A 115,343-nucleotide genomic window follows, 5' to 3' on the forward strand; every position below is an offset into this window, starting at 1 on the left:
GTGAACGATTCTCCCATTTTAAGGGGAGATGTCCGAAGGACAGAGGGGTGTGTTTTATTTTAATTTTTACGATTCCTTTTAAATGCAGGATCGTTATTATGTTTTTTAAATGAGCTTTTTATCTTTTCAAGGATGTCTGGTACATTTGATAATTCTTCATTTTTGACTCGTACTACAGTAATATTTAAATTGGTTAAGATTTTATCACGATTTTCATCCCTCTCTTTGGTGAAATCATGAATTTTACCATCTAATTCAATGGCTAATTTTTCTGCTTCGCAATAAAAATCCGGTACAAAAAAGAAGTATTCGTCAGCATACGATTCATAAACTATTGCATGTTGTCGAATAAACTTTCGCCCGAGCAGTTGTCGCTTGCGAATATGCTTCCATAATAAGTCTTCCGATTTGGTCGTGTTTTGTTTTAGTTTACTCTTACACTTTATTATTTCGTGAAATTTCATTGTCTTTTATAATTTTACCCCTTCGCCTGTTGGCACTTTGTTCACAATATTATTTCAAATTGCGTTCACGATCTTCACTTCGTTACGGTACCCTCAAGAAGGGAAGATTTGGTTTGTGACGGTTTCTCCCTTTTTTAAGGGAAGATGTCCGAAGGACAGAGGGGTGTTTTATTTCCTGCTTTTAAGAATTAGTGATCTTACAATTCCATTATCATTTCAAACTGTTTCCCGCTAACTAAAATTGAGTTTGATTTCAGGAATTCCGTAATCGACCCGCACTCTATTTCTGTATTTAGGCATTTTATAGAGTCGTGCTGATTCAATTTCACCATTTCTTTAAGAAGCAGACTGCCAATGCCTTTTCGTCTGTGTTTTGGCTCAACCGCTATTTGGGTAATGTCACCCGATTTTGCTTCGAAAATACCATAAGCCAATAGTTGCTCTCCCTTAAAAACTCCCAGTAGTTTAAAATTATCCGGTTTTCTTGATATTGCTTCGAAGCTATTTTGCCAGGATGGTACGAAATCACAGAATGAGCTCTGTTTTTCGGCTTGCGGTAAATCGATTGACTTAAGAGCATAGGCAGGATTTAATTGCAGGGAATCAACTTTTATTTCTTCATTTTTCTGAACGAAATAGTTGAACTCACGGCTCACGCAAAAACCTAGCTTTTTATATACTGATATTGCTTTTGTATTGTGCTGCAATACCTCCAGCAAGTACTGCGAAATACCGGCTTCTTTTAGAAATGGAATTGAGTAATTGAATATTTTGCCTGCCAATCCTTGTCCCCGATATTCTTTGATAGTTCCGGTTCCTGTATCGTAGGCCATTTTAATTCCATTAAAAGAACCAATCCCATTGCAGGTAAAGGCTGCCAATTTATTGTCATCAAAAGCACCAAAGGATAGTTCAGGAACGAATCCTCTGCGGTGCAGCATCGTTTTTAATTCAACACTGTCGAATTGTATTTCATAATCGTTAAATGCTTGACTAAAAGCTTCAAAAAGGTCAGGAAAAGGAATTCCTGCTAAAGATTTTATTGTAATCATGATCAGCTTACTTGTTTTGAATGAAGTTTGAATCCGAATTTATCAAAAGCTCATTGATAAACAAAACATGCAGTATAATTAATTGGCGGAATATTCTCTGCTGTTTCTAAATTTGATTTGTTATGAATATCCATTTGATAGATTGGCTGTTATTATCTGCAATTTTTATATTGTACAAAGAGATAAAAAGCTGTAACTTAAGTGTTATTCACCTAAAACTGGTTGTTATGAAAAAAATATTACTATTTGTTGCTATGGTATTGTTTTGTGGAATTGGCATGGCACAGCAGGAACGGTTTCTGGTTTTTGAATTTATGAAAGTTCCCAACAATCAGGAAACGAATTATTGGGAGACAGAAACTTTTTGGGAAAAAATACATGCTGAACGTTTTAAAAGCGGAGAAATTAAAGGCTGGGATTTATGGTCATTAAAACCTGGAGGAACAGAACAGGGCTATCAGTATGTAACTGTGACGATCTACGACGATCCGGTAAAAGCTTTATCGGATGGAGATGTGTGGAGTGCTGCTAAAAAGGCTTATCCAAACATGTCGGATGAGGAGTTAAGGAAAGCATTGCAGGATGGTGAGAAATCGAGAGAACTTAGTAAAAGAATGTTTTTAAAAGTAATTAAGACCACGGATGATAATTTTACGATGGATATAGGAACTGTTATGAGAATGAACTTTATGGAGGCAACTAATGGTAAAACAGATGAGTATGAGAAGGCTGAGATAAATCTTTTTCTTCCAATGCATCAGAAAAGAGTAGAAGCCGGAACCATGAGTCATTGGGCTTTGGCAAGAGTACTGATGCCTTCGGGCAGTAAAGTTCCGACTACTCATATGACTTTCGATATGTTTAAAGATTATCTTCATTATTTTGATGCCTATGGCCGTAATGAAGTATTTAATGTTGATGCCGAAACACAAATGAAAATAGACGAAGCAGTAAAAACAAGAGATCTGAATTGGACTTATTTGGGAACCTTGAAGAAAACTGTGAAATAGATGATTATACCACTATTAAAAGAGTATTTCTGTTTGGAAATACTCTTTTTTTTGTTGAAAAAATTTGCTCATGCATTATTTTCTGGTTTCATCTTTTGTTTGTTTTTGAATACTTTCTACTATGTTTTCTAGTTTTTCAGTTGGTTTCAGATCGAGCTTTTTTCTTAGGCGATAACGAGCAGTATTTACACTCGAGGGTGAAATTAGGAGTATTCCTGCCATTTCACGTGTTGTTAAGCCAAGCTTGATTAGAATAAAAAGCATGATCTCATTTCGGGAGAGAAATGGATATTTGTGTTTAAGAGTACCAATGAAGTGAGGATTTTTCCGGGAGAATAAGAAAAGGTAATCATCCCAATCTTCTTCAGTACTTAGTTTCGAGCTGAGCAGACATTCTATTTCGTTAAATTCAGAATTGTTTGGGGCGATGAGTTGATTCTGCTTTAGTTTTGCATTTAGCTCTTCAATAATAATCTCCTTAGCTTGAATTAAATCCTTCGACTTTAAAATGGTCGATTTGTGCTGTTTTGATTGCTTTTCCAATTCTTTTTGTGCCAATTCCTTTTTGTTGATTTCAATATGAAATTTTTTGGTTCTTCGTTTCAGATATAGAAAAAGGAATCCAGATAGAATCAGGCACGAGGAAATGTAAAAGATTCGTAGTAGAGAAATTCGATTGAATAGCCGTTTGTTTTCTTTCGTAAGCAGATCTTTTTCTTTTTTTGCCAGCAACATGGCGAAATTGCTGTCTTTTTTATACAAAGCCAGAGTCTGATCCCGTTCACGAATTTTTGAATTAATTTTATCTGTCTCGGCAAGGTAAAAATAGGCACTGTCAGGCTGTTGCAATTTTTTATAAATTATTGAAAGACTTTTTGCTGCATTGGCGCGTTCGTAAAGCCGTTTCATCGATTTGTAGTTTCTCCAACTGCTAAGAATATATTTTTTTGCCGGCAAAAGACTATCCATAGCCATGTAGCACTTCCCTATGGTGAGTTTACTTAAATTGGCAGTAGGTTTTATATTGAATTTTTTTGCTAAATGTTGGGCTTGTATGGCGTGTTTTAATGCTACGTCTGGTTCCGAATAAAATTTTAAAATGTTTTCTGCTTTATAAATGTGATAGGTGGCCATAAATTTTTGGTCTTGGCAATTGGCAAGTAAGTTTTCTGCAGCGGTCAAATAATACAAGCTTGAATCCTTTTCGTTGTTTAACATGCAACTAATGGCGAGATCAAGATTTACTTCAGCAACTTTGGCTTTTAATCCTAAACTTTGATTGCAACTCAATGATTTTTTGTAATACTTTTTGGCATCCTTATAGTTATTCCATTTTGCCATGAGATTTCCTAGCTGTAGATAACCTATTGCAATTCCTATGCTATCTTTTCTGTTGTGAAATATTTCTATTCCATTGTAAAGAAGAGATACACCGGCTCGTAAATCACCAATGTGCTCGTAGCATTTACCTAAATTGGTATTTATATAGGAAATCATATTGGTGTCGTCCTGTTCTTGCGCAAGAGTCAGGGCCTTTTTATAATTGATAATTGCTTTGTCATACTCGCCTTTTGATGTGTACAAAACACCTAAGTAGGCTAAGTCCTGAAAGTTGTCTTTCCAATTCGTACTGTTTTGACTAATTTCTACGGCTTTTAATAAATAGTTTTCAGCCTTTATTAAATCAGAATTTTGATTGTAAAGAAAAGCGATATTGGAGTAATAGGCTCGTTTGATGTTATCCGATACGTTCTTGTTTTTTTCAATGAGAGAATTGAAAAGTTCAATTCCTTCCGACATTTTGGAGGCATACCAATAACAGTAAGTCATTTGTTTCAAAACACCTTTGCAATATTCTCCAATGTGTTTGTTTTCCTCTTCAGCAAGAATTTTCATTGAATGATTGTATGCTTTCTGATAAAGGTCTATGGCTTTTGGATATTCATGAAGGCGTTGGTAACACTTAGCTTTTAGGTATAGCCCCTGTACAATTTCATCTTTTTTCTTCAGCTTTTCAGCCAGTTCAAAAATCGCATCTGTCTTTTTTATAGCCTCCAGATATTTCTGTTTCGAAAATAAACCAGAGCCCCAGTAAAGAGTTGATTTAAGAAGGGCAATAGAGTCGTTTAATGCAATGGACTGTTCGTGGCATCGCGAGGCATAATAGATAATTGTATCACCATTTTCACCATAACCAAATGTCTCAGCAATTTTCAAATTTGTTTGAAGTTGTTCTGTTCCGAATTGTGTTTTAGAAATAAGGATCAGTGAATCGATTTTTGACTGAGGATATCCTGAAATAGAAACGAGAAATAGGAGGAGTGAGAGGATTTTTTTGGCTGTCATAAATAAGAATAATGTAAAGGGTAGCCAAATGTAAAAAAAATAAGATGAAATCCGGCAATGTTGAATACGTGTTAATGGAGTGTTTCATAACAGGCTGTAATTAAGATAGTAAATCAAAAAGGATGTAAATGTCTATTGTAATGTCTATTGGTGTTGTTTCTCATTTATAGGGGGTTTGTTCATATTTGCGATGCTTGCTGCAGAGAGCTTGAGATTATGATGAAAGCCTTGTTCTGGCAGGCTGGTATTTGAATAGGATAGACACAAATAATTGCAAAAGCAATGTGACTAGGATGGATGATTTTTAGGTTGCCTGCAGCTTAATTTTTTTGAAAAAGATACTTAAAATCAATTTATAATAATTATTAAATTTTAATGTAATGAAGAAAAATCTACTCGTTTTACTTAGCTTGATTTTGATTCCTGTATTGGGAAATTCTCAATCGTTTAAAGGGAAAGATAAAGTGAGTTTCTTTCAAGCTCCTGCAGAAAAGGTGAAATTTTCATCTGCAAATGTATTTTTATCAACAGATAAAGCTTTACAGGAAGCTAAAAGAGAAACATCAAAAGCGAAAGTATCTAAGTTTGGTTCAAAATTAGGTGGTTTTGGTGCGACAATGGCTGGTGCAGTTAATAAAACCATCGATAAAGTTGCTGAAATCAACAAAATGATAGATGCAATTAAAGATGAAGAAGGCAGATTTGCGGTATGGAATTTTGTTCCTGCATACATTAAGTATGACATGAATAGTGTAAAAGAGAAAGTAAATGTTGAAATTTTTGTTCTTTCAGAGTCACCTAAAACGGAGATGGGAACAGAGGAAAGAATGCCAACAACAGCAGACAAAGAAGGTTACTATCTTGTTCCTTGGAGTGTAAACTGCAGATATCAGGTGACATCAGCTCGGGGAGAGGTAATTTATGAGGATAATTTAGGTTTGGTTTCCGGTAAAACCAAAACTAAAAAATACACACCCGCGGCACCGGCAAAACTTGGAAGTATTTCCCAGGCACCTGCTAATGATGCTCTTTCAGTTTCAGATGAAATTGGTGTGAACGAAGCTTACAAAAGAGTTCACAAAGAAGTATTCTCACATTTTGGATTTGGTCAGTTTACTGTGGCTGCAAAATTGGGAAGTATCAAAGAAATTAAAGAATTGAATAAACTTACCAAGCCAACTGTTGCTTTATTTGAAAATAAGAAGGGTTTATTGCTAAATAAAGATGAGAAAGCAACATTAGCGGACTATATTAAGGTTTTGGAGCCAAATATCAGCAAATGCTCTGATAAGACAAGATGGGTTGCCTATCACAATTTATCGTTGTGTTACGCATGGATGGAAAATGTTGAAAAATCTCAGGAGTACTTGAAGAAGTATACCGGCGAAATAGAGGATACTTTCGGGAAAATTAAAGTTTTTAATCAACTGGTTAAAGGAGAGCTATCTAAAGAGCAACGTGTTGCTGCCAAAGCGAAATATGGATCTATAGCTATCGGTACTAAGGATATGAAGAAATATTCAAATTATAAAGACATTGAATGTTTCGTAAATTATTATCCTAAAGGGGCAAATGCATATCCGGCCTTATTGACTACTATCAACCGAAACTTGTCGCAGTTTGTAGATTTCTATGCACATAACGATTTGCTGTGTCAGTTGTTCGAGCTTGATTATCCATTTCAATTCCTTCCTTTACAGGACTTTAAAGGATTGCCAAAAAACATGATTGGGCAAATAACTAAAGAAGGTGACGAGCCAATTGATTTTACTGTGAAGTTTGATAGCAAACGCAGAGTAAAAAAATTGGAAGCCAGCCAAATTGGTATTGCTGAGGATGGATCAAAAGACAAAATTATTACTCGTGATATCAAGCCTGTTTATAACGAAGCGGGTAAATATGCTTATATGGAAGTAAACGCAGGAATGTTTGCAGAATATTATGGCAAGACTACTTCCTATACAAAGATTAATGAGATCAGCGATCCTTTGGTTGGAGCTACTCATGGTGCAGCCAATAATATCACCAAAAATATCGGCTTTTTGGGAGGTAAAGTAAGTGAGGAAGATGTACAGTTAATGGTTGATCTTGAGGGCAAAATTTACTTTAAAGGAAAGTCGGCTTTACCACGGGTAAATGCCATTTTCAAGGATCTTTTAAATGCCAATGGATTTGTTCCTAAAAGACCAAAAACCACAACAGAATTCGAAACGATTGCTTCTATTAACGAAGATGGTGTCTTCACTGAATGGAACTGGAATGGTACAACCCACACCCATTTAGCTGGTTCGAAAGGGGTTGGACAACAAAATATCAATGCCGATAAAATGATTAGAGATATGAAGTTTTCTTCTGTTGATGACCATGGTAATCCTATGAAAATTCATTACGATTTAGATTTAGCAGGTAAGTTATCGATGAACGAGAGAATGAGTTTCAAAGGCTTTATGAATTATGCATTCCTTGCTGGAGCCGGTCCTCAGGTTAGTTCTGATAATTTTACTATTGATACCGGTATGGATTGGGATTGTGAGTTTGTTTACGATGCCCAAGGAAACTGGACAGAGATGAAAGTTGGTCCTTATAAAGCAACCAGAACTTTTAAATATTAATACAATTCAAGTGTTGGGCAGATCGTAAAGGTCTGTCCAATTATTTTATCCTAAAATAGAATTCTAATGGTAAGAGACTTATTTAAACCGTTTACCGGATTTCTTTTTGCCTTTTTTTTACTGTTCTCCACGCAGGTTTCGGCACAATTGGTAAATGTAATTTCGACTTCGGCAGAAGACCAGCTAATTAAAAAGTACAATTTCTTTTCAATGGTTGAGGCTGAATCAGACATAGCAGTTGGACAAGAATGTGTTAAGGCAAAAAATATATCAGATTTGCCTCTTTTGTTCTTTAAAGAGGCAATGTTTACTCCCAATCGTGCAATCGAAGTTCATTTTATGGATGCAAATAGTGAGAATATGGTATTGGAGCACAACAAAAGTGAAGATGATATCTTTTTCGTGAAATGCAGATTTGTGGTAGGAGAGTATTCAAAATCATGGTTTGTGCTTCTTGATGATCATGCTATTGTGTTGGAAAATTGTGCAACTCATAAATATTTAGGACTTACTGAAAAAGGAGATTTTTATCCTGTAAATGAGGTGAGGGATGCCTCACGTTTCGAATTAATACATCACTTTTAATTTGTAAAATATGAAAAAGACATTGCTATTTTTGAGTCTGATCCTGTTTTGTGGTGTGTCAATCGCTCAGGAGATATTTGCTCCGGCTTTTAAAATGACTAAAGAACCTCTTTTGCGGCCTAAGATTTACATTGAACCTGCTGCAGTAAACGGAGATGATATCCCTTTCGATATTGATACTTTACTGAAAAGTAATTTCGAATCGGGTAATTGGATTAATTCTCCAAGAGGTAAAGGTTTGCGCATAGAAAAGCACTGGAGAGATATGAAAATCTATTCGTTGGCAACTAGTAAAGAAGAGGCGGATGTAATTGTACAACCAAGATTGAATTACGTAGCTAAATCAGAAAAAGTTGACACCTGGCTGCATGAATTTAATGGCCGGGGTGGCGTGAAAATTCCATTCAAAGAGGTTCGTGCAACAAATTCGCTTGATGTTAAGATAGTTCTTGATTTTAGGTATAAAGATAAGTCCACTTCTTCTGATACAATTTCATACGAAACGAAATCGGTATTGAAGAAAGGTAAAAAATTGATATCGCTTGAGGAGATGAATGAGAAATTAGTGAAACAAATTGGCTCACAATTGTACTACTTACAGCACTTTGCCGAATGTAATATGATTTGCTACCGTTTTCCTAAACTTAAGATAAAAGATAAAGAACTAAAGAATGATATAAAAACCATTCAAACTTTGTTGAATGAAGCCAGGTTAAGCGATGTGGCCAATATCTACCGGAAAATTATTGATAAAGAATCTTCACCTGAAGCTCATTTATGCTTGGGTATTTGTTATGAATTGGCAGGAGATATCAAAAAGGCAGAAGCAGAGTTTAAACACAAAATTGACTTTCATATTAAAACGAGAATGAAATCTAATAATCAGATATATGATTATTTTCAATCACTAGGTATCACCTTGAAAGGAGTTGAGATTTAGTATAACATTATTGTATTTTAGTTAGAAAGAAATCCCGTTAATAGTGTTGGCACTATAGCGGGATTTGCTTTTTTTCTTATATCCTGTTTTTGTAAAAGCGAGCATAAATGTGAATTTGACTAATACTGAAATTTCAACAGGCAAGATTAGCAACTGCATTCTAAATTTAGTTGATTCCCATTTTGTTCAGCTTTTTTATCAAAATGTATTCCTACAGATATTCCTATTGCCAAACCAAGTATCAAGCCCATGCCATTGTTATCAAATGAAGCAGAAAACGCCACTCCCAGAGCCACGCCAATGGCCATATAAAGGTTTTTGTAGTGGTTTTTTGTTACCAGATTAAGTTCCTTTTCAATTAGTCTCAGAGTTTTATAATACACTTTTCGCAGAAGTCTGATCAATTTTTTATCTGTTTCTGAAAATGAATGAATCGTGGCAATATCCGTATTAATTGTGTTTTGTATACTTTCCGGCATTTCTCTTTTGTTCAACTCATCAATCAAAACCTGTAACTTATGATATGCTTTTGTAAGCTTTATATTTTGCTCAGTATTAGCTCTTTCTTCTATTTTATGTATTGTCATACTCGTAAAATTAAAATTATTATTCTGAATAAAAATCAAGCTCTCAATTCTTCAATATCTGCAATTAGTTCATCCAGCTTTCTAAATACCTGGCCATAGATCAGGCTCACATCAAAATTGTAAATTCGATCGCCAAAGTAGGCTAGTAAACCCGTAATGATTGCAATGGGAATTGTCCATAGTACCGGTATGTTATTTATGAGATAAATTTGATTAGGTCTTTCTAATATCCCTTTAAATGTCTCCTGAATATCATTCGAAAACCAAAAACCCAATACCATAAAAACAAAAAATAAAGGGTAATAATATCTGGCTAGTTTCCTGTTAACTGCAAGTTGTTCTTTCATCCAGTTATCGAATGATTTCAAATATTGGTAGCTGTTTACATTTTTATCAATTTTAATTAGGTCTTTCATTAATCTTCTGTTGACCAGTACAATAGTATTTAAAATGAAAAAATATCCTATACCCATAACAGGGATTCCCACAACACCGGAAGCAATCAAAATTACGAATGAACCTATAACTATTGCATTCAGGTTTATTCTGAACATTCTTTTGAATTTATCGATGATGTGTTTGGATTTTTGATTGTACAAGTCATTTAGTTTCGGAGCCACCAATGCATCGTTTTTTAAAAAGCCCTCTTTCCAAATTGTTTCAATTGACTTTTCCATCTAGTATTTTTTTAAGTCGTTCTTTAATTCTTTTGACCCGCACACCAATGTTGTTCGGATTTGTGCCAATAATTTCTGCTATTTCCTGATAGGTTTTTTCCTCCAGATAAAGCAAAATAACTGCCCTGTCTACCTCCGACAATTGCTTGATCGCAATATAGAGATGATTAAGGGACTCATCGTCAAAGGTCCGGTTGTCTTCAGCGGCCACGTCTGGTAAATGATTTGACGTAACATGATGTTTACTGTTTTTCTTTAGTAAGGTCAGGCAAACATTCAAGGTCAATCGATAGATCCATGTCGACCATTCAGATTGTCCTCTAAAATTCTCATTACTTCTCCATATTTGTAAACAAACCTCTTGGTAGTAATCTTCGAAATCTTCCTGTGTATTCGTATATGCCCGGCATATCTTAATGATAATGGCAGCATAAGGAAGAATTGATGATGTGTAAAAATCGGTACTCACTATAGTTTTTTCTTAATTAGTGGTTGAAATATAAGATTATTACACCCAAAAGAAGATTTTTTTTAATGGGATATTTGGATTTGCTTTACTACGGGTTTGGTAATTGTTTATTCCTTTAAACAACAAATGCTTAAACCGATTAAAATCAGTTTAAGCATTGTGTTTTATTAATAATTAGGTACTGACTATTTTATTACCGGTACAATGGTAAAGCTATAGTGATATACTTTATCTGCATAATATAGATATGGATTGTGTGGTTTTGCACCCCAGCTGTTGTCGCCACCAAGTCCCATCATTTTGTGGTCGATGTGAACTTCTACGAATTCGTGTTCCTTTACATCGGCAGTAGTGCGTCCAAGTTTCTCCGTTCCCGGATCAAAGTCAGACGTAGTGTAATGCAGTGCATTGAATTCAATAGGCTCACTGTCGGCAATTATTTTTACTCCCAAGCCTGATTGATTGGTTAGGCTTAACCAGCGAACGTCTGTTTTATGTCCGTTTTCCTGTGGTCGGTTGTATGGAAAATATTGATCAGCTACATTCGATTGATACAATCCAATTAACGATGCGGTATTTCTGTCAATATAATTTTCCTGAGGTCCGCGGCCATAATAGGTAAGATTATTAAATTCTTTGGGAAGTTTAAACTGTAATCCAATACGAGGAATTTCCGGTAATTTTTCCTGTTTAGATTCAAAACTATAGTTTACATCAATTTTACCATCTCCGTAAATTGTATAAGTAAGTTCTATTGAACCTTTAATACTAGGCAGTTGTAATTTTGCATGAACCGAAACTTCCGATTTAGAGATTTGTTTCGATGTAAATTCCTGAAGACTTGCATCATTCATAGCCAGTTTCCAAATTTCACATCGTTCCGGCATTTTGTTTCCGAAATCATTATCGGTAGGAGCACGCCAAAAGTCCGGTACTAACTGGTCTTCTATTAATTCGTAACCATTCAATTTGTAGGAGGTGACCGCACCCGATTTTTTTGAGAATGAAGCTGTAAAGTCCTTGCCGGTAAGGCTTAACTGATCTGCATTTTCTTGAATTGAAATCAGATCAGCAGAAATAAAATGATTTTCAGGCTCTTTAAATTTACTGATCGCCAATTGTTCTGAAGCAACAACATGACCCAATGGTATTAGTTCTGTTTCCTTAGCCTGCAAAGCAAACAGGTTGATGAAATATTCTGTTCCTTCCTTCTGATTAAAATCACCCAAATCGAGTTTAAATTCTTTTTCAGATTGAGGCGCAACTCCCGTTGGAGTAAATTCTCCCGACTTTTGAACAACACCATTTGCAAGTAATTCCCAGTGAATTTGGTAACTATCCAAATTTTTGAAGAATTGATCGTTTGAAATGTTGATCTTTCCTTCGGAAAGATTAACTGCTGCAAAATTAATATTTTGATATACTTTTTTTACTTCGTACAAAGCCGGATGCGGGGTTAAATCAGGATCCACCACACCATTTAAGCAAAAATTACCGTCATTATATACCCATTTTGGCTCAAAATGACCGCCATATGCCCAAAAGCGTTCTCCTTTTTCAGTGTACTTTGCAATTCCCTGATCCATCCAATCCCAAATAAAACCACCCTGCATTTGTCGGTTTTTATGAACTAAATCCCAATACTCCTTAAAGTTACCGTTGCTGTTTCCCATGGCATGAGAATATTCACACCAAATAAAAGGGCGTTCCGAATCTGTACCAATCCATCTTTTCTCTACACTTTCAATTGAACGGTACATGTCACCAATAATATCGGTATGTCTTTCCTTTACGTCGGTCATTTTTTCAGCACGTTCGTAATGTACTGGTCGGTTACCATCAATTTCATTAATCTTTTTATAACAAGCCAGAAAATTAGGTCCTGTTCCGGCTTCGTTTCCCATGCTCCAAACAATTACCGAAGGGTGGTTTTTATCTCTTTCCACCATATTTGAAGTTCGTTCTACATGAGCCGATTCCCATTCCGGATTATTTGCTAAAGTATTCTTTGGCTCGTAACCCATTCCGTGCGATTCAATATTGGCTTCATCATACAAATAAATTCCATATTCATCGCATAGTTCATACCAAAGCGGATCATTCGGATAATGACAGGTACGAACCGCATTGATATTAAATTTTTTCATGGTACGGATATCGTCCAACATATTCTTTCTGTTAACAACATGTCCAAAATAAGGATTGTGTTCGTGTCTGTTAACTCCTTTTAAAAGGATTGGAGTTCCATTCACCAATAATTGTCCTCCTTTAATTTCGCTGGTTCTAAAACCAATTTTAATCGAAGTGGCTTCTACTATTTCATTTTCTTTATTACTTAAGGTTAGCAGCAGTGTATATAAATTTGGCTCTTCGGCCGACCATTTTTTCACATTGTGAATCTCACCTGTGAATGAAATTTTCTTTGGTTGGGTTTTTATACTGAATTCAGATTGATCAGTCAGAATTTCATTTCCTTCACGATCCAGAATTGTATATTTTAACTGATACACACCGGCATTTTTTCTTGAATGGTTTCCTATTTCGGCATCTAAGTTAAATACACCATTTTTGTAATTTTCATCCAATAGTGCTTTGGCATAAAAGTCATTAATATGTGTTTTGGGGCGATAATATAAATTTACATCCCGTTGAATGCCGGTTAATCTCCAAAAATCCTGATCTTCCAGGTAACTGCCGTCGGTAAATTTAAACACCTGAACAGCAAGTTTGTTTTTGCCATCTTTTAAATAAGGTGTGATGTTGAATTCAGCAGGTAGTTTAGATCCTTGACTGTAACCAACCTTTTTACCATTTATCCAAATATAAAAGCCCGATTTTACCGATCCAAATTGAATATATGTTTCTCTGTTTTTCCAATTCGAAGATGGTGTGAAATAACAGATGTATGAACCCGTTGCATTGATTGAATCTGTAATAAATGGTGGATTCTTTTCAAACGGATAATTTGCATTGGTATAGTTGGCAAATCCATAATTGTACATTTCCCAGTTTCCCGGAACCGAAATTTCATCCCAGTCACTGTCATTAAAATCTTCCTGATAAAATTCCAGATTTCTTTTGCCTGCACTTTTGCTGTATTGAAATTTCCATTTTCCATTTAAACACTGAATAGTTTCCTCTTTTGAAGGATCATTGGCCAGAGCTTTTTTTACTGTTGAGTAGCTGTTAAAAGCAGCATGAGCCTTTTCTCGATTCTTCTGGAATACATATGGGTTTTCCCAATCGTTTTGACCAAATGAGCTTTGGCATAAGAATACAAGCCAGATGATGGCAATGAAGTGTTTCATTTTTTTTTGTTTTTTAGATGATCAACTAAATAGGAATATGATAGCTTTTACTACTTGCCTGTGGTGGCTGGTAAGTATGCAAAAGTAAGCTGTCCCGAATTTATTAAAAACGGGAGGATAAACAAAATAATAAAGACGCTAAAAACACCAAAGACTGATTCTGAAATGCTATTTGCATTTAGTCCTCAAGAGATTGATTCTCATTGATACTGTTGGGTCTCAAGCAGGTGCTAATTTAGTTCTGTATCTGCTTACTGCAATTGAGGATTTCTCGCTTTAATTGAGAAAATCAGTAAAATGATGGCATAGGCGACTCCAGCGTATCCAGCTATGCTATAGCTTCCGGTTAATGTGAATATTCTACTGAAGAAAAGGGGTGCCATTGCACTTGAAAATACAACTAAGGACATTGATAATCCGCTAATCGCACCCAAATGTTTTCGCCCGTAAAAGCGAGGCCAGGTAATTGCTACTAAAACGGAATACAAGCCACCCATAATACCATTTCCCAGTATCAATACATAGTAACCAATTTCAGATCCTAAAATTGCAATCCCTAAACTTGATAACAAACACCCAATTAGAAAAATAATCAGAAGCTTTTGCATTTTAATGTAATCACTTAGAAGATTACCTAGAATTGCAGAAGCAATAGAAATGATGGAAGCAGGAACAAATACACTTAAAGCTTTTTGTTCCGAATATCCACATGATTCGAAGATAGATATGACATTAAAGGTAAAACCGGTAATGAAAAATGCATTAAAACTTAAACCAAAAGTAAATAGCCAAAATACCCATGTGCTTCGTGCTTCTTTTAGAGTATATTGTTTTTTAGTTTGAAATGTAGGATTGCTTTTGTGTTTTGGTTCAATAATTTTTCCATCAGGAATTAAACCACATTCTTCAGGATTATCCCGGTAAAAGATAAATGCGAAAATAACAAATAGAAAAGTAAGTACTGCCAAAATTTGGTAGGTGATACTCCAGTTAAAACGAGTAATAAGCAGTGCTATAAAAAGTGGTGATACGGCAAATCCAAAAGATTGAATCGCACTGGAAATACTATTTGCCAATCCTCTTCGCTGGTCGAACCATTTCATGATTAGGTTTCGTGAGGCCAAGGTTAGTACTCCTTGTCCTGAGAAACGTAAGAAGAAGAATAACAGAGAGATCAGAATAAATGAAGCTGTTGAGAACTCAATGCTGACAAAGTTTGATAACGACCCGGATAAGAGATCAGAATAGGAAAATAGTACTAAGGTTACGGCCAATCCTAAGGCTGCAATCATTGCTGTGAAGCGGGCACCAAATTTATCGTAAATTTTACCTGCATATGTTAAGAAAAGAGAGCTTGCTACAGTACCTATCAAATAAGCCGAACTCAATGCATCTCGACTTAATTTCAACGAATCGATTAAGTAATTGGTAAACACTGAAACACCCATTGTTTGCCCGGGAATACTACTGATTATACCTATGGTACCTGCAATCATACAAATCCATCCGTAAAAAAACGGAATTTTTGCCGGAGCAAACGGGAAGTTCGGATTTCTTTTCAAACCAAAAAATTTAAATAGATATAGTATGTATTCTTTTTGATAGTAGAGAATACTTTTATGAGACTGTAAAAATAAGCATTTTGAATTTATATCTTATGTGATCTAATTTAAAATAATATTAAATGTTTTGGTGATATATGTAAATACCTCTTAATCTTTTATTTGTTATTTGATGTTACCCATTCCAGAACATCACCAAATCGATAATTTTCCAAATAAGCAAAGTGTTTTTCCTGTTTCAATTTCAAACGGGTGAAAATGGGCGTGTTTATGCCACATAAAAATTTTGCAAGCAGTTCATCAGTTAACAGATCACCAAACTTAATGATGGCAGTTTCACATAAATCCAGATAACTATACTCAGGCAGACTTTTTAGTTGGTGGGATTTTGCAATTTTCACAGGACCAGAATTACATACCGAGCAGTGTCCGCATTTTTCCCATTCGGGATATTCTCCAAAATAGTTGGCCATATTTTTACTGATGCAGGTTTCCGATTCGAACAGGTTTAGCATTTCCCGAATTCTGTTGATTTCAACTGCTTCCTTCTTTTTAAAACTGTCGTAAAGTTCTTGCGCCACGGTATCGATATCAAAATCCGGATTTGTAACGGTAAAAACATCAACCATCAGTTTCGCTTCCAAATTGATTAATTTCTTGGCATCAAAATATTCCAGAGCAGAAACAACTCTATTTCTATCTGTCGAATAATTTTGACTGATGGTATCAAAATTTACTGTGATCCATTTTCTGGCTTTTTCAGAATGATCGAAAATGGCCTGAATAAACTTCTTTCGTTCTCCCTGGAACTTTTCCACGATACTTTTTTTATCGCTGTTTAAGCTAAATCTATAGTCCGCAAAATAACTGTATTGAGGTTTAATAATTCCTCGTATCTCCATGTAAACCAGTAGGGTTTTAATTGGCAGAATACGGATGTTACTATGTGCCGGAAGTGTGTTTAGCTTGATTTCCCAGCTTGTTTTAGCCTTTTTTACGCGGCTGAGAATTTCTTTTATGCCTGATAGGGCAGGAGTGTCTCCAAATATGAAATTCTCAAGCACATTCACATTGTCATGATTTGCTAAAACAATACAATCTGATTTTTTCCCATCGCGGCCCGCTCGTCCAATTTCCTGAGAATAGTTTTCTGTTGATTTTGGAAGATCGTAATGAATCACATAACGAATGTTCGATTTATCGATTCCCATTCCAAACGCAATTGTTGCAACCACACAATTTACTTTATCCGCCATAAATTGATTTTGGATTTCTTCGCGATCTTCACTTTTCAATCCTGCATGATATGCCTTGGCCGTTATTCCTTTCGAGGATAATATACCTGCAACCACTTCTGCTGTTTTTTGCTGCGTTACATACACAATTCCACATTCATTTTTTCGGGGAAGAAGTAATGAAAGCAATTTGTTGTTTTTCTCAGATTGAATAACCGGAACAACGTTTACATCTAAATTTGATCGGTAAAATCCCGTAATTGTTACGTTCTCTTTTGCAATGGCAAACTTTTTAGTCATGTCATCAATAACCTTGGGAGTCGCAGTTGCGGTAAGCAAAAGCACTTGTTTGGCCTGAAAAGTATCACGATAATCTGGCAGCTTTAAATAATCCGGTCTGAAATTGTGACCCCATTCCGAGATGCAATGAGCTTCATCAATTACCAGTAAGGAGATAGAAATGTCTTTCAGAAATCTGCGAAAGCGTTCATTTTTAAAACGTTCTACTGATATCATTAAAATTTTGTGTTGTCTGGCACGGATACCATTCATGATATCCTGTTCTTCCTCTTTCGAGAGAGATGAATCGATTCGGACTGCAGATATATTTTTCGATTGCAGAAAATCTATTTGATCTTTTATTAAAGCCAGTAAAGGGGAAACCACCACGGTAAGTTCCGTAAGTTGGAGAGCGGGAAGTTGGTAACAAAGAGATTTCCCCGATCCGGTTGGAAAAATAGCTATTGCTGATTTTCCTTCCAGTATAGTAGAAATAACCTCTTTTTGTCCTGGTTTAAAATCAGAAAACCCAAAATTGTCTTGTAATAGATTGTGTAACATATTCTGCAATTGTATGTTGAAAAAAAGTACATGAATACACGTAAATTGTGCATTTATATCATGGATAAAAGCTCATAGATTTGTAATGAATATCGAAATTAATCAAATAAAAATATATTTATGGAAAATTTAGGAAAACTAATTTTACGACTATCAGTTGGTGGTTTGATGTTGTTTCATGGAGTGCAGAAATTATTGGATGGTATTGGCGGAGTGAAATTCTTAATCGTCAAAACAGGTTTGCCCGAAATACTTTCGTACGGAGTTTATCTGGGAGAGTTAGTTGCACCACTTCTTTTATTATTAGGCACATACACAAGGGTTTCTGGTTTGTTAATTGCCCTAACAATGCTCGTGTCTATTCCTGCAGCTCACCCCGAAGGTATTTTTCATTTGAATGAGTACGGAGGTTTGGGAATTGAATTAAATGCATTGTATTTATTTGGAGGACTTGCCATAATGTTTTTGGGATCAGGAAAATATCGCCTGATTAAGCAAAGTGGATTTTGGAAAGAATAAGGGAATTCGTTGAATTAAGTAATAATAGCCTTGTATGTCCGGATATACAAGGCTATATTTTTTGATCTTAGCAGACAATTTCGTTAATTTGCATCGCAAGCGATATAAATTAGAAATATGGACAATTTAGCTAACAAAGAGTTCAATCCTCTCAAACTTGAGAATCAATTATGCTTTACGATATATGCAGCCTCGCGGCTCATGACAAGACAATATCAGCCTTATCTTGATCAGCTCGGAATTACCTATCCTCAATATTTGGTATTTTTGGTTTTATGGGAGAAAGACGGGATTGGTGTTAACGAAATTGGATGCAAACTCTATTTGAATACCAATACCTTAACGCCTCTGTTGAAACGAATGGAACAGCTTTCTTTTATTAAAAGAATAAAGTGTTGCCAGGATGAAAGAAAGGTTCTTATTTATCTTTCGGATAAAGGAAAGAATTTAAAGGAGGAAGCGAAAAATATTCCCTTGGAAATGGCAAAATCGCTTAATTGCAGTGTTGGAAAAGCAATGTATTTGAAAAATGAATTGGAAATGTTAATTCATCAAATGCTAAAATAGAGCTTGGGCTCATATTGCTAAAATCACATTCGTTTTCGATTCATATCCTTTTGCACTCACACATGAAGTTTAGTAGATGTTAAAATTCATCACCGGTTTACTTAGACGAGAACAAAAATATTCTGAGGTTGGGAAAAATCTGCTCAAGTTGGCTTTTCCAATTATCGGCTCGTTTCTTTTGCACATGACTTACAATCTTACCGATATGATTTGGGTAGGATATTTGGGAAGTGGTGCTGTTGCTGCGGTTGGTTCTGCAGGTTTCTTTTTACAGTTGGGGTGGGCTATGGCTTCAATTGTAACAGTAGGTGCAAATATAAAAATCGCACATTCAGTGGGTGCCGAAAACATGAATGCGGCCGGCAGATATTCAACCGCTGGATTGTGGGGAATTGGTGGCATTGCCATTTTGTTCACCTCTGTTTTTTTAGCCATTCCGGAGCAGTTCATTGGTTTTTTCCAAATGAAGGATGTTCAGGTTAATGAAATGGCCGTTTCATATTTGGTAATAAGTTCCTTTGGGATTATTATCAGTTTTGTGAACCTGTTGTTCATCAGTATTTTTAATGCTCACGGCAAAACGAAGATTTCCTTTAAGGCTAGTATCATTGGAACCTTAATTAATATTATTTTAGATCCTTTACTGATTTTCACCTTTAAATTGGGGGTTGAAGGTGCTGCTGTTGCAACAATTATTGGCAGGTCAGCCAGTCTGTTATTTTTCTTATTTGTGTATCAGAAATTCGATACGATTTATTTTAAAGGTTTATTGCCATACGCAGCAAAACTAAAAAACTTATTCGGGGTTGGATTACCCGCAGCTATTCAGCGAATTTCATTTTCGGTAATTTATATTTTTCTTGCCAGAATTATTGCCGAATGGGGACCAAATGCTATTGCAGTTCAGAAAATTGGTGTTCAAATCGAGTCAATTACATTTATGATTGTTGGTGGTATTATGCAGGCCGTTACGATTATGGTTGGGCATAGTTATGGTGCAAAAAACATTACAGAAGTTCCTAATATTTATAAAGCGGGTATACGGATATCCTTGGCCGTAGGAACCGTAACTACATTGATCTTTTTGTTCTTTCCACAGACATTATTTTCCATTTTTGTACCTGAGGCTGAAAGTATATCAATGGGTAAGGATTATTTGATGATATTGGCGGCATCGCAGTTATTTATGTGTTTGGAAATGATTAGTGCCGGGGTTTTTAATGGTCTTGGAAAAACAAAAATATCTGCCGCTGTAAGTGTTATTTTCACTTCATTACGTTTGCCAGGAGCATATTTTCTAGGCTTTTATACAGTTTTAAGTTTAAACGGAGTTTGGTGGAGTATTACCGGAAGCAGCATATTAAAAGGCATAGTTCTTTACTTTTTATTACGAACATATTTTAAAAATAACACATTTGGTAAATTCTAATATATGAATCATCTTATTAATAATATCAATGAAGCGCTTCGGTTAGAAGGGATTCGTGAGAGTTTGAAGAACGGTAAATTTGGCATTGAAAAGGAAAATGTGAGAGTCGATTACACGGGTAAGATGGCAACTACACCGCATCCTGGAATTCTTGGTGACAAATTTCAAAATCCTTTTATTACTACTGATTTTTCAGAAAGTCAGGTAGAGATGATAACACCTCCTTTGCATAGTATTGCTGAAGTTCATGGCTTTTTAGAGACCTTGCAGGATGTAATTTCTGAGAATTTAGCGGATGAATTACTTTGGCCGCAAAGTTTACCTCCTTTATTGCCTCAGGAAGAAGAGATACCAATTGCTAAATTTGGAGAGAAAGGGATTCATAAAGAGAAATACAGAGAAGAATTGGCCAATCGATACGGGAAAGAAAGACAGATGCTTTCCGGGATTCACTTTAATTTTTCTTTATCAGACAGGTTAGAGCGTAAATTGAAAAAAGCAAATCATTGCGATAGCGATTTGGAAGGCTTTCGTGAGTCCATTTACTTAAAAATGGTTCGGAATTTTATGCGGTACCGATGGATGCTGATCTGGTTATTTGGGGAGAGTCCGATTTCAGATCCTTCTTTTAAAATGAAATCGTTAAAAACGGGAAAAAAGAGTTTCATGAGCTGTGGAAATGCTATTTCCATTCGAAACAGTTCCATGGGATATCGAAATATTGAAGAGTTTTATGTCGATTTCAATAGTCTGGAGAATTATAAAAAGTCTGTATCTAACTTGATTGATACGGGTAAAATATTGGCAGGAGAGGAGCTCTATCTTCCCATTCGGTTAAAATTCGATGAAAAGAGCAAAAAAATATCACACCTGGAAGTTCGTATTCTGGATTTAGATCCGTTTGAAAAATCAGGAGTATCTAAAAATAGATTGTATTTTACGCACTTATTTTTATTGTATTGCTTATTTACAGCAGAAAAAGATAAGTACAATGAAGCAGACCAAAAGGTGGCTGCTAATAATCAGGATTTGGTTGCATGTCATGGTTTGAATTCCGAACTAATGCTTATGAATTTTGAAGGAAAAGAAACATGTGCAACAAAGATGTTGAGAGAATTACTTTCTGATATTACCAATTTTGCAAGAACATCAGATTTAATTAATGATCCTGATTATCAGGGGTCTATTGATGAAATTTCAAATTTTGTTGAAAATCCTGACCAGCGTACTTCCTATAAAGTAAAACAAAGAATTGTTGAGGAGGGCTTTATTAATTTTCATTTGAACAAAGCAAAGCAGTACAAAGAAGAAAGTGAAATGAGTGGTTTTCGCTTTCATGGATTCGAAGACCTTGAATTGTCTTCGCAATTATTGATGAAAGCGGCTTTGAGGAGAGGAGTGGAGTTTACTATATTGGATCGATGCGAAAATTTCATCAGTCTTAGCCAAGGAGATAAAACGGAATATGTAATGCAGGCTACCCGAACATCATTAGATAATTATTCAAGTGTTTTAATGATGGAAAATAAGCTGGTAACGAAGAAAATTCTTGAAAAAGGCGGGATTAGGGTTCCTGCAGGATTGGATTATCAGGATGCCAGACAAGCACGTTCCGATTTTGATTTGTTTGAAGGAAAAGGCATTGTAGTAAAGCCTAAATCGACAAATTATGGTTTGGGAATTACCATTTTAAAAGAAAATAAAGACGAGGAGGTTTATAAAAGAGCTGTCGATATTGCTTTTGAACACGATGGAAGTATTTTAATTGAGGAATTTATTTCGGGCAGGGAATTTCGGTTCTTTGTGATTAACGATCAGGTTTGCGGAATTTTACACAGAGTACCGGCCAACGTAAAAGGAGATGGCGAAAAAAGCGTTCGCGAGTTGGTCGAAATCAAAAATCAGGATCCCTTGCGTGGAAAAGGATATCGAACACCACTTGAGAAAATTCGGTTGGAAGAAGCTGAGGAGATGTTTTTAAAAGAACAAGGTTTAAGTTTTGAAAGTGTTATTAAAAAAGATCAGGTAGTTTACTTACGAGAGAATTCAAACATAAGTACCGGTGGCGACAGTATTGATTATACGGATGATATTCATCAGTCATACAAGGATATTGCAATAGAATCGTCAAAAGCGCTTGGTGTTCAGATTACAGGTTTGGATATGATGATTGAAGATGTGAATCAGCCGGCAACAAAAGACAATTATGCTATAATTGAAATGAATTTTAATCCGGCAATCCACATTCACTGTTATCCTTACATAGGTAAAAACAGACAGTTGAATGAGAAAATTTTGGATTCATTGGGATTTTGATGCCTTCTGAAAGAATTGAAATTATCGAGCTTATGTTGCAGGACAATGTTATAGAATAGCTAATTTCTAGAGCCTCAAACTGCAATTTATCTTATATTTGTCTATGACTTTAATCAAGGCGAAAATGTGCATTTTTGATTATTGTCGTTCGACTTATAAATACAAAATTATAAAATACTATATCATGTCTGATTTTCATTACCAGAAACCATTTCCAATAACAAAGGATACCACCAAGTATCGTTTGCTAACAACAGATTACGTTTCAACTGTTGAAGTTGATGGAAGAAAAATTTTAAAAGTAGATCCAAAGGGGCTTGAAATGCTTTCGAAAGAAGCATTTTCAGATGTATCTTTTTACCTGCGTCCTGCTCATTTAAATAAATTGAAGACAATTCTTCAGGATAATGAAGCATCAGATAATGATCGTTTTGTAGCTCACACCATGTTGTTAAATCAGGTGGTAGCTGCCGAAGGTGAATTGCCTACTTGTCAGGATACAGGTACTGCAATTGTTGTCGCAAAAAAAGGGGAAGATGTTTATACCGGAGCAGATGATGCTGAGCACCTTTCTAAAGGAGTTTACGATACGTATCAGGAAAGAAATCTGAGATATTCTCAGGTGGTTCCTTTCTCGATGTTCGAAGAAAAAAATTCAGGAAACAACCTTCCTGCTCAAATTGATATTTACGCAAACAAAGGGAATACTTATGAATTTTTGTTTGTAACCAAAGGTGGCGGATCAGGAAACAAAACTTTCCTTTATCAGGAAACCAAAGCTCTTTTAAACGAAAAGAACTTAACCACTTTTATAACAAACAAACTTCGTGATTTAGGAACTTCAGCTTGTCCTCCGTATCACTTGGCATTGGTAATTGGCGGCACTTCGGCCGAAGCAACTTTGGCTACGGTGAAGAAGGCTTCTGCCGGATATTACGATCATTTACCAACAGAAGGAAATGAAGGTGGCCAGGCATTCCGTGATTTGGAATGGGAGAAAAAAATTGAAGAGATTTGCCAAAAGAGTGAAATTGGAGCTCAGTTTGGAGGTAAATATTTCGTTCACGATGTAAAAGTAATTCGTTTGCCTCGTCATGCAGCTTCTTGTCCGGTAGGTTTAGGTGTAAGTTGTAGTGCCGACCGTAATGTGAAAGCTAAAATTACCGAAGAAGGAATCTATTTGGAAGAATTGGAAAGAAATCCATTTCAGTATTTGCCAAAAGAGGCTCCGCACTTGAAGGATGCTGTTGAAATCAATTTGGATCAGCCAATGGCAGATATTTTGAAAGAATTGACCAAATATCCAATTAAAACAAGATTGAGTTTAACAGGAACTTTGATTGTTGCCCGTGACATTGCTCATGCGCAAATCAAACAAATGTTGGAGGAAGGAAAAGAAATGCCAGAGTATTTCAAGAATCATCCTGTATATTATGCCGGACCGGCAAAAACGCCAAAAGGAATGCCTTCAGGAAGTTTCGGTCCAACAACTGCCGGACGAATGGATTCTTATGTTGATCTTTTTCAGAAAGTTGGTGGTTCTATGGTGATGGTAGCCAAAGGGAATCGTTACAAATCTGTAACCGATGCCTGCAAAGCAAATGGTGGATTCTATTTAGGATCAATTGGAGGCCCTGCAGCAGTATTGGCGAAGAACAGCATTAAATCAATCGAGGTGATTGATTTTCCTGAATTAGGAATGGAAGCTGTTCGTAAAATCCGCGTAGAAAATTTCCCTGCATTCATTATTGTTGATGATAAAGGAAACGACTTCTTTGCAAATATGTAAATTGAAGTTTTTCAAAGATAAATAAAGGGTGATCCATTGGATCACCCTTTTTAATATCTCTATAATTCAGGCTTTTTTCTGCTTTCTTTTTTTTGCGCAAGAGCCTGTTTCTCTTCTAATCTTTTCTCTTTCGAAGCTCTTGTTGGTCGAGTCTTTTTTCTGGGTTTTACAGGAGTTAGAGCAATTTCAATCCATTGATAAAATTTTTGGATTGCTATTTCTTTATTTTGAACCTGAGAACGTTCCGTTTGAGCAGTTACCGATAGTATACCCAGATTATTAATATGATGATATAACTTTAGAAAGATAATCTCCTTTTCCTTTTTAGTCAGTATTTCCGACTCGAAAACAGAAAATCGAAGCTCAACTTTAGAATTTACTTTGTTTACATTTTGTCCGCCCGGCCCACTACTCCTCGAAGTAATGAATTCCATTTCTCTCGTTAAATCTTTCGTGAATTTAAATTTAGCTTCCATAATAAGGCAAATATAAGTCAAAAAAAATAAATCTAAACAAACTAAATTCTAATGTTCTCAGTTAATTAATTTACTAAAAGCAATTATGAGGGATAAAAAATGCCACTTCGAAAAGTGGCATTTGATTTTATGGTACATATTTATTCGGGCAATCCGTACGTATCAACAACAAAGTCGATATCCTTATCACCTCTGCCGCTTAGGTTCACCAAAATAGATTGTTTTGGATTTGCTTTTGCAAGTTTCAATGCATACGCCACAGCATGTGCACTTTCCAGTGCAGGAATTATTCCTTCCTCTCTACTCAATTCATAAAAAGCATCTATGCATTCTTTATCTGTGATGGAATGGTATTCAGCTTTATTCAAATCTTTAAGCATAGAATGCTCAGGTCCGACACCAGGATAATCCAATCCGCTGGCAACAGAATATACAGGATCAGGTTCCCCATTTTCATCCTGAAGAAGATAACATTTGAATCCATGTATTACTCCTGGTTTACCAAAAGTTAAAGTTGCTGCATGTTCACCTTTTTCAAAAGAACGACCCGCAGGTTCTACGCCGTGCAGTTTACACTCATCATCTTCTAAAAAGGCCGAGAAAATTCCCATCGCATTGCTTCCTCCACCAACACAAGCCACAACATTATCCGGCAGTTCTCCTGTCATTTCCTGAAATTGATCTCTTGCTTCAATTCCAACTACACGCTGAAATTCGCGAACCATCATAGGAAATGGATGAGGTCCTACGACTGATCCAATGCAATAAATTGTATTAACCGGATCTTGAAGGTAAGCCATAAAAGCAGAATCAACCGCTTCTTTTAGTGTCTTTAATCCATGAGTTACAGGTACAACTGTTGCTCCAAGAATTTTCATTCTCACTACATTCGGATGTTCCTTGGCAATATCGACTTCCCCCATGTGAATTTCACATTCCAATCCAAAATAGGCGGCAGCAGTGGCTAATGCAACTCCATGTTGGCCGGCACCGGTTTCAGCAATCAGCTTTTTTTTGCCCATGTATTTGGCTAAAAGAGCTTCACCCATGCAATGGTTTAATTTATGCGCTCCTGTATGATTCAGATCTTCACGTTTCAGGTAAATTCGGCCACCATATTTATTGGATAGGCGGTTGCAGAAATAAACAGGAGTGGGACGACCCTGAAAGTGCTTACGGATGCTTCTTAGTTCTGAGATAAATTCATGAGATTTACTAATTGAATAGTAAGCTTCATTGATTTTCTTCATCTCTTCTTCTAAAACTTCAGGAATATAACTTCCTCCGTATTGACCGAAATTTCCTTTTTCGTCAGGATAGGCTTTGAAATAATTCGTTGACATTGTAGTAAATATTTTGGTTAATGATAGTTCTATCTATTTTGAATTGCATGTGGTTTGCAGTTTAAAATAAAATAACCGGATCCATAAAGATGTATCTCCAGAGTCCGGTTATGATTTGTGTCGTTCAATTTCTTTTCATCTCCAGCCGGGAATACTATTGGAAAAGATTATAGATTACTCGCACCCCGATAAGAAATTGCCAAAATCAAACGACAAAAACAAAGATAGAAAAATTAGTCCATTTGATTCGTACAGGATCTGTTCAAAATGATTCTGCAGTTCTAAATAGTGTTTGGATAGACAATTTGCATTGCTATTGGGGCGTGATATTTGTAAATTGAGTAGAATCAATTCAAATAAGTTAAACCAAAAATGGAGGTTGTGATGAATGAAATCAAAGTGTCCCCTAAAGATAGGGTAGCTTTTGTAAGTGGAGCTAACAGAGGAATTGGGAGAGCAATAATCATTGAGCTGTTCGATAAGGGGGCAAAAAAAGTGTATGCGGGAGTACGGAATTTAAAATCTATGGATGATCTTAAACCTGAGTATGGGAATCGTTTGGTTCCGATACATTTAGACTTAAGAGATGATCGATCAATTATTAGGGCTGCAAAATTAGCGAAGGATGTTGAAATCTTAATTAATAATGCTGGGGTTTATGAATCTGGAGGATTCTGTTCGGATGAAACATTAGACAGTATGGCTGTAAATTTTGAAGTAAATGTTTGGGGTTTGGTAAAGTTAACTGTTTCTTTAATAGACTGTTTAAAACAGAGGGAAATTGCTGCTATTGTAAATATTTCTTCAGTATTGGGCTTGGCCAGTATGCCAATTGCTGGAGCATATTCAGCTTCGAAAGCTGCTGTTCATAGTATTACACAAGGCTTGCGCGGAGAATTGTTTTTGACTAATATTCTTGTAATGGGTGTATACCCTGGACCTATCGATACTGAGATGACAAGAGATTTGGAAATGGAAAAAGATTCTCCTGTAAATGTTGCCAGAGAAATAGTAGAAGGATTAATTAAGGGTAAAGAATACGTGTTCCCCGATGTAATATCGAAACAGGTTGGAGAATTGTATTTAACCGAGCCAATAACTGTTGAAAGACAATTTGCCCATTTTATTTCTCAGGAAGAAGAAGTATGAGGTTTGTAAGAGATAAAAATTTAACAGAGGCTGCAGAGCCTCTTTTTTTGCTGTATAGCTTTGTTAGTAAAGGCCAGTAATATTTGCGAAATGAGAATATTCTCATTACATTTGTTAAAAATAAATCCCTATGCCAAGAAAAATCAGATTGAGAAAAGTTGTGGAACCACCAAGATTTAAAGGTTACAGACCCTTTGGTGTAAATTCTAAGAGTCGGAAATCAATTGATTTGCTTTATGAAGAATATGAAGCATTGAAGTTAGCAGATTACGATTTATTAAAACACAATGAAGCTGCAGATTTAATGGGCATATCGAGGCCGACTTTTGCAAGAATCTACGAAAGTGCCCGAAGAAAAATTGCTGCAGCATTGGTAGAAGCAAAGGAAATAAGAACTGTTTTTGGGAATGCAGTTATGGATAAAGATTGGTATTTGTGTTCGAAATGCAATGCAAGATTCAATATTCCGGAAATAATGGACAAAGAAACTTGTCCGGCTTGTAATTCCAAACACATCGAATTAATTAATAAATAAGAACATGAAGACAATTATTACATCAACGGGAAATCAATTGAATTCGATCTTTGATTTGCGGTTTGGAAGAGCAGGTTGGTTTTGTTTGTATGATGATCAATCAGGTGAAATTAGTTTTATCGAGAATGAAAATATCAACTCACAAAGCGGAGCAGGAACCAAAACTGTTGAAAAGGTAGTCGAATTGGGAGTTCAAAAAGTGATTTCGGGTGATTTTGGACCTAAAGCAAAAGAATTGCTTGAAAAGTTCAATATACAAATGGTGTTGTTGCAAAATGATAATAACACAGTGCAGCACATTATAGACAAATTGAAATCTTAAAAAAAAATATTATGTCGCACTTGGATGGAAAAGGACCCGAAGGAGAAGGTTCAAAATCGGGAAGAGGACTCGGACAGTGTTCTGAATCAGACCAAAGCACTCTATTGGAGAAGTTAGGGAAAGGTTTAGGTTTGAAACGAAAAAGTGGCTGTGGTAAAGGACAGGGAAAAAGATTAAAAAGTAGTAAATCAATTTAAAAAAGGAGGTTGAAATGCCAGGTTTAGATCGAAGTGGTCCGGAGGGAAAAGGAGCGCGAACCGGAAGAGGAATGGGGCGCTGTAACAGCAACAAGAAGATGGATAGTGAGACTGAATTTAAGGATGAAACCATTGAAAGAGGCAAAGGACAAGGATTTGGTTTTGGACGAGGAGGTGCCGGAAGACTAAGACTTCGCCGAAGGAAAATAAATGATTAGATATTTATTCCTCGGTTTCATAGAAAATGCATCCTGATTAGTAAGAGGCATAGGAGTCTTGTTGATATTATTCTTCTTGAACAATATCAATAGCTCCTGTGCTGTACCTGATACAAAGAATAAATAACAAAATAGTATTCCCTCTTGTTTGGGATTGATAAATTTTTTGAAATAAAACGCTTAGTATGAAACGTCCATACCAAAGTGATTTTGACACACAGTGGGATGATTGTCGGTTCATGGTAATCCCGAAAGCTTTCGGGACTATATGGCAAAAACTTAAAATTATAATCATATGAAACGTCCATGCATTAAGCTTTCTACACATAGGGAGATGATTATATGGTAAGTTCCATCTGACAAAAACTTAAAATTATAAACAGATGAAAAAGAAAATTGCAGTTCCGGTTAAAGATGGAATTTTGGATGGGCATTTTGGCCATTGTTCGCATTTTGCATTGCTTGATGTTGAGGATAAAGCTATTGTTACAGAAGAATTAGTGGTTGCACCACCACACGAACCAGGTTTGTTGCCTCCATTTTTAGCCGACTTAGGGGTTACCGATGTAATTGCCGGTGGAATGGGAAACAGAGCCATTCAAATTTTTAATCAACACAATGTAAATGTATTTGTTGGAGCACCTCAATTAGATGCTAAAGAATTGGTAAAGGGATTTTTAGATGAAAGTTTGAGCTTTACAGCTAACTATTGCGACCACTAAATATGGATAACAGGTGTTTGGCTTGCCATTCCAAAACGGTGGATTTATTAATTGACAAATTTAATCTTCAGGGGGAAGTCGCCAGTGATTTTTCCTCTGAAGTAAACCATTTACTAATAAATTGTAAGCATCTCTCAAATCCTTATCTGGCGTTGCTAATTCATCGTTTGGCGAAAAAGAAAATACAAAATGATGATTTGTACCGTGAGGAGAAGAAACATGCCAATTCAATTTTGTATTCGCAGTATAAAAAATGGGTTGCATTTGTGAATGAGAATGATGAATCACTTCACATTGCTGCAAAATTAGCTGTTGTTGGCAATATTGTTGATTATGGAGCACATAGCGTACCAACCGATATTCCAGCTAAAATAGAAGAATTACTTGCTCTTGATTTTGCTTTGGACGATAGAGATGAGATGTTTGCTGAAATAGAAAAAGCAGAATCGGTTTTGTATTTAGGCGATAATGCAGGTGAAATAGTTTTTGATAAGCTTTTTATTCAACATCTGAATCATCCAAACTTAACTTATGTTGTTCGGGGAAATCCGATTATTAATGATGTGACTCTTGAGGATGCTGAGCAAGTAGGAATGCAGGATGTTTGCAGGGTGATATCGAATGGTCATGATGCACCTTCAACCTTAGTGGATAATTGTTCAGAGGAATTTCAGGAACTGTATACAAAAGTGACTGTTGTGATTTCTAAAGGACAGGGAAATTTTGAAGGTTTGCTAAATGAAAAAAGAAAATCACTTTATTTTATGCTGATGGCAAAATGTGATATAATGGCTGAGATGTTGGGTGTGAATAAGGGAGATTTGATCATTACAAAAAAGCAGGAGGGGAGTTTATGGCATTTAAAATAGCCATTGCAAGTGGCAAAGGAGGAACAGGCAAAACAACTTTTGCTGTTAATTTATTTTCTTCCATCAATGAGCATTGGACAAGGAGTGTGCAGTTAATTGATTGTGATGTAGAAGAGCCGAATGATCTTTTGTTTTTTCGGAATTTCTACGTTGAGAGTGAGAAATTAACAGAGCAGGTGATTCCTAAAATAGACACTTCGAAATGTACATTTTGTAAAAAATGTGAGGAATATTGTGAATTCAACGCAATTGTAATGATTCCCTCAATGCAGTATGCTGTTGTGAATAAGGATTTGTGCCATTCTTGTGGTGCTTGTTTTGTGGCCTGTCAGTTTGATGCTATTTACGAAACCACAAATGCCATTGGAACCGTGACCAATTACAATATTGGTAATGATTTGAGTCTGATGGAAGGCAATTTACGGGTTGGATCTCCGTTGCAGACTATGTTGATTAAGGATTTAAAGAAGAACTTAGTTGGCGAACATGATATTCTGATTTACGATGCACCACCTGGCACCAGTTGTCCGGTTGTTGAGACCATTTCGGATGCTGATTTTGTGATTTTAGTGACAGAGCCAACGCCATTCGGAGTATATGATTTAAAGCTTACTGTTGATTTGTTGCGTGAGGTGAATAAACCTTTTGGGGTTTTTGTAAACAAAGCCGGATTAGGAGATTCTGAAGTGTATGAGTTTCTGAAGGCTGAAAATATTGATTTATTGGGTGAAATTCCTTTTAGTAAAGAGTATGCAGGTTTGTATGCAAAAGGAAAAATTGTGAGCTGTGTTCCCCTTCAATTCGCGAAGGAGTATTGTAAGGTGGTTGAGTATTTGAAGAAATTGAATTAATAATATGAAGGATATAACTATTCTTAGTGGTAAAGGAGGAACAGGAAAAACCAGTATTACGGCAGCGTTGGCTTCGGTGATTAAGAATACCGTTTTTGTGGATGCTGACGTTGATGCAGCTGATCTTCACATTATTTTTCAACCGGAAAATAAAGAGACACATGTGTTCGAGGGAGCCTGGGTTGCTTCTATTGATACCAATTTATGCACCAATTGTGGTCTTTGCAGACAGTATTGCAAATTCGAAGCCATTCATTTTAAATCGGGCGGAGGCTTACATATTGATTCGTTAGCATGCGAAGGTTGTCGTCTTTGTGAACGTATTTGTCCTGCAGGAGCAATCAGTTCAGAGCGAAGCTGTAACAATCATTGGTTTGTGTCCGATACGCGTTTTGGACCACTGGTTCACGCCAAAATGGGACCGGGCGAGGAAAATTCCGGCAAATTGGTTACTCAAATCCGCAAAAGAGCTAAAGAAATTGCCAGAGAAACGAATGCCGAATTTATTTTAAATGATGGACCTCCGGGAATTGGCTGTGCGGCAATTGCGTCTATTACTGGAGCAGATGCTGTAATTTTGGTTACAGAGCCCAGCAAATCAGGATTCCATGATGTGGTGCGTTTGGTAGAGTTGGTGCAGTCATTCCAAATACCGATGTATGCTTTAATCAATAAATATGATATCAATTTGGAAATTACCATGCAAATGGAGAGCTTCTTTACCACACAGGGAATTACGCTGATGGGTAAACTTCCTTTTTCCGAAGAAATAGTTTACTCGATGGTAGAGAAAAAAACAATTTTAGAGTACAATAAATATTCGGAAATCGGCAGCACACTATCGGAACTTTGGAAGAAAGCTGCTGTTTCCGAACTAAAAATAGAACAATGATTATTGGTGAATATAAAATACGGCCAAGATACAACGAGGTGGATCAAATGGGCTATGTCTATCATGCCAACTACGTTAACTATTGTCATCAGGCCAGAACGGAACTGTTGCGTCAATTCGGCATAAACGACAAGGTGTTAGAGGATAATAATATCATGCTTCCTGTAATAGAGATGAACCTAAAATACTTAAAACCGACAGGCTATGATGAAGAATTAACGGTTCGAACCAAAATAAAGGAATTGCCCAAGGTTCGTTTTAAATTTGAGTTTGAATTTGAAAACGGAAGAGGAGAAAAGACCTGCACTGCAACATCTACGTTGGTTTTTGTGGATAGTAAAACCCGAAAACCACATCAAGTTCCTGATCTGGTTGTGAGTGCCCTGCAAAACGAATTTCAATTAGTAGTTTAGTTTAGTTTTTATGTTTTTTTTAGGGGATTGAACATGAAAAAACCGGACTTTAGGAGGAATACCTATTGTCCGGTTTTATTTTTAAACAGTTTCTTACCAACTATAGTAAGTTTTTAGCCGCTTCAACAGCATCATCAAAATTATCGAAAATATTCTCGTTGCTTATTAAATGATGAATTTCGCTTTTTTGTAAATCGCCCATTACTTCCGAATTTACTCCTGATAAAATCACTTTTGTTTTTCTGTTTTCCAGATTCTTAATGATTTCGGTAAAGTTTCGAACTCCGGTGGTATCCATAAAAGGAACGTGACGCATTCGAATGATAAGAACTGATGTAGAACTTTTCAGGTTACGAAGGGTTTCCTGATATCTTTTGGCTGCGGCAAAAAAGAACGGACCGCTAATTTCATATATCTCAATTTCCTTAGGGATTTGATTGTAATTCTGTATTTCATCCGAATCCGATTCGTGTTGAATTACGCCATTAATTTTTGACATTCGATACATGAAGATTAAGGATGCCAGTACAATTCCCATTTCGATGGCGATGGTTAAATCAACCAATACGGTTAAGAAGAAGGTAGTGAGTAAAACTATAATATCGAATCTTGAACCCTTAAGGATAGATTTGAAAGATCTCCATTCACTCATGTTGTAGGAAACCACAATCAAAATACCTGCAAGACACGACATAGGAATTAACTTTGCCCATCGTCCAAACACCAACATGATTAATAGAAGAGTAAGTGCATGAATGATTCCCGCAACAGGTGTACGCCCGCCATTTTTAACATTGGTTGCAGTTCTTGCAATAGCTCCTGTTGCCGGAATACCTCCAAAAATAGGAGAGAAAATATTGGCAATTCCCTGTGCAATCAATTCTGTATTGGATCGATGATTTCCACCAATCATACCGTCGGAAACTACTGCCGATAGTAAGGACTCGATCGCGCCCAAAATCGCAATGGTTATAGCCGGTTGAAAGTAATTTGGAAGATTGGTCCAGTCAACAGTGGGAACCGAGAAACTAAATGAATTGGGGATGCTTCCATATACCGATTCGATAGTTTCAACCGGCATGTCGAAAACCTGTACAAGTGCGGTCAGTGTAATAATTGCGATAAAAGATCCTGGTATTTTAGGGATCAATTTGCCAGCGAATAAGGTCAATAGAATTGTACCCCCGCTAATCGCGATTGCATATACATTGAGACTGGAAATGTTAGAGAAATAACAAGCCCATTTTCCAATAAATTCAGATGGAATTTCTGCTATCTGAAGACCAAAGGCTGCTTTAATTTGAGTAGAGAAAATAACCAGAGCAATACCCGAAGTAAAACCAACAATTAGAGGGTGGGGAATGAATTTTAAAACCGCTCCCATACGCAGCACACCAAACAGAATCAGAATAATACCTGCTAAAAATGTAGAGATCATTAATCCATCAATTCCGTACTGGCTGACAATGCCGTAAACAATTACGATAAAAGCTCCGGTAGGACCACCAATTTGAACACGGCTGCCACCTAATAAGGAAATGATAAATCCGGCAACGATGGCTGTAATTAAGCCCTTTTCAGGCGAAACACCCGATGCAACAGCAAATGCAATGGCTAAAGGAAGAGCAACGATACCTACAATAATCCCTGCAAACAAATCCTTTTGAAAGGCTTGGGCATTGTAGCCTTTTAGTACTGTGAATAATTTAGGTCTAAAAATAGATTTCATTCGTTAATAATTTAAATGATAATGGTTGTCCCGATCTGGTTCATGAAGAAGCCATCATGTTTAGGTTTATCCGCAAAGGAAGCCCTATTCTTTGAAGACAGATTTTTTTTTCGTTATTGATTGTTTTGAGTTGCAAAAGTAATGCATAAAGGCTCTCGTTATTCTCCGAAAGGGGAATATTTTAAGGAAAATGAAACAAAACAAGAAGTATTGTTTCTTTACCTAATATAAATACAGGGAATAACAAGATTATAGGATGGCTTGATGCATAAATAAATTGTATTTTTGTGCGGATTTAAAGGCATTAGTCATCAGCGAACAATTATCGGTGAACAGAGAAAAATAAAACGTTTAGGTGCAGAGCGCTGCAGCTAACTCAAATAATCATTTAGTACAGAAATAAAAGAACATGCAGGTTCCCGGAAAATATAAATTCATAGTGCAGTTGGGTAAGGCCTTACATACTTATGGCGTACCATCCTATAAATCGCAGATTTATCTGACAGAGATTTCGGAAAAGAAAGGGATTAAGGGAAGTTTTATGGATACACCAACCTGGATTAACTATGTGTTTTACGAAGAGGAAGAGCAAACCTACAATTACGTAGAATGCGTGCCACCAGGGGAATTGAATTTGGGTGCTTTGTCGCGAATTGTAGAAATCACTAACGATGTTCTTTCTAATAAAAGCAGTTTTGAAGAAGCAAAAATTGCTATGGAGCAATTAAAAACAGCGCCTTTTGCTTATGGCAAACTAACCGAATTGGCCGCTTTTATTCTATCGGCAGGGGCATTTAGCATGATATTGGATACCAGTTGGGCATCTGCAATTACCGCATCAATTATTGGTGCTGTGATTTATGGCATCACTCTTTTGGCTCAAAAATCGGGATACATCCGCAGTGCGTTGGAATCATTAATTGCTTTTGCAGCTACTTTAATAACAGGTTTATTGTCTATGCAATTTGAGCAAATCAATATTTCCATGACCATCCTGGCATCTATTATTGTGTTTATTCCCGGATTATCCATCACTACCGCGTTGGAAGAGATCACTTCCCGAAGTTTGGTGTCTGGAACAGCCAAGCTGTTCGATGCACTGGTATCACTTTTCAAACAGTTTTTTGGTGTTGTTTTAGGCTTGGCAATTCTTCCTTTGTTTGTTGATTTACAACCTAATAATGTAATAAATGATGTGCCCGAGTGGCTCGACTACTTGGCTATTTTGGTTTTGGCACTTAGCTTGGCCGTAGTATTTAAAGTACGGACAAGAGATTTGTTGTATTGTGTTATTGCTGGATTTATTAGCTTTTATACCACTACGCTTTTAGACTTTACAGGAATTTTGGTGAGCATATTTATCGGTACCATTGTGGCTGTGAGCATTAGCAAATTGTTTGGTAAAATAACGCGATCGCCGCAGTTGGTTTTTTTAGTGCCGGGAATTGTGATGCTCGTTCCGGGAAGTAAAGCATTTATTGGTTTAAGTAGTGTGTTTCTTGGTGCTGATGGAGTACAGAGCAATATGGGAACTCAGGTGCTTTATATTTTTATGGGGATTATTGGTGGCTTAATCTTCTCAGGTAGTTTTATGGATCGCAACATCAAAAAAGCTTCCTCGAAAAGCATGATGCCGGAGCGATAAAAATTCAATTGATGATAGCAGTCCAACATATATCATTGTAGGAGATTTGATATATCTTTACTTTTAAATAATGTTTTAACAGTTTGATAACCGATTAATTATTGAGCTGTTATTAAGTGAAATATCAAAAATGAAATAATGCAAACAACTATACTGAGTATTCAAAATATATTGCCTCTCACCTGTGCGCGAATCGGAGCTTGCTGCCATGGTAACCAAGTGTTGCTTAATCCATGGGAGCTGGTGTGTTTGGCAAGGGAGAAAAAAATGACTCCAAGGGAATTTCGTGATCTTTACTGTGAGTTCGGCGGAATTCGTTTGCAATTTAACGGAAAAGCAGGATGGGGAGAGAAGCAGGCTTGCTCTCAATATGTCGATAATTTTGGATGTAGTGTCCACTTGGGTCGCCCGCTGGCTTGTCGGTTATATCCGCTGGGTCGTCAAATTCAAAGTAACGAAGTTCACTATATGTATCAGGGAGATAAACTTCCTTGTTTGGAAAAATGTCCTGAAGTTATAGATTTACCTCAAATGAGTGTTGGTGAATATCTTAATGGACAGATAACGGATCAATTCGAAAAAGCTCAGGATCAATATTTAGAAATGATGCAAAACATAGCTGATATTGCATTTGAACTACTGCTTGATACTGGTTTAGCTGAATCCGGAGATAAGGAAACATTACCGCTATGGAGAAAAATGGGCAATGAGCCTCCGGAAGAATTAGCAGAAAGGATAGGACAGGAGTGGATTGATTGTTTGATGATTCCTGAAATTTCTGATGATGATCCTATTGCATTTACTCAAAAACACAATGATTTGCTTCAATTAAAAGCACAGAAAGAATTTGGAGCCTTGCAAACAAATCAAGAATTACACGAAGCTTCTGTATTAATAATGGGAGTCGCATTACATTTTGCTCGTGGCATAGGTGCCGATCCAAAGATTCTTGCCGAACATTGGATCGGCATTGCAAAGAATCACGGTGCTCAGGAATAATATTTGTGATAAAAAACTTCGTTCGAGCTTACCATATTATAGTAAAAGACCTGACAGGATTTTAAAACCTGTCAGGTCTTTTTTTATGAAATAGTTTCTGATTTTTCCCATACGGAGCATCACATCAAAGCATGTTGCCGGAGCAACAAAAAATCTTCTTCTTTCTTTGATTACTGATAATAAGAAATTAAGAAACAGGCTTTACTCCTGTCCATTTAAATGCAATTCCCAAATGTTACATTTTTGTAGATTATAATTCTTCATTTTTACTAAAATGTAAAATCTCACCATTTATATAATTCTTATAAAAAGCCTTAATTCGTTGTATTACTTTTTATTAAGGTGAATTCTTGGTGTGGCTTTTTTTAATGGCACGTTATCTGCAAATAACATAACGAGGTTGTACTTTATAAAGCTTACGGCATTAACTCAATTAGAGATATCGAATTGTTCAAATATTAAAAGCGAAAGAAATGAGAAAATTAATTTTGGTCTTTGCAGCCCTTGTTGTATTGTTAGTATCCTGTGATAAAGAGGATAAGCCTTTGGTGATCACGCAGGGCGATTATCCTGTTAAAGAGTATTATTTGGAACGCGACCCTAAGGTAAATGTTTGGGGTGCAGGAATGGATTTTGTACATGCAGAATGTCAGCTTGACGAAACAGATTTGGATTATAAGTATATGGAATTGGAAGATGAATTTCCTTATGATGTTAAATTTTATGTTGTAAAATCGTATTACTATGACACCAATGGCGATTTAAAAAACGAAGGCTGTCCGGCCATGTTGCTTTCATCGGAAACAAAGATATGTAAGCTTGGTGAAGGTGTGGATTACTTTAATTCGCTTACAAGTATAACCGAAGAAATGACTGCTCAATTAGTTACCGATCCGGTAATTGATTTCGAACAATTCAAAAATGAAACTGCAGGTTTTTACGAACGTGCGCCTTTGTTTGCGGCTCTTGATCAATGTGCTATTGGTCAAAAATTTAGATCTAATATTCTGGTGATTCCAGAGGGGAAAACAGAGCAGGAAGTACAACCTGTATATCTTGTGAAAACAAGCGAAGGTGCGTATGTGAAATTTATGGTAAAAGAGTTTAAACCTGCAAAGCCAAAGGAAAAGCAAACCTTGGTTAGATGGCAGGTTGTTAGTGAGTAAAATACGATTGAAGCAAAATTAAAATTCTGGTAAATTAATAAAAATGAACCGATACATCCTTATAGTATACAGTATTCTGTTTTGTTTTCCCTTATTCGGACAGCAAAAGCTTTCGGGCGTACTTACAGATGAATCGGGGAATCCGATTCCGTTTGCCACTGTTTGCGATAGTTTGGGTAATGGCGTTGTATGCAATGAGTTCGGGAACTTTAACCTAGAGCTTCCCGATAGTCTGAATCGATGCATTATTGTAAGTGCTATGGGGTACAATACCGACACCTTAAGAATTGATGTGGCTGACACGGCTTACCAATTAAGTTCTAAAAACTATAGGCTTACCGAAATAGCAGTGGTAAGCTGTCAATACATCAATAACAAGAGCCCCGTTTCAGCTTTTACTTCCGGCAAAAAAGAAATCCAGAGTTTACGTCCCCGTAATGTAAGTGAAGTGTTGCAAACCAAGGCAGGCTTTACCATCAAATCGGGCTATCAAGCACCTTTAAGCTTACGAGGTATGTCGGGCAAGAGGTTATTGGTATTACGTAATGGTGTACGACGTTTCAGTAGTTATCCGGCAGGCTATATGTCTCATACAATTAACGTATACGATCTGGAACGTATCGAAGTGGAAAAAGGAGCAGCATCGGTTATTTACGGAGCTGGTGCTATGGCAGGTATTATTAATCTTATTGATAAGTCGCCTTTTAAACAAGACGGATTGAATGCAAAAATCACGACTGGCTATGGTTCTGTAGACCACGAGAAAAATAGTTTGGTTTGCGGCGGATGGAGTAACGGAAAGTTTGCTGTAAAATCAGGATTTCGTTACCGCGATGCCAGTAATTTTAAATACCCCGATGGTACTGTTGCTGAAAATAGTTTTTATACCGATAAAGATTTGTTCGTAACCGCCGGATACAAATTATCCGATAAGCAAAATTTGATTTTCACAAGTGATTTTCACGATGGAGGTCCATGGGGGAAGCCGGTCGGTTTTAACGGAACCAATTACATGAGAGTGCAAACCATAAATGAAAAGACGAATAATTATGTTTTGAAATACTGTAGTATAAACATGGGAATACTAAGTAATTTTGAAACAAGTGTTTTTTATTCAAACGAGAGAAGGGAGCTGACTAAAAGATATTATGCAGCTGCCGGATATCGATTGTCGTATCTGGAAACGACCCGTTTTTCCGATTATTATTATGGAGCAAATATAAATACAGTAGTGGAAGTGTCCGACAGTTATCAGATAAAAACCGGTGCTGAAGCTTATAGTTTTCATATATCAACCCCAATTGATGTAGTAGATTATATCGAAGAAATAAATTTCAACAACAGAGTGAGTCAGAATGCACACAATCAGAATTTTGGTGTGTATTTAGAAAATAATGTCCGGCTAACTTCCCAAGTGAAAACGGTAGTTGGCATACGGTATAACAAGGCAATAATTAATCAGGGAAATGTGCATAGTAGCGAACAAAACAAAGGGCTGGAACAACAAAAAGAAGCATTGAGTGGAAATACAGCTTTAATTGCACAAATAAAGAAAAACTCGACTCTCAAACTTAATCTGGCACGTTCGTTTCGAATGCCCGAAACTACCGAATTGTTTGCCGATAGTTATACATCGAACGGAATCATTTATGGAAATCCCGATCTGAAACCGGAATACTGCAGCAGTATCGACTTAAGCTATCGTGTTGTGAATAAGTATTTCGAATGGGAAGCAAGCCCCTTTTTATGGTTGATGAACAACATGATTACCAAAGAGGAAATAAGTGGATTGCCGGGCACCAATTTTACCTATGTAAATATTGGTAAAACACGCCTTTGGGGAGGCGAAATAAATGGAAAATTACTGTTTGATAAAGTGCTGGAGGAAAATGACCATCTTTCAATACAGTGTGGCATATCCTACCTAAACGGAACTGATGTTAGCGAGTCGGCTGATTATTGGAGCAATGGTACTCCCTTAAATTACGTGCCACCTTTCAATTTAAAAGGAGATATTAGTTACAGTGGCACATTTACGAAAAATGTAAAATACAACTGTAAACTTCGCAGTATTTATTACTCAGAACAATCGCGTTTGGGCGATAACCCATATGCAACGCCGGCTTACTTACTGCTTGGTTGCAATTTAGGCGTAAACCTGCCAAATCTGCTCTCAAAACCATCATTAAATGTGGCTGTAAATAACCTGATGAACACCGAATACCAATGCTACCAGTCGTATTTACCCAGCGAGGGGCGGGATGTGCGTGTTTTCTTAACCTTCACCTTTTAATATTTGTTGTTATGATTGATATAAAAACCAAAATAAAACAGATTTTGCAGCAAACACCCGGTTGTGAGGAGTTTTTATATCCATTTCTGCATAAAATACAGGATGATACAAGCTTGATATCCTTGGCAACAATGCTTGATATTCCGGCAAGCATATTGCAATATGGTTTGGAAAGATCCATAAAAAGGGAAGAACAAAATTCCTGCAATTACCAACAGATGCGTGAACGTCTTATTAAACCAGGACATGTAAACATAGCAGGTTTTGTTAATTTTTTATGGCAAAACGAGTTTGTATATGAAATGAAAAGCAAGTCTGAAAAATCAGGCATTAAGCTCAACCTGAACATTTTCCCTAAACATTCTATAGAGCAGTTTCAGAATTATATATCGCTTTGCACTTCGCCCGACGATTTGCCGGAAATACTTATAGGGAAGGGCTTTAGTTCGTTTATGAGTCAACGATTTGTCGATAAATTTGTGAAAACAGGCTCCTATTCTCATCCCCCTGTTTCCGATAAAACGGGAAGAGTTTTTGCCAAAGCCAGATTGCAGGATTCGCAACACGATTATCATCCGTTTGGTGTAGAAGAAATGGTGATGATCCATGACAAAACAATTCCTTTTTCTGAAGAATTACCTAAAACATGGATTTCAGTTCTGGAGCCAAAATACGCCAATGCAATTATGCAAATGGGGAAAGCAAAACGTGATCATTTTGGCTTTAATATGATGCTTTATCTGTACACAAAAGTGGGTCGGGAGGGGATTGAGCAGTATGCATCGAATGTAAAGAACAAACAGCATTTTTCATACATCATTAAAAATATGGCCCGAAATAATGGTGATTCAGCTCCAATAAATATTGTACACCAGTTTGCAGGTCGGTTTATTCGCAGCGACGCGCTCGAAAAAACGGAAGTAATTACCACCAAAGATGGAAACCCATGCGTTTGTATTTTCTTTTTAATGAAGAATAGTTTATGTGATCATGGAATTGAAATGGCAAGGCACCTTTATTCACCACAGATAAAAAGCATCATGGAAAAATGGGGAACAGCGCATATTACATCAGAATTACCAACATCGGGCAATCCTAAAATACAGTGGGTCGGATGGAATAAAATTAAAGAATTGCCATTACCCTATTTAAAAGAAGAATTAAGCGAAACAGCATACAATCACTATAAAAAAGCCGAATTATGAGACCAATAGTAACAATACTTTTTATCTGCTTTACACTTAACCTGTCTGCCAAAACAGTAATCGACATGGCAGGCCGAACAGTCGAAATTCCAGAAGAAATAGAGAAGATATTGCCATACGATTCAAAAACTTCTATACTCCTATATCCGCTTCTTAACGATAAAATGGTGGCCGCAGCAATGCTTCCGGGCAAAAAGAATTATCAATTTATTTCGTCGCAATACGCTTCCATACCCGAAGTTGATGTAAAGAATATTGAAGAAGTTTTTTCTGTGGCTCCACAGCTTATTTTTGCAGGTTTTTACGATAAAAATGAAAATAAGGAAAGTGTTCTGAAATTAGGTGCCCGGCTGTCGATCCCGGTTGTTTTTATTGATTTGTCTATTGATAATCTGGATCAGACCTATATCTTCTTAGGGAAACTATTTCACAAAGAGGTGGAAAGCAAAAAATATGTTTCATTTTTAAATGACTTGTACTATCAAATTGACTCATTGAAGAAAGTAACCCCAGCCATAAAAGCAACTGCTTATTACACCTTGGGAACAACAGGATTATTGACCGACCCATCGGGTTCAAAACACACCGAAGTATTCGATTTTTTAAATATTCCCAATGCTGCCAAAGTTGATATTCCGTCAGGCGGACATGCTCAGGTTAATATGGAACAGGTGCTGATGTGGAACCCCGATTATATTTTCACAGCAAGTTTTAAAGGCAATTCAAGTGCTTTCTTAAGCATTACAAAGGATAGTAAATGGAAAAGTATACACGCCGTGCAGAAAGGAAATGTATATCAGGTTCCCGGTAAGCCATTTGCATGGTTTGACCACCCGCCGTCAATAAATCGTATTCCAGGAGCAATATGGTTGTGCCAGTTATTTTACGGACAATCGGAAACAGATACCCGTACTTCAATCATTCAGTTTTACAAATTATTTTATAATTATGAGTTAACACCTGCTGAATATCTCTCTCTTTTTAACTAAGCACATGCAGATAAAATCTCACATACCATTTTTTCTATTACTTGTACTAGTGAGCCTTACAATCGGGATCTGTTCGCTTATGTTAGGACGTTTCAGTATTACGGCGAACGATTTTGGATTGTTGTTTCGATCTCTTTTCAATTCCAATATTAAAATACCTCCGCAAATTACAACGGTACTATTCGATATTCGTCTGCCACGTATTTTGGTTGCCTTTCTGGTTGGTGGCACTCTGTCTATAACAGGGGCAACCTATCAGGGCATGTTTCGCAATCCAATGGTATCGCCTTCTATTTTGGGCGTGTCGGCAGGTGCCGGTTTTGGAGCTTCGCTGGCAATTTTATTGGGACTTAGTTCATTCTTGTTACAAGGATTTTCTTTCATCTTCGGAATTATGGCCGTTGCAGCGGTGTATGCAATCAGTCATTCCACAGGGAAAAAGTTCGATAAATGCCTAACACTAATCCTCTCGGGTATGATTGTAAGTGCTGTTTTTGCAGCACTCATTTCCATTCTGAAATATGTTGCCGACCCCAATAATGCACTGCCTTCCATTGTATATTGGCTTATGGGTAGTTTATCGGAAATTGAAATGAAAGACCTTGGGTTTATTGCTGCTGTTTCATTGCCGGGACTATTGCTGCTGAGCTTATCGGGCTGGAAACTGGATATGCTTTCCTTTGGCGACGACGAAGCCAGAACCATGGGAGTACAAGTGAACCGCATACGCATAATGGTTATTGCCATTGCAACGCTTATGACAGCTGTGGCCATCAGCATCAGTGGAATTATCGGGTGGGTGGGATTAATAATCCCGCATATTGCAAGAATGCTGATCGGTCCAAAAAATTCGGTACTGCTTCCTGCATCCTTTTTTATCGGCGGTATTTTTCTGTTAATAGTTGATGGATTTAGTCGTACGGTTTCTTCTATGGAAATTCCGCTTGGCATAACAACCAGTCTGATTGGAGCACCATTTTTTATTTATATACTCATGAAAACGTCTAAAAAGAATCAGGTATGATAGCACTCAAAAATATATGCTGCGGATATGGTAAAAAAGAAGTATTGAAAGATATATCATTTTCGATACCGAAAGCAAAATTCACTTGCTTGCTGGGGAAAAACGGTGTAGGTAAAACAACACTTTTCAAAACAATTCTAGGTTTATTACCAGCTATGCGAGGAGAAATATTGTACGATGGGATGAATAGTACCGCGTTTTCTGCAAAAGAATTTGCCCAATTCATAAGTTATGTGCCGCAAGCTCATGGAACACCATTCCCATTTACAGTACTCGATGTGGTGCTTATGGGGCAGTATGCCCATTCAAAAAGTATATTTGAAAACCCCCGGAGCAGTAATGTTGAAATTGCAGTGAATTGTATTCAAACGCTTGGCATAGAAAAGTTAATGCATAAAAACTTTTCGAAGATAAGCGGGGGCGAAAAACAGATGGTACTCATAGCCCGAGCCATGGCGCAACAACCAAAATTCATTGCCATGGATGAGCCAACATCGAATCTTGATATGGGTAATCAGGTTCGTGTCATGCAGCTAACCCGACTACTTACCCAGAATGGATACGGGGTAATTATGAATACCCATTCTCCCCAACAAGCCATGCAATATGCCGACAAAGTTGTATTGCTTAATAATGGCACGGTATCGCATAAAGGAAACCCGGAAGATGTTTTGCATGCTCATACGGTTACCGATTTATACAATACACCGATGGAAATTGTTGAAGCATTTACAAGTTTTGGCGACAAAAGACGAGTATTAATTACTGTTTAATTATTGTGGGTATGATAACAGGAAACGAAAATTTATTGCAGCTGGCAGAAATGAGTAACGAACTTATACTTGTTTTTGAGAAACATGGATTGGGCAGCTATCTTAAGTCTGAAAATTTGAATAAAATTGGTAAATACACTCGTTTGAACAGTTTATTGGCAGCAAAGAAAATTGAAAAAAGTCAATTTATAGCGAGTCTGAATCACGTACTTTTCAATGCAGCAACACAACAACCATCCAGTTTAATTCAGGCTCAACAAAATCTGCATTTTGCAGCAATGCTTCCGTGCGGATTGCGAAATCCATTTAAGGAGTATTTAGAATCATTTTTTACAGAAAATCCCGATCCGTTTAATTCACTCAATTACCTGATAGAAGGAAACGTAAATCATGAATTATCCTACTATCCTTTACTCGATGGCATTACTGATAGTAATGAACTACCTGATATTATTATGGCTTCGGATGTGAATAATTTTTTTCACAGACCATTCATGGAACGTTTTATTCAGAAGGGTGTATTCCGGACCTACACACCTTATGCACCGAACTCATACCTCGAAAAAATTGGCTATGCCGATCCTGAAGGCAATTTCACCATGTTTACTTCGAATATGTTGATTATGGTGGTTGACAAGCTAAAACTGGGTGACCGCAAAATACCTGAAAAATGGAGTGATCTGCTGGCTCCTGAATTCGAAAATGATATTATCATGCGGGGTGAAGAAAACTTCTTCTGTAACGCTGTCATGTTGCCTTTTTTTAAAGATAATGGATTCAGTGCCATCGAAACTCTGGCTAAAAACATTAAGAGTGGCTTGCACCCTGCCGAAATGGTTAAACTTGCCGGGACAGATAAAAAGGAAGGAGCTGCGGTTTACATTATGCCTTATTTCTTTGCAAAACGCATTTTGAATAAAACTGCAGAGATTGTCTGGCCACAGGATGGAGCCATTGTTAGTCCGGTTTTTATACTGGTGAAAAAAGATAAAATTGAAGAGCATAAATTTTTACTTGATTTTCTCATGAGTGAAGATACCGGGAATATGCTTTCCGGCAGGTATTTCCCGAGCATTAATCCGGAAGTTTCACACCATAATTTTCCACAAACAGCCAAGTGGCTTGGGTGGGATTTTTTAAATAAACAGGATATTGGACAATTAAAGAACGATATGCGGGACGTGTTTATGAAAGTTTGGAACACTAAAACGATATCATCATGATAAAACTAATAACCATAGCGGGTCCGCCATCGTCTGGGAAAACATCGGTAATTATAAAAATGATAGAAAGTATTCCCGAATTAAAAGCAAGTTGCGGTGTAATAAAGTTCGATTGTCTTAGCTCGCTCGATGAGGAACAATACACAAAAAACGGCATCACGGCAAAAACCGGATTGGCGGGTAATTTATGTCCCGACCATTATTTTATATCCAATATTGAAGAATGTTTTCAATGGGCAATTCTCAACAAATTCACAATTCTAATTACAGAAAGTGCAGGGCTTTGCAACCGTTGTGCCCCACATTTAAAGGACGTAACTGCAGTATGTGTCCTCGATAATTTAAGTGGTATTAATACACCGGTAAAAACCGGTCCCATGCTTAAATTGGCCGATATTGTAGTGGTAACCAAAAGTGATTTGGTATCGCAGGCCGAACGGGAGGTCTTTCGATTTAAAATACAACAAGTTAACCCTAGATGTACGGTACTGTTTATAAACGGTATTACCGGACAGGGAGCCGATAAGATAGCCTCCAGAGCACTAAAGTCGAGAACAATTGACAGTACAAATAATCTGAAACTTCGTTTTTCAATGCCGGCGGCACTATGTTCGTATTGTCTTGGAGAAACCAGGGTTGGCGAAGATTTTCAAGTAGGATTAAACCGTAAAATTAAGTTGTGAACATGGAAACGAATAAACTATTAAACGAACCGCTCTGCGGGTTAATTGAAGAAAAACCTATATTTTCCGATTTTTTTACTTCATTCAATATTGATACTCGAAATGAGCAAAAATCGTTTTTGGAACTAATGGACACTCTGCCCTTTGATTATTGGGAAGAGAACGGCATATCCCATCACGAAATGATAGAAATGTTTGTCGATTATGTGAAAGGCATGAGTTCTGCCGATGAAATTGTTAAAATTGAATCGCTCGAAATACTGGCAGGAGTTGATAAAAATGGCAAGAGTGAACTCTGTAATTTATTTTTGCAACCAAGTGAAATAACCTGTATTGTGGGGCCAACAGGGGCGGGTAAAAGTCGCTTGTTAGCTGATATTGAATGGTTGGCCAATGCAGATACACCAACCAAACGAAAAGTTTTAATCAATGGAAAACTTTCGGATGAAGATACTGTAAATCAGTTTGGAGGTAAACTGATAGCACAAATAACCCAGAATATGAATTTTGTGCTGGATATGGATGTACATAGTTTTTTGATGCTTCATGCTCAAAGTAGGTTCTTGGAAAATGCCGGGCAAAAAGTTGATGAGGTAATTGAACTTGCAAATGAACTTTCGGGAGAATGTTTTGATCCGCAAACACCGGTAACATTCCTAAGCGGAGGACAATCAAGAGCTTTAATGATTGCAGATGTCGCCTGTATTGGTCAAGCTCCCATTGTGCTTATAGATGAAATAGAAAATGCCGGTGTAGATAAGAAAAAAGCATTGCAGCTACTGGTAAATAAAGATAAAATAGTGCTTATGGCAACACATGATCCTTTACTTATTTTGCTTGCCGACCGACGTGTAATCATAAAAAATGGAGGAATGAACAAGATTGTAACCACTAATGAAAAAGAAAAAGCCTTTTATCTAAAATTGGAACAACTGGATAATACGATGCAGGCAGCACGTAATTTTTTAAGGCTTGGTAATGAATTAACCACTACTAATGAACTAATATAATTGGCAATGGAATTACTAATAAAGGGTGCATTATCAATTGAAACCGAAGATGGATTTGTTATAAATCCCAAGGTAATACTTCTGTTAAGTGAAATTGAGAAAACCGGATCATTAAACGCGGCAGTCAACAATATTGGCATGTCGTATTCTTATGCGTGGAATATGCTCAATAAAACAAATTGCAAACTCAATACTCCTATGCTTATTAGTCGCAAAGGAGGTAATGGCGGTGGTGTAGCTAATTTAACTGAAGCCGGGCAAAAGCTTCTCAATTATTGTAGAAAGCTAGAATCTGATTTTCAGAAATTTGTAGGTACCCATAAAGTAAAGTTAACTTCATAGTTATGTTGAAAAAAGAATTGGTCACATTTATTTAGTGATATAATAAATATTTTAATCTTCCTATAGTAAAGTATAATTGCGATGAATTAAAGTTTGAGTATTTCTATAATATTCTTTGAATATTTCACATAAAACTATTACACTGCAGAATAGTTTATCTGTTTGTTAACTTTTTTTTGCTGTCCTTAAAAAACCAATTTCAGAATCTCCATCCATATTTTTGAGGTTCTTTTTTGTTGGTAATTGATTAATGTCCTTAAAATCGGCTATATTTAAATCATACTAGCTAGTTTAGCCCCGAAAAAGACTGGAGTAAAATTTCAGATTTAAAACAGCTAAATTTAGGGTATGAAAAGACGTTGGACATTAGAAGAAAAACTAGCCATTAAAACTTTACCCTTAACCTAGTGAATGATATATATAAAATATAATGCTAGTAAGTCGAAAAGATAACTGAATATTGAAGTAGGTGTATTTTTCAAAGGACAACTAATAAATTTAACTAACGTACAGTTAAAAAATAATGAACAATAACTAAAACTTGAGCTTATGCCGGAAGATATTTTTGGTTTTACGATTCAAAATACCCTCAAAGACAACGATAATTATTTTATTTATTTAGCTTCAAAAAATAACAGAAAATTCTTGTTGACAGAGTTTTTAGATCCTGAAATGGCTAATAAAACCTGTGCTATTGCCCATAAAATATACAACAAAAACATTGCGAAAATTGAAAGTTTTGAATCCGAAGGGAAAAGTTATCTCTCTTTTGACATTACTTCGTTCACTGTTATCTCAGATGTTATTAAAAATACTCCTTTAGTAAACAAAACAATAGAAATAAGTATTGAAATAATTAAAACACTGGGGCGAATCCATCAAATGGGGATAACTTATAATGCTCTTTCTCTCGAAGATATTTATATCGACGCGACTAATACCGTTTTACTTACTAATTTTCAACACCTGTATAAAATTGGCGAGAAAATAAACAATACGGGTTTGAATAAAAACATCGATTCATCTTTTATTTCGCCGGAATTAACGGGAAGAGTAAATCTTCCTTTAAATATTCAAAGTGATTTTTATAGTTTAGGAATTCTCATGTATAAGATGGTTACTGATAGCTTCCCTTTTAAAGCGGACGATATTTCAGAACTATATTCTTTGCATATCGCCAAACCCCCTGTAAATCCAGTTCGTTTAAACCTTAAATTGAATGAAAATCTATCCGAAATTATATTAAAGCTTTTGGAGAAGAATCCGGAACAGCGTTATAAATCGCATCAAGGTATAATTCATGACCTCAAAGAGGTGTTTTCACAAAATTTTGAAATTGCTCAAAAAGATTTTGATATTCATTTTAAAATTTCTCCTAAAATTTATGGCAGGGAATCCGAAATTGAATTAATGAAACAAAACATTAATGAGGCATACCTTGGAAAATTAAGTACAGTAATTCTTGCTGGTTTTTCGGGAGTAGGTAAATCTTCTCTGGTTCAAGAAATCAAGTTGTTTGATCTAGATCACTCTATCAATTTTATCAGTGGAAAGTTTCAACAATATAAAACGAACATTCCATATTTTGCATTTGTTGAAGCATTTAACTGCTATTTTGATAAATTGTTGCTATCAAAAAAAGAAGAGCATGAGCAATTTGTTCGAAAATTTCATGAGAAGATTGGAGAAGACGGAGGAATTCTAACTGCTGTATTTCCCAGACTTGAAGTGATTGTTGGCAAGCAAGAAAAAGCCAGTAACTTGGTAGGAACTGAAGCTGAAAACCGCTTTATCTATACATTTTTAAATTTTCTAAAACTTATTGCTTCTAAAGAAAATCCGTTGGTATTGTTTCTGGATGATCTGCAATGGACCGATTTGGTTTCGTTAAATATATTAAAGGCGATTATTAAAAATGAAATCCAATATTTGTTTATCGGTTTGGCATATCGCGACAATGAAGTTGATTTTCATCATCCTTTTCACAATTTTATGGATGAAATAAAACCATTGAGTAAAAGTATTCATCACCTCAAACTTAATGATCTTAAACTAGCTGATATTGTTAGTTTGCTGATTGACAGTCGAATCGAAAATGTCGAAGAACTGGCAAAACTAATTCACAAAAAAACATTGGGTAATTCGTTTTTTGTTCATCAGTTTATTCGAAATATTCATGAAAAGCAACTACTCAGATACCTATCCGAAAAGCATCTATGGCAAGCTGATATCAAACGGATTTCAGAATTAGATGTTTCAGAGAATGTTGTGTTTTTTATGCAGCAAAGCTTGAAGATGCTAGGTACTGAAATAATCAATATTTTAAAAATGATTGGTGCCATTGGGCACAATGCTGAATATCCAATTTTGGAGTTTATTCTGGATAGAAAAAAAGAAGTGATCAGACATATCCTGAATAAGCCGATTAAAGACCGGCTTTTAATCGAGGAGAAAAACAATATAAGGTTTGCTCACGATAAGATACAACAGGCATGTTATCAAATGAATGAAGAGTCGGAGCTCCCTGGAATTCACTACAATATTGCCTGTATTCTAATTAAAAATGATTTATATAAAAGTACAAACGACCTTTTCAACCTGGTTTCACATTTGAACAAAGGTTTTGAGTATGTTCTTAGAGAGCCTGAAAAATACTTTCAAATCTATTTTGCGGCGGCGCAGCAAAGCAAAGAAATAACGGCTTATCATGAATTCCTTGACTATATTGAAAAATCAAAAAGTTTGTTAAGTTCGAATACATCTGAACAAATACGGTATAAATGTTTAAGCGAATACCATGTAGCTTTACACTTGAATGGTAAATATCAGGAAGCCGACGAGTTTTTTGAAAAGGAACTGCTCAATTACGATGATCTATTTGCCCTGAAGGATAATTATGTAACCAAGGTTTCGCAGGGCAGTATGCTTGGTAAATATGAGCTTGCTACTTCTTTTGGACTTTCAATTCTCAAGAAGTTAGGAATCGAAATTAACATGTCGCCTGATATAAAGGAATTAAAAGAAGAATTAAATCAAATACGTCAACAATTTAAGGAACAGGGAATAAATACCATTTCTGACTTGAAGTACATTCCTCAAAAGAATCCAAGAGAGATGGAGTTTATTTGCGAACTGATTTCATCCATTTTACCAGGATCTTTTTTCTTTTCGCCTCTTGTATCAAGCTTGTTGATATTTGAAACCATTCGTTTAGCGCTTAAAAATGGAGTTTACTCCTCTATGGGATACCCTTTTTCGATAGCAAGCGCACCCTATATTTTGATTGAAAATAATTACATTACAGGTTATGATTATTCGGAATTTGCGATAAAGATTTCGGGGAACAACAAACGCTCATCGGGTAATGCGAAGCATCTTTTCATATTATTTTGCTGGCATTGGCTAAAGCCGTTACAAGACAATAAAAGTCTTGAAATTGCCAGAGAAGCATTTTATCTGCTTCGTCAGGGCGGAGATATTCAAATGTCGGGTTTTATATTTGTAAATACGATACTCTGCTTGTTTGAAAGAGGGGACGAATTGAAAGAGGTATTGGTTGACATTAGAAAAGGATTGGATTATTCCCGAAAAACAGCCAATTTCCATGCATTTGGACCCTATTCGGTTTTTGAACAATTTGTACTTTCTATGATGTCGGAAAACGCATCAACAAATACATTTGAAATTAATGGTTTTAACGAGACCCAATACCTTAAGGATAATGAAAGTAATACAATGGGGCGTTGCTTTTTGTATATCTACAAAACACAGTACTTATACCTCCATAAACATTATAAATTGGCCTATGAGTATTCAGTAAAATCAAAAGAATTAATAACATCCATTGCCGGTTTTATTTCCACGTCAAATCATTTCTTTTATGCAGCGTTATGCTATTGCCGGTTTTATACAAACAACAAAGAGATAGAAAACGAGCTTACGATTTACACTGAACAACTTAGAATATGGTCCGACCAAATTCCAGAAAATTGGTTACAGAAATATTATTTAGTGATGGCCGAAAGATTACGATACTCTGAAGACAAATCTGAAGCCATAAGTTACTATGTGCGCGCAATTCAAACCGCCCGTACGAACCAATTCACTCATGATTTGGCTTTGTCTCAAGAATTATTAGCTGAGTTTTGGTTTGAACAAAAAAATTATGAGTTAGCCAATGTTTTACTCGAAATGGCTTATAAAACTTACCGGCAATGGGGAGCAAACTCAAAGATTAATGCTATTGAAACCAGTCATCCTCAAATTAAGCGTAAACTTCAATCAGCAAACATCGACTTACTCAATATCATAAAAGCCCAAAATATTTTGGCTCAGGAAACACAAATAGATGTGCTTTTAAAGAAAATGCTGCATATACTAATTGAAGTGTCAGCAGCGAAAAAATGTTATTTGATTTTGAAAGATGATGGATGGAAAATTGAAGCATTTCTGGACACTCAGGGAGGTGAGAGTATTTTAAAAGGGATTGAATTAAATCCAAATATACTTTCAATTGATTTAATAAATTATGTAATAAGAACTAAAACAGGTATAACCTCTGATAAGCTAAAATCAGAGATTAGAGATCCTTATATTCTTCAGAAAAAGCCTAAGTCTACATTGGTTTTACCTATTTTAAATCAATCGGAAATCGTGGCAGTTATTTATCTTGAACACTCCGAACTTGAAAATATTTTTACAGAAGAAAGACAGGAAACGATAACACTGTTATCGTCACAAATGGCTATTTCACTGGTCAATGCCCGTTTATACCGCACTCTGGAAGAAAAGGTCAAGCAACGCACAGAAGAACTGGAAGCTGCTAATGAAGAATTGCATGCAAGTAACGATGAATTATACAATACCAATATTCAACTGGATAAGGAAAGTAATGCAAAAGAAAAGGCCGTAGCTAGCTTAAAAGAATCAGAAAAAGAATTGCGCCAAAGTAATGTAGCAAAAGATAAGTTTTTTTCAATAATAGCGCATGATTTAAAGGGACCGGTAGGAAGTATTTCCAATATATTAAAGGCGGTTAAAAATGATGAAATTGATCTCGATGAAGAAATTATTTCAGCAATAAGCGAATCAGCACAAAACACTTATAATTTACTTGACGATTTATTGGTTTGGGCCAGAAGCCAAAAAAAGGCCTTGGTGTCGAATCCTAAATCGATGAATGTGAATGAATTAATTGATTCTGCTGTTGCTGTTTATCGATTCGCAGCAGAGGGAAAGAACATTACTCTGGAAACAGTTAGATTAGAGGAGGATGTATTCATTTATGCCGATTGGCAAATGACAAATACTATTTTGAGAAATTTGATTAACAATGCCATTAAATTTACGAAAAACGGAGGAAAGGTTCAAGTAACCACTAAACGCGTTAATCAGAAAATACTAATTACCATTAGCGACTCAGGAATTGGAATGGATAAAGAAACCCTTGAAATGCTATTTAAAATTGATATAAAATCAATTTCGAGGACTGGAACGAATAATGAAACAGGTACTGGACTCGGACTTGTTGTTTGTAAAGAACTCATTGAGCTGAATCATGGTGAAATTGGTGTAGAAAGCACAGTGAACACGGGAAGTAAATTTTGGATAAAGCTCCCTTATATTAAAAAACAAAAAGTAAAACAAATATTTAATTGGGTTGATTTTTTATCCAGACAAAAAACTTTATATATCGAAGATAACCCCATTCATATTAAAAGCTGTAATTTATTATTAAGCCAGTACGGTTTGGTTTGGGATATTGTAACATCTGGAAAAGAAGGCCTTCAAAAGGCTTTAGCAGGCAATTATAATTTGATATTTATGGATATTAACCTGCCGGATATAAGTGGTGTTGAAATTACCAAAGCAATAAGAAAACAGAATTCCAATGGAGTTAAAATAGTTGCATTATCTTCTTTCAATCAACATGAAATAAAGAATATAGAAAGAGAGGAACTATTTGATGGCTATTTGCAAAAACCATTGGATACAAAGGAATTGGAAAATTTATTACGATCGCTAATCATTCCTGAAGAATAAAATTAAGACGTTCTCCTCTAAATATGCAACAGTCTCAGAATAAATTAAACAAATCTTTGCAATAGAAGCCATGGCTGGTTCTGCGTAGTTATTGTTTTGTTAGTGCTATTTCTTCGAAACGGATTAATTTTTAAATATTTATGATGCAACAGAATAATGATTTTCAACAATAATCAGATACAAATCCATAAATCTGGAAATGTAAGAAAAAGATAAAAACTACACATAATGATCTGTAATTGATTCTTATGATACAAAGGTAATGGCCGTGATATAAAATATGTTACGGCTTTCTTTGTACTCGTGTTTTGGATGGTGAAGGATCTTATTTAAAAAAAATATACGGAGGAAATGAATCAGTTGACTAAAAAATTAATACTTTTGATTTTAGAAAATAGACCAAATGATTATTCTTCAAACTTTAACACATTCGTATCGTCGTCTATTCAATTGCCTGATGTACTACAATCGGACAATTTAATTGATATTACTTGTTTCAATATTCGAAACAGGTAAATTCCTCACACACTACATTTACACTTTTTATTTATTTACGGATTGGTTCGTAGATAAAGATTTATTAGTACCCAACTTTAGTTTTTGAACCCAAAAATTAATAACAGATGAATTCAAATAATCTAAATAAAACTCCTGAGCGTGCGCCTCGTTCAGAAAGCAATTACAGCAATACCCATTCTTCGGATTCTTATGCAGCGATGACCGAACGTATTCAGAATTTACGCAAAATTAGTGTCGACACAGCGCCTTCGCTTGATATCGAAAGAGCTTTGATCGAAACCGATTTTTACAAAGAAAACAATGGCAAATATTCCATTCCAATGATGCGGGCATTAACCTTCATGGAAATTTGTAAAAAGAAAACAATTTATCTGGGTGAAGGTGAGTTGATCGTGGGGGAACGTGGGCCATCACCAAAATGCGTACCTACTTTTCCTGAGTTGACCTGCCATAGTGTTGACGATTTAAATGTGTTGAATACCCGCGATTTGCAGCGTTATACCATATCGCAGGAAGATATTGATACTTATGCGCGCGAGGTAATTCCATACTGGGAAGGCCGAACCATGCGCGAACGTATTTTCAACTATGTGCCTCAAGAGTGGAGTGCGGCTTACGAGGCTGGTTTGTTTACCGAATTTATGGAGCAACGGGCTCCCGGTCACACGACCTTAGATGGCAAGATTTACCAAAAAGGGTTGCTTGATTTTAAAAAAGACATTCAGGCTCACATCGACCGTTTGGATTTTATGAATGATGAGGAGGCCACAGATAAGCTGGAAGAACTGAAAGCCATGGCAATTTCCTGCGATGCTGCGATTGTATTTGCAGAACGTCATGCGGATTTAGCAGAAGAACAGGCTAAAACAGAAAAAGATCCGCAAAGACTTGCCGAGCTGAAAAAGATTTCTGAAGTATGTCGTTGGGTACCGGCTCATGCACCCCGGAATTTTCACGAAGCCATCCAAATGTATTGGTTCATGCATCTTGGAACCATCACCGAGCTGAATGGCTGGGATGCTATGAATCCCGGACATTTTGATCAGCATTTGGAACCTTTCTACAATAAAGGAATTGAAAGCGGAGACTTATCCCGAGAGGAGGCAAAGGAATTATTGAGTTGTTTCTGGATTAAAGTAAACAATCATCCTGCACCACCCAAAGTGGGAATTACAGCACGCGAAAGCGGAACCTATAACGATTTTACAAACATCAATATTGGAGGAGTTCGCAGAGACGGTTCCGATGGTGTTAGTGAGGTTTCTTATCTGATACTGGAGATTATTGAAGACCTGCATATTTTACAGCCGGGAAGTTCCATTCATATTAGTACGCGTACTCCTGATCGGTTTTTAAAAGAGGGGTGTAAGGTGATTCGTCAGGGACACGGTTATCCTTCTGTTTTCAATTCCGATGTGTATGTCATGGAATTGCTTCGTCAAGGTAAGTCATTGGAAGATGCGCGCGAAGGTGGTTGCAGCGGTTGTATCGAAGTAGGAGCTTTTGGGAAAGAAGCCTATGTTTTAACTGGGTATCTGAATGTTCCGAAAGTTTTAGAGATAACCTTAAATAACGGAATTAATCCCGTAACCGGTAAAATGGCTGGAATTCAAACTGGTGATCCCCGTAATTTTAAAAGCTTCGAAGAATTGTACGAAGCATTTTTGAAACAGCTGAATTTTGTGATTGATCAGAAAGTCAGGGTAAGTAATTATATCGACCGTATGTTTGCTAAATATGCACCGGCACCATTATTATCAGTCTTAATGGACGATTGCATTGCCAAAGGCCGCGATTATTACAATGCCGGACCACGATACAACACAAACTATATTCAATGTACTGGTTTAGGAACCATTACCGATAGTTTGGCAACACTGAAAAAACATGTGTTTGAGTCGAAAGATTTTACAATGGATTCAATTTTGGGAGCTGTTGCTAAAAATTTCGATGGGGAAGAAATTCTACGTCAAACCATACTCAATAAAACACCCTTTTTTGGAAATGACGATGAATACGCTGATAGCATTGCAGTGCGTGTTTACAACGATTTGTTGGAAGCTATTGACGGTAAGCCAAATACTAAAGGAGAAACTTATCATCTGAATATGCTGTCAACTACCTGTCATGTATATTTTGGCAAGGTAATGGGAGCAACTCCTAACGGGCGGTTAGCCGGAAAGTCTATTTCGGATGGAACTTCACCTTCGCATGGCAGCGATGTTAACGGTCCTTCAGCAGTGATTCGTTCCCTGACAAAAATTGATCAGACCAAATCGGGAGGAACGTTATTGAATCAGCGTTTTCTTCCAAGTTTACTGAAAAGGGATGAAGACATTAATAAGCTGAGCAAGCTAATCCGAAGCTACTTTTCATTGGGAGGTCACCACATTCAATTTAATATTGTTGATTCAGCAACTTTGCTGGCCGCTCAGGCTTGTCCGGAAGATTACAAAGACCTGTTGGTACGTATGGCCGGTTACAGCGATTACTTCAACGATATGAATGCTGATCTGCAGCAGGAAGTGATCGATCGTACTGAAAATGAATCATTTTAACTTGTCTTGAATGGGAAAAGGACTGATTTTTGATATTAAAAGATATGCTATTAACGATGGACCTGGTATTCGGGTAACTATTTTCTTTAAAGGTTGCCCTTTGTCCTGCGCTTGGTGTCATAATCCGGAAAGTATTTTGGATTATGCGCAGAAGATGTACACAGCTTCGAAATGCATCGGAGCTGTTAAATGTATAGAGGTTTGTCCGAATAATGCGCTGACTTTAACCAGAAATGGGATTGAAACAAATGTTGAATTGTGTAATCTTTGTGGAAAATGTGCTGAGGTTTGTCCAACAAAAGCTCTCGAAATGTCGGGGCGTGAATACAGCACCGCTGATCTGATGAAAATTATCGAAAGGGAAACCGTTTTCTTTGATCATTCCAAAGGTGGAGTGACTTTCTCAGGAGGAGAACCTTTGATGCATTCTCAGAAACTGTTGGAACTTCTCGATCTCTGTGGTAAAAAGGACATTCATCGGGTAGTGGATACTACATTATTTGCGAATACGGATGTTGTTCTTGATGTGGCCAAGCGAACTGAATTATTTTTGGTTGATTTGAAAGCCTGGGATTCTGAAGTGCACCAAAAATATACCGGAGTTCCCAACGCGCAGATTCTTAAAAATATAAAGCTGTTGGCAGAAATAGGTAAGGATTTTATTATTCGTATACCCTTTATTGATGGAGTGAATGCTGACGAACAAACGCTAAGAAATGAAGCAGCGTTTTTATCGTCTATCCTTTGGGAACGAAAAGAAGTGAACCTGTTGCTTTATCATGATATAGCAAAGGGAAAACATCAAAAGCTGGGGTCGGCTTACAAAGCAGAGGAATTGGCAACTCCCTCTGATGAAATGGTACAATTAGCTCAATCCATTTTCGCCGAAAAAGGCATAAGTGCCACTGTTGGTGGCTAATCGTAATTTACTAAAACATTCAATTAAACAGAAGATGCACATACGTGCATCTTTTTTTTACATATGTATTGGTGTTATTATGTGTTAAATATGCAACTTTAGGTATACTAAATCCAAACAGATGAAACGACCATGTAAAAAGTATTACACACAGGTTAATGAGTGTAATTTGGGAGTTCCATCTGACAAAAACTTAAAATTATAAACAGATGAAAAAACTAATTATTGTATTGTGTTTATTTCTTGGAAGCTATAGCTTTCTTAGTGCACAATACAAACTAAAGTCACCCAATGGAAAAATAATTGTAAGTGTTGATGTTTCCAATGGCATTCATTATTCCGTTTCGTTGAACGATCAGATGTTTGTTGAACGATCAGATATCGGTTTATCTTTTAGTGATATAGATTTATGCAAAAATGCAAAGCTGAAGAAATCTTCATTTACTAAGCAGGACAAGATAGAAATCCCTGTGGTTGCTTTAAAAGAAAGTAGTATCAGAAATAATTACAATCAGTTAAATCTGGAATTTAAAAACAAATTAAGCATTGAATTCCGCGCTTTTGATGATGGTGTGGCTTACCGCTATGTTACAAACAGCAAGGGTGATGTTGAAGTAAATGAGACAGCGAAAATTGAATTTGCAGATAACTATAAAATGTGGGCTTCTCCATTGGATGGATATGCAAGCAGTTATGAACCGGATTATCAAAAAGTGAAAATAAATGATTTTTCACCTTCAAAAAATACATTTTTACCGCTGCTGATTGAACATTCAAAAGGATATAAAATGCTGATGACGGAAGCTGATGTTTCAGACTATCCTCATATGTTTCTAAAGAAAACAGGAACAAATACTCTTAGTGCGGTTTTCCCTCCATATCCTTTGGAAACAAAGCTTGTTGGTGATCGCCGAAGTGAAATAGTGAAAGGCGCGGATTACATAGCTAAAACAACAGGCAAGCGGAGCTTTCCCTGGCGTTTAATGGTGATTTCAGAAAAAGATGCACAGCTAATGGAATCAAATTTGGTCTATTTACTGGCTCCGGAGAATAAGCTTGAAAATACCGGTTGGATTAAACCCGGCAGAGTTGCCTGGGATTGGTGGAATGCTTCCAATTTGTACGGTGTTGATTTTGAGGCTGGTTTAAACACAGATACTTACAAGTATTTCATCGATTTTGCCGGTCGGAATGGTTTGGAATACGTTATTCTGGATGAAGGCTGGTCGGTATCGACTTCTGATATCTCAAAACCAAATCCAAAACTGGATCTTTTTGAGTTGATTCGTTACGGCAAAGAAAAAAATGTAAAATTAATTTTATGGGCTAGTTGGAGAGCTGTAGAAAATCAATTTTTTGTATTGGAAAAATACAAAGAGTGGGGGATTGCAGGAATTAAGGTTGATTTTATGGATAGAGCCGATCAGTGGATGGTGAATTACTATGAAAAAGTGGCCAAAGAAGCTGCCCGCAATAATCTGCTTGTCGATTTTCATGGAGCCTTTAAGCCCAATGGATTGCATCGGGCGTATCCAAATGTAGTTTCTTACGAAGGTGTTCAGGGAAATGAACATTGTAAATGGTCTGCCAATGTTACTCCTGAGCACATGCTAACACTTCCGTTTACCAGAATGGTATGTGGCCCGATGGATTTTACTCCCGGGGCGATGCGTAATTTTAACTCCACAGAATATAAATTCAACTTTTATCGTCCGGGAAGTCAGGGAACACGTTGCCATCAACTGGCACTTTTTATTGCCTACGAAAGCGGAATTCAGATGCTTGCCGACAGTCCTTCCAATTACGAAAGAGAACAGGAATCAACTGACTTTTTAGCCAGTGTACCTAATACATGGGATGAACTAAAAGTTTTGGAAGCAAAAGTTGGAGAATATCTTGTGATAGCCCGTCGAAAAGGAGACCAATGGTTTATTGGTGCAATGAATAATAATGAGACTGAAAGAGAATTCACCGTGGATTTATCATTTCTTTCTTCAGGTGCAAAAAAAGCAATTATCATGCAGGATGGTCTTAATGCAAATCGATTTGCAGAAGATTATCAAAGAATAGAAAAATCAGTAAGCAATCAATCGAAACTGACTGTAAAAATGGTTAAGGGAGGCGGTTTTGTGGCCCGAATTAAATAATATTTCGATTGTAGAGTTAGTTTTTTTTTAATGAATGTATTGATAGAGAATTAATTAATAAGCATGACATATTCAAAATTTATGAAGATTTCAGGAATCATTTTGTTGGCTGTATTCTCAGCATCCTGTGCCAACAAGAGCAATATGGAATCGAAACAGACTGCTGTTGAAAAGGAATTATATCTGCCTGCAGAAATTTATTTTGTGCCGGATAGTAATGACTTCAGCTGCGATACCAGTAAATATTGTTACAAACGAATGGTACAATCAGCGAATATAGCCCTTTTCTGGGATAAGGAATTTGGCGATAATCCGATGACCAATGCTGATGAAACAAAGCGTTTTAATGCGAATGAAGCTCTTAAGGAATGTGAAAGATTTTACAACTACTATGTAAATGATCTCAAGATAGTGCAGAAAGGCAAATCATTGTCAGATAAATACAAGTTACTCATGTTTGTATTCGGAGGTAAAGAGGGAACTGCATTTGGCGGTGGAGAAGAGGATAAAGTGGGTGTTTTATGGACTCCTGCAACAAGAATTAACCGTGCACCGTATGGAGCATTAGCTCACGAAATGGGTCATAGTTTTCAATACATTTCCAGTGCTGACAGCGGAACGGGGCCTACAGGACCGATTATTGAGATGTCTGCGCAGTACATGTTATGGCAGGTGTATCCGGAATGGATGACTTTTGAAAATTATCATTTGGTAGATTTTATGAAAGGAACACATTATGCATTTCTCCATCCTGCAAACATGTATCATTCACCATATGTGTTGGAATATTGGTCGGATAAGCATGGAAAAGAGTTTTTTGGAAACTTGTGCCGTGCAACCAAAAACGGCGAAGATCCTGTTGCAACCTATCAACGGATGAACTCATTAACTCAGGATCAGTTTAATGATGAGATGTTTGATGCTTCACGAAAATTCATCACTTGGGATCTAAAGCGAATTGAGAAAGTGGCAAAACAATATACCAATCAACATTATACCGTTTTGAATGACATAGGAAATGGATGGTATCAAATTGCAGCATCAAATTGTCCTCAGAATTACGGATACAATGGAATCAAGTTGAACGTTCCTAAAATGGGAACAAAAGTTGTTCTGAATTTTAAAGGAATTGCAGGTGCCAAAGGTTATAATAAAGTTAAAATTGATAAAGCCGGTTGGCGGTACGGATTTCTGGCTTCGCTGAAAGATGGCAGTCGTGTTTACGGAGATGTATTTAAATCTGCAGCTGATACCGTATCTTTTACAGTGCCCGAAAATACCGAATATTTGTGGTTGGTTGTAAGTGGTGCACCTACTGAACATTGGCCTGTTGTTTTTAAATGGGGGGCATCGGATGATGATAGTAAGGAGGAGCAATGGCCCTACCAGATTAAATTATCGGGAGCCGAAATAGACAGTTCTCAGATAAAATAGGTGTAATTGACAATTAGCAGAGAAATATTTTTCATAAGTTTAGTAGTAGGGAGGAGAACATTATTATATGTTTTGCCTCCCTTTTTTTGTTTAGATGACAGAGGATCAGTCCTTAGTTTGGTTTTTAATGAATTTTTTAAGCTAAAATGAACGTAACAAAGCCTATGCGAAACGTTCATTGATTACTTATGACTGCGAACCAGTCATCTTCTTCTTCTGATGAGCAATCTATCGATAATTACCTGAAAATAAAATTCGCAGAAAGGAAAAAAAGTTGTAAGTTAGTCACTCCTAAAAGAGAATGATTCTCATCTAAATAGTAAAAATATAAAATGAGTACAGAAGATATTAAAAATAAGCTGACAGAAAGAGGTTTGAAAGTAACCCCTCAAAGAATGGCAATTCTGGAAGCAATCTATAATCTAAAAAATCATCCGACTGCGGAGAATATCATTGATTATATAAAAAAAATGCATCCAAACATAGCCACAGGCACAGTTTATAAAGTTTTAGGTGCTTTGGTTGACAATCGATTGGTGAAGAAGGTAAAAACAGAAAATGACATCATGCGTTACGATGGAGTCATGAAAAGCCATCATCATTTGTATTGCATGGAATCGGATGTGATAAAAGACTATGTTGATGAAGAACTGGATGAACTGCTTCAGAATTATTTTGCAAAAAAGAATCTTCCGGGTTTTAAAATAGAAGATATAGTCCTTCAGGTAAAGGGAACATTCAATAAGTAATAAAATTTCACTTAAAATAAATTAGTATGGAAAATGATTCAGGAAATATAAGTAAATGTCCGGTAACCGGTGCAGGCGGAAAACATAGTTTTGGTGTTGGCGGCACAAAAAATCGCGATTGGTGGCCAAATCAGTTAAAGCTCAATATTCTTCGGCAGCACGATGCAAAATCAAACCCAATGGGCGAAGAGTTTAACTACGCCAAAGAATTCAAAAGCCTTGATTTAAAAGCAATCAAAAATGACCTGTATGAGTTAATGACCGATTCGCAGGATTGGTGGCCGGCAGATTTCGGACACTACGGACCGTTCTTCGTACGCATGGCATGGCACAGCGCAGGCACCTACCGTACAGGCGATGGACGTGGTGGCGCAGGAAGCGGACAGCAGCGTTTTGCACCGCTAAACAGCTGGCCCGATAATGTGAATCTGGATAAAGCACGCAGATTGCTTTGGCCGATCAAACAAAAATACGGCAAAAAAATCTCATGGGCCGATCTTATGATACTTGCAGGGAATGCAGCTTTGGAATCGATGGGATTCAAAACCTTCGGATTTGCAGGCGGACGCGAAGATGTATGGGAACCTGAAGAGGATGTGTACTGGGGGTCGGAAACCGAATGGCTGGATAATGATGAACGTAAACTGGACACAGACGAAACAGATAATCCGCTTGCAGCCATTCAAATGGGATTAATCTATGTAAATCCGGAAGGACCGGACGGAAACCCCGATCCGCTTGCTGCAGCCAAAGACATACGTGATACTTTTGCCCGAATGGCAATGAATGATGAAGAAACTGTAGCTTTGATTGCAGGTGGGCATACATTTGGAAAATGCCATGGAGCAGGAGATGCTGCTCTTGTAGGGGCTGAACCCGAAGCTGCTGCCATTGAAGAGCAGGGCTTGGGTTGGAAAAGTAATTTTGGCACAGGAAAAGCCGGCGACACAATCTCAAGTGGTTTGGAAGTAATCTGGACACAAACTCCTGTGAAGTGGAGTTACTACTTTTTCGAAAATCTGTTTAATTTCGAATGGGAACTAACAAAAAGTCCGGCAGGAGCAAAGCAGTGGGTTGCTAAAAATGCAGGTGATGTAATGCCTGATGCTCATGATGCGTCTAAAAAACATGCTCCCACCATGCTTACTACCGACCTTTCTTTGCGTTTCGATCCTGTCTACGAAAAAATTTCAAGACGTTTCTATGAACATCCTCTTGAGTTTGCCGATGCATTTGCCAGGGCTTGGTTCAAGCTGACACATCGGGATATGGGGCCGCGCTTACGTTATTTAGGCAATGAAGTGCCGGCAGAAGAACTCATTTGGCAGGATCCGATTCCGGCAGCCAATCATCCATTGATTGACGGGAAAGATATTGACGGATTAAAAACGAAAGTTTTACAATCGGGACTTACTGTTTCACAATTGGTTGCAACGGCATGGGCTTCAGCTTCAACATTTCGTGGTTCCGACAAGCGTGGAGGTGCCAATGGTGGCCGTATCCGCTTTGCTCCCCAAAAGGATTGGCCTGCCAACAATCCAGCTCAATTGTCAAAGGTTTTAGGAAAACTGGAAGAGATTCAAAAGGAATTCAATAAGGCTCAAAAGAGTGAAAAAAAGGTCTCACTTGCCGACCTGATTGTGTTGGCTGGATGCGCTGGCGTTGAGAAAGCGGCAAAAGACGCCGGCAGTAGTGCCGTGGTTCCTTTTACCCCGGGACGTATGGATGCTTCTTTGGAACAAACCGATTTGGAATCTTTCAAAGTGCTGGAGCCTGCTGCTGACGGTTTCCGTAATTATTTAAAAACAAAATACAAAGTTTCCACAGAAGAGCTGTTGATTGACAAAGCACAGCTGTTAACATTATCAGCTCCTGAAATGACAGTTTTGATTGGTGGTATGCGTGTATTGAATGCGAATTTCGACAATTCCAGACATGGTGTTTTCACAAAACGTCCGGAAGTGCTCACCAACGATTTTTTTGTAAATCTTTTGGATATGAGTACGGCATGGATGCCAACATCAGAGGACAAAGAAAAATTTGATGGCCGCGACCGAAAAACCGGCAAAATAAAATGGACAGCAAGCCGTGCAGATCTTGTTTTTGGTTCGAACTCGGAGCTTAGGGCGCTTGCCGAGGTTTATGGAAGTTCGGATGCTCAGGAGAAATTCGTTGCAGATTTTGTGGCGGCATGGAATAAAGTAATGAATCTTGACCGTTTTGATTTGGTTTGATTTTTTGCAGTCTTATAAAATTTACTAATTCAACAAAAACCTTCGTCTGATTGGGCGAAGGTTTTATTTTTTGAAGTAAGTCAGAAACACGGTTTACCGGACCTATTTGTAACTGATGGTGTTGATGTCTCTTAAAAACCTTTATATTTATAGGGCAGATGCGATATATTCCATAAATTTAGATATGCACAAAAATGATAAAAGGATAAAATTGATTGTTCAGCGGAGAATTGTATTTTTTTCCGTACTAATTTTTGTTGCAAAAGCAGGAGCCTATTTCCTGACAGATTCTGTTGGGATTTTAACCGATGCCTTAGAAAGTACTGTAAATGTGGCGACAGGATTAATTAGTCTCTATAGCATTAGTGTAGCCTTAAAACCACGAGATATCGATCATCCTTTTGGACATGGTAAAATAGAATCGATATCGGCTTCCATTGAAGGGATATTGATTGTATTGGCTGGTCTGGTTATTATTTTCGAAGCGGTGAAACGTCTGTTTAATCCACGTGAAATTGAACAACTGGATATTGGAATTCTGATTGTCGCTCTGGCAGGTTTACTAAATTACATATTGGGTTACTTTAGCATTAAAACCGGAGAAAAGCACAATTCAATTGCCTTGGTTGCCGGGGGAAAACATTTACAATCGGATACTTATTCTACCATAGGATTGGTTGTTGGTTTGGGTTTTCTGTGGCTAACAAAAGCAGCTTGGCTCGATAGTGCCATTGCCATGTTGTTTGGGTCTATCATTATTTATACCGGTTATAAAATTCTAAAAGAGACTACATCGAATTTAATGGATGAAGCCGATTTTAACTTATTGAAGAACATGACCGAAATTCTGTGGGAAAACAGGAACAAAAACTGGATTGATGTAAGTAATTTAAAATTAGTGAAATATGGAGATGCTTATCATATTGATTGTGATTTGACACTGCCTTGGTATATGAATATTGCCGATGCTCATAAAGAAGGAGATGCGGTAGTGAATAAAATCTTAGAGTGTTATCCTTATAACATCGATTTTACCATTCATACGGATGCCTGCAACAGCGAATCGTGTAAGCATTGTTCCATTTTCGATTGTGAATTTCGCTCTCATTCTTTTGAAAATGAAACTGTCTGGACTGTAGCAAACACAATAAAACAGGCAGTCTCTTAATTACTAACAACTAACATCCTCATTATGAGAATCTGGTCGGTACACCCTAAATATCTCGATACAAAAGGATTGCTTGCGCTCTGGAGAGAAACGCTGCTGGCTAAAAATGTATTGGAGGGCAAAACGAAAGGCTATAAAAATCATCCGCAGTTGCTGCGGTTTAAAAATTCCGGCAAGCCGCTTCATTGTATCAATCAATATTTGGAAGCTGTTTACGAAGAATCGTGCAGGCGTGGCTATCATTTTAATAAAGACAAGTTCGATTTGTATGATGAACCTGCAGCTTTGCCTGTAACAGGCGGACAAATAGAATTTGAAAGGAATCATCTGCTAAAGAAACTGCAACAGCGCGATCCAGAGAGATATTTAAAATTAGCAGAAGAAACCAGTATCAAGACACATCCACTTTTCAGAGTAATTGAAGGCGGTATTGAGGAGTGGGAAATTGTAAAATAAACGGAGAAATAATTTGAAAGCAGGCATCCCTGCCTCACCTTATTGGAAGAAAACAGTTTGACATAGAGAAGCATTCGCATCAAAAAAAAAGGCAGCTCCAATGGAACTGCCTTTGTAAATTTATTTCGAAATAGATTTAATTCTTAATCTTTTCAATCTCTACAGCCAATTGATCAACCAGTTTGTCCAATTGATTGATTACTGCCAGCATCGCTTCCGGTTTCGATAAATCAACACCGGCTTTTTTCAATTGCTCCATTGGAAAATTGTTGCCACCCGATTGCAAAAGTGTGATGTATCTTTTCAAGGCCTCCTGTTTCTCAGTTTTGCTTCCCTCGGTTACATCTTTGTACAATTTAGCCGACGATGCAAAGCAGGTTGCATACTGGTACACATAGTAAGGAGAGTTGTAAAAATGAGGAATTCTTGTCCAGGGATAGTTTGAATACTGTGTTTTCTCAGTAACATCGCCGTAATACTGGTCAGCAATTTCGCCCCAGGTATTTGTTAGTATTTCTGCATTAACAGGCTGTCCCTGTTCTACCATTGTATGAACCTGATATTCGTAATCAGCAAACATGGTTTGTGCAAAAAAAGTACCGATAATTCCTTCAATCGACTGAGTTAGTAAAGCAATGCGTTCCTTAGGATCTTTTGTTGTTTCCATCATATGATCCAGTAACAGGCGTTCGTTAAAGGTAGATGCAACTTCAGCCACAAATATCGTATAATTCGAAGTGGTAAACGGCTGTGTTTCGTTCGATAGAGTCGTGTGCATGGTATGACCCAATTCATGAGCCAAGGTGAAAACATACTCAAGCGTTTCATCGTAATTTAACAGCATGTATGGATGCACGCCGTAAACTCCGGCTGAAAATGCTCCTGAACGTTTGCCGGGATTTTCATAAACATCCAGCCAGCCACTGGCGGTTGCTGTTTTTAATTTTTCCTGATATTCTTTTCCCAAAGGAAGAACTGATTCAGTAACGATTTTAACAGCTTCATCGTACGGATATTTCTTGTCGAAATCAACCAAACTGATTGAACCGTCGAAACCATAGTATTTTTCCAGACCCAATACCTTTTTACGAAGCTTGTAATATTTTTGAACGGGTGCCGTATTTTCTTTTACCGTTTTAATCAGGTTCAAATACACATCTTTCGGAATGTTGTTTCCTTCCAGGGAAGCATCCAGACACGATTCGTAATTTCTGGCCCGTGCATTTGCCCATTCCGATTGAAGAATACCGTTGTAAATAGCGGCGTAGGTGTTTTTATTCTTGTAGTATACATCGTAAATTGCTTCGTAAGCCTTTCTACGGTCTTCCTGATTTCTGTTGTTGGTAGTAATTTGAGAGTACATTCCCGGTGTTACAGTTACTTTCGAACCATCCGACAGTTCCACTTCCTGAAATTCGATATCAGCGGTCGATAAAGCTTCAAATACAGATCCTGCAGTTTCTGATACCTGAGAGTAATAGGATACCAGTTTTCCCAATTCTTCACTCAAAACATGCTTTTGCAAACGATACATATCTATCAATTCGAATTTGTAAACGTCCAATTCTTTGTTTTCAGCAAGCCATTGTTTCATGGTAGCCTCAGGAATTGCAATCATTTCAGGCGAAATCCAGGCGGTTACAGGTCCAAAACCGGCAAACAAAAGTCCAACTTTCTGCAGTTTTGCCTGCAAGTCCATATTTCGTGTATCAACCGTGCTTTGGAACGAAACAAACTGATAAACTTTGTAAGCTTTTTTCATCAGGTTCTCTTGCGCAGTCATTAACTTTAGCAAGTTCTCAGAACTTTCGCCAAGTGTTCCTTTGCAGGATAGAATTTCCTCCATATCAACCGAAATTGCCTTAAAATCTGCTTCCCAGGCATCCCAGTTTTCATAAATATCAGAGAAATTCCATTTGTACTTTTCCGGAATTTCTTCCCGGCTTTTGTAATTCACCTGTGCCATTGTCTGCAAACACATTGTAGTAGTAAAGGCTGCAACAAGCAATCCTTTTCCTACTTGTTTAAAATTCATTTTCATTGTCCTTTATTAATGTTAGTTGAATAGATATTTGATGTTAAAGCAATAAATATAAAATGATGGGCGCATATAAGCATAATTTTTTCGATGTAAGATAGTAAAATCAGGATGTAAATGGAATATTGAAGAGCGAAATCTTATTGTTTGGAGAAGGAGTCAATGTTGATTGCCACTGAGCTGGATGGAGTTGTCATTGAGGCGATGTTGTGAGTCAGAGATAGAACAGGGGCGTAGCTCTAATGTCTTCGCAGCAGATAGTTTCTATACCAATTTTTTTAGGAGCCTTAGCTCCAACATCTTTGTATAATTTGTATGTGAGAGATAAAACAGGGGTGTAGCCCTGCTGTTTTCGCAGCAGATAGTTTCGGCACCGATTTTTTTAGGAGCTTTAGCTCCAACATCTTCGTAGGATTTGTACGTGAGGGATAGAAACAGGGGCGTAGCCCACGCATCTTCGTAGCAGATAGTTTCTGCACCAATCCAATAGGGGCGTTAGCCCTGTAATCTTTTCTAATTATACCATTCAAATAAATATTTAGGGTTGTAATTCACGTCGAATTTTTCCAACAACAATAAATACTCTTCTTTAAATGATTGTTTTTTATGGTGTTCCGGTTGGTTCAATACATATTTTACCACATTATCGATATGCGATTTAGAATAGGTAAAAGCACCAAAACCATCTTGCCAGGAAAATTTCCCGGGGATGTATTTTTTCTCGTTCAACCATTTAGAAGAACCCGATTTTACTTGCTCCATTAATTTTGATGGGGAAATAGTTGGATGCATTCCAATAAATATGTGTGTATGATCGGGATTGCAATAGATGGCATAGGTTTTACATTTTTGGTTGGTAACAATGCCACAGATTACTTTTTCTAATTCATCTCTGAACCGTTCTTTGATTAGGTTTTCACGTCCTTTAACCGAAAAAACGAATTGGGTATATAATTGGGTGTATGTATTTGCCATATTTGTTTATTTAAGATGTCAGGGCTACGCCCTTTTTTTTCTTGTAATTACACATTTTCTACGAAGATGCATGGGCTACACCCCTGAAACTGTATTTGCCATATTTGTTTATTTAAGATGTCAGGGCTACGCCCTTTTTTTTCTTGTAATTATTCATTTCTACGAAGATGCATGGGCTACGCCCCTGAAACTGTATTTTGCCATATTTGTTTATTTAAGATGTCAGGGCTACGCCCTTTTTTTCTTGTAATTACACATTTTCTACGAAGATACATGGGCTACGCCCCTCATTCAATCTTTCCCTATTTTTTCGATGAAGGTTTTAGGGCTATGTTCCTAATTCTGTCGTTTGCATTATTTTTTACCAAGTTAATTGGGCTGCGCCCCTTTTTTTGTTTAGGGACGTTAGCTCCAACATCTTCGTAGGATTTGTACGTGAGAGATAAAACAGGGGCGTAGCCCTGATGTCTTCGTAGCAGACAGTTTTCGCACCAATGCAAAGGGGCGTTAGCCCTGTAATCTTCTCTAATCGTACCATTTAAATCTTGCCGGAGAACCGGCTTTTCCTTTGCTACCGCACGATTTTATCGTATGCTTATTACATCACCACAATCACTTCATTCAAAATTTCTTATTCACTCTAAATCCACCATTCTAGTACGCTGGGCTAAACATTATATACTAACCTTTACAAACCACACGATACAATCGTGCGGGAGCGGGGGCTGATTATTCATTTTCTATTGTTTTCCAAAATTGTCTAATCTTGATTGTTTTTGGTTCGTCAAGATTGATTAGACCTAAACCTGAATCAAGACGGTTGATTTCATTAATTAATTTATGCTCGCTCCTTGGTGTTCCGACGAATGTTTTTATCATTTTCGGGTCTTTGTTTTGAACGTTTAGGCAGATTGGTAATTTTACCTGTGAAGCAAAATCAAAGTCTTTAGTTTTATAATCTTCAACACCTTGTGAAAGCATTACGACAATCACCCCTTTTGAACGTAAAAGCCTTAATAAGTCTTCTAGTGCTTTCCTAGCATTTTTATTCTTTAAGTAGATATGAGCTTCGTCAATAACAATCACATATCTCAACGGAATAATATTATCTTTCGGTTCGGCATCATTTGCAGAACTAAAAAAGAAATTAAAATACCTTAATAGTAGAAATACACACAATTGCCTTAAAGTATCAGATAATGTTGGTGGCAAATTAAGATAAATACTTTTCTCAATAATGTTTTCGGAAATATCATCCGTAAAAAGTCCACTTGATAGGTCTTTAATTGCAGCAAGTAAGGTGTCAGGTTTTGTTTTAGTAACCTCATAATACTCTTCAAGTGCATTAGAAAGCTCTGACATGTTTGGATAAGTATTACCTTTTTCCTCAATTAAATTAGTTATTACTGTTTGTAAGATATGCTTCTGTGAAGTTCCCATTTGTGGAACAAAAGTGCCGATTGTATCTACAAATGCTTTTACACTAAATGTTTTTTGACGCTCACCTTCGCTTATATTTATAGAAACTAGAGGGTTGAATTTAAACCCATCATTCAAAATATCAATAAACTCACAATTTGTCTTATCCAAAAATGGCTTCAACTGAGAAGCATTCCCTTCACCTTTGTAATCAAAGAAAATATATTTGAGCTGATTTTTAGTATTTCTAGAAATCTGATATAAAACGTCTTTAATCAATTGAGTTTTACCAGAACCTGCCATACCAGCTATAGCAATATTTCTATTGTCGAATTCTGTTAAATCATTAATTTTTATCTCAATTTGTTCATTCTCTTTTGTTGAACCGAGTATAAATGATAATGGTTCTGAGTATTCTTTTACTACTGTTTGTTTTTTAACACAGCTTACAATAGAAACAGAACTTGATTGTAAGTCAAGGCCATGCTTTACAAGTTTCATTAAAAGCGAAATATGACCACCACTTGTAAAGTCAGTTTTAGAAAGTCTGTTTTCTAACAAAGACAATCCATGGTCTAAATGTAATTTGAAGTACCTGATAAAATCCTCATCAAATACTGAAGCTTTATAATATTCTTCTAAAATTGACTTATATATCGGTAAATTTGATACACCTTCTATAACGGAACCAAATAACCCTTTGTCATCACGAAACTCCCTTCCATCAGTTTTTGGGACAACATCTAACTGCAAATCAAAGCGTTTATTTGTTTGCAGACTATATGCAAAAGCTAGCCTTGGAACAACAGTCTCTGAATTGAATTTATATATAGATTTTATTCTATCAATTCTTTCTTCGGAATGTTTATCTATTTTAATTCTCATAACTTTGAAAATAACCTGGTTTAAAATTAGATTTCTTATTCTCGTTTACTATCAAATAAGATTTAGATACCTTATCTAAAATAGATTTGAAACGACGAGGTGTTATTTCATTATTTGTAGCTAACAAAACAACCTGACTAGATAAATCAGGATAGTAATTATTTAATATATTTTCAATGTGTTCATGGTCTAATCTCCCCAATGGGGTATCAATAAAAATTGGAAAATTTTGAATTGACTCGCTTAGAATTGCTTTAATTAAGCAGGAAATATAAATCTGCTTTTCACCAGTTGAGAAGCTTTCTTTGGGAATTTCATTACCATCTGAATCTAAAATTGAAACTTTAAGGCCCTTTCCATCAGGGAGAATGTCAATTCTTGAATCTTCAATAAAACTTGAACCTTTATGTTGCATTTTATGCATCAACTTTTGAAGCTCCGACAAAAGATTATTGGCTAAAGCTTCTTTTTTAGACCGTTTTTGATTGTCAATAAATGTCTGTAATGTATCAATATACTTCTTTGCTTCTGCAACCTTGTTTTTAATCAGTTGATTCCCACTGCTTTTTTGAAGTAAAATATTGTATTGTTGATTCAATCGCACATTATCTTTAAATAGCTTGTCTTTTTGGTTTTCAAGCGCCCCATTCTCAGCAATAATCTTTTCTAGCCTTCTGTCGGCTTCATCTTTTAAGGTTACTGTTTCTAAAATAGTTTCATCCTCTAAATCGGAATCAATCATTTTAATTTGTTTGTCTTTTGCAGCAATAGCTACCTGAACAGTATTAAACTCAGATATAGTTGACTCAAACAATTCCTTTGATTGTTGTTGTAATATCTGTGATGTTTTAAATATTAGTTCCTTATCCGCATTATTTAAATCAAGCTCAAAGTCAGTACTATTATCAGATTCTTTTACTTCAAATAGTTCGTTTAATAAACCCTGTGCTTTATCGGAGTAAAAGATTTTATTTTTAAATGACATTGAACCATCTTCGGGTTCTGGAGGCTGGTTAAACAGTTTCTCAGTGAAGCTATCAAGTTTTTTCTTTATGACTTCGTTATTCTCAATGTCCGATATTGATTGTTCTTGCAAATCAATCTGTTCAAGTACTTCTTCTATTTTTCCTCCAAGCATTGCTAAAGGAGCCAATTCGCTTAACTCATTGAACCTTTTTTCAAGTTCTTCTTTTTTGCCCTGTAATACTGTAAGTTCATTAAATAAATCCTCACGTTTAAATGAAGTTGTTTCTTTGCGGCTATTTTTATTAAGAAAGATTTGGTATTCCTTAATTTTGTCTTTCAACTCTTTAATATTCGTTTCATTAAGAGCCGATTTTAAATCAATATCCTCAATTTTTCCTTTATTTAACTCTATTGCCTTTTCAGTATTTATTATTTGTTCCTTAATATTAGTATTTGCCCCTTCTTTCTTTAAATTATTGCTATAAACTGATATATCTTCTTTCAGATTTTCATATAAATCAAGACCAAGCAGTTTTCCTAAAGCATCATTTAAAACATTTCCTTCATCTTTTGTTGAAAGTTCAGCCCATGAAGCAATTTTTTCAGCATCAAAGAACACAAATTTTGCTGCTTCTAGTGGAATCAAATAATCATTGATAAAGCTTACTTTGTCTTCAGGTTCGTTAAATAATTCTTCACCTTGAGAATTTAGAATTAATACCTTTTCTTCAATTTTATCGGTATTAAATACTCTTCTAATGAAAATCTTATTATCAGAAACCTTTAAGTTTGCAGGGTAATCAATTTCTTCAAATTGAATTTCGACTGAAAATTCAGAGTTATTTTCATCTTTTGAAGTCCAATTCAATGATTGCTTAATAAACTTTTGATAATTTGTCTCTTTTTGAACTTCACGTTTAAAACTTTCATCTATCTGTGTAATCTTCTCACCATAGAGACACCAAACAATGGAAATAAGAAAGTTTGTTTTACCGAAACCATTTTTACCACCAATTAACACAATATTTTGTTTTCCTTGTGTTTGCAAATCAATTTCAATAGTACCGTGGTACTGGCGGAAATTATCTAAAATTATCTTACTTATTCTCATTTTCTAACGCTTTTTCAATTTCTGAATCAATTGTTTGATGGATATAATGATTTCTTTTCTGTAGTTTTTTTAAACGTTCAGATTGCACTAACTTATCCATTGATTTAAAATCAACTCCGTTTTTTTCACAGATTGAATTTAGTTCTTCAATATGCTTTTTCTTTATTTGGTCTACATTATCCATAGAAATCAAATTTTATCTCATTTAACAATTGTATTTTATAATCTTCTAAGGTACCATTAATGAACTTATTCCTATTCCGATAGCAGAATTGGTAAAGTGGTTTTTCTAATTCACTACCTTTTGCTCTTGGCCAAATACTTGGGTTTGTTGCTCTAAACCTTTTTAGCTTTTCAAAATTATCTAACCATTTATTACTAAATACACCCAACTGATAAGGGAATTCTAACTTATCAAGTTTTTCCAATTGTTCATCAGAAAGTGTTTTATTTTTGTATGCTTTAAATAAGCTCATACAATATCTATATAATCTAATCTGTTTTTTATCAGAATCAATACATTTTGGCCAACCATTATTCTTTGTCTTAAATAATTCTAATTCTTCGTAGTTGTCATCCCAACTATTTATTGAAGCAGTATCAAAAGCAAAGTTTATTTTTTCGAGTGCCTCAATTTGAGTAGTATGTAATTTTCCTGATTCTAAGCCTCTTTTGCAATTATAACAAAATGTATAAAGAGCCCTTTCTACTGATGCTATAGGGTATGAATTATAATGTTCTAAGTAGGCTAAAAGCTTATTATAAGAATTCCACCAACGATTTGTAACAGTATGTACTCTTTCGCTTACAGGTTTAACAACTTTGTTTTTAGTATTATTAATTCTTTGTTCTGGTTTCTTTCTTAAAACGGGATATTTCAATACAAGCTCTGATATTTTTTCAGCTTTTGATCTAGCAAGTTTATCTTTACTTATCTTATTTAACTGAACATTCATAAAGCGATATCGCTTTTGTTCTTCTTCACTACCTGACGAATTAGGTAATCGAGAATTTTCTGAAACAAATGCTGATAACAATTCAAAACTTTCTTCCCAAGACCGTACTGTTAATTTTCTTTCTTTAACTTCAGTATATTTCAGATTATGATATTGCTTTGATTTTAAACCAATAAATAAACCGCAATAAAATTTAAACCTACTATTGACCTCCATTTGCAGATTGGAATATATATTTTTTGCAGTCGTGCTTCTATATTTATTGACATATTGCGTAATTTCATCAATATGTTTAGGTACTAACTGGGTCAATAAGAACTCCTCTGTTATATCTCTAATTGTACCACCTCGGATATTCCTTTCTTCTTCCCACTCCTTTAACCCATATATGCTTGTTCTACCAAAAGGCACAAATCCATTTATCCTTTTCATTGAAGCCCTTATACTATTCTCATCAGTATTATAATCTGGATATAACTTTTTAACCTTTTGGTAAATTACGTCAACTTTTGAAGGTTCTCCCAATGCTTCCAATGCTTCATACGAATATTCAAATACCTGTTTTATTGTATTTCTTTTAAACTTTATGTTATCATCTAAATCAATTGTAATTGTAAATTCATTGAAAATAATATGCTCTGCAATTTGTGTAATCACAAAATAATCTGTTTCAACTCCATCACATTGAAAAGTAGTTAAATATGTTTCAAAGTGAAACGAATAATCCTCTTCAATTCTTTCTGAAAGTCTTCTTTTTACGTCAATCATAAGAGAATCAAAATCATAAGATTCTTTAATTTCCTTTTTTATTAAATATATTGAGTTCCATTTTGAATCTACTCCTTTATATTTCACAATATTGAAAGCTAGGCTTTCAATATTCCCGACAACTTCATGAGTCTTATTAAAGATTATTGCTAATATTTTTGTTGCAAATACATCATTATACCTAACGCTTTCTTTCTGTTGAATTTCTTCAATTAAGGTTTCATCAACTATAACAATATCACTATCAGCATTGAGACCATATAAATTTAATGCATCAAATTCAAGACCATATAAAAAAGTGAACCTTAAATCAATTTCATCCAATAGCTTTTTTCTAATCTGTCTTGTTCTTTCTCTCGTTAAACTAATATCTGAAGCAATATCCTCTAACTTCTCTGGCAATGAATCAGTCCAAAAATTAAAACCTCTATTGAATATTTCTTGCTCATTGTCATTAAAAATATAGCTATTTGAAATTAATGTGTCTATAGTTTTAAAAACAGGTAAACCATTTTCAGAATCATAGTTATTCCAAATTTTGACAATATCTTCTTGTTTAAGGCAGAATTTTCTGCGCAAATAGGTATTAAAAAGTTCTATTGTTAATTCATCATCATTTTCAAAAAGCTGAACAGTTTCAATTTGTTCATTTATTTCACAAAAAAACAGTGTTAATTCTTCAATGGACTTTCTACCAATATTTTTAATCTTTCCTAAATCATAATTTGGCTCAATTAGGATTTCTTTGAGTCCACGAATTGAGAGATTTGAGCCTGAGAAATTATTTATTGCATTTAAGCTACGCACAGATAGACTGCTAGCCTGTGATTCAATTAAATTATTAAGTATTTTTCTTTGTCTGGCTGATAATTTGTCAATTTGTTCTTCAATAAGATTATTATTCAGCTGAAATTCAATTTTAGAAGAATTCATATATTTGTGACATAAACCTATCAATTCTTCATTTGAGCCATCCCCGCAATTTCTAATCTTTTTAAATGTTTTATTGAACTTGTAGTAATTTACAATATCTTCCAGCGTATCTAAATTGGCTCTACCACAGCTATTTTTGGAACGCATATTAAGCTCTTTGCCTAGAAATAATTGTTCAACAGTTATGGATAGTATGTCGGTGGATAGAATAGTTGGTTCAATATGCAAACCCTTGTGTTTCTCACAGAAACTAATTAATTCTTCATTGCTGTTATTACCACAATTTCTTAATTTTTTAAAAGTATGATTTTCAGAGTAGAATTTTAATATGGAATCAATATTTGTCAGTCCGTTAGATTCACAAATATTTTGTGAGCGGATTGAAATATTTTCAGTCGTAAATAATTCATTTAAACTAATACCTCCTATTACAATATCCATTCTCATTTATATAAAATCCTTTGTGTGCAATCTGCGTGGGCTTCCATAACTGTTCCGAAGGACAGAAGCAGGCGAGCAAAAACATTTTTTTTCTTGCTTCAATCTTCAATCCGTTTTTTCAATTCTATAATCACCTATAAATATTCATTTCGTTCTTTCCATTTGTGGCCAACTTCTAAATAAAGCCATGGGCTTTATTTAGTTTGTAATTACTTATCGTTACTAGAAACCCAATGTACTTATCTTTTTTTTAATTGTAACAGGAAATCAAAAAAAAAATATGTTTACACTATTTTGGTTTGCCGAGAGTAGGGGGGAGTGGGCGAAAAAAACACCCTACTGTTTTTTAAAGAGATTGATTGGTTTTAATCATTTAAGAATATCCAATGCCGATCAGAAACTATCTTTTGCCTTTTAATTTGGCTCCCAGAAAACTTTCAAATGGTATTTTACAATTTGCAAAATGCATGTTGCGATTTGTCCTTGACGAAAACAGGCACTATTTGTCCCATTTGGAGCACCAAAAATGCCAAAATTAACTTCTAAAACGTCTCCTGCAAATTCAAACGGGTCTTTTGCAAATTGTAAAACGTCTTTTGCAAATTGCAAAATGGCACAATTTGTTCGAAAAAACATTTACATGTTGTGTTTTTAACAGAAACGAAATTTATTGTGAACAAGCAATAAATACAGGCATTACAGACCAAACAGTATACGTAAATTGATTAACAAAATAAATTAAATATAACAAAACGTCATTTTTTTGGTTTTTCGCTTACAACTCCGGTAAAAGTCTGTGTGTTAAACAGTAGTAGTGCATAGTAAAAGTGGCGATTTATTGCGCATCGCCCTGTTTAGGCATTTTCAAAACTTAACCATATATTATTTTACTTTTTGATTTATAAAAAAAACACTAAAAATGTGCCAATTGACCCGTTTCCGGAACAATAAATTTTCCTCCTGAAAGCCCAGTATTTTTGCGATGTTAAGTAGTTCGAATAAAAAAAATATCATAAAAATATATATATTTATAAAAAATCTTTTCTAGCTTTAATACAGGATCCTGAAGAATATGTTTAATCATTAAAAATTAAAAAAGATGTCACAAATAATAGTTAAAAAAGATTTTATAGAACACAATGAGACTGGTTTTGCCAGAAAGAGAGACAATTTTTTGGCCAAGGCACCTCAATTGGTTACCGATGGACTTTTGCCCAAAGAACCAACTGATTCTATTATACAAGAGCTGCAGGTGGATAAAACCCGCTGCGATCAGAAAAATGCAGATCAGAAAATAGCCCGTGATTCCCGCACTATTTATGTTGGAGGTCATAGTTCTGTTGAAAAATCATTGCGGGAATACAAAAAAATCATTGACAATACGCCAGGCATTACTCCAGAATTAAAACTGGAATTGGGTTTGGTGAACGAAAGCAAGGTAGAGTCAACCACCAGCAAGAAACCAGATCTGAAAGGAAAAGAAGTGGGGGGCGTTCCTCATATCAGTTTTACTAAATTTCCCATGGATGGCATTATGCTGTACGGCAAAATAAACGATGGGAATTATGATTTTGAGACCAGCGTAAAAGGATCGTATTTTGAAGATACCCGTCCGCGGATTAATTCAAAAATTGCCGAGGTTAGAGAATATTATGCCTACTATATGTACGCGGGTAAAAAGGTAGGCAAGCAATCGGAGATCATTCGGGTGGTTCTTAATCCAATCGAATAATCAAGGCAAATGCTTTCAGAATGGGTTGTTTCTGAAGCGAAGAAAGAGGGTGTTTAAAAAAGGAATTGTTTCGTGCTAAAATAAAATTCGGTTTTACTCCAGTATCTAAAAGAGAGACTGAATTTCAACGACTTCCCTTTAGGGAATTGAAGGGAAAAAGTCGTTGAATAGCTTACGATTCTGCTTTTTAGGCATCCTCTTTTTTATGGCGGCAACAGGCGCTTGTTGATACTTTAATCTCTAATGCGGTCAATCAACCTACGTATATCGGCCATTGTTTTTATAACAGTACCGTCATTGATAATTTTTTTCGCTTTGCTTTTTGCGGGCGAAGTCATTCTTTGTTTTTTTACTTTTACCGGCCTGGGCATGCGGGCACGTGCCTGTTGTTCTTCTCTTTTTTGTACAATTAATTCCAATCGTTTTAATTGTTTGATTCTTTTTTCTTCTTTTTCCTTTGCAATCCGTTCAGCTCTAAAATTGTAATAATCTTGTATAACTTCTTCGCTGTCTTGCTGCAGGCAATTTTGTTTGGTAACAAGAAAGTTGAAAAAATCGGTAAGGGTATTGTGCTCTCTACTCATAATGCTTTATTTATATAGGGATGACTTAAGAAGATGAATTGTATGGCTAAATTTAAACATTAATTTTGTGATCCTGTTTCGTTTGATCAATCAAATGTCGTCATTTTTCTGCAAATTGAATGATGTTGGCCTGCATTAAAATGCCTCTACTGTTTGAAAAAGCGATCTGTTCTGCCCGGATTTAGAAAAATAGAATGTAATTTTACACTTTTTACTGCTTAGTAACCATTAAAAATCCATTTATAAATCGAAAGTAATTTTATGGTAAAGAAGATTTTACTGTTGGGCTCAGGAGAGCTGGGAAAGGAATTTGTGATTGCGGCTCAACGTTTGGGACAAAATACAGTTGCCGTTGATAGTTACGCGGGAGCTCCTGCTATGCAGGTTGCCGATGCTTTTGAAGTGATTAATATGCTCGATGGTGATGCGCTTGATGCGCTTGTAGCCAAACATCAACCGGATTTAATTGTGCCGGAAATTGAAGCCATTCGTACCGAACGCTTTTATGAGTTCGAGAAACAAGGCATTCAGGTAGTTCCGAGTGCAAAAGCGGCCAATTTTACGATGGATAGAAGAGCGATCCGCGATTTGGCAGCAAAAGATCTGGGAATCAGAACTGCAAAATATTTGTATGCCGGCTCGTTGGAGGAGATGTATGCTGTGGTGGAAGAGGTTGGAATACCTTGCGTGGTGAAACCCCTGATGTCATCATCAGGAAAAGGGCAGTCGGTAATTAAATGCGAAGCTGATATTGAAAAGGCCTGGAACATTGCCGGATCGAAAGGACGTGGTGATTCCGGAGATGTGATTGTAGAAGCATTTGTGAAATTTACTTCGGAGATTACTTTGCTTACCGTTACACAGAAGAACGGGCCATGCTTATTTTGCCCGCCGATAGGTCATGTTCAGGAACGTGGTGATTATCAGCAAAGCTGGCAACCTGCTGTAATTTCCGATGCCGATGTAAAAGCAGCACAGGAAATGGCTGAAATGGTTACCCGAGAACTGGGAGGTGCTGGTCTTTGGGGAGTAGAATTCTTTATTTGTGAAGATGGGGTTGTTTTTTCGGAATTATCGCCCCGTCCGCACGATACGGGTATGGTTACTCTTGCCGGAACACAAAATTTCAGCGAATTTGAATTGCATTGTCGTGCCGTATTGGGTTTACCTATTCCTGAAATAAGTTTGGAAAGAGTAGGAGCGAGTGCTGTAATTCTTGCGCAGAGTGAAGGATCTCATCCTTATTTTGAAGGATTGGAAAAAGCCGCAGCCTATCCCAAATCTGATTTGCGTTTGTTTGGCAAACCAACCAGCCGCGAATACCGCCGCATGGGAGTGACTTTAGCCTACAATTCCATTGGTACAGATGTTTTTACCTGCGTAGATCAGGCCAAAGAAATGGCTGCTTTAATTAGGGTGAAGAATAAGTGAGAAGGGGCTTGAAAAGTCAAATGGTCGAAAGTCTTTAAAATAAAAGAGGATGTTCATTGGTTTGAACATTCTCTTTTTATCAATATGGCATTCGATTTCGAATTATCTGACATCCTGAACAAAGTGAAGGATCTTTTCAGTAAGCAGATCCCTCGATTCCTCGGGATGACATAGCACTTGCAAATAAAGAGTCTTGAAGAGTCAAATGGTCGAAAGTCCAAGAGTCTTAAAAAAATAGAAGAGGATGTTCATTGGTTTGAACATCCTCTTTTTATCAATATGGCATTCGATTTCGAATTATCTGTCATCCTGAACAAAGTGAAGGATCTTTTCAGTAAACAGATCCCTCGATTCCTCGGGATGACATAATTCCAAATTCCAAATTATTTCTTATCGTAAGCATACCAATAGGCCGTTCCCACAAATAATCCACCACCAACAATATTCCCGAGGGTGGCAGGAATCAGATTTTTCACAATAAAATCCATCCAAGTGATGGCAGCACCATGAAAAATAGCGACCGGAATAAAAAACATATTGGCTACACAGTGTTCAAAACCCATGGCAACGAAAGCCATCACCGGAAACCAGATTCCAAGTATTTTACCGGTGATATCCTTAGCTGCATAAGCCAGCCACATGGCCAATGCCACCATCCAGTTGCAGGCAATTCCTTTTAGGAATGTTTTGTAGAAGGGAGCCGATGTTTTTGCAATTGCGATTTTAATTGCGGTATCTGCCGAAGGAGAATTCATCAAAACTTCAGTAAGATAAACCAAAAAATAGGCAACAATAATAGATCCGATAAAATTTCCGATGTAAACAATTCCCCAATTCTTTAGCGGCACTTTAAACGACATGCGTTTCGATAGTACCGAAGGGATAAAGTAGGCTGTGTTTCCGGTAAACAGTTCGGCTCCGGCAACAGCACAAAGAATGAGTCCCAATGGGAAAACGGCACCAAAAAAGAATTTTTGCAATCCGGGATTCGTTTGAGCCAATCCGGGCATGGCGCCACCAACAATTAAGGCCAGCAAACTGCCCATGGCAATGTATCCGCCTGCAAGAATTGCCAAAACAAATACTTTATTGGCTGGTGTATTTTGTTTTGCTTCTGCCGTATGATTCACAACCTGAACTGTTTCAGCAGGTGAATGGAAGGCCTGCTGCGTTAGTGCAATTGTTTTTTTATTCTCTACTTCAATAATATCAATTGATTCTTGAAATGACATTGATTTTTATTTTTTCTGTTAGAAATTGGAGGTTACGGTACGCTGTACCTTATTTTTCAACCTAATATGTTTCTACAAATACTGCGGTGCTCTGCACCCAGCAATTTAATTTTGTGCTAACTGCTAATTAATAATTACTTCTTTAAAATACCGAAGAAAGATATCCTTTGCCACCTGCAGTTGTTCCAATGTGTTTTCAGGTACATCGCTCAGTTTGTATTCCATGTTTAAGTGTTCATATTTGTGAACGCCCAGTTTGTGATAGGGCTGAATTTCCAGCTTTTCAATGTTTCCGTATTCCTGAAAATATTTCCCCATCTCGTGCAGATATTCAGGCTGATCGGAGTACCCGGGAACCAGCACATAACGCATCCACACTTTCACCTCTTTCTCGCGGAGGTATGCTGCAAATTTAAGAGTGGTATCGTTGCGTTTACCAGTTATCTTTTGATGCCAGTCCGGGTTGATGTGTTTGATGTCGAGCAGAACCAAATCTGTATGCTGCAGCAATTCTTTAACATCATCGGTAAGTACATTTCCATTGCTGTCGATACAAGTGTTAAAGCCCTCCTCTTTCAGTTGTCTGAAAAGAATTTTGAGTTCTTTCGCCTGCCAAAGCGGTTCTCCGCCCGAAATGGTTACCCCACCAATTTTCCCAAAGAAAGGACGTTGATTACGTGCCATTCTCATGATTTCTTCAAGCGGAGTCGGTGTTCCTCCTTCGAAAGTAATGGTATCGGGGTTGGCACAGTACAAACATTTAAAGGCGCATCCCTGCAGAAATACGACCAGTCGGATTCCCGGGCCGTCGTAAGTACCTAATGATTCAAAAGAATGAACGTTTAACATGATTTGCTTGTTTAGTGAATGAGTATCAAAAAAAAGAGGCCGGAAACTCTCAAAGAAAGCTCCGGAACTCTTTAGGATAATTCAACGATCTTACATTCTCTCGAAAAAGCTGCGGGAGATCACCTCCAGTTGCTGCTCACGGGTTAAACGTACAAAGTTTACAGCATAACCCGAAACACGGATGGTCAGCTGAGGATATTCTTCAGGATGTTCCATTGCATCCTCCAGCATCGCGCGGTCCAACACATTTACGTTTAGGTGATGAGCACCTTTCATAAAGTAAGCATCCATCATGGTAACCAGATTATCCTGACGGGTTGCTGCTGTTGCTCCCAACGATTTAGGAACAATAGAGAAGGTGTTCGAAATACCATCCAACGAATCTTCGTAGTTGATTTTGGCTACAGAGTTTAAAGAAGCAATTGCCCCGTGAGAATCACGTCCGTGCATTGGATTGGCTCCGGGAGCAAAAGGAACACCTGCAGCCCGGCCATCGGGAGTAGCACCGGTTTTCAATCCATAAACTACGTTCGAGGTAATGGTAAGGATCGACATGGTTGGTTCAGCATTCTTATAAGTATGCAGTTCTTTCAACAAGCTATTGAATAGATTTGGGATTTGAACAGCAAAACAATCTACTGCATCATCGTCGTTTCCATAGTATGGAAAATCTCCTTCAATTTTAAAATCGCAGGTCAAACCTTCTTCGTTACGAACGGCAGTTACTTTTGCATTTTTAATGGCTGATAAGGAATCGGCAACAATCGAAAGACCGGCAATACCATAAGCAAGATTGATAGCCGGATTGGTATCCACCAAAGCCATCTGAGCTTTTTCGTAGTAATATTTATCGTGCATGTAATGGATGATGTTCATTGAATCGTTGTAAACACGAGCCATTTCTTTCATCGCAATCATGTAGTTGCTCATTACTTCGTCGAAATTCAATTCATCACTGCTCATGGCAGGAATGCCATTGATCAGCTGAGTTCCTGTTTTCTCGCAACGTCCGCCGTTCAACGATAAAAGAAGGGTTTTTGCCAGATTACAGCGGGCACCAAAAAATTGAATCTGCTTTCCGATTTCCTGATAGGAAACGCAGCAGGCAATTCCGTAATCATCCGATTTACGGGTATCACACATCAACTGATCATTCTCATACTGAATAGAAGAAGTATCGATAGAAACCTGAGCACAGAATTTCTTGAATCCTTCAGGCAATTTCTCCGACCAAAGAACCGTCATGTTTGGTTCCGGTGAAGCTCCGAGAGTATATAATGTATTTAAGAAACGGAAGGATGTTTTGGTTACTTTGGTTCTGCCGTCAATTGTGTTTCCACCGATCGATTCAGTTACCCAGGTTGGATCACCCGCAAAAATCTCATCGTAAGCATTCATACGAAGATGACGAACCATACGCAGTTTCATTACGAATTGGTCAAGCATTTCCTGAGCAAACTCTTCGGTAATAAAACCTGCTTCCAAATCTCTGTTGATATAGGCATCCAAAAAAGTTGAAACATTACCCAATGACATTGCCGCACCATCCTGCTCTTTTACTGCCGCAAGATAGCCCATGTAAACCCACTGAATTGCTTCCTGAGCTGTCTCAGCCGGACGATTCAATTCCAGTCCGTATTTCTCACCCAGCTTTTTGATTTCGCCAAGAGCTTTTATTTGTTCGGCTACTTCTTCGCGAAGACGAATCAATTGATCTGTCATGGTTCCGGTTAAACCATTCAAATCTTCCTTTTTAGCTGCAATCAAACGATCAATTCCATAAAGTGCTACACGACGGTAATCACCAATAATACGGCCACGTGCATAATTGTCAGGCAAACCAGTTAGGAAGCCTAAGGAACGAAACTTACGGATTTCGTCGGTGTAAGCATCAAAAACACCATCGTTGTGTGTTTTTGCATAGTTGCGGAAGATGTCCTTTACACGATCTGATACTTCAAGACCTTGTTCTGTGCATGCTTTCTCAACCACAGCAATACCGCCGTAAGGCTTCATGGCTCTGCGAAGAAGTTCATCGGCCTGCAAACCAACAATCAGCTCTAAGGATTTATCGATATATCCGGCTCCGTGAGAAGCAATAGCCGACACTGTTTCTGTATCGATTGAGCGAACTCCATTGTTGGCACGTTCTTCTTTAACGGCCTCTTTGCAGATATTCCAAAGTTTTTTTGTGCGTTCTGTTGCTCCTGTTAAAAATGAAGCATCTCCTGTGTAAGAAGTTAAATTATTACTAACGAAATCTCTAACGTTAATCGTTTTTTGCCATTCACCGGCTTTAAATTGAACTCTTTTCATTCTAATAATGATTTATTTCAATGGTTGAATGGAACAATCATCCGTCTTGTATTGATTTTAAAAATCAAAATTACTACAGGACTCCTGATGCTTGTCCGCTTAAAATTTTTGGTATTACAGTTTCTCTTATTCTTTTTTTAAGCAGCAAAAGAAGAAGACTTAAAGCTCTTTTTTGCTGTAAGGGTGCAAAGGAACTCTTTTCTGTTTTCTCACGCAATACCTGTTAATAGTGATTTTTTTAGTGCAAACGATATTGCAAAAGCAAAAGTTCTGGTTATAGATCACTTAGCTTACTGATGAAAATATGTTGAGAAACATGTTATTTAGATGGATTATATAGAAGCAGGCAATATTTTGCAGGAATTGATACAGGTTGTAAGAAACTGTATCAATTTATTTTTAGAAATTTTTATCGAAGAAAAAAGATTCAGAATAAGACAAATTTGAGGCGAACAGTGGTTCTATTTAAAGATAATTTAACGCAATTATGAGGTTTTTGGCTTATAAAAAAGCCAAAGGATAAATTTTTAAACAGTTTCTAAGATTTGTAATCTTTTTCCGGCTGCAATTTGGATACTACTCTTTTGATCTGCTACATTTGTGCTTTACTTACAATAAAGAATGAAATTTCGTAACAAATCAATTATACTGGTCGGGATAATTATTATTCTGAGTTTTGGAGGTGTCGCTTATTTAATAGGTGAGAAGATGGCCGTTACTGCCGGGAAAATGAGTCTGGACCTGGCTGTCTCCAAAGCGCAAAATAGTTTTTTAATCGTTAAAAACGAATTGGACGGCAGTGTTCTTCGCACTGGTTTAATGGCCAATGTGTTGGTGGAGTCTATTGATTTTACCGGGCAGGATGAAAAGGTAATTGTAAAAACGCTGCAGTCGGAATTAAAACTCAGAAACGAATTAAATGCCTGTTGGTATTCATCAATTGATGGAAATGATACTTCCGGTCCGGGAAAATTGAACGTGTATTTTAGGAAGAAGGGGAATGAAATTGTTAAAAGTGCACTTTTAGATAAGCAGCTGGATTTAATCGAAAAGCTGATGATTCAGGGAAGAGAGATGATTTCGGCACCCTATTGGAGTTCTGATAATCGTTTGCTTGCAACGGTACTGGAGCCAGTGATTAAAAATGATCAGATTGTTGGGGTTTTAGGAACAGATTTGGATTTGTATCAGTTTCAGCAGCATTTTTATGACAACGAATCATTGGGAAGAGCTTATGTAACTATTATTTCGGAACAAGGATTCTGTATTTCTCATCCGGATGAAAAATTAATTGGAAAGCGAATTGATACTTTGGCTGAAGGGGCAAGGATTCATGATGTTCTGGCATCAGGAAATAAATATCAGGAAGAAGTGCAGTCTGATTATTTACAAGTGCCTGTTATGAGGGTATATCAGCCGGTTAAAATTGGTAATTTGGATAAAAAATGGCTGGTAACTGTTAGTGTTCCTCTTTTTAATGTGAAAGAATCTGTTCAGGAAATCCGCAATTCAACTTTTCTGATTGGTTTGGTTTTGGCTCTTTTACTAATGGTATTTCTTTACTTTTCCCAGCGCAGGTGGTTTCTTGAATTTAGCAAAAGACAAAGGGCCGAAAGGAAGCATCGCAATGAGGTAAGCAAATTGTCTTCGATCATGGAGAGTACCGATCAGATCATGATTTTTTCGGTGGATAAAAATTACAGGTACACAAGTTTTAATAGTGTTCATAAATTGAATCTGGAGAAAAATGAGGGCGATAACATTCGGCTGGGAAGTAATTCATTGGATACTTATTATGGTGATTTCCGCATTCAGATGAAAAAGCATTTGGATCGGGCATTGGCAGGAGATCATTTTTTAGTGGAATTTAAAAGGCACGGCATCGATTATCAGCAGATATTTAACGCCATATCCGACGCAGAAGGCAAAGTTGTAGGTGTTTCCAGTTTTTGCTTTGATATTAGCGAAACTCTCGAATTGCGGCGCAAGGCTCTCGAAGAGGAAGAAGAAAAAGTAAAAGCACAGCTAAAGAATATTAAAAACCAGATCAATCCGCATTTCTTATTTAATTCTCTAAATTCCCTTTACGCTTTGGTAGAGGGAGAGCCAAAACTGGCCAGAAAGTTTATTCTGAGTTTATCGAAGGTCTACCGTTATTTATTGGATAGCAACAACAGTAATCTGATCAGTTTAAAACAGGAGCTCGATTTTATTAAGCAGTATCTTTTCCTGCAGAAAATCCGCTTTGGCGACAACCTACTTTTAGAATATGATATTAAAGAAGAAGCACTGAACAGAAAACTACCATCTGTCAGCATACAATCATTGGTTGAAAATGCCATCAAACACAATATAATAACAAGCGAAAAACCACTCACTATTCGTATATCTGTTTCAGACGAATATGATTTAATTGTCGAAAATCCGTACCAACCCCGCACCGACAGGAGTCACAGTCCGGGTACCGGATTAAAAACGCTGGAGGCTTTGTATGCTTTTTTGGGCAACAAGCAACCTGTTTATGGAATTGAAAATGGCTTTTTCCGGGTAAAACTGCCTTTGTTTTAATCCGTAAAGATTATTTTTCCAGTCGGTGTGAAGGCTTCATACCGGTTTTCCTGTCATTCACTCCTTAATCTTTCCGGTTCACTCCCTTCTTTTTTCTTGCAGATCAAAATTAATTCATTTTTGTTTCGAATTATTGCTCAATGAAATTCATTTGGCAGTATTGAAACGAACAAAAATTGAATGATGTAATGACGTGAGTATCCGTGTAGGGGCGATGCTTACAACTACAAACAAAATAGATTAAATGAACGTAAGTACAATCACACCAAATCACAAAATTACCCGACTGTTTTTGATGGCATGTATTCTGGGGGGAATGAGTTTGCCGTCACCAGCATCAGAACGATCTTCTGTTTCTGCGGAAGACGGAATTTTTACTTTCTGGAAAAAGAAAAAGACAGAAACCGAGTCGGATACTACGAAAGGAAAAGATAAAGATTCAAAACTAAAAAAGTACGATGAAATCATTACTTCGGATGCGATCACGAAAAAAGGAGTAATAGCTATTCACAGAGTAAAAAAGGATTACTATTTCGAAATTTCGGATTCGTTGCTGAACCGCGATTTTCTTTTGGTCAATAAAATCTCTAAAGTGCCTTCTGAGATTAATGAGTTGGGTTTTAACAAAGGAATCAATTATCAAAATTTATTGATTCGTTTCGAAGTGGATACTTTAACTGAAAAAATTTGGGTGAAAACTTATCATCCATACTACGAAGGGAAAGCAGGGGATGCGATTACTCAGTCGGTGGAAGATAATTACATGCCTTCCATCAGAGAATGCTTCGATTTGGCTTGTTTTGGAAAAGACTCAACTACCTATGTATTTAAGGTAAATAAGGTATTCGACGGATCGGAAAAAAGTTTAAATGATTTGTTTGGAATACTTGGAATGCCGGGAGCTGCAGTGAAAGATCTTTCGAAAATTAACGAAGTGAAAAGCTTTCATAAAAATCTGGTTGTAAAGTCATTGCTGACCACTAAAGCAGAAGGGATTACCGTAACCGTAGAAGTTACCTCGAATATGGTTTTGTTGGCTAAGAAAGCGATGAAACCAAGATTTGCAGACCGTAGAATCGGATATTTTACAACCAAACATTTTTATTATAGTGATGATCAGCAGGCTGTTGAAAACAGAGAGTTTGTGAATCGCTGGAGATTGGAGCCAAAATCTGAAGATGTAGAAAAATATTTGGCAGGAGAATTGGTGGAACCGAAAAAGCCAATTGTTTACTATATCGATCCATCAACACCGCCTCAGTGGCGACAGGCAATAAAAGACGGGATTACCGATTGGCAGTCTGCTTTTGAAAAAGCTGGATTTAAAAATGCCATTGTTGCAAAAGATGCACCAACCGACGATCCTGATTTTGACGGTGATGATGTTCGCTATTCCATGATTACTTATGCGGCATCCAATCAGGCAAATGCAATGGGGCCTTCGGTTGTAGATCCCCGGTCGGGTGAAATTATTGAGGCTGACGTTATTTGGTGGCACAATGTAATGACTGCCCTGCATTCTTGGATTCGTATTCAGACTGGAATTATTGATCCGAAAGCAAGAGACAATAAATTTAGCGATGAACACATGGCTCATGCCATCCGATTTGTGTCATCACACGAAATAGGACATACGCTTGGTTTAATGCACAATATGGGTGCTTCAGCTACTTTCCCGGTAGATTCTTTGCGTTCCAAATCATTTACAAATAAAATGGGCGGAACGGCTCCATCCATTATGGATTACGCCCGTTTCAACTATGTGGCGCAGCCAAAAGATGAAGTGGTAAACATTACTCCGCAAATTGGAGTGTACGATAAATACGCAATTGCCTGGGCTTATCGCTGGATTCAGGAAGATACTCCTTGGGACGAAGTGCAGGTTTTGAGTCAAATGATAAGAAAGCACGAGAACGATCCATTGTATCATTATGGTCCTCAGCAAGACGGAAAGAATACCATCGATCCATCAGCGCAAAGCGAAGACTTGGGTGACAATTCGATGAAAGCAAGTCGTTACGGCCTGGCTAATTTGAAACGAATTGTTCCTGAAGTAGAAAAATGGACTTGTGAAGAAGGTGAAAGCTACGAGAAAGCAGGTAAAATGATGATGGGAGTAATCGGACAATGGTTTACTTACGCAAATCATGTTGTGGCAAATGTGGGGGGGATCTATTTAGATCAACCGGTATTTGGCGAAACGAAATCAGCCTATGTTCACGTTGAAAAAGCGAAACAGAAAGACGCGATCAAATATTTGATTGAGGAAGTAATTAATATTCCTCAATGGATTGCCAATGCTGAGATTTATAAAAAATCTTATCCCATTAAGGAATCGGTAATTGGTGATATTGAATACGCTCCAACAACCTTGTTTAGGGATTTGCATGCACGCATTTTTTACTCCTTGCTGGAAAAGGAACGACTGTTGCGCATGCAGCAAAACGAAGCTGAAAATGGGGATAATGCTTATACATTAACAGAAATGATGAGCGATCTGCATCAGGGAATATTTAGCAAAACAATTAAAAATCAGAAGTTGGATGTTTTTACCCGTCAGTCACAAAAAAACTTTGTTGATGTTTTAATTATTTCTCAAAACAAGACTTTAGAGAAGACAAGTAAAAAGTCACTCCAAAATCAGGAGGCAGCATGTTGTCCGTTGCATCAGCACATGCCCTTGTTGTGCGACTATGGAGTAAAAAGCCGTGAGCTGTTTCATGATCCTGAAAGCGATGATCGGTCGAGCCGATACGCCAACCGAAACTTATTTTACGCCACAATGAACCGGGTGTCGGATGATGTGTCGGTGAAACGCGGTGAGTTGCTGCGGATTAAAGAATTATTAGTGAAGAGGGTGAAGATCGACGATGAAGCAACACGTTTTCATTATCAGGATCTGATTCTTCGAATTGAAGAAGCATTACATACACATTAAAAATAAACCCAACAGATGGGGAGATTAAAAAAAATCTCTCTGTCTGTTTTTTTGAATGAATTAACCACTATTTTAATAACCATTAAAAATACAAATTTATGAAAAGACTGCTAAGCCTGCTTTTGATCTTGCTTCCCGCTTTTGGCTGGGCACAGGAAATGAAGCAGATTAAAGGAACAGTTTTCTCCGAAAGCGATGGAGATGTTCTAATTGGTGCTTCGGTTTACATTGATAAGTCAACCATTGGTGCCGAAACCAATATAAAAGGGATTATTGAGAACATTACATTAGGAACAATTACCGATTTTGATGGAAATTTCACATTGGAAGTTCCTAAAGAATTGAATACGATTGCCTGCAGCTTTTTGGGCTTCGAAACTCAAATGGTTGATATTACAGGAAAATCATTTATCACAATTAAACTTAGCAATTCAACAAGTGAATTGGGTGAGGTTGTTGTTACCGGCTATCAGAAAATCGAAAAACGCAAGCTGACTTCGGCAGTAGTAAAGGTAAATGCTGACAATATAAGACAAGCTGGTGTACCAAACGTTGATCAGATGTTAAGTGGGCAAATCGCTGGTGTGACCAGTATTGTTCAGGGTGGGGCACCTGGGGCTCCGGCAAAAATCCGTATTCGTGGAACAGCTTCATTAAACGGAACTCAAGATCCGTTGTGGGTTTTGGATGGAATTCCTTTGGAAGGAAACGAAGTTCCTGATTACAACGATAAGGACAATATCGATCAGTTGTACAATTCTTCTGTTGGTGGTTTAAATCCTCAGGATATTGCTGATATTACAATACTAAAAGATGCTGCGGCTACTGCAATTTATGGTGCCCGTGCAGCAAATGGGGTAATTGTGATTACAACTAAAAAGGGTAAAGCCGGACAAATGAAAGTGAATTTGACGAGTAATACTTCTTTTATTTCACGACCTGATTTTGACAAGTTGAATTTAATGAATTCGAATGAGAAGGTAGATTTGGAAATGGCTTTGGCCAGTCGTGCCGATTTAACTTATAACAGTCAGTATGGCAGTATTTCACAAATTTTGAATGCAAATAATGATTGGGACAATTACCAAACAGGTGGTGTTTCAGCAATTGCACCGGAATCATTAGCGGCTATAAATGCATTACGAAATGTTGATGCGAACTTGCAGGATGAATTGTATCAGAATGCAGTGAATCAAGATCATAGTTTGAGTGTTTCCGGTGGAAGTGATTTGGCAACTTACTATTTTTCCCTAGGTGCTCATACCGAAAAAGGAACAACTATCGGCACATCGCTTAATCGTTACAATGTAACTTTAAAAACCGATTTTAACTTACGTGATAATTTAAGATTAGGTGTTAGTTTATTTGCGAACGAACGCAAGAACAAAACATATTTGACAAGTTCGAATATGTTGACAAATCCAGCAAACTATGTGCGTTTGGCTAATCCATATTTGAAATTGCGCGATGAAGATAATAATTACGTTTATAATATTGACGAGGAAGGCTTGTATAACATTGCCTACATTCCTTTCAATATTTTAGAAGAAAGAGCAGGAACTCAGAACAAGTTAAAAGGACAAAGTGTGAATGCTATTTTAGATTTAGAATGGGATTTAAATTCTCATCTTAAATTTCGTACTCAATACGGCATTCAGATAGACAAAACAAATACTAAAAAAGAAGCGGAAGAGGAGACTTTCTTTGCCAGAAAAGAGCGTCACAAGAGTCGCTATTTTGAAGGAGGAAAACCATTCTATTTCATTCCTGAAGGTGGAGTTATTCAAAATTGGGAAGCGGATAACAGTTCTTATAATTGGAAAAATATTATAGAGTACAATCAACTTTTTAATGAAAAACATGAAGTTGAATTGATGGTTGGTAATGAATTACGCCAAAATGAATTTACTCAGGTTTATTCTATCGCTTATGGATGGAATTCGGAGAGAATGACTTCCAAACCAGTTATTTTTAGAGATGAAGCTGATGCAAAATCATTTCCATTATTCACTAAAGCATATAGAAAAAACCGCTATGCTTCCTTTTTTGGAACAGCTTCGTATACTTACGACAGACGTTACACTTTTTTTGGGAGCATTCGTTTCGATGGTTCAGATTTGTTTGGTGTTGATCCGAAATACAGATATTTGCCATTGTACGCTTTAAGTGGAGCTTGGAATGCCAGCGAGGAGAGTTTTTTAACTGATATTGATTGGCTGAGTCAATTGAAATTTCGTGCATCTTATGGACTGCAGGGAAACATAGATAAAGATAGTTCACCTTATATTATTGGTATACCTACCACAGTTTCCAATCTTCCGGGAACTAACGAAGATGGTATTGATGTTAGTGGTTTGCCAAATGATAAATTGCGTTGGGAAAAAACATCTACCTACAATATTGGTACTGATCTGTCTTTATTTCGTCATGCTATTCGTATGAGTTTTGACTATTACGAAAGAAAAGGAACGGATTTGATAGGGACTCAGAATCTTCCGCATGAAACCGGTTTTAGTGAGATGTTGGTAAACTGGGCTGAAATGACGAATAAGGGTTGGGAATTGAGCATTGCTACCCGTAATATTAAGACTGAAAATTTCGAATGGAATACAAACTTTAATATTGCTCACAACGAGAACAAAGTACTAAAAGAAAAAATTTCGGCAAATCAGTTTTTACCATCCCGCGAAGGATACTCGGCTAATTCAGTTTGGGTAATTAAAACAAAGGGCTTTGATGAGAACGGATATCCTTTGTTCGATAAGGATGGAACTGCTGTAACAGGAAAAGAGTTTTTCGATCTATACGATCAATATGCTGATTTATGGCCAGGCAATTATGCGGGTTCAAATTTAGCAACTGAGCAAGTGCGGGAGCTTTTCACATATGCTGGTGATGCAGATCCTAAATATTCCGGTGGTATTATCAATACATTCAAGTATAAAAATATTGATTTGGCTGTCTCTGCGAATTTTAACCTGGGTATGAATATTTTGGCGCAGCCGGATTACAGCATGACTGAGTATAACAGAGGTAGAAATACATCACGTAAATTATTGGATGTAATTAATGGAACCAATAAAAACCTGCCAAATTTATTAGGTTCCACTTCAGCTGATGGTGCCTATTGGATGGAAAAACAGTGGTACGATAACATTGATAATGCAGGAACATACCGTCATTTGGATACTTGGTTGAAAAAGGTAAACTACATGAGAATCAGTAGTATTCGTTTGGGTTACACCTTACCAAATGCAATGTTAAAGCGCATCAGATTATCTAACGTAAGATTTAGTTTAGAAGCCCGAAATCCATTTGTTATTTCAAATGGGTACGATGGCTATTTTGATCCGGAATCATATGGTAATATTTACGCTCAGCCACAGCAAAAATCTTATACTTTAGGTGTTAATTTAACTTTCTAATGACTTACACAATGAAAAAAATAAATATATACATTTCGCTGTTGTTGGCAGTAGTAAGCTTTTCTGCCTGCGACAATTATTTGGATGTAAAGCCAAAAGACCGGTTGATTCCAACGACAACAGATGATTTCCGGGCCTTACTGACAAGCGCATATGATGGTGTTCCTGATGATAAAGAAAGAATTGCTTTCAGAACTGATGAATTAAAATTGGACAATAATGCTTGGGATTTAACGCAAGTGCAGGATATCTATTTGTGGAATGATGTCAATCAATCATCGAACACATTGGGTTTTTCATGGCAGCAATATTACAAAGTGATCATGTATGCCAATCACATTATAGATGCTGGTGCTGATGCAACAGAAGGAAGTTCTGAAGAAATTGATCAAATTGTTGGAGAAGCATACTTATTGAGAGCTTTAATGCATTTTAACCTGGTAAATCTTTATGGTTTGCCTTACAATTCAGCCACTGCAAATACCGGTAAAGGCGTGCCTCTTTCATTAAAAATTGATACGGAAGCCGAATATTTTGCCAGTAGTACGGGTGAGGTTTATACACAAATAGCATCTGATATTACAGATGGAATAGCGAAGTTGAATATAGAAACTTACGAAACAGGATTGAATTATCGCTTTAGTATGTTGGCTGCTTTGGCATTTCAATCAAGGGTATATTTGTATATGAAAGATTTTGAAAATGCAAGAAAAACAGCATTGGAGGTTGTAAAGCTTAAAGCTGATCTGCAGGATTTAGTTGCCGATAATTCTCTTTCTGCGCACAAATACAATTCTGTTGAGAGCATTTTGGCTTTAGAGGAAGTATTCTCTTCTGAAGTTGGAGGTTCATCTTTTGTTTCTGATAAATTACTTGGAATGTACGATCAGGATAATGACCTGCGTTTTTCCCTGTATTTTAACGATGAAGGAAATGGAGAATTCAGCATTGATAAAGGAACTGATACAGCTTCAAAATGCAGTTTCAGAACCTCTGAAATGTACCTGACAATTGCCGAATGTGCTGCACAGACTGATGATTTGGATCAAGCGCGTACCTATCTAAATCAATTGAAAGCAAAACGTTTACTTGCTGATTTTTACAATACAGAAGTAACTCGTATTGCTGGATTAAACAAAGCAGAATTAATCGCTGAAATTGCCAATGAACGCTTTAGAGAGTTTGCTTTTGAAGGACACCGTTGGTTCGATTTACGAAGAACAACTCAAGAGCCAATTGATCATGCCTACAAAACAGAATCAGCGACTCTGAATCAGGGCGATCCCCGTTATACGCTCCGTTATCCGGATGAAGCCATAAACAACAATCCAAATTTGAGTAATTAGGTTAATTAGCATATCAATAAATTGAAATTAGGGGTTTTCCATTACGGATTGCCCCTTTTCTTTTGTAATTTGGCAGGGGTAAAAACAGGACAGAAATGATTAGAATAGCTATTGTTGAGGATGAACATTTGGCAGCACGCGAACTGGAAAAAATACTGCTGACCATACGTCCGGATAAAATTGAAATTAAAGCACATTTGGAAAATGTTGAGCAGGCCGTACAATATTTGTCCGGGCATAAGCTTGATTTGATTTTTATGGACATACACCTTGGTGATGGCAATAGTTTTGAGATCTTCGATCGGTTGGAAATTACCACACCTGTTATTTTTACCACAGCCTACGATCAATATGCCATACAAGCCTTTAAACAGTGCAGTGTTGATTATTTACTAAAGCCAATGGACTCTGAAGATGTGGAAGCAGCCATCACAAAGTTCGAGACAATGTTTCAGGAGAAAGAATCTCTTGATTTTAGTGCTCTTCAGAAATCTTTAAACAGCTTAATGACTGGTGATCAATATCAGGAACGGTTCATGGTGAGTCGGGGCGACAGACTCAGTTCATTAGAGGTAGAGAAAGTGGCCTACTTTATGGCAGACGGCAAGGCGCTTTATCTATTTGGATTTGACGGGAATCGTTATCTTTTCGACGGTACTCTGACATCTTTGGAGAGCAAGCTTAATCCAAAACATTTTTTCCGGATTAACCGCAAATTTATGGTCAGCTATCAGGCCATTGAAGATATGCACTACTATTCAAAAAACAGAATAAAATTAAATCTCAAACCCAATCACCCGGAATGTATTGATGCCGTTGTTAGTCAGGATCGGTGTACTGAGTTCAAGAAATGGTTAAATCAGTAAACTTAGAACATAAGGTCTGCTAAAAAGTGTGAATTATTTAACACAGAGTCATAATTATAGTATTATTTTTGCCTAAATGTGATTTCATCTCGTATTATTGCATAATTAAAATTTATTGATAATTATAAAATAATTTCGTGTCATGAAGAACTGTGTTCTTGTATCCTTTTGTATTCTTATTTCGTTTTGTTCCGCTTCTTGTTCCAGTGATGATAGTTTATCCAAGGCGGATTACTATAATCTTTCAAATTTACCCATAGATACCGGCGGAACTCATTCCAGTCACATATTGGCAGAAGCGAATGCTCCCTATGGTTACTATGCATATCAACCCGCAGGATACGATGATGATAAGGATTCAATGTATCCCTTACTGATTTTCCTGCATGGATCCGGTGAAAAAGGCAACAGCGCCAAACATCCCGAATATTTGGAACGGATTCTTGTTAACGGGCTTCCAAAAATGATTGAAAATGGAAGTTGGTCACCTAAATATCCTATGTTGGTTATTTCTCCGCAATGTCATGACGATGGCTGGCAGGCCGACAAAATAAAGCGCTTTGTTGAATTCATTATAGAGAAATACAAAGTGAATGAACGCAGAATATACATGACCGGTATAAGCATGGGCGGATTTGGATGTTTCAGTTATGTAGGAACATATGGCGATGAATCTCATGTAACTGCTTTTGTGCCTATTTGTGGTGGTGGAAATACAGCACAGGCAGAAAATTTTAAAAACATTCCGGTTTGGGCATTTCACGGAGAAAGTGATGCAACTGTTGCACCTTCCAAATCAAAAAGCATGATTGAGGCAATAAACAGCATCAATCCGACAGAAAAAGCCAAAATTACATTGTACCCTGATGTTGCACATGACTCTTGGACGTATACGTACGAAGGAACAGGAATGGGAAAAGAAAATGCTGCCTACGATGCATTTAATTCAGATATTTATACTTGGATGCTGGCGCATGAGAAAAAAGATGCAGCAGGGAATTAGATAATTATTTGAGCAAAAAGAAAGCCATTATTCAAGTTTAGAATAATGGCTTTTTTTGTTGATGATATTTAATACCAAATTAACATCAAAACATGCCTTATAAAATGTTTCTTTTCAGCTATATCTTCGTTAAAAAAGATGCATCGTAACATGGCTATGCTTTACTTTTTTGCCTCGATACAGCTAAAAATTAATTCATTTTAATTAAAGTCTATTTTGAAATTAAATTGGTATTACTATCGAATAAAGTTGGTGTATATTTTTTTCTCTTGCACAGGAGCTTCTACCTTGTCTTTTCCTTGTTCGATTAATTGCAATAGATAAGCCATGTTTTTACCCAAAACTCTCATAATCTGCATCCCTTCTTCATCTTGTAAAACTTGCCCTGGGGTGGTTCCGTGAATCACATTCCAATAGTTCGAAGTAGGAATCATCATCTCAGAATAAGTAAGGTAATTATTCAATTCGTTAAAGGTTGGAATGCCTCCCGAGCGACGAACCGCAACAACCGAAGCGCCTGCTTTGTGGCGAACTAAGTTCCCGTTTGCACCGCTTACATAGAACGCACGGTCTAAAAACGATTTCATATTTGCTCCCAAAGATGCATAATGAACAGGTGAGCCAAGCAGAATGCCATCTGCTTCCTTCATTTTTTGAATCCAAATGTTTACATCATCTCCTTTAATTACACACTTTTCATCTTTGTTTTTGGCACATTGACCGCAGGCGATACAACCTTTTACTCCTTTATTTCCAACATGTACGATCTCAGTTTCAATACCTTGCATTTCCAACTGCTCTGTTACTAATTTAAGGGCATGGTAAGTGTTTCCTTCTTTTTTCGGACTTCCGTTAAATGCGACTACCTTCATATGATTATAATTTTAAGATTTTGCCATATGGAACTTACCATGCTGAGATAATCATCTCCCTGTATGTTAAAATCACTTTGGCATGGACGTTTCATTTTTTGAGTTTTATTGTTTTTATGATTTCAGATTCGTGTAAAATTGATTGGTTCACACCAATTGAAAGTGTAAAATTAAGCAGGAACTGAATACAATTGTTTTAATAAAATGTTAATAGAATAAATCTATTGTAAGTATCTCTGAGGAATACAGGCTTCTTATTTTTCAAGCTTTATCCGGTTCACTTTTAAGCCTTCCGATTGAATTCCCCGGGCATATTTTACCGCAGATTTGCCGAATATTATTACATAACCAATCGTATGATCTTCTGGAATGCCAATCAGAGTGCGTAATTCAGGATCTATATCATCAATGGCCCATTTTATCATTCCGTTCCAAAGCGTTCCTATTCCGTGCGAATTAGCCATTATTTCAAAATAACTCAGTGTAATCAGACAATCAGCCATTGGCGAAGCATCAACAGATGGGGCAGAAGCAATAATCAAGTGTGGAGCATCCCTAAAAATCACATCTACACCTTTGGTTTCCCATAATTTTTGATAAGACAGCAGGAATTGAAACCGTTTTTCCAGCGTTCCTGATTCTTTGGCATTTTTCAGTGAATCGTACACTTTTAATCGGAATAAGTCCAAATCCTCTTTGTTGTCAATTAACGATAGTAAAACAGCATTGTTGTTATGTCCTGTTGGTGCATGCGCAGCCGTTTCAATCAGTTCCTGAATTAATTCTTTGTCAATATTCTCCTTTTTGTATTTTCGGATCGAGCGTCTTGTTTTTATCAATCTGCTGATTGCTTCAGGCTTTGGCATTTCACCTTTTACCGAAACACTGTCTGCTGGGTTTTTTCCAAATATTGAAAGTGCTGCCGTAGGACAAATGGCTAAACAATGTTGGCATTTCAAACAATTCTTCTCCTTTTCTTTTCGGATGACAGGCTTTGGATTCAATTCTATAATTCCAACCGGACAATCCTGTGCACAAAGACCACACTCAATACATTTATCTTCCTCTATCTTAAAATCCAACATTGTTTGCAAGCTTATTATTAGTCAGCAAAGATAATTTTTCCATAGAATTAATCCGTAAAAGATTCAATGGGGAAGTGCCTGTTCCGGTTTTTTAGTTTACATTTGCATCTATATAAACTAGGGGTGCCTAACTTTAAGGCTGAGATCATACCCTTTACCTGATCAGGATAATGCCTGCGTAGGAAAGTAAAGAAAAGTCTGCTTTTTTGGAGTAGGACCGCCCCTGTTTATTAATGATATACACTTAATAAACAATAAAATGGAGCAAATTGTATCTGCAGGAATCGTCGATTCCTATTTTAAAAAACTCAAAGAAAATTTATCGGTTGATGTGGCCATTGTCGGAGGTGGACCTTCAGGATTAGTCGCATCCTATTATCTCGCAAAGAAAGGTTTTAAAGTTGCTTTGTACGAAAGTAAACTGGCTCCTGGCGGAGGAATGTGGGGCGGTGCCATGATGTTTAATGAAATAATAGTTCAGAAAGATGCACTGCACATTCTCGACGAATTAAATATTTCCTACACGAACTATCAGGGAGATTATTACACGCTTGATTCTGTGCATGCAACCTCTGCATTAATATACCACGCTACGCAGGCAGGAGTAAAAATCTTCAACTGTTCTTCTATTGAAGATGTTGTTTTTCAGAACGACAGGGTATGTGGTGTTGTTCTAAACTGGGCTTCGGTTCGCCGGGAAAAAATGCATGTCGATCCTTTGGTGATCATGGCAAAAGCTGTGGTAGATGGCACGGGTCACGATTGTGACATTGTTCGCACCTTGGAACGTAAAAATGACGTGAAGCTAAATACAAAAACAGGTAAAGTGATGGGGGAATACTCTTTGTCGATAGATGAAGCTGAGCGAACAACTGTAGAAAATACCAAAGAAGTATACCCTGGATTGTATGTGTCGGGCATGGCATCGAATGGTGTTAGCGGTGGTTTTCGAATGGGACCTATCTTTGGAGGAATGCTTCTTTCCGGTGAAAAATTAGCGGGTTTAATTGCTGAAAACCTAAGTAAATAAGATGGAAGACTTTGGTTTATACATCATCATCACAAACCCGCAAGCCTCTTGCCGTTCTATTGCCGAATCGTGTGTTGAGCGGGGCGTTAAGATGCTGCAGCTGCGCGAAAAATCTTTATCCGATAAGGAATTAATTAGGCTTGGAAAAGAAATCAGAGACATTACAAGAGGAAGTGAAACCAGTTTTGTGATGAATGACCGTGCAGATATCGCAGCAATTTGCGAAGCTGATTTTTTACATCTCGGACAAGATGATATGAGCATGGAAGAAGCCCGAAAAATTGTTGGAGATATGAAAATTGGTTTGTCAACTCATTCTATTCAGCAAGTGAAGGATGCTTTGGCTCAGAAGCCAGATTACATAGGTTTTGGACCGGTATATCCGACCAATGCAAAAGCGAAACCCGATCAACCTGTAGGCATTGAACAACTAAAGCAGGTATTGAATATGGCGGACATTCCTGTAGTGGCAATCGGAGGAATTTTTCCCGAAAACATACAGACCATTCTCAGTGCAGGAGCAAAAAATATTGCCATGGTGCGGCATTTTATGCAAACCGATCAGTTTGATGAAAGAGTTTTGGAGTTTACTAATTTAATAAACAAGAAATAATGATTACACAAATAGAAAAAGCCAAAGAAGGCATTGTTACAGCCGAAATGCATATCGTTGCAAAAAACGAAAAAGTTGATGTTGAGTGGCTGCGAAATGAGATTGCATTGGGGCGAATTGTAATCCCTAAAAATATAAATCACGATTTTCCGGTTGTAGCAATAGGGAATGGTTTGCGAACTAAGGTAAATGCCAACATGGGCACATCCGAGAAGCATTGCCATTTTGAAGAGGAACTGGAAAAAATGAAAGTAGCTGTTCAATATGGTGCCGATGCAATTATGGATTTATCAACGGGCGGCGATCTGCATATTATTCTTCAACGAATACTTAAGGAGTCTTCTGTAATGGTTGGTACTGTACCCATTTATGGTGTAGCTACACGTTTGCTGGCCGAAGGAAAAGAGATTAAAGAACTCGATCCGGAAGATCTGTTTCGTGAAATTGAAACTCAGGCAAAAATGGGGGTTGATTTTATGACTTTGCACTGTGGAGTCACCAAAGTTTCTCTTTCTTTTCTTGAAAATGATAAAAGAGTATGCGGGATTGTAAGCCGTGGAGGAGCTTTGCTAAAGCGCTGGATGAAAGAAAACGGGAAGGAAAATCCATTGTATGAGCAATACGACCGGGTTTTGGACATCTGCAAACAATACGATGTAACCATCAGTTTGGGTGATGGTTTGCGTCCGGGAGCCGGTGCTGATGCTACCGATCGGGCACAAGTTGCAGAATTGCTGGTTTTAGGGGAATTGGTCGATCGCGCCAGAGACAAAGGCGTACAGGTAATGGTAGAAGGCCCCGGCCACATGCCTTTGGATCAGATTGAAGCCAATATGAAATTGATGAAACGACTTTGCAGCGAAGCACCGTTTTACGTGCTGGGGCCTTTGGTTACCGATTCGGCTCCAGGATACGATCACATTGTGGGAGCAATTGGGGGTACGATTGCAGCCATTCACGGTGCCGATTTTCTGTGCTACGTAACGCCTGCCGAGCATTTGTGTTTGCCCGATGTTAAAGACGTAAAGGAAGGTGTAATTGCAAGCCGGATTGCTGCACATTCTGCCGATTTAGTGAATAATGTGGCAGGCGCCCGTGATCGGGATCTGACAATTTCGAAAGCACGTTACGATCTCGATTGGGAGACAATGTTTACAAATAGTATCGATCCGGAATTGGCCAGAAAACGGAAAATGGAGTCGGAAAGCAGCGAAGAGGATCATTGTACCATGTGCGGGAACCTGTGTGCAGTTAAAAATGATAAAAGCATGTAAGTATGGAATACTTTTTAACAATTGCAGCTTCGGATAGCAGTGGTGGAGCAGGCATACAACAAGATTGTAAAATTGCACACGATTTGGGCTATTGGGCACTTTCGGCACTTACGGGAATTACAGTTCAGAATTTTGAAAAAGTATTTGCTGCAGAGCCTGTAAATCACGAATTGCTGCAATCTCAAATAAAGAATTTGTTTCAATCATTTCCTGTTCGAACGGTTAAGATTGGAGCGGTTTGCAGCAAGGAGAATCTGATGGTGATCAGCAATTGTTTAAAACACTTTCCGAAAACACATGTGGTTCTCGATCCGGTTTTGGCCTCTACCAGCGGAAAAGCTCTTTTCGATTCATCAGCATTGCATTTGCTGAAAGAGGAATTGTTCCCCTTATGCGAACTGATTACTCCCAATAAAAATGAGTTTGAATTGCTTGCCGATTGCAAAATCAATACATTGGAGGAGGGAATTGAAATTGCAAAAGAGAAGAGCAGGGAGTGGTGTACTTCCATTTTACTAAAAGGCGGTCATTTTACAGATGCTAAAATCAGGGAAGCCTTAATCTGTAAGAAAGAGGTTTATCATTTTGAAAAGAAGAGGAAGAATTTTGACTATCAACACGGAACCGGCTGTACTTTGTCTACGGCCGTTTCCTGTTTTTTGGGAAAAAATGAATCGATTCTGAATTCGTGTCGCCTGGCTTCTGATTATTTAGACCAGCATTATTCCTCTTTGCAGGATCAATTTTGAAAACAGCCGTTTTACTTTATATAAATGGGCATCTGCTTGCGTGGATGCCCATTTTAGCAAAACACAAAGCCCTCTCACTTGCGTGGATGACCATTATTGCGATGCACAAGCCCTTCGGAGTTTCGAAAATGCGTGTTTTAGCGACACACAAGCCCTTCGGAGTTTCAAAAATGCCGATTTTCGTGACACACAATGCCCATATTTTTTCGTGGATGCCCATTATTGCGACACACAAGCCCTTCGGAGTTTCAAAAATGCCGATTTTAGTGACACACAATGCCCATATTTTTTCGTGGATGCCCATTATTGCGACACACAAGCCCTTCGGAGTTTCGGAAATGCCCTTCTCGTGTACTCTGTAAGTCCTGTATAATCTGGAAACTTTCAATAATAAGATGTTAAATAATATTTCGAATGATCCAAATCGGACGAAGACAGTATTTATTGATCCTTTTTTATAACTACTAATTATTTTAGTTGTTGGTGAGGTGGGAGAGAACTAACACCGATTCGTATGGTATAACACCTCAACCCCGGCCCTTCTCCTCGAGGAGAAGGGAGCCTTTTTGTAAAAAAGTATAGATAATAGAAGCTGTATTTTCTTCTCCTTTAGGAGCTACTCTTTATACACATCTTGTTGGTTGAAAAAAATCAAGAGCAACAAGATGTATAAAAAGGATCATATCAAGAATTAACACCCTTTCTTCTGTCGGCACTTTGTTCACAATATTATTTCAAACTGCGTTCACAATCTTCACTGCGTTACGGTACCCTCAAGAAGGGAAGATTCTGTTTGTGAACGATTCTCCCTTTTTTTAAGGGGAGATGTCCGTAGGACAGAGGGGTGCTCTTTTGTTTTGTTGTGTTTTTTGATTGAAAGCACCGTCAGGGTATAAGAACCGCTGACGGGCATGCATTTTTTCTTTTTGCAGGATTAATTTTAAGAATTTAGGAAAATGCAGTTTTTTTAATTCAGTTTCTCAGCCTCGTAGATATTCAGTTCGTTTTTTACTTCAAGCAAACCTTTCACTTGGGCGATGTATTTAGCCATGTGTTCAGCATTTAAATGCTTATCGAGAGCTGGTTTAGATTCCCATCGTTCAAATAGAAAAAGTTCCGAATCAGAAGTCAGCTTTTGGTGAAGTTCGTACTCCAAACATCCGTCTTCTTGTTTCACTAGTTCGGCCACATTATTGAATGCATTAATGAAATCCTGCTTGCAACTGGCCTTAGGTTTTATTTTTACATTTACGATGATCATGATATTTCTATTAAATAAGGTTAGTTTTCAGTTCTAATTTATTTTTATTGGCAGTCAAGTTAAATTATTGTCTTTACAATCTGAATTTTTAAACTTGATGCTTTTATTCTTCTGCTTGTTATTCAATTTCAAACCCATTGTAAGTCTCAAATTTCCAGATTTCAATTACTTTATTAATAGGCAATTCGTAAGGTTTGTAGTTTCGGTTCGAGGATACCAAAAGGAGGGTTTGGTTTTTCTCCAATTGCTTGTACACGACTTTAAAAACAATGCCATCTTCAAGTGTTACTATAATGCAGGGAGTGCCATCTTTAATCTGCTCCCAGTTTTGAATAAAGGAAGCAGTAACCCATGCACCTTCAGGTATCGGAAGCATCGAATCTCCTGCAATTTGAAACGTTCGGTAGGTTTTGTCTTTAGGAAGAAAGGGCAATGAAAATTTGGGCAAGGAGCCGATAAACTCCAAATCGCCGTAGCTGTTTGTATAGCCAGCCTGAGCTTTTAAAGGAACCATTTCAATGTTCTCTTCTCCATCTTTGTTTACTGATATGGTGAGCAGTCGTAATTTTTTTCCGGTAACATCAATATCGAATCCATCTTCTATCTGCGAAAGCTGAAATTCCGACAGCTCTGCTAAATTGTAGCGCAGCAATGCATCTATTGATACACCAAAGTATTCAGCGAATTTAATCAATACCTTAAACGGTGGCTGAACATTTTTTTCATATCCTGCCAAAGTAGTTCTTGTAATGCCCAGTTGATCAGCTAAACTAAGTTGAGATTTCTTTCTCCGCTGACGTAGGAACTTAATATTTTCTGCAAAAAACATAGCTTCTTTTTTTCAAAGATAGCAATTAATGACTAGATTATAGTCGGAATAATGACGAAAATATCGACAATTGGTGAGAAAGACAATATTACATATGGATTTGGATACTTTTTTTGTGTCCTGTGAACGGCTTTTAGACAGCAGGTTGAATAATCGTCCGGTACTGATTGGAGGAACATCAGACAGAGGTGTTGTGGCTGCCTGCAGTTACGAAGCGCGTGTGTATGGCATTCATTCTGCCATGCCTATGAAAATGGCCAGGCTATTATGTCCGGGTGCTGTTGTGATAAGAGGAGATAGCGGGACTTACAGTAAGTTTTCCGACATGGTGACTGAAATTGTAAAGGAACGCGCACCTGTTTTCGAAAAATCATCGATTGATGAATTTTACGTGGACATTACCGGAATGGATCGTTTTGTGCAGACCAGTTATTTGTGGTCGCGGGAATTAAGGGAAAAGATCTTAAAGGAGACCCATTTACCCATTTCTTTTGGTCTTTCAACCAGCAAAACGGTTTCGAAGGTGGGAACAGGAGAGGCTAAGCCCAATAATCACATCGAAATTCCGGAAGGAAACGAAATGCCTTTTTTGGCGCCTCTTTCCATAAAGAAAATACCCATGGTAGGCGATAAAACCTATCACAAACTGCGAAGTATGGGTGTAGAGAAAATACGAACGGTACAGGAAATGCCCATGGAATTGATGGAACGCGTATTGGGTAAAAACGGCACGGTAATCTGGAAAAAGGCACAAGGAATTGACAATACACCTGTAGTGGCCTGGAACGAACGAAAATCCATATCCAGCGAGCGGACTTTCGAGAAGGATACCACCGATGTGACCAAATTACGCAGTTTGTTGGTGGCTATGGCCGAAAATCTGTGTTATCAACTGCGAAATGGAAACAAACTAACTGCTTGTGTGACGGTTAAGATCCGATATTCCGATTTTCAGACGTATACAAAACAGAAGCGAATTCCCTACACATCTTTAGATCATACGCTCATCGCCGTAGTACTTGATTTGTTTGAGAAGATGTATGAGCGCAGAGTATTGATTCGTTTGATTGGTGTTTGCTTTAGTTATTTGGTGGGCGGAACCTATCAAATTCGTTTGTTCGAGGATTCGGAGAAGCTGATTAAATTGTATCAGGCCATGGATTTGGTACGCAACCGTTACGGACAAAGTGCTGTGAAGCGCGCCATTGCTATGGGCTCAACAACCATTGGCGGTATGAACCCTTTCAATGGTAAGACACCAATTATTCCGGCACACTAAAGACGATCAGTGAGAATTATGAATTAGTAATGATGAATTACGAATTCACTGTAATTTTTATTTACCCCAAACCCCTAAAGGGGCTTAAAAAGAGCGCTGAAATTTAAATCAATAAGGAAAAGTCCCCTTTAGGGGATTTAGGGGTAATAATTAGTGCCTGTTTGACCTTTAATAAATTAGAAGGGCGAAAGTTACAATTGTTGAATTCTCCCTTTTCAGGGGAGATCCCGATAGGGAGAGGGGTGTTGAGTGAAGTAAATTAGGAACTAACAAGACCTTTCGAGATTTTGTCTGTTTTACCCCAAACCCCTAAAGGGGCTTAAAAAGAGCGCTGAAATTTAAATCAATAAGGAAAAGTCCCCTTTAGGGGATTTAGGGGTAATAATTAATGAATTTTCGACTATTGGACTATTGGACTATTGGACTGTTTGACTTTCGACTTTTCAAGACTTTTCAAGACTTTTCAGACTTTACAACCATGCTTTTAAATTGCCATAGCTACTACAGTTTTAAATACGGAACACTTTCTGTCGAAGATCTTTTAAAAGAGGTTACAGCAGGAGGATTTACGGCTATTGCCTTAACGGATATCAATAATACGGCAGTAAGTCTTGATTTTGTAAGGCGATGTGCGGGGGTTGGTATTCGCCCTGTGGTCGGAATCGATTTTCGGAATGGAACTCAGCAACAGTATGTTGCAATTGCTAAAAACACAGATGGATTTCGTGAATTGAATGAGTTCTTAACACTTCATTTGCACGAAAAGAGAGCGTTTTTACCGAATGCACCCAGCTTTGAACATGCCTGTGTCGTTTATCCTTTCACGTCAGAGTTTTGTGATTTAAAGGAATATGAATATGTAGGTGTGAGCCCTCAGGATTTACTTCGTTTGCCGTTTACTGTATGGAAAAACCATCAGCATAAATTGGTGATTTTGCAAACGGCAAGTTTCCGAAACAAGCGAGATTACAACATTCACCGTTTGTTGCGGGCCATTGATAAGAATACCTTATTAAGCAAACTGCCCAAGTCTGAACAAGCTGATTTCGAGGATCAATACCGAAGTAGAAGTGAACTTTTAGAGATTTACAGAGAGTATCCAAAAATTATTGAGAATACAGAAAATCTATTGAATTCCTGCAATATGGAGTTTGGGTTTGGAAGCAACAAAAACAAAAAGCGCTTTACCTCTTCCGAGGAGGAAGATTTTGAACTGCTGAAGCGTGAGGCTTGCGAAGGATTAAAATATCGTTACGATCGGGTAACCGATGAGATTTTGGATCGTTTGAACAAGGAGTTGAAGGTAATTCGGGAGTTGAGCTTCTGTTCCTATTTTCTGATTAATTGGAATCTGGTAAAATATGCTATGAGTAAAGGATATTACCATGTAGGGCGGGGAAGCGGCGCCAATAGTCTGGTTGCTTACCTTCTGAGAATCACTAATGTTGACCCGGTTGACTTAGATCTTTACTTTGAGCGTTTTATCAATCCATTCCGAACATCGCCGCCCGATTTTGATATCGACTTTTCATGGACCGATCGTGATGATGTAACCCACTATTTGTTTGATAAATATGGTTGGGACCGAGTTGCTTTGCTTGGTACTTTTATCACCTTCAATCATAAATCAGCCTTTCGTGAAATTGGTAAGGTATTTGGTTTGCCCGATGAAGAAATTACCCGCTTGCAAAGAAATCCCAATCCCGATCAGGCCGATGAATATGGAAAATGGGTAATTCGTTACAGCCAGTATATTGCAGGTTTTCCGAGTCATGGAAGCATCCACTCCAGTGGGATTTTAATTGCAGATGAACCAATAAGCAACTATTCAGCAACCGAACTTTTGCCAAAAGGTTTCCCGTCCACTCAGTTCGACATGTATATTGCCGAAGATTTGGGTTTGCACAAGTTCGATATTCTGAGTCAGCGGGGATTGGGTAAAATTAAAGACACGCTTGCCATTATTAAGCAAAATCATGGCATTGATATCGACATTCACAACACCAAATTGTTTATGGAAGATGTGCGGGTAAAGCGCATGTTAAAAAGGGGTGAAGCGATTGGCTGTTTTTATGTGGAATCGCCGGCCATGCGTATGCTTTTAACCAAATTAAAGGCTGAAGATTACAAGCGGTTGGTGGCGGCCAGTTCCATTATCAGACCGGGAGTGGCTAAGAGTGGAATGATGCGCGAGTACATTCTCCGCTTTCAGGATGAAAGCCGAAGAGAGCAGGCGAGACGTGAAATTCCCGACCTATACCGCATATTGGAGGAGACTTACGGTGTGATGGTGTATCAGGAAGATGTGATTAAAGTAGCGCATTATTTTGCTGGTTTATCGCTCGACGAAGCAGATGTTTTGCGCAGAGGAATGTCCTGGAAATTTAAGCAGCGAAACGAGTTTGCGAAAGTTCGGGATAAGTTTTTTTCCAATTGCAGGCAAAAAGGCTATGCAGATGCTGTTGTACAGGATATTTGGCGGCAGATTGAAAGCTTTGCCAATTACGCTTTTGCAAAAGGACATTCGGCCAGTTATGCGGTGGAGAGTTTTCAGGCGCTGTATTTAAAAGCATATTATCCATTAGAATATATGGTGGCAACGCTGAACAATGGCGGTGGTTTTTATTCTGCACAACTCTACCTGCATGAAGCGGTAATGCATGGAGCTACGGTCGAAGCACCTTGTATAAATCAAAGTTCATGGGAGAATCGAATTCAGGGAAGAACCATTTGGTTGGGTTTTTATCTTTTGCATGATTTGGAAAGAACAATCGGAAAAAATCTGATTAAGGAGCGGAATGAGAATGGCATATTTACAAGTTTGCGCGATTTTGTGAATCGATTTCCTGTTAGTTTGGAGCAATTAATTGTTTTGATACGGGTGGGAGCTTTTCGTTTTACCGGAAAAGGCAAAAAAGACTTGCTTTGGGATGCTCATTTTCTATTGGGGCATAGCAAAAAGATCAAGCCCGAAAAAACCTTGTTCCAGACTGAGTTGAAAGAGTTCAAACTTCCGGAACTATGGAAACATCACTTGGAAGATGCCTTTGATGAAATTGAATTGCTGGGTTTATCCATACAGTCGCCTTTCGAATTGCTGAAAGATGAGCTTCCTTCCGATTTAAAGGCATGTCATTTACCTCAGCTTATTAATCGTTATGTTCGCATTGTTGGCTTTTTGATTACTCGAAAACCAACCAAGGCCAGCAATGGTAAAATCATGTATTTTGGAACCTGGATTGATTTGGATGGACATTGGATCGATACTGTCCATTTTCCGCCTGTTGCCAAAGAGTATCCATTTCGTGGGCCGGGTTGCTATTGTATCGAAGGAAAAGTAACTGTGGAATATGGATTTTTAAGCATTGAAGTGAGTAAGATGGAACGGATGCCAAATTTGAGTTTAGACGATATTGCTAAATAATTACGAATTAGTAATGATGAATTAGTAATTAAAAAAGGAAGAAATTTATTTTATACCGAGGCTAAAGTATTTGATTATTCTTATTTTAAGACAGTTTGACCTTCAAGATACCCCAAACCCCTAAAGGGGCTTAAAAAGAATACCGAAAATAAAATTAAGAAGAGGGAAGTCCCCTTTAGGGGATTTAGGGGTAAAATTGGTGATCTTTCGACTGTTCGACTGTTCGACTGTTCAAGACTGTTTGACCTTTCTAGACCTTCCTTTTTATCAACTCCCTATTAATTGCTTTCACCAAAGCAGGCCCTTCGTAAATAAAGCCAGTGTAGATTTGTACAAGAGAGGCTCCAGCTTCTAATTTTTCCAACGCATCTTCTTTTGTCATGATTCCACCCACGCCAATAATCGGAATTTTTCCTTCCGATTTTTCGTGTATGTATCGAATCACTTGCGTAGATCTTTCACGAAGTGGTTGTCCGCTTAATCCGCCGGCACCAACTTGTTTTATTCTGCTTTCCGGATACGACAATCCTTCCCGGGAGATGGTTGTGTTTGTCGCAACAATGCCGTCAATTTTAGTTTCCTGAACAATTTCGATGATGTCATCCAATTGTGAGTTGTTAACATCCGGAGCAATCTTTAAAAGGACAGGCTTCGTTTTTTCTTTGCTTCTGTTCAAATCCATAATTTCATTCAAAAGCTTTTTTAAAGGTTCCTTTCCCTGCAGTTCTCTCAGATTAGGAGTGTTGGGAGAACTTACGTTTACTACAAAGTAATCTACATAAGGATATAAGGCATCAAAACACTTTAAGTAATCATCAGTAGCTTCCTCGTTAGGCGTATTCTTATTTTTACCAATATTTCCACCAATTATTACATGGGTTCTTTTTTTTCGCAAGCGTTCAACAGCCTCTTCAACACCTTCGTTGTTAAATCCCATACGGTTTACCAATGCCTTGTCATCAACAAAACGAAACAAACGGGGTTTTGGATTTCCTGGCTGTGCTTTTGGAGTAAGTGTTCCAATTTCTATAAAACCAAAGCCCATACTTCCTAAAAAATCGAAAGCTTCCGCATTTTTATCCAATCCTGCTGCCAAGCCAACTGGGTTTGGAAATGTTAAGCCAAAAAGCTCCCTTTCAAGGGATGAACTTTCAACTCTAAACTGCGCAGAAACAATAGAACGGATAATCTTCGATTTCTGGAAAGCCTTAAAACAGGTAAATGTAAATCTGTGAATCGTTTCAGGATTGAACTGAATTAAAAGAGGGCGTATTAATAATCGGTATAAACTCATCTAAATATAAATTTTAAACAAAGATAGCAAGGAATACGAATAGAAAAAGAGTTTTAAGTCTTAATTGTTTGTTTGTTTGTTTGTGATGAGAAATTGTGTGACAACAAATAACAGTATAATAATTAGTCAACATAACTTTTTTTTTAATGATTATTTTTATACTTTCGTTGTCGTTTTAAAAATTCCTCCTGTAATTGGGAGTTAATTAAGCTAAAAAACAATAAGAAATTACAGAAGTATGATGATTAAAAATGATTTTGAAAGCTGGTTGAAATCATCCGCGGGTAAATTTGTAGAGATCTACACGAAAGGTCATTCCACAGAAAGAATGAAGAGTTTTCTTAATGTATTACGTGCTTTATTCGGATTGATTGCTATGAGTTGTATACTAGTATTGCTAAGCGAGAATTTTATAAATATTGGTCAGGTGATAGGAAAGGATTTAGGGATGGAAAGCATTCAGGAAATTGTAACCAAAAGTCCGGGTTTATTTAATTTGCTGCTATGGCTTTCTAGCTTGTTTTCATTACTAATTTTATGGATAATGAAGATGCTTCGGAGCAGTAGAAAGCATACTGCAGAATTTTACTACTTTTGGGATAGGCATGTTGAATCTGGCAGAAAATTGTTAAAGGAAATTGATAACTAATTCAGGAAAACAAGGATACTTCTAAAAATTTATAATTTCATATAAGCTATATAATAGGTAAAAAAATGAGCGAACTAAAAGAAATATATTTAAATCAGTTTCAGCTAAATATTTTGTTAGACGAAGAGGAGAAGGAGGCTTACCGTTACATCACACAGGAAGGTACTTATTGCGTTCATTGTAAAGATACTTGCATTGAGGGAGTGGAAGTTCGGGAAAATATCCTTAATGATATGAATGATATTTTAATCAAAGGGGTTTGTAAAAAGTGCGAAGGATATGTAAGCCGTTTTATTGAATATGGAGAGTTCGAAGATTTTGTTGAAAAAGCAAATTCATTTCGTAAAGCAATAGGAGAATAAAATCATAATAAGTGATAAATCTTCATGGTTTATCATATAAAATAGAAAAAGTAATCCAGACTGGTTGAAAACAGGTCTGGATTTTTTTTTACATAAATTTCAGCTTGTAAGTTGAGTTGAAACTGATACAGGGAGTTTATTCTTCTTCATAAGCAGAATAAAGAAAATATACTTCATTAAATAGGAAAAACTAAGTCCTATAATGCTGGTTTTTTATCAAAAAATGCTTTGTTTTGTAGCCTTGAACTAAAAAAATAATAATCATGATTAGAAAATATCTACGTCTTATAATTGCTGGAATCTTATTTTTAGGATCTATCGCTCTTTTTATTAATAGTTTAGTGTCTGCAGGAATATGGATTCTTTTACTTTCCGGTCTATTTGTATTAACTTATTTTAAGAATGAAATGAACCTTATCGCATTCTATTTTGTGAGGAAAAATAAGTTTGAGTCTGCAGGTAAGATGTTGGGGCGAGTTAAAAATCCAGAGAATATGATTGCAAGTCAGGAAGCATATTACTATTATCTTTGCGGTTTGGTTGAAGCACAAAAGCAAAAAAATGCACAGGCTGAAAAACATTTTAAGAAAGCCTTAGAAACTGGTCTTCGCTTGAAAACTGATCAGGCAGTTGCTAAATTAAATTTGTCAGGAATAGCTCTTTCGAAACGAAACAAGAAACTGGCAACATATTATTTGCAGGATGCCAAAAAGTTGGACAAGCAAAAAATGTTGACGGCACAAATCAGAGAAATAGAAGGCATGCTGAAACGCATCTAAGTTTTCTTTACTCAGATTTTAGAATGATTCGATTGCAAATGATATAATTAGACCTGGCAGATTTTCAAAAACTGTCAGGTTTTTTGTTGAGGTATATTTCAATTTTTTTTAGACTGCGTCAACTCCAATCAATTGAATATCGAAAATGAGAACCGATCCGGCAGGGATGAATCCAAAGTCGGTATTTCCGTATGCTAAATGCGAAGGGATGAATAAGATTCCTTCGCCTCCTTCTTTAAAGTATTGGATTCCTTCTGTCCAGCCCGCAATAACATCTGCCATATTAATTTCCAGTCTTTCATTTTGGTCGAAGGTGTTGCCATCGGTAAAATAACCAATGTAGCTGATCGTAATGTTCGAAGTACTGGTGGGATGCTCGCCTTCTCCTTCTTTCGATATGTGGTAATATATGCCGGAATCGCTTTTTTGAGCTTCCAGTTTATTGTCGGCGAGATAGGCTGTAATTTCTTCTTCGTTTTTATGCCGGAAATTGCGTTTCGTCATCTTTTTTTGAAAATTTGGTGAGTACAAAAATAGATAATTCTAATCTTGTTTTGCATAACAAAGCCACTTTCGTGATCTTGATTCTTACCATTGAATAGAAATACATACAAAACAATCAAGGCAACCGAAAAGGGAATAGTCTTTATCAGGGAATTTAAATCTATCTTTGTTGCCCATTAAGAAACAAAAGAAGAAAAGTGTCTCTTACTGGCAATAGATTATTCCAGCATGGTAATCCCGAAATCTTTCAGGACCATTTGGCCATAGAGTAAAAATTATAAACAGATGAAACACCCAAGTAAAAGGCTTTACACACAGAAAGATGCTTGCAATTTAGGTGTTCCATGTGACAAATAAAAAACAAATTATAAACACATGAAACGTCCATGTATAAAGCTTTCTACACACAGGGAAATGATTATATGGTAAGTTCCATCTGACAAAAACTTAAAATTATAAACAGATGAAAGATCATTCCAAAATAGAGAAGATAAACAAAGTAGTTGAAGAATATTTTAATACGAATGCTTCACTTACAATAGTACCGGTAAAAGATTTGATGCCAGCTTTTATTAAAGCAGGAATTTTTGCAAAAGATGTGAAAAAAGGATTGCCAATTCGCTTAATCCTTAGGGAACTCGATGCCGAAGATCAGTTAGCTTTAATACCTTTTGTTCATACCGAAAGACATGGAGAACATACTTATTGGTATTTTGTTCCGGCCAATGTACCTGCTCCGGATGCACCCTACAAACAGGAAAAAAAGAAACCGGAAAATGATCCGATAGCCATTCGTTTAAACAGTGATGAAACCTATGTTATTGCTTTATGCGATAAAGTTTTATCATTAACATCGGATCGTCAAAAAAGATTTCCTTTCCTTTTGGGAGATCTGCATAAAAATGGAAAAAAACAAACCATGTTGCCTGTAGATGCTTATTATGAAGAATTGCAACTGGTGGTAGAATACAAAGAAATACAGAATTTTAGACCTGTTACTGGCTTTGACAAAAACAAAGACGAGGACGAGGAAGAAGAAGAGGAGAGAACCAAGACAGTATCGAGGGAAGAGCAGCGAAGAATATACGATGAACGAAGAGCCAAAGTTCTTCCAGAGAATGATATCTCTTTGGTCGTAATTTCTTATTCTGATTTTGAGTACGACGATAAAAATAAAATTATCCGCAACGAAGAAAACGATTTGAAAATAGTGCAAAAAGCATTAAAAGATTTTCTTTAGTAAAAGATAAAATGAATTGAATTGTTAATCCTCCTGGAAACAGGGGGTTTTTTTTATGAAATGGCAAGATCTGTAAATCACAAAAAAGCAACTGTCGGAGTACTAAAAGTAAACTATACTTGTTTAAATGTAAATTAAACTTTACTTTTGTTCATAAATCAAAAATGAATTAATATTATTGTTTGGTAAATTTAAACTCAGGTACTTTATGAAAACTTACTTTCCTCACTATTTTAAACGAATTGGTATTTTATTTGTGTTTATTGCTATTATTCTATCCTGTATTGGTGGTGTTGATGATTTTCGAAGAGGTTTTAATGGCGTTAGCAATAATCAAGTTCCAAATTATTCACAGGTGCAAGATGATTTTAAGCCTTATTTTACCAAAGAAGAAGCCCAACCGTGGATTTACGGCAGTTTATTTCTTTCAATTGCAGGTTTTGTTCTATATCTTTTTTCGAAGGAAAAGATCGAAGATGAGTTTTATCAGCAATTAAGAGCCAAGTGTTTAACGCAAGCACTGTTATTTACTTGGCTGTTTACAGGATTTATATATATTGTTCTCCCTGCTTATGAGTTGGATGGATTCTATATCTTGCAGCTTCATTTAATCTTTTACACTATCTTATACGTTTATAATAAGAGATATGCGTATTCCGAGTAATAAATTAATTTCAACGAATATTGATAAATTGAATAAGCAGATATGAAATGTCCATGCCAAAGCGATTTTGACACATAAGGGAATGATTATTCCCAACTTGGTAAGTTCCATATGGCAAAAACATACAATTATAATCATATGAAAAATCTAATAAAAGTTGAAAGAGCAAAAAAAGATATTACTCAAGCAGGTCTGGCCGAATGCATACAAGTTTCTCGTCAGACAATAAATGCCATTGAGAAGGGTAAATTTATCCCCTCCACGATGTTGGCTCTAAAAATGGCACGTTTTTTCGAATGTACTGTCGAGGATATCTTTATTCTCGAAGAAGGTGATTAAATACAAAAGCGGGTTTTACTTCTGATACTTTGTTAAGGATATTCTTATCTTAAAAAAGAATTGAACCGTGTTTCTTCCTCTCTTATAGCTTATTGACCAACAACTGTTAATAACTCAAATTGATTATCATATTTTTTCTTCTTACTATTGTATCGACTTATAGGTTCCGAAAGGAATAATAGGGAATCACGTTTAATTCGTGAGCTGTCCCCGCAGCTGTAAGTCCTCGTGTTTTTTGGTTTTTTATGCCACTGTTTTATCTCAACTAAAATGGGAAGGCAAACCAAAAGAGGACAAGCCAGAAGACCTGCCTGTAATGATTATTCGTAGCTTTCGGGAGAAAGGCAGAGAATGAGGGTACACAATTAGATGTATCTTCCTATTCTATATTTTCCTCAGAAGCTATCATTTTTTTCAAAAAAATTAAAAAATACAAGAATGAAAATGAATGGTAGTGTATCCGAATCTCAAATTCGGAAAAGAAATGGTCAGGTTGTTAAATTCAAGCCTGATAAAATTAAAAATGCAATCAATAAAGCATTTCAGGCAGTAGGTGAAGAACGCGTTGAACTAATCGAATTTTGTGTCAGTCAGATCCTAAAAGAGATTGATTTTTCGGGAATTCCCAATGTGGAAGAAATTCAGGATTTGGTAGAGAAAACTTTATTCAGATATGATTTGTTTGAAGTTGCGAAGGCGTTTATTTTATACCG

Annotated in this window: 90 protein-coding genes and 2 riboswitches (1 of these 92 running past the window's edge); of the genes, 61 read left to right on the forward strand and 29 right to left on the reverse strand. The window is 36.9% G+C overall.

Annotation, left to right across the window (positions count from 1 at the left end; all coding sequences use genetic code 11):
* Positions 1-59: 59 nt before the first annotated feature.
* Positions 60-464 carry an endonuclease domain-containing protein gene (locus tag QUH73_RS01800; protein WP_101309159.1) on the reverse strand — a complete coding sequence of 135 codons (405 nt, stop codon included), beginning with the start codon at positions 462-464 and terminating at the stop codon, positions 60-62.
* 197 nt (positions 465-661) lie between these two features.
* Positions 662-1,516, reverse strand: a complete 855-nt coding sequence (locus QUH73_RS01805) for a GNAT family N-acetyltransferase (RefSeq protein ID WP_289528757.1) — start codon at positions 1,514-1,516, stop codon at positions 662-664.
* Positions 1,517-1,743: 227 nt separating this feature from the next.
* On the opposite strand from QUH73_RS01805, the gene QUH73_RS01810 reads away from it, so the two are divergent.
* The gene (locus QUH73_RS01810) at positions 1,744-2,526 is read left to right on the forward strand and encodes a hypothetical protein (protein ID WP_289528758.1); all 783 of its coding nucleotides are present in this window, start codon (positions 1,744-1,746) and stop codon (positions 2,524-2,526) included.
* A gap of 75 nt (positions 2,527-2,601) precedes the next feature.
* Here QUH73_RS01810 and QUH73_RS01815 read toward each other — a convergent pair whose 3' ends face one another.
* Positions 2,602-4,872 carry a tetratricopeptide repeat protein gene (locus QUH73_RS01815; protein WP_289528759.1) on the reverse strand — a complete coding sequence of 757 codons (2,271 nt, stop codon included), beginning with the start codon at positions 4,870-4,872 and terminating at the stop codon, positions 2,602-2,604.
* 380 nt (positions 4,873-5,252) lie between these two features.
* On the opposite strand from QUH73_RS01815, the gene QUH73_RS01820 reads away from it, so the two are divergent.
* The 3 genes from QUH73_RS01820 (at position 5,253) to QUH73_RS01830 (ending at position 9,009) form a co-directional block, all read left to right on the forward strand.
* Positions 5,253-7,484 carry a hypothetical protein gene (locus QUH73_RS01820; RefSeq protein WP_289528760.1) on the forward strand — a complete coding sequence of 744 codons (2,232 nt, stop codon included), beginning with the start codon at positions 5,253-5,255 and terminating at the stop codon, positions 7,482-7,484.
* Positions 7,485-7,550: 66 nt separating this feature from the next.
* Positions 7,551-8,069, forward strand: a complete 519-nt coding sequence (locus QUH73_RS01825) for a hypothetical protein (RefSeq protein WP_289528761.1) — start codon at positions 7,551-7,553, stop codon at positions 8,067-8,069.
* A 10-nt stretch (positions 8,070-8,079) separates the two neighbouring features.
* Positions 8,080-9,009 carry a hypothetical protein gene (locus QUH73_RS01830; RefSeq protein WP_289528762.1) on the forward strand — a complete coding sequence of 310 codons (930 nt, stop codon included), beginning with the start codon at positions 8,080-8,082 and terminating at the stop codon, positions 9,007-9,009.
* 146 nt (positions 9,010-9,155) lie between these two features.
* Here the strand turns inward: QUH73_RS01830 and QUH73_RS01835 are convergent, their stop codons facing one another.
* The 6 genes from QUH73_RS01835 to QUH73_RS01860 form a co-directional block, all read right to left on the reverse strand.
* Positions 9,156-9,596, reverse strand: coding sequence for a hypothetical protein (locus tag QUH73_RS01835; protein WP_289528763.1), 441 nt, complete (start codon positions 9,594-9,596; stop codon positions 9,156-9,158).
* A gap of 35 nt (positions 9,597-9,631) precedes the next feature.
* The gene (locus QUH73_RS01840) at positions 9,632-10,273 is read right to left on the reverse strand and encodes a hypothetical protein (RefSeq protein ID WP_289528764.1); all 642 of its coding nucleotides are present in this window, start codon (positions 10,271-10,273) and stop codon (positions 9,632-9,634) included.
* On the reverse strand, positions 10,257-10,742 hold the full coding sequence (locus QUH73_RS01845) for an RNA polymerase sigma factor (protein WP_289528765.1): 486 nt from the start codon (positions 10,740-10,742) through the stop codon (positions 10,257-10,259). The genes QUH73_RS01840 and QUH73_RS01845 overlap by 17 nt, the downstream gene beginning before the upstream one ends.
* Before the next feature lie 185 nt (positions 10,743-10,927).
* Positions 10,928-14,050, reverse strand: coding sequence for a glycoside hydrolase family 2 TIM barrel-domain containing protein (locus tag QUH73_RS01850; protein WP_289528766.1), 3,123 nt, complete (start codon positions 14,048-14,050; stop codon positions 10,928-10,930).
* A gap of 251 nt (positions 14,051-14,301) precedes the next feature.
* A complete protein-coding gene (locus QUH73_RS01855) occupies positions 14,302-15,612 on the reverse strand; it encodes an MFS transporter (protein ID WP_289528767.1) in 1,311 nt (436 codons plus the stop codon).
* A gap of 158 nt (positions 15,613-15,770) precedes the next feature.
* Positions 15,771-17,687, reverse strand: coding sequence for a RecQ family ATP-dependent DNA helicase (locus QUH73_RS01860; protein WP_289528768.1), 1,917 nt, complete (start codon positions 17,685-17,687; stop codon positions 15,771-15,773).
* 120 nt (positions 17,688-17,807) lie between these two features.
* On the opposite strand from QUH73_RS01860, the gene QUH73_RS01865 reads away from it, so the two are divergent.
* The 5 genes from QUH73_RS01865 to QUH73_RS01885 all read left to right on the forward strand — a co-directional run bounded on the left by QUH73_RS01865 (position 17,808) and on the right by QUH73_RS01885 (position 24,307).
* A complete protein-coding gene (locus QUH73_RS01865; RefSeq protein ID WP_289528769.1) occupies positions 17,808-18,206 on the forward strand; it encodes a DoxX family protein in 399 nt (132 codons plus the stop codon).
* 117 nt (positions 18,207-18,323) lie between these two features.
* On the forward strand, positions 18,324-18,773 hold the full coding sequence (locus QUH73_RS01870) for a MarR family winged helix-turn-helix transcriptional regulator (protein ID WP_289528770.1): 450 nt from the start codon (positions 18,324-18,326) through the stop codon (positions 18,771-18,773).
* A 76-nt stretch (positions 18,774-18,849) separates the two neighbouring features.
* Positions 18,850-20,202: an MATE family efflux transporter gene (locus tag QUH73_RS01875; RefSeq protein ID WP_289528771.1), complete on the forward strand. Its 1,353-nt coding sequence runs from the start codon at positions 18,850-18,852 to the stop codon at positions 20,200-20,202.
* 3 nt (positions 20,203-20,205) lie between these two features.
* Positions 20,206-22,518 carry a bifunctional glutamate--cysteine ligase GshA/glutathione synthetase GshB gene (gene gshAB / locus QUH73_RS01880; protein ID WP_289528772.1) on the forward strand — a complete coding sequence of 771 codons (2,313 nt, stop codon included), beginning with the start codon at positions 20,206-20,208 and terminating at the stop codon, positions 22,516-22,518.
* Between the two features lie 184 nt (positions 22,519-22,702).
* Complete coding sequence (locus tag QUH73_RS01885; RefSeq protein ID WP_289528773.1) at positions 22,703-24,307, forward strand: fumarate hydratase; 1,605 nt, start codon at positions 22,703-22,705, stop codon at positions 24,305-24,307.
* A 59-nt stretch (positions 24,308-24,366) separates the two neighbouring features.
* Here QUH73_RS01885 and arfB read toward each other — a convergent pair whose 3' ends face one another.
* Together arfB and trpB are read right to left on the reverse strand one after the other, a co-directional pair.
* Positions 24,367-24,783 (reverse strand): alternative ribosome rescue aminoacyl-tRNA hydrolase ArfB, encoded by a 417-nt coding sequence (gene arfB / locus QUH73_RS01890; RefSeq protein ID WP_289528774.1) that lies wholly within the window; start codon positions 24,781-24,783, stop codon positions 24,367-24,369.
* Between the two features lie 140 nt (positions 24,784-24,923).
* On the reverse strand, positions 24,924-26,126 hold the full coding sequence (gene trpB, locus QUH73_RS01895) for a tryptophan synthase subunit beta (protein ID WP_289528775.1): 1,203 nt from the start codon (positions 26,124-26,126) through the stop codon (positions 24,924-24,926).
* A gap of 384 nt (positions 26,127-26,510) precedes the next feature.
* Here trpB and QUH73_RS01900 point away from each other — a divergent pair, with 384 nt between their 5' ends.
* The 10 genes from QUH73_RS01900 (at position 26,511) to QUH73_RS01945 (ending at position 32,294) form a co-directional block, all read left to right on the forward strand.
* On the forward strand, positions 26,511-27,275 hold the full coding sequence (locus QUH73_RS01900; RefSeq protein WP_289528776.1) for an SDR family oxidoreductase: 765 nt from the start codon (positions 26,511-26,513) through the stop codon (positions 27,273-27,275).
* A 130-nt stretch (positions 27,276-27,405) separates the two neighbouring features.
* Positions 27,406-27,810 (forward strand): DUF134 domain-containing protein, encoded by a 405-nt coding sequence (locus tag QUH73_RS01905; RefSeq protein ID WP_289528777.1) that lies wholly within the window; start codon positions 27,406-27,408, stop codon positions 27,808-27,810.
* Positions 27,811-27,814: 4 nt separating this feature from the next.
* Positions 27,815-28,132, forward strand: coding sequence for a NifB/NifX family molybdenum-iron cluster-binding protein (locus QUH73_RS01910; protein WP_289528778.1), 318 nt, complete (start codon positions 27,815-27,817; stop codon positions 28,130-28,132).
* 11 nt (positions 28,133-28,143) lie between these two features.
* Positions 28,144-28,329: a DUF5320 domain-containing protein gene (locus QUH73_RS01915; RefSeq protein ID WP_289528779.1), complete on the forward strand. Its 186-nt coding sequence runs from the start codon at positions 28,144-28,146 to the stop codon at positions 28,327-28,329.
* Between the two features lie 14 nt (positions 28,330-28,343).
* Entirely contained in the window at positions 28,344-28,547 is a 204-nt protein-coding gene (locus tag QUH73_RS01920; RefSeq protein WP_289528780.1) for a DUF5320 domain-containing protein, read from the forward strand.
* Positions 28,548-28,930: 383 nt separating this feature from the next.
* Positions 28,931-29,269 (forward strand): NifB/NifX family molybdenum-iron cluster-binding protein, encoded by a 339-nt coding sequence (locus QUH73_RS01925; RefSeq protein WP_289528781.1) that lies wholly within the window; start codon positions 28,931-28,933, stop codon positions 29,267-29,269.
* Positions 29,270-29,271: 2 nt separating this feature from the next.
* The gene (locus QUH73_RS01930) at positions 29,272-30,138 is read left to right on the forward strand and encodes a damage-control phosphatase ARMT1 family protein (protein WP_289528782.1); all 867 of its coding nucleotides are present in this window, start codon (positions 29,272-29,274) and stop codon (positions 30,136-30,138) included.
* The gene (locus QUH73_RS01935; RefSeq protein WP_289528783.1) at positions 30,123-30,989 is read left to right on the forward strand and encodes an ATP-binding protein; all 867 of its coding nucleotides are present in this window, start codon (positions 30,123-30,125) and stop codon (positions 30,987-30,989) included. Before QUH73_RS01930 ends, QUH73_RS01935 begins: the two co-directional genes overlap by 16 nt.
* A 4-nt stretch (positions 30,990-30,993) precedes the next feature.
* On the forward strand, positions 30,994-31,881 hold the full coding sequence (locus QUH73_RS01940; RefSeq protein ID WP_289528784.1) for a 4Fe-4S binding protein: 888 nt from the start codon (positions 30,994-30,996) through the stop codon (positions 31,879-31,881).
* Complete coding sequence (locus QUH73_RS01945; protein WP_289528785.1) at positions 31,878-32,294, forward strand: acyl-CoA thioesterase; 417 nt, start codon at positions 31,878-31,880, stop codon at positions 32,292-32,294. The genes QUH73_RS01940 and QUH73_RS01945 overlap by 4 nt, the downstream gene beginning before the upstream one ends.
* Before the next feature lie 100 nt (positions 32,295-32,394).
* Here QUH73_RS01945 and QUH73_RS01950 read toward each other — a convergent pair whose 3' ends face one another.
* Complete coding sequence (locus tag QUH73_RS01950; protein WP_289528786.1) at positions 32,395-34,023, reverse strand: SulP family inorganic anion transporter; 1,629 nt, start codon at positions 34,021-34,023, stop codon at positions 32,395-32,397.
* 409 nt (positions 34,024-34,432) lie between these two features.
* On the opposite strand from QUH73_RS01950, the gene QUH73_RS01955 reads away from it, so the two are divergent.
* The 21 genes from QUH73_RS01955 to QUH73_RS02055 all read left to right on the forward strand — a co-directional run bounded on the left by QUH73_RS01955 (position 34,433) and on the right by QUH73_RS02055 (position 65,601).
* Positions 34,433-35,668: a threonine/serine ThrE exporter family protein gene (locus tag QUH73_RS01955; RefSeq protein WP_289528787.1), complete on the forward strand. Its 1,236-nt coding sequence runs from the start codon at positions 34,433-34,435 to the stop codon at positions 35,666-35,668.
* A gap of 138 nt (positions 35,669-35,806) precedes the next feature.
* Positions 35,807-36,667 (forward strand): YkgJ family cysteine cluster protein, encoded by an 861-nt coding sequence (locus QUH73_RS01960; RefSeq protein WP_289528788.1) that lies wholly within the window; start codon positions 35,807-35,809, stop codon positions 36,665-36,667.
* A gap of 473 nt (positions 36,668-37,140) precedes the next feature.
* Positions 37,141-37,833 (forward strand): hypothetical protein, encoded by a 693-nt coding sequence (locus QUH73_RS01965; RefSeq protein ID WP_289528789.1) that lies wholly within the window; start codon positions 37,141-37,143, stop codon positions 37,831-37,833.
* Between the two features lie 43 nt (positions 37,834-37,876).
* On the forward strand, positions 37,877-40,126 hold the full coding sequence (locus QUH73_RS01970; RefSeq protein ID WP_289528790.1) for a TonB-dependent receptor: 2,250 nt from the start codon (positions 37,877-37,879) through the stop codon (positions 40,124-40,126).
* 11 nt (positions 40,127-40,137) lie between these two features.
* A complete protein-coding gene (locus QUH73_RS01975; RefSeq protein WP_289528791.1) occupies positions 40,138-41,331 on the forward strand; it encodes an ABC transporter substrate-binding protein in 1,194 nt (397 codons plus the stop codon).
* Positions 41,328-42,320: an ABC transporter substrate-binding protein gene (locus tag QUH73_RS01980; protein ID WP_289528792.1), complete on the forward strand. Its 993-nt coding sequence runs from the start codon at positions 41,328-41,330 to the stop codon at positions 42,318-42,320. The genes QUH73_RS01975 and QUH73_RS01980 overlap by 4 nt, the downstream gene beginning before the upstream one ends.
* A 4-nt stretch (positions 42,321-42,324) precedes the next feature.
* A complete protein-coding gene (locus tag QUH73_RS01985) occupies positions 42,325-43,344 on the forward strand; it encodes a FecCD family ABC transporter permease (RefSeq protein ID WP_289528793.1) in 1,020 nt (339 codons plus the stop codon).
* Positions 43,341-44,117 carry an ABC transporter ATP-binding protein gene (locus QUH73_RS01990; protein ID WP_289528794.1) on the forward strand — a complete coding sequence of 259 codons (777 nt, stop codon included), beginning with the start codon at positions 43,341-43,343 and terminating at the stop codon, positions 44,115-44,117. The genes QUH73_RS01985 and QUH73_RS01990 overlap by 4 nt, the downstream gene beginning before the upstream one ends.
* An 11-nt stretch (positions 44,118-44,128) precedes the next feature.
* A complete protein-coding gene (locus tag QUH73_RS01995) occupies positions 44,129-45,340 on the forward strand; it encodes an ABC transporter substrate-binding protein (protein ID WP_289528795.1) in 1,212 nt (403 codons plus the stop codon).
* On the forward strand, positions 45,337-46,023 hold the full coding sequence (locus QUH73_RS02000; RefSeq protein WP_289528797.1) for a GTP-binding protein: 687 nt from the start codon (positions 45,337-45,339) through the stop codon (positions 46,021-46,023). The genes QUH73_RS01995 and QUH73_RS02000 overlap by 4 nt, the downstream gene beginning before the upstream one ends.
* 2 nt (positions 46,024-46,025) lie before the next feature.
* Entirely contained in the window at positions 46,026-47,033 is a 1,008-nt protein-coding gene (locus QUH73_RS02005) for an ATP-binding cassette domain-containing protein (RefSeq protein ID WP_289528798.1), read from the forward strand.
* A gap of 6 nt (positions 47,034-47,039) precedes the next feature.
* On the forward strand, positions 47,040-47,375 hold the full coding sequence (locus QUH73_RS02010; protein ID WP_289528799.1) for a winged helix-turn-helix domain-containing protein: 336 nt from the start codon (positions 47,040-47,042) through the stop codon (positions 47,373-47,375).
* Between the two features lie 549 nt (positions 47,376-47,924).
* Positions 47,925-53,417: an AAA family ATPase gene (locus QUH73_RS02015; protein WP_289528801.1), complete on the forward strand. Its 5,493-nt coding sequence runs from the start codon at positions 47,925-47,927 to the stop codon at positions 53,415-53,417.
* 623 nt (positions 53,418-54,040) lie between these two features.
* Complete coding sequence (hypD, locus tag QUH73_RS02020) at positions 54,041-56,494, forward strand: trans-4-hydroxy-L-proline dehydratase (protein ID WP_289528802.1); 2,454 nt, start codon at positions 54,041-54,043, stop codon at positions 56,492-56,494.
* 10 nt (positions 56,495-56,504) lie between these two features.
* Entirely contained in the window at positions 56,505-57,413 is a 909-nt protein-coding gene (locus QUH73_RS02025; protein WP_289528803.1) for a glycyl-radical enzyme activating protein, read from the forward strand.
* Positions 57,414-57,622: 209 nt separating this feature from the next.
* Positions 57,623-59,560, forward strand: coding sequence for a glycoside hydrolase family 97 protein (locus tag QUH73_RS02030; RefSeq protein ID WP_289528804.1), 1,938 nt, complete (start codon positions 57,623-57,625; stop codon positions 59,558-59,560).
* Between the two features lie 63 nt (positions 59,561-59,623).
* Positions 59,624-60,994, forward strand: a complete 1,371-nt coding sequence (locus QUH73_RS02035) for a DUF6055 domain-containing protein (RefSeq protein ID WP_289528805.1) — start codon at positions 59,624-59,626, stop codon at positions 60,992-60,994.
* Between the two features lie 332 nt (positions 60,995-61,326).
* Positions 61,327-61,743, forward strand: coding sequence for a Fur family transcriptional regulator (locus QUH73_RS02040; RefSeq protein ID WP_289528807.1), 417 nt, complete (start codon positions 61,327-61,329; stop codon positions 61,741-61,743).
* 26 nt (positions 61,744-61,769) lie between these two features.
* Entirely contained in the window at positions 61,770-63,977 is a 2,208-nt protein-coding gene (gene katG / locus QUH73_RS02045) for a catalase/peroxidase HPI (RefSeq protein ID WP_289528808.1), read from the forward strand.
* Positions 63,978-64,161: 184 nt separating this feature from the next.
* Positions 64,162-65,145 (forward strand): cation diffusion facilitator family transporter, encoded by a 984-nt coding sequence (locus tag QUH73_RS02050; protein WP_289528809.1) that lies wholly within the window; start codon positions 64,162-64,164, stop codon positions 65,143-65,145.
* 24 nt (positions 65,146-65,169) lie between these two features.
* Entirely contained in the window at positions 65,170-65,601 is a 432-nt protein-coding gene (locus QUH73_RS02055; RefSeq protein ID WP_289528810.1) for a pyrimidine dimer DNA glycosylase/endonuclease V, read from the forward strand.
* A 136-nt stretch (positions 65,602-65,737) separates the two neighbouring features.
* Here QUH73_RS02055 and pepF read toward each other — a convergent pair whose 3' ends face one another.
* From pepF to QUH73_RS02090, 7 genes are all read right to left on the reverse strand, one after another.
* Positions 65,738-67,636, reverse strand: a complete 1,899-nt coding sequence (pepF, locus tag QUH73_RS02060) for an oligoendopeptidase F (protein WP_289528811.1) — start codon at positions 67,634-67,636, stop codon at positions 65,738-65,740.
* Positions 67,637-68,152: 516 nt separating this feature from the next.
* Complete coding sequence (gene tnpA, locus QUH73_RS02065; protein ID WP_289528812.1) at positions 68,153-68,614, reverse strand: IS200/IS605 family transposase; 462 nt, start codon at positions 68,612-68,614, stop codon at positions 68,153-68,155.
* A 729-nt stretch (positions 68,615-69,343) separates the two neighbouring features.
* On the reverse strand, positions 69,344-70,918 hold the full coding sequence (locus QUH73_RS02070; protein WP_289528813.1) for a DndE family protein: 1,575 nt from the start codon (positions 70,916-70,918) through the stop codon (positions 69,344-69,346).
* Positions 70,908-72,995, reverse strand: coding sequence for a DNA sulfur modification protein DndD (gene dndD / locus QUH73_RS02075; protein WP_289528814.1), 2,088 nt, complete (start codon positions 72,993-72,995; stop codon positions 70,908-70,910). Before dndD ends, QUH73_RS02070 begins: the two co-directional genes overlap by 11 nt.
* Positions 72,982-73,179 (reverse strand): DNA modification system-associated small protein, encoded by a 198-nt coding sequence (locus QUH73_RS02080; RefSeq protein WP_289528815.1) that lies wholly within the window; start codon positions 73,177-73,179, stop codon positions 72,982-72,984. Before QUH73_RS02080 ends, dndD begins: the two co-directional genes overlap by 14 nt.
* Entirely contained in the window at positions 73,172-76,093 is a 2,922-nt protein-coding gene (locus QUH73_RS02085) for a hypothetical protein (protein ID WP_289528816.1), read from the reverse strand. The genes QUH73_RS02080 and QUH73_RS02085 overlap by 8 nt, the downstream gene beginning before the upstream one ends.
* A gap of 414 nt (positions 76,094-76,507) precedes the next feature.
* Entirely contained in the window at positions 76,508-76,702 is a 195-nt protein-coding gene (locus tag QUH73_RS02090) for a hypothetical protein (RefSeq protein WP_289528817.1), read from the reverse strand.
* A gap of 490 nt (positions 76,703-77,192) precedes the next feature.
* On the opposite strand from QUH73_RS02090, the gene QUH73_RS02095 reads away from it, so the two are divergent.
* The gene (locus tag QUH73_RS02095; protein ID WP_289528818.1) at positions 77,193-77,825 is read left to right on the forward strand and encodes a hypothetical protein; all 633 of its coding nucleotides are present in this window, start codon (positions 77,193-77,195) and stop codon (positions 77,823-77,825) included.
* Positions 77,826-78,058: 233 nt separating this feature from the next.
* Here QUH73_RS02095 and QUH73_RS02100 read toward each other — a convergent pair whose 3' ends face one another.
* Positions 78,059-78,409 carry a hypothetical protein gene (locus tag QUH73_RS02100; protein WP_289528819.1) on the reverse strand — a complete coding sequence of 117 codons (351 nt, stop codon included), beginning with the start codon at positions 78,407-78,409 and terminating at the stop codon, positions 78,059-78,061.
* 261 nt (positions 78,410-78,670) lie between these two features.
* On the opposite strand from QUH73_RS02100, the gene purT reads away from it, so the two are divergent.
* On the forward strand, positions 78,671-79,840 hold the full coding sequence (gene purT / locus QUH73_RS02105) for a formate-dependent phosphoribosylglycinamide formyltransferase (protein ID WP_289528820.1): 1,170 nt from the start codon (positions 78,671-78,673) through the stop codon (positions 79,838-79,840).
* A 383-nt stretch (positions 79,841-80,223) separates the two neighbouring features.
* On the opposite strand, the gene QUH73_RS02110 is transcribed toward purT, so the two are convergent.
* The 3 genes from QUH73_RS02110 to pflB all read right to left on the reverse strand — a co-directional run bounded on the left by QUH73_RS02110 (position 80,224) and on the right by pflB (position 84,237).
* Positions 80,224-81,072 carry a formate/nitrite transporter family protein gene (locus tag QUH73_RS02110; protein ID WP_289528821.1) on the reverse strand — a complete coding sequence of 283 codons (849 nt, stop codon included), beginning with the start codon at positions 81,070-81,072 and terminating at the stop codon, positions 80,224-80,226.
* A 123-nt stretch (positions 81,073-81,195) separates the two neighbouring features.
* On the reverse strand, positions 81,196-81,921 hold the full coding sequence (gene pflA / locus QUH73_RS02115; RefSeq protein WP_289528822.1) for a pyruvate formate-lyase-activating protein: 726 nt from the start codon (positions 81,919-81,921) through the stop codon (positions 81,196-81,198).
* A gap of 90 nt (positions 81,922-82,011) precedes the next feature.
* Entirely contained in the window at positions 82,012-84,237 is a 2,226-nt protein-coding gene (gene pflB / locus QUH73_RS02120; protein WP_289528823.1) for a formate C-acetyltransferase, read from the reverse strand.
* A gap of 621 nt (positions 84,238-84,858) precedes the next feature.
* Here pflB and QUH73_RS02125 point away from each other — a divergent pair.
* The 6 genes from QUH73_RS02125 (at position 84,859) to QUH73_RS02150 (ending at position 96,383) form a co-directional block, all read left to right on the forward strand.
* Positions 84,859-86,805, forward strand: a complete 1,947-nt coding sequence (locus QUH73_RS02125) for a histidine kinase (protein WP_289528824.1) — start codon at positions 84,859-84,861, stop codon at positions 86,803-86,805.
* A 244-nt stretch (positions 86,806-87,049) separates the two neighbouring features.
* Positions 87,050-89,743, forward strand: coding sequence for a zinc-dependent metalloprotease (locus QUH73_RS02130; protein ID WP_289528825.1), 2,694 nt, complete (start codon positions 87,050-87,052; stop codon positions 89,741-89,743).
* 98 nt (positions 89,744-89,841) lie between these two features.
* Positions 89,842-93,168 (forward strand): SusC/RagA family TonB-linked outer membrane protein, encoded by a 3,327-nt coding sequence (locus QUH73_RS02135; RefSeq protein WP_289528826.1) that lies wholly within the window; start codon positions 89,842-89,844, stop codon positions 93,166-93,168.
* An 11-nt stretch (positions 93,169-93,179) separates the two neighbouring features.
* A complete protein-coding gene (locus QUH73_RS02140) occupies positions 93,180-94,514 on the forward strand; it encodes a RagB/SusD family nutrient uptake outer membrane protein (RefSeq protein ID WP_289528827.1) in 1,335 nt (444 codons plus the stop codon).
* Between the two features lie 95 nt (positions 94,515-94,609).
* Positions 94,610-95,380 (forward strand): LytR/AlgR family response regulator transcription factor, encoded by a 771-nt coding sequence (locus QUH73_RS02145; protein WP_289528828.1) that lies wholly within the window; start codon positions 94,610-94,612, stop codon positions 95,378-95,380.
* A 142-nt stretch (positions 95,381-95,522) separates the two neighbouring features.
* On the forward strand, positions 95,523-96,383 hold the full coding sequence (locus QUH73_RS02150) for a dienelactone hydrolase family protein (protein WP_289528829.1): 861 nt from the start codon (positions 95,523-95,525) through the stop codon (positions 96,381-96,383).
* 236 nt (positions 96,384-96,619) lie between these two features.
* Here QUH73_RS02150 and QUH73_RS02155 read toward each other — a convergent pair whose 3' ends face one another.
* Both QUH73_RS02155 and QUH73_RS02160 read right to left on the reverse strand, forming a co-directional pair.
* Entirely contained in the window at positions 96,620-97,255 is a 636-nt protein-coding gene (locus QUH73_RS02155; protein WP_289528830.1) for a flavodoxin family protein, read from the reverse strand.
* Between the two features lie 254 nt (positions 97,256-97,509).
* Positions 97,510-98,340, reverse strand: coding sequence for a nitroreductase family protein (locus tag QUH73_RS02160; protein ID WP_289528831.1), 831 nt, complete (start codon positions 98,338-98,340; stop codon positions 97,510-97,512).
* 109 nt (positions 98,341-98,449) lie between these two features.
* A riboswitch (TPP riboswitch) is annotated at positions 98,450-98,542 on the forward strand.
* A gap of 57 nt (positions 98,543-98,599) precedes the next feature.
* Here QUH73_RS02160 and QUH73_RS02165 point away from each other — a divergent pair.
* Genes QUH73_RS02165 through QUH73_RS02180 form a run of 4 tightly spaced genes read left to right on the forward strand, consistent with a single transcriptional unit; the run spans position 98,600 to position 102,006 of the window.
* Positions 98,600-99,370: a sulfide-dependent adenosine diphosphate thiazole synthase gene (locus tag QUH73_RS02165; protein WP_289528832.1), complete on the forward strand. Its 771-nt coding sequence runs from the start codon at positions 98,600-98,602 to the stop codon at positions 99,368-99,370.
* Position 99,371: 1 nt separating this feature from the next.
* The gene (gene thiE, locus QUH73_RS02170; protein WP_289528833.1) at positions 99,372-99,983 is read left to right on the forward strand and encodes a thiamine phosphate synthase; all 612 of its coding nucleotides are present in this window, start codon (positions 99,372-99,374) and stop codon (positions 99,981-99,983) included.
* Positions 99,983-101,257 carry a phosphomethylpyrimidine synthase ThiC gene (gene thiC / locus QUH73_RS02175; RefSeq protein ID WP_289528834.1) on the forward strand — a complete coding sequence of 425 codons (1,275 nt, stop codon included), beginning with the start codon at positions 99,983-99,985 and terminating at the stop codon, positions 101,255-101,257. The genes thiE and thiC overlap by 1 nt, the downstream gene beginning before the upstream one ends.
* 2 nt (positions 101,258-101,259) lie before the next feature.
* Positions 101,260-102,006 (forward strand): hydroxymethylpyrimidine/phosphomethylpyrimidine kinase, encoded by a 747-nt coding sequence (locus QUH73_RS02180; protein WP_289528835.1) that lies wholly within the window; start codon positions 101,260-101,262, stop codon positions 102,004-102,006.
* A gap of 967 nt (positions 102,007-102,973) precedes the next feature.
* On the opposite strand, the gene QUH73_RS02185 is transcribed toward QUH73_RS02180, so the two are convergent.
* Both QUH73_RS02185 and QUH73_RS02190 read right to left on the reverse strand, forming a co-directional pair.
* Positions 102,974-103,267, reverse strand: coding sequence for a putative quinol monooxygenase (locus QUH73_RS02185; RefSeq protein ID WP_289528836.1), 294 nt, complete (start codon positions 103,265-103,267; stop codon positions 102,974-102,976).
* A 118-nt stretch (positions 103,268-103,385) separates the two neighbouring features.
* A complete protein-coding gene (locus QUH73_RS02190; protein ID WP_289528837.1) occupies positions 103,386-104,096 on the reverse strand; it encodes an XRE family transcriptional regulator in 711 nt (236 codons plus the stop codon).
* A gap of 73 nt (positions 104,097-104,169) precedes the next feature.
* Between QUH73_RS02190 and dinB the strand changes: the two genes are divergently transcribed.
* Both dinB and QUH73_RS02200 read left to right on the forward strand, forming a co-directional pair.
* Positions 104,170-105,375 carry a DNA polymerase IV gene (gene dinB, locus QUH73_RS02195; protein WP_289528838.1) on the forward strand — a complete coding sequence of 402 codons (1,206 nt, stop codon included), beginning with the start codon at positions 104,170-104,172 and terminating at the stop codon, positions 105,373-105,375.
* A gap of 388 nt (positions 105,376-105,763) precedes the next feature.
* A complete protein-coding gene (locus QUH73_RS02200; RefSeq protein ID WP_289528839.1) occupies positions 105,764-108,799 on the forward strand; it encodes a DNA polymerase III subunit alpha in 3,036 nt (1,011 codons plus the stop codon).
* A 250-nt stretch (positions 108,800-109,049) separates the two neighbouring features.
* Here the strand turns inward: QUH73_RS02200 and QUH73_RS02205 are convergent, their stop codons facing one another.
* A complete protein-coding gene (locus tag QUH73_RS02205) occupies positions 109,050-110,093 on the reverse strand; it encodes a quinone-dependent dihydroorotate dehydrogenase (protein ID WP_289528840.1) in 1,044 nt (347 codons plus the stop codon).
* A gap of 238 nt (positions 110,094-110,331) precedes the next feature.
* Between QUH73_RS02205 and QUH73_RS02210 the strand changes: the two genes are divergently transcribed.
* The 3 genes from QUH73_RS02210 (at position 110,332) to QUH73_RS02220 (ending at position 111,883) form a co-directional block, all read left to right on the forward strand.
* Positions 110,332-110,742 carry a hypothetical protein gene (locus QUH73_RS02210; protein WP_289528841.1) on the forward strand — a complete coding sequence of 137 codons (411 nt, stop codon included), beginning with the start codon at positions 110,332-110,334 and terminating at the stop codon, positions 110,740-110,742.
* 65 nt (positions 110,743-110,807) lie between these two features.
* Positions 110,808-111,104 carry a hypothetical protein gene (locus QUH73_RS02215; protein ID WP_289528842.1) on the forward strand — a complete coding sequence of 99 codons (297 nt, stop codon included), beginning with the start codon at positions 110,808-110,810 and terminating at the stop codon, positions 111,102-111,104.
* 263 nt (positions 111,105-111,367) lie between these two features.
* The gene (locus QUH73_RS02220) at positions 111,368-111,883 is read left to right on the forward strand and encodes a hypothetical protein (protein WP_289528843.1); all 516 of its coding nucleotides are present in this window, start codon (positions 111,368-111,370) and stop codon (positions 111,881-111,883) included.
* 108 nt (positions 111,884-111,991) lie between these two features.
* Here the strand turns inward: QUH73_RS02220 and QUH73_RS02225 are convergent, their stop codons facing one another.
* Positions 111,992-112,387 carry an FKBP-type peptidyl-prolyl cis-trans isomerase gene (locus QUH73_RS02225; protein WP_289528844.1) on the reverse strand — a complete coding sequence of 132 codons (396 nt, stop codon included), beginning with the start codon at positions 112,385-112,387 and terminating at the stop codon, positions 111,992-111,994.
* Between the two features lie 463 nt (positions 112,388-112,850).
* On the opposite strand from QUH73_RS02225, the gene QUH73_RS02230 reads away from it, so the two are divergent.
* The 4 genes from QUH73_RS02230 to QUH73_RS02245 form a co-directional block, all read left to right on the forward strand.
* On the forward strand, positions 112,851-113,627 hold the full coding sequence (locus tag QUH73_RS02230) for a hypothetical protein (protein WP_289528845.1): 777 nt from the start codon (positions 112,851-112,853) through the stop codon (positions 113,625-113,627).
* A gap of 208 nt (positions 113,628-113,835) precedes the next feature.
* The gene (locus QUH73_RS02235; protein ID WP_289528846.1) at positions 113,836-114,291 is read left to right on the forward strand and encodes a hypothetical protein; all 456 of its coding nucleotides are present in this window, start codon (positions 113,836-113,838) and stop codon (positions 114,289-114,291) included.
* A 138-nt stretch (positions 114,292-114,429) separates the two neighbouring features.
* Entirely contained in the window at positions 114,430-114,630 is a 201-nt protein-coding gene (locus tag QUH73_RS02240; protein ID WP_156195289.1) for a helix-turn-helix transcriptional regulator, read from the forward strand.
* Positions 114,631-114,774: 144 nt separating this feature from the next.
* Positions 114,775-114,959: riboswitch (cobalamin riboswitch) on the forward strand.
* Between the two features lie 109 nt (positions 114,960-115,068).
* On the forward strand, positions 115,069-115,343 hold the 5' end (the start) of the coding sequence (locus QUH73_RS02245) for a ribonucleoside triphosphate reductase (RefSeq protein ID WP_289528847.1). Its footprint extends 1,879 nt past the window's final position; the window shows 275 of its 2,154 coding nt (coding positions 1-275); its start codon is at positions 115,069-115,071; the stop codon falls past the right edge of the window.

This window comes from Labilibaculum sp. K2S (assembly GCF_030372765.1).
In the GTDB taxonomy this organism is placed as follows: Bacteria; Bacteroidota; Bacteroidia; order Bacteroidales; family Marinifilaceae; genus Labilibaculum.

Coding starts and splice junctions, on each gene's coding strand:
- QUH73_RS02210 (WP_289528841.1), top strand. CDS start 110,332: ATGATGATTAAAAATGATTTTGAAAGCTGGTTGAAATCATCCGCGGGT.
- QUH73_RS02055 (WP_289528810.1), top strand. CDS start 65,170: ATGAGAATCTGGTCGGTACACCCTAAATATCTCGATACAAAAGGATTG.
- QUH73_RS02215 (WP_289528842.1), top strand. CDS start 110,808: ATGAGCGAACTAAAAGAAATATATTTAAATCAGTTTCAGCTAAATATT.
- QUH73_RS01950 (WP_289528786.1), bottom strand. CDS start 34,023: ATGAAATCTATTTTTAGACCTAAATTATTCACAGTACTAAAAGGCTAC.
- QUH73_RS01830 (WP_289528762.1), top strand. CDS start 8,080: ATGAAAAAGACATTGCTATTTTTGAGTCTGATCCTGTTTTGTGGTGTG.
- QUH73_RS02140 (WP_289528827.1), top strand. CDS start 93,180: ATGAAAAAAATAAATATATACATTTCGCTGTTGTTGGCAGTAGTAAGC.
- QUH73_RS01995 (WP_289528795.1), top strand. CDS start 44,129: ATGATAACAGGAAACGAAAATTTATTGCAGCTGGCAGAAATGAGTAAC.
- hypD (WP_289528802.1), top strand. CDS start 54,041: ATGAATTCAAATAATCTAAATAAAACTCCTGAGCGTGCGCCTCGTTCA.
- QUH73_RS02155 (WP_289528830.1), bottom strand. CDS start 97,255: ATGAAGGTAGTCGCATTTAACGGAAGTCCGAAAAAAGAAGGAAACACT.
- thiE (WP_289528833.1), top strand. CDS start 99,372: ATGGAAGACTTTGGTTTATACATCATCATCACAAACCCGCAAGCCTCT.
- QUH73_RS01820 (WP_289528760.1), top strand. CDS start 5,253: ATGAAGAAAAATCTACTCGTTTTACTTAGCTTGATTTTGATTCCTGTA.
- QUH73_RS02070 (WP_289528813.1), bottom strand. CDS start 70,918: ATGAGAATTAAAATAGATAAACATTCCGAAGAAAGAATTGATAGAATA.
- QUH73_RS01800 (WP_101309159.1), bottom strand. CDS start 464: ATGAAATTTCACGAAATAATAAAGTGTAAGAGTAAACTAAAACAAAAC.
- QUH73_RS01940 (WP_289528784.1), top strand. CDS start 30,994: ATGAAGGATATAACTATTCTTAGTGGTAAAGGAGGAACAGGAAAAACC.
- QUH73_RS01875 (WP_289528771.1), top strand. CDS start 18,850: ATGTTAAAATTCATCACCGGTTTACTTAGACGAGAACAAAAATATTCT.
- QUH73_RS02015 (WP_289528801.1), top strand. CDS start 47,925: ATGCCGGAAGATATTTTTGGTTTTACGATTCAAAATACCCTCAAAGAC.
- QUH73_RS01920 (WP_289528780.1), top strand. CDS start 28,344: ATGCCAGGTTTAGATCGAAGTGGTCCGGAGGGAAAAGGAGCGCGAACC.
- QUH73_RS01965 (WP_289528789.1), top strand. CDS start 37,141: ATGAGAAAATTAATTTTGGTCTTTGCAGCCCTTGTTGTATTGTTAGTA.
- QUH73_RS02165 (WP_289528832.1), top strand. CDS start 98,600: ATGGAGCAAATTGTATCTGCAGGAATCGTCGATTCCTATTTTAAAAAA.
- QUH73_RS01850 (WP_289528766.1), bottom strand. CDS start 14,050: ATGAAACACTTCATTGCCATCATCTGGCTTGTATTCTTATGCCAAAGC.
- trpB (WP_289528775.1), bottom strand. CDS start 26,126: ATGTCAACGAATTATTTCAAAGCCTATCCTGACGAAAAAGGAAATTTC.
- QUH73_RS02185 (WP_289528836.1), bottom strand. CDS start 103,267: ATGATCATCGTAAATGTAAAAATAAAACCTAAGGCCAGTTGCAAGCAG.
- QUH73_RS02030 (WP_289528804.1), top strand. CDS start 57,623: ATGAAAAAACTAATTATTGTATTGTGTTTATTTCTTGGAAGCTATAGC.
- QUH73_RS02050 (WP_289528809.1), top strand. CDS start 64,162: ATGCACAAAAATGATAAAAGGATAAAATTGATTGTTCAGCGGAGAATT.
- QUH73_RS02135 (WP_289528826.1), top strand. CDS start 89,842: ATGAAAAGACTGCTAAGCCTGCTTTTGATCTTGCTTCCCGCTTTTGGC.
- QUH73_RS01925 (WP_289528781.1), top strand. CDS start 28,931: ATGAAAAAGAAAATTGCAGTTCCGGTTAAAGATGGAATTTTGGATGGG.
- pepF (WP_289528811.1), bottom strand. CDS start 67,636: ATGAATTTTAAACAAGTAGGAAAAGGATTGCTTGTTGCAGCCTTTACT.
- QUH73_RS01870 (WP_289528770.1), top strand. CDS start 18,324: ATGGACAATTTAGCTAACAAAGAGTTCAATCCTCTCAAACTTGAGAAT.
- QUH73_RS01885 (WP_289528773.1), top strand. CDS start 22,703: ATGTCTGATTTTCATTACCAGAAACCATTTCCAATAACAAAGGATACC.
- QUH73_RS02145 (WP_289528828.1), top strand. CDS start 94,610: ATGATTAGAATAGCTATTGTTGAGGATGAACATTTGGCAGCACGCGAA.
- QUH73_RS01860 (WP_289528768.1), bottom strand. CDS start 17,687: ATGTTACACAATCTATTACAAGACAATTTTGGGTTTTCTGATTTTAAA.
- QUH73_RS02220 (WP_289528843.1), top strand. CDS start 111,368: ATGATTAGAAAATATCTACGTCTTATAATTGCTGGAATCTTATTTTTA.
- katG (WP_289528808.1), top strand. CDS start 61,770: ATGGAAAATGATTCAGGAAATATAAGTAAATGTCCGGTAACCGGTGCA.
- QUH73_RS01980 (WP_289528792.1), top strand. CDS start 41,328: ATGAGACCAATAGTAACAATACTTTTTATCTGCTTTACACTTAACCTG.
- pflA (WP_289528822.1), bottom strand. CDS start 81,921: ATGTTAAACGTTCATTCTTTTGAATCATTAGGTACTTACGACGGCCCG.
- QUH73_RS01840 (WP_289528764.1), bottom strand. CDS start 10,273: ATGGAAAAGTCAATTGAAACAATTTGGAAAGAGGGCTTTTTAAAAAAC.
- QUH73_RS02160 (WP_289528831.1), bottom strand. CDS start 98,340: ATGTTGGATTTTAAGATAGAGGAAGATAAATGTATTGAGTGTGGTCTT.
- QUH73_RS02085 (WP_289528816.1), bottom strand. CDS start 76,093: ATGGATATTGTAATAGGAGGTATTAGTTTAAATGAATTATTTACGACT.
- QUH73_RS02235 (WP_289528846.1), top strand. CDS start 113,836: ATGAAAACTTACTTTCCTCACTATTTTAAACGAATTGGTATTTTATTT.
- QUH73_RS02125 (WP_289528824.1), top strand. CDS start 84,859: ATGAAATTTCGTAACAAATCAATTATACTGGTCGGGATAATTATTATT.
- gshAB (WP_289528772.1), top strand. CDS start 20,206: ATGAATCATCTTATTAATAATATCAATGAAGCGCTTCGGTTAGAAGGG.
- QUH73_RS01810 (WP_289528758.1), top strand. CDS start 1,744: ATGAAAAAAATATTACTATTTGTTGCTATGGTATTGTTTTGTGGAATT.
- tnpA (WP_289528812.1), bottom strand. CDS start 68,614: ATGGCAAATACATACACCCAATTATATACCCAATTCGTTTTTTCGGTT.
- QUH73_RS02130 (WP_289528825.1), top strand. CDS start 87,050: ATGAACGTAAGTACAATCACACCAAATCACAAAATTACCCGACTGTTT.
- pflB (WP_289528823.1), bottom strand. CDS start 84,237: ATGAAAAGAGTTCAATTTAAAGCCGGTGAATGGCAAAAAACGATTAAC.
- QUH73_RS02000 (WP_289528797.1), top strand. CDS start 45,337: ATGATAAAACTAATAACCATAGCGGGTCCGCCATCGTCTGGGAAAACA.
- dndD (WP_289528814.1), bottom strand. CDS start 72,995: ATGAGAATAAGTAAGATAATTTTAGATAATTTCCGCCAGTACCACGGT.
- QUH73_RS02095 (WP_289528818.1), top strand. CDS start 77,193: ATGTCACAAATAATAGTTAAAAAAGATTTTATAGAACACAATGAGACT.
- QUH73_RS02035 (WP_289528805.1), top strand. CDS start 59,624: ATGACATATTCAAAATTTATGAAGATTTCAGGAATCATTTTGTTGGCT.
- QUH73_RS02240 (WP_156195289.1), top strand. CDS start 114,430: ATGAAAAATCTAATAAAAGTTGAAAGAGCAAAAAAAGATATTACTCAA.
- QUH73_RS02080 (WP_289528815.1), bottom strand. CDS start 73,179: ATGGATAATGTAGACCAAATAAAGAAAAAGCATATTGAAGAACTAAAT.
- QUH73_RS01835 (WP_289528763.1), bottom strand. CDS start 9,596: ATGACAATACATAAAATAGAAGAAAGAGCTAATACTGAGCAAAATATA.
- QUH73_RS01910 (WP_289528778.1), top strand. CDS start 27,815: ATGAAGACAATTATTACATCAACGGGAAATCAATTGAATTCGATCTTT.
- QUH73_RS01945 (WP_289528785.1), top strand. CDS start 31,878: ATGATTATTGGTGAATATAAAATACGGCCAAGATACAACGAGGTGGAT.
- arfB (WP_289528774.1), bottom strand. CDS start 24,783: ATGGAAGCTAAATTTAAATTCACGAAAGATTTAACGAGAGAAATGGAA.
- QUH73_RS01935 (WP_289528783.1), top strand. CDS start 30,123: ATGGCATTTAAAATAGCCATTGCAAGTGGCAAAGGAGGAACAGGCAAA.
- purT (WP_289528820.1), top strand. CDS start 78,671: ATGGTAAAGAAGATTTTACTGTTGGGCTCAGGAGAGCTGGGAAAGGAA.
- QUH73_RS01960 (WP_289528788.1), top strand. CDS start 35,807: ATGCAAACAACTATACTGAGTATTCAAAATATATTGCCTCTCACCTGT.
- QUH73_RS02225 (WP_289528844.1), bottom strand. CDS start 112,387: ATGACGAAACGCAATTTCCGGCATAAAAACGAAGAAGAAATTACAGCC.
- QUH73_RS02025 (WP_289528803.1), top strand. CDS start 56,505: ATGGGAAAAGGACTGATTTTTGATATTAAAAGATATGCTATTAACGAT.
- QUH73_RS01865 (WP_289528769.1), top strand. CDS start 17,808: ATGGAAAATTTAGGAAAACTAATTTTACGACTATCAGTTGGTGGTTTG.
- QUH73_RS02190 (WP_289528837.1), bottom strand. CDS start 104,096: ATGTTTTTTGCAGAAAATATTAAGTTCCTACGTCAGCGGAGAAAGAAA.
- QUH73_RS01915 (WP_289528779.1), top strand. CDS start 28,144: ATGTCGCACTTGGATGGAAAAGGACCCGAAGGAGAAGGTTCAAAATCG.
- QUH73_RS02005 (WP_289528798.1), top strand. CDS start 46,026: ATGGAAACGAATAAACTATTAAACGAACCGCTCTGCGGGTTAATTGAA.
- QUH73_RS01970 (WP_289528790.1), top strand. CDS start 37,877: ATGAACCGATACATCCTTATAGTATACAGTATTCTGTTTTGTTTTCCC.
- QUH73_RS01955 (WP_289528787.1), top strand. CDS start 34,433: ATGCAGGTTCCCGGAAAATATAAATTCATAGTGCAGTTGGGTAAGGCC.
- QUH73_RS02200 (WP_289528839.1), top strand. CDS start 105,764: ATGAATTTTCGACTATTGGACTATTGGACTATTGGACTGTTTGACTTT.
- QUH73_RS01985 (WP_289528793.1), top strand. CDS start 42,325: ATGCAGATAAAATCTCACATACCATTTTTTCTATTACTTGTACTAGTG.
- QUH73_RS01825 (WP_289528761.1), top strand. CDS start 7,551: ATGGTAAGAGACTTATTTAAACCGTTTACCGGATTTCTTTTTGCCTTT.
- QUH73_RS02100 (WP_289528819.1), bottom strand. CDS start 78,409: ATGAGTAGAGAGCACAATACCCTTACCGATTTTTTCAACTTTCTTGTT.
- QUH73_RS02205 (WP_289528840.1), bottom strand. CDS start 110,093: ATGAGTTTATACCGATTATTAATACGCCCTCTTTTAATTCAGTTCAAT.
- QUH73_RS01900 (WP_289528776.1), top strand. CDS start 26,511: ATGAATGAAATCAAAGTGTCCCCTAAAGATAGGGTAGCTTTTGTAAGT.
- QUH73_RS01930 (WP_289528782.1), top strand. CDS start 29,272: ATGGATAACAGGTGTTTGGCTTGCCATTCCAAAACGGTGGATTTATTA.
- QUH73_RS02230 (WP_289528845.1), top strand. CDS start 112,851: ATGAAAGATCATTCCAAAATAGAGAAGATAAACAAAGTAGTTGAAGAA.
- QUH73_RS02040 (WP_289528807.1), top strand. CDS start 61,327: ATGAGTACAGAAGATATTAAAAATAAGCTGACAGAAAGAGGTTTGAAA.
- QUH73_RS01905 (WP_289528777.1), top strand. CDS start 27,406: ATGCCAAGAAAAATCAGATTGAGAAAAGTTGTGGAACCACCAAGATTT.
- QUH73_RS01975 (WP_289528791.1), top strand. CDS start 40,138: ATGATTGATATAAAAACCAAAATAAAACAGATTTTGCAGCAAACACCC.
- QUH73_RS02180 (WP_289528835.1), top strand. CDS start 101,260: ATGGAATACTTTTTAACAATTGCAGCTTCGGATAGCAGTGGTGGAGCA.
- QUH73_RS01805 (WP_289528757.1), bottom strand. CDS start 1,516: ATGATTACAATAAAATCTTTAGCAGGAATTCCTTTTCCTGACCTTTTT.
- QUH73_RS02010 (WP_289528799.1), top strand. CDS start 47,040: ATGGAATTACTAATAAAGGGTGCATTATCAATTGAAACCGAAGATGGA.
- QUH73_RS01990 (WP_289528794.1), top strand. CDS start 43,341: ATGATAGCACTCAAAAATATATGCTGCGGATATGGTAAAAAAGAAGTA.
- QUH73_RS01815 (WP_289528759.1), bottom strand. CDS start 4,872: ATGACAGCCAAAAAAATCCTCTCACTCCTCCTATTTCTCGTTTCTATT.
- QUH73_RS02150 (WP_289528829.1), top strand. CDS start 95,523: ATGAAGAACTGTGTTCTTGTATCCTTTTGTATTCTTATTTCGTTTTGT.
- thiC (WP_289528834.1), top strand. CDS start 99,983: ATGATTACACAAATAGAAAAAGCCAAAGAAGGCATTGTTACAGCCGAA.
- QUH73_RS02110 (WP_289528821.1), bottom strand. CDS start 81,072: ATGTCATTTCAAGAATCAATTGATATTATTGAAGTAGAGAATAAAAAA.